Genomic DNA, 115343 nt, shown 5'->3' with positions numbered 1-115343 from the left:
ATCGCATTACGTAGGCTACCGCCTTTGAATTCGACGATGCGTAGGTCTAGCTCTTTCGCGTGACCCGCTAGGAAGCGAGCAAGCAGTTTGTTTGCGTTTGCACGGCCTGTGTGGATATCACAACCAGAGTGACCGCCTTTAAGGCCTTTCAACGTTAGCTTGCGTGTTACGAAATCAGCAGGAATTGCATTACGTGCAACTTCAAATGTCATTGCGCCGTCGATACCGCCAGCACAACCCATGTACACTTCGCCTTCTTGCTCTGAATCGGTGTTAAGAAGGATATCGCCTTCTAACCAACCCGCTTCAAGACCGAAAGCACCAGTCATGCCTGCTTCTTCGTCTACTGTTAGTAGAACTTCGATAGGGCCGTGCTGGATTTCGTTTGAAGCAAGAACCGCTAGGCAAGAAGCCATGCCCATGCCGTTATCAGCGCCAAGCGTTGTCCCTTTTGCTGTAACCCACTCACCATCGATGTATGGTTGGATTGGATCTTTAGCGAAGTCATGAACGGTGTCTTCGTTCTTTTGTGGAACCATATCGATGTGAGCTTGTAGCACCACACCTTTTTTGTTTTCCATACCCGGCGTTGCTGGCTTCTTGATGAATACGTTGCCCGTTGGGTCACGACGTACATCTAGGCCTTGCTCTGTTGCCCAAGCAATAATGTATTGAGCAAGCTCTTCTTCATGCTTTGAAGGGTGTGGGATTGAGCAAATCTTATCGAAGAACTGCCAAATAGGGGCAGGGGATAATTTACTGATCTCAGAATGGAATTCAGACACGGATGACTCCTTTTTTATTTGATAACCATATATTTAGGGTTTTTATAGGTGAAAACTTAGAACAAAAATCTAAAATATGGGTCTGTTTTGATGGCAACAGCATACCACTAGAGTGTTTTGACGAGTAGCGGTTCTAAACCTCAAATAGCTCAAATTTTGAAAGCGATCTTGTCCATCTGATCATGATTAAGCGCTTTGATGCTTATAAATGACACAGGCAAACGTTTGTTTAATTCTTTTCTGTAATTTAATTACGAAAATAAGTTTGAAAAATAACCATAAATAGCCAAAAGTGTGACGTATAGCAAAAAATGCTTGTAATCTTTTTTCTTTAGGGTATATTAATAACCAGCTTCTGAGACGAAGAGTAAATGCTCAAAGGATGAGTCCGTTTTATCGCCTCCAAGGAACCGAGAAATCAAATTTGTTTTTTATTGATTTATTAAGGTGATAGTTATGAAAGGTTTACCATCTGCAATGTTCTGGCTTAACAGCTCTGTTTACACTAGCAACTTTGCATACCCTACAAGCTTTGGTTACTAATACCGTAAGCATGTAACTCGAACAGTTTTGTTCACCCCTATATATTGGAATTCTTTTACAGCCCTTTTGGTTGACAGATTCTACCGCCACTCAGTTTTGAGTGGCGTTTTTTTTGCCTGCTACTTTTCCAAACCGCTTTATCTCATCTCTTTTCCTGTTGCTCTGCGTGGTTGTTTTTTAAGCGCCAAAATATCAATTTGCGCCTTATTACTGATCCTGTTGAAAAATACACAACTCTTGTGGGTTTGAATTCAGAATTTAATGGCTAGATTCTCTATCAAAATAACCGATGGTCGAAAAAGTAACCAAGATTTTTCATTGTGCTTAATGGGCTTAATTAACTGTTTATTATGATTATTCCTTGGTAATTACTGCGTTTTTAATCGCTTTGTTTCATACGGCATTCTGATAAATATCGATTAGAGCCTTAATTCTATCTGGAATTTGTTATTTGATAACTTTATAATCCACAGCCAATCGATTACGCAACCGTTTACTTTTTACCCTTATAGGATTCGATAATGTTCGAAAAGCTATTCAAACTCAGTGAAAATGGCACCAATGTGCGCACTGAAATCATCGCAGGTCTAACAACCTTCCTAACAATGGCTTACATCATTTTTGTAAACCCAATGATTCTAGCTGATGCTGGTATGGACCATGGCGCTGTATTTGTAGCAACCTGTTTAGCGGCTGCTATTGGCTGTTTCATCATGGGCTTTGTTGCTAACTACCCAATCGCTCAAGCACCAGGTATGGGGTTGAACGCTTTCTTTACCTACGCAGTTGTTATGGGTATGGGTTATACGTGGCAAGTTGCTCTGGCAGCGGTTTTCGTATCAGGTGTAATCTTCATTTTCTTAAGTATCTTTAAGATCCGTGAATGGATTATCAACTCGATTCCTATGTCTCTACGTGTTGGTATCTCTGCGGGTATCGGTCTTTTCCTAGCGTTTATTGCACTGAGCAATGCTGGCATCGTTGTTTCTAACCCAGCAACTAAAGTATCTCTGGGCGATATTACTGCTATTGCTCCTATCCTAGGTTCATTAGGCTTCTTCCTAACGATTGCTCTTGTTCACCGTGGCGTGAAAGGCGCAGTAATGATTGCGATTCTAGCTATCACAGCTCTTGGCATTGTTATTGGTGACGTTCAATACGGCGGCATCATGTCTACACCACCAAGCCTTGCTCCTACATTCATGCAGCTTGATTTCTCTGCTGTATTTGAAATCGGTATGATTTCAGTGGTATTCGCATTCTTGTTCGTCGATTTGTTCGATACAGCGGGTACTCTGGTTGGTGTTGCAACGAAAGCAAACCTAATCAAAGAAGACGGCAAACTACCTCGCTTGAACAAAGCACTGCTTGCTGACTCTACAGCAACATCTATTGGTGCACTGCTAGGTACATCAAATACTACTTCTTATGTTGAGAGTGTTGCGGGTGTCGCTGAAGGCGGCCGTACAGGTCTAACAGCGGTTGTTGTTGGTATCTTATTCCTACTGGCTCTTTTCTTCTCGCCACTTGCAGGTATGATTCCGGCTTACGCAACATCAGGTGCACTTTTCTATGTAGCAATTCTGATGATGTCTGGCCTAGTTGGCATTGATTGGCGTGATCTTACGGAAGCAGCACCAGTCGTGGTAACATGTCTGCTTATGCCGCTGACGTACTCTATCGCTGAGGGTATCTCACTAGGTTTCATCGCTTACGCTGCAATTAAGCTGCTAAGTGGTAAAGGTCGCGACGTTTCACCTGCTGTGTGGGTAATGTCGGCTATCTTTATTCTTAAATACATTTTCGCTTAATCGTCTAGATTTCTGCTTAATCGCTGAAGAGGCTATGTTTGAGATAGCCTCTAATAACATGACAAAATTATTAGGTTTTATACTATGAGCAACAAATTCGTTATCACTTGGGACAACATGCAGACTTACTGCCGTCAACTTGCTGAAAAGCAAATGCCAGCAGAGCAGTGGAAAGGCATCTGGGCAGTAAGCCGTGGTGGTTTGGTTCCTGGTGCAATCTTGGCTCGTGAACTAGGTATTCGTCACGTAGATACGATTTGTATTTCTAGCTACGACCACGATCACCAACGTGATATGACAGTAGTTAAAGCACCTGAAGGTGACGGCGAAGGCTTCCTAATCGTTGAAGACTTGGTTGATAGTGGTGACACTGCACGTAAGCTTCGCGAAATGTACCCTAAAGCGAAACTGATCGCTGTATGTGCAAAACCATCTGGCGCTGATTTGCTAGACGAGTACATTGTTGATATCGCTCAAGACACATGGATTGAGCAACCTTGGGATACTAGCCTAAGCTACGTTGAGCCAGTAAATCGCAAGTCAAAATAAGCGTAAACTTAGTTTTTTGAGAAATGACCCTTTATAGGGTCATTTTTTTTATATGATTAGTGACAACCATTTCTTATTAAGTATCCCAATGTCTGAACCAGAAGAAACGAGCTCGAACCTTTCGGAAACTTTGTTTGTAAAGCACAAGCAGGCGAAAGAGACCTCAATGTTGACACAATACATGCCAAGCTCTGAAGCGTTATTGGATGAGAAGCGTGAACAGCAAAACTCATCATGGTACCGAAACCTAAGACGTCTTCAGTGGGTATGGCAAGGCGTTAATCCAATAGAGCAAGAAGCGGTATTGGCTCGCATCGCGTCATCAGATAACTCTCGTACAACCGATGAGTGGCTTGATACGGTTATGGGTTACCGAAGTGGTAATTGGGCATACGAATGGACCAAGCTGGGTATGCAACATCAGAATCGTTCTAATGAAAAGAACGGTGAAGAGATGGCTGAAGAGCTGTTTTCAGCATCGTTGTGTTTCAGTATTGCGGGTTACCCACATCTCAAGAACGACAATTTGGCAGCTCAGGCTCAAGTGTTGGCCAACGCAGCCTATTCTGAAGCGATTAAGCACACCAAGTTGATCGTCAAGCAGATTGATATTCCGTACCAAAACAAGAAGATCAAAGCGAACTTGCATCTAACTAAAACAGACAAACCACAACCAGTTGTGATTGTCAGCGCGGGTCTCGATAGCTTACAAACTGATATGTGGCGCTTGTTTAGGGATTATTTAGCACCTAAGAACATTGCTATGTTAACGGTAGACATGCCATCGATAGGGCACAGTGCGCATTGGCCTTTGACAGAAGACTCGTCTTGTCTTCACCAAGCTGTGCTGAATGAGCTACCTAACATTCCATGGGTGGATCACCACAAAGTGGGTTTATTTGGCTTCCGCTTTGGCGGCAATGCGATGGTCAGATTATCTTTCCTTGAGCAACATAAGATAAAAGCATGTATCTCTTTAGGCGCGCCAATTCACGATATCTTTGTTCATGCCGACAAACTTAAGCAGATGCCTAAGATGCATTTGGATGTGTTGGCTTCGCGTCTTGGTAAAGGGGCGGTCGATATCAATAGTCTTTCTGGGCAATTGATGGCGTGGTCACTGAAGGTGCAAGGTTTGCTGTCAAACAGTAAAACCAGTGTTCCTATCTTGGCATTGGCCTTAGAGGGTGATCCTGTATCACCACCGATGGATAATCAACTGGTTGCTATTTACAGTGATTACGGAAAAGCGAAGAAAATCAAAGCTAAGTCAATTACACAAGGTTATGAGCAATCCCTCGAATTGGCGATAAAGTGGCTTGAGGATGAATTATTTAGATGACATTTCTCCTAAATTAGTTAAGCATGAAAAGTGTACAAACTAAGTACCTGATACTCAGTAATAATTTATAAAATCCAATTGCGTAGTTTCTACGTATAACAGTCTGAGTAACGTCATTCTTAACATTGAAAATGGAGATTCAATATGTCAGAAGTGACACAACAACCTACGCATTACCGCTTGTTGAATGTTTTAAAGGCGATTGGGCCATACTTGAGGGAACCGCAATCAGAAGAAGGTCATTATATCTTTGATTGCTTGTCTGTATGTGTGAACGATAAAAAATCACCAGAAGAACGCGAGTTTTGGGGCTGGTGGCTGGAGTTGGACAAGTCGGAAGAGGGATATTCGGCGAAGTACAATATCGGTAAATACAACATCGATGGTAACTGGGATTCTTTGCCGTTACCTAAAAAGGCGGTCGCTGAGGTCTCTCGAACTCAAGAAGCCTTCCACAAAAAACTGGTTGATGAACTTCAAAGTAAGTTTGAAATCAGTATCCAATTAGACGAAGAGTCTGTCGAATTCGTCTAATTTTAAAGGTTACTCTTCTATATAAAGCAAAAAGGTGCGATTTCGCACCTTTTCTGCTTGTGAATTCCCCTTTTGATTGCTAAAACATCACCTCTTATTTGTTTTATCCATAAAAGACTTCATGACAACAAATCATCAAAGCGGGACAACAACACAACGTAAAACTGTCGTTGTTAAACTGGGTACCAGTGTCTTAACTGGTGGAACATTGGCATTAGATCGTGCTCACATGGTTGAGCTGGTTCGTCAATGTGCAGAATTAAAAAAACAAGGCCACTCTGTGGTTATGGTTTCGTCTGGTGCAATTGCAGCAGGACGTGAGCACCTTGGTTACCCCGCACTTCCCAACTCAATGGCGAGCAAACAGTTGCTTGCGGCAGTTGGGCAAAGCCAGTTGATTCAAGTTTGGGAGTCTTTGTTTGCTATCTATGGCCTTAAGATTGGTCAGATGCTACTGACTCGTGCTGATCTCGATGATCGCGAGCGTTTTCTGAATGCACGTGACACGATCAACGCACTTGTTGAACACGATATTATTCCGGTAGTAAACGAAAATGATGCAGTAGCAACCAACGAAATTAAAGTGGGCGACAATGATAACTTGTCGGCATTAGTGGGTATTTTGTGCGGTGCTGATAAGCTTTTGCTACTAACAGACCAAAAAGGCCTGTTTACGGCTGACCCTCGTAAAGACCCAAATGCTGAGCTCATCAAAGAAGTGAAAACCATTGATGACACACTGCGTAAGATTGCAGGCGGCAGCGGTACAACGTTAGGTACTGGCGGCATGGCGACAAAACTGCAGGCTGCGGATATTGCTCGTCGCGCTGGCATCGAAGTGATTATTGCTGCGGGCAGTGCTGAAAATGTGGTGTTTGACTCACTGAGTGACAACCCACAAGGCACACGTTTCTTGCCGTTAGCCGAAGCGCTTGAAAACCGTAAACGCTGGATTTTAGCGGGTCCGGCTTCAGCTGGTGACATTGTGGTCGACGACGGTGCAGTAAACGCAGTCAACACCAAAGGCAGTAGCTTGTTGGCTAAAGGGGTTGTTCGAGTTAAAGGCGAGTTCTCTCGTGGTGAAGTTACCCAAGTCACAGACAGCAAAGGCAAAGTAGTAGCGCGTGGTATCGCTAGCTACTCAAGCCAAGACCTAGCAAAAATAGCAGGCAAGCACAGTAAAGATATTGGCGACATCCTTGGTTACGATTACGGGTCAGAAGTCATTCACCGTGACGACCTAGTCGTGATTCAAGAGTAGCTCGTGATGATAAGGCGATGAGCCGCGAGTTTAGACATCGCGAATCGCCTTTTTACATCCAAAGACAGACAGAATTTAGGGAGAGTTAAACGTGGATTTAACTAACATGGGTATCGCAGCAAAAGACGCTGCTTTCCACCTAGCGACCGCATCTACGGCGCAAAAGAATAAAGCATTGGCGATCATCGCTGATGAACTAGAAGCAAACGCAGCAACGATTTTAGAAGCGAATGCGAAAGATATCGAACTAGGTCGCGAAGCCGGTTTAACTGATGCACTGCTTGACCGTCTACTTCTTAACGAAGAGCGCTTAACAGGCATTGCTAACGATGTTCGTAACGTAATTAGCCTGAATGACCCAGTAGGCAGCGAAATTGACAGCAAGGTACTGGAAAACGGCATGTCATTGTCTCGCCGTCGCGTACCGCTTGGTGTGGTTGGCGTTATCTATGAAGCGCGTCCGAACGTAACGATTGATATTGCGGCATTGTGTCTGAAGACTGGTAACGCAAGTATCCTACGTGGCGGTAAAGAGACGTTTTTCTCGAACATGGAACTGGTTAAAGTAATCCAGTCTGCATTAGAGAAAGCGGAACTTCCTGCGGCTTCTGTTCAGTACATCGAAAAACCGGATCGTGAACTCGTATCTCAACTGCTTAAGCTAGATGACTATGTTGACATGATCATTCCTCGTGGTGGTGCTGGCTTGCACAAGATGTGTAAAGAGAACAGCACCATTCCAGTGATCATCGGTGGTTTCGGTATCAGCCATATCTTTGTTGATGAAAGCGCTGATCTTGAGAAGTCTGTCGATGTGGTTGAAAACTCGAAAGTTCAACGTCCATCTGCATGTAACTCATTGGATACACTGCTAGTGCATGAAGCTGTTGCTGAAGCTTTCCTTACTAAGCTGAAACAGCGTTTAGCGGGCAAGGTAACCTTGGTTGCTGATGCGAGTGCAAAATCACTGCTAACTGGCTTTGAAGACCAACGTGATGCGGTTGAAGGTGACTTTGACACTGAATGGTTAAGCTACACGCTAGGCGTAAAAGTGGTTGCTGACGTTGCAGAAGCGATTGACCACATGCGCGTGCACAACGCGAGTCACTCAGATGCGATCATGACTAACAGCCTAGAAAGCTCTGAGCGCTTTATTAACTCGGTAGGTTCTGCGGCGGTATATGTAAATGCATCAACTCGCTTCACTGATGGTGCGCAGTTTGGTTTAGGCGCTGAAGTGGCGGTATCTACCCAGAAATTGCATGCTCGCGGCCCCATGGGCTTAGAAGAGCTAACAAGTTACAAGTGGGTAGGTAAAGCGAACTATTTAGTTCGCGGTTAACGCTGGTCGTTAATTTTACTCCTCAGCTCATTTTTGAAATGGCGATCGAGTAGCAATAATCAATGAATCACCACACAAAAGGGCCTTAATTGGCCCTTTTTCTTTCCTAACGTTTGGCAATTCCGTTACACTGATAATCAATTATTTGGAGGTGATATGCATTGTCCTTTTTGTTCAGAGAACGACACTAAAGTAATCGATTCAAGACTGGTAGCCGATGGCCATCAGGTTCGTCGTCGCCGTCAATGCCTTGCATGTAGCGAGCGTTTTACTACGTTCGAATCGGCAGAACTTGTGATGCCTAAAGTAATTAAGTCGAATGGAAACCGCGAACCATTTAACGAAGATAAAATGGTCGGTGGTGTTCAGCGCGCTCTAGAAAAACGCCCAGTGAGTGCTGATGCAATTGAACTTGCGATCAGTACGATTAAGTCACAACTCCGTGCAACTGGTGAGCGTGAAGTACCAAGCGAGATGATTGGTAACCTTGTGATGGGCCAATTGAAAGAATTGGACAAAGTGGCGTACATCCGTTTTGCCTCTGTTTACCGTAGCTTTGAAGACATCCGAGAGTTTGGCGAAGAAATCGCTAAATTAGAGGACTAACCCCTCAATCATGTCTAACTTTACTCCCCTAGATTTTCAAATGATGTCGCGTGCTATTCAATTAGCGAAACGCGGCATTTACACTACTGCACCAAACCCGAATGTGGGCTGTGTCATCGTACAAACCGATGGTCAGATCGTCGGTGAAGGTTTTCATGCTAAAGCGGGCGAACCTCATGCCGAAGTGCATGCCATGAGAATGGCAGGCGATAAGGCCAAAGGCGCGACAGCTTATGTCACACTTGAACCTTGTTCGCATTATGGTCGAACGCCGCCTTGTGCCGAAGGTTTGATTAAGGCTCAAGTTGCAAAAGTAATTTGCGCTATGCAGGACCCAAACCCAAAAGTCGCAGGTCGTGGTATCAAAATGCTACGCGACGCGGGTATTGAGGTTGAAATTGGTTTGTTAGAGCAAGATGCTCTTGATTTGAACCCTGCATTTATCAAGCGTATGCAAACCGGCATGCCATTTGTTCAGTTGAAGATGGCGGCTAGCCTTGATGGTCAAACGGCATTGGAAAATGGCCAAAGCCAGTGGATCACATCGCCAGAAGCGCGTCGTGATGTTCAGAATTACCGAGCAAAAGCGGGCGCAGTGTTATCCACAAGCCAAACGGTGATTGAAGATAACGCCTCGTTGAATGTTCGCTGGGCAGAGTTGCCAAGCAGTATTAAAGCTCATTACGCTGAAGATGAACTTCGTCAGCCAATTCGCGTGATTCTTGATCGTCAAAATCAACTGCGTCCTGAGCTCAAGTTATATCAGTCGCCAACACCAGTGTTAAGAGTGGCTGAAGCGTCTGCGGATATTGAAGTAGGAACCACAGATGCAGGTCAGCTCGATTTGCACGATCTGATGCGTCAATTACCTGCCAATCATATCGACCATATTTGGGTCGAAGCGGGCGCAACATTGGCAAAAAGCTTGATTGAAGAACAGCTGGTGGATGAGCTAATCCTCTATTTAGCACCTAAACTTATGGGCAGTGACGGACGAGGTTTGATGGGCGCATTAGGGCTCACTTCAATGTCTGACGTTATTGACCTAGAAATTAAAGATGTTCGACAGGTTGGTGTGGATATTCGCATTGTGGCGAAACCAATTGTGGCTAAACCAATAGCAGCGAAACCACTCTCGAAATAGTTACTCCAACTGCATACGTGTCGTTGACAACAAAAAGAGTTTTAAAATGTTTACAGGAATTGTAGAAGCCGTAGGTACATTGAGTGCAATCACTCCCCGCGGAGAAGACATCACCGTAACGGTCAACGTTGGCAAGCTTGATATGGCTGACGTTCAGTTAGGCGACAGTATCGCAACCAATGGTGTGTGTTTGACAGTCGTTGAATTCAACGACCACAGCTACAGTGCAGACCTTTCGCTTGAGACCCTGAAAAAAACGGGTTTTGTCGATTACCAAGCGGGCGATAAAGTTAACCTTGAGAAAGCAATGTTACCAACCACGCGTTTCGGTGGACACATTGTGTCTGGTCACGTTGATGGCGTGGGTGAGATTGTTGAACGCAACCAAGTTGGCCGTGCAATTGAGTTTTGGGTAGAAATGCCAGCAGAGATCTCAAAATACGTCGCTCAAAAAGGCTCAATAACGGTCGATGGCATCAGTCTGACTGTGAACGATTTACGCAAGAACGCATTCAAGCTGACGATCGTTCCTCACACCTCTTCAGAAACCACCATCGACCAATTCAATGTAGGTCGTAAAGTGAATTTAGAAGTCGATGTATTAGCGCGTTACATGGAGCGTTTACTGCAAGGTCAGCAACAAGAATCTGAGCCTGAATCTCGATTAACGATGGAATTCTTACAGCAGAATGGTTTTGCCTAACCGTTGATACAAAGTAATTAAGCGAGACTTTGTAAAGCGAAGCAATATCATCAGGTTTAAATAGTGTCGGTTCTAGGAAGCAGAACCATTTCAAAGGATATAGAACAATGCCAATTAGTACTCCTCAAGAAATTATTGAAGACATTCGCCTAGGAAAAATGGTTATCCTGATGGATGATGAAGATCGCGAGAATGAAGGCGATCTGATCATGGCAGCAGAACATGTTACGCCAGAAGCAATTAACTTCATGGCAATGTACGGCCGCGGTTTGATTTGTCTAACGCTGACTAAAGAGCGTTCAAACCGTATGGGCTTAGCACCTATGGTTCAAGACAACAATGCACAGTACACCACTAACTTTACGGTTTCGATTGAAGCGGCAGAGGGTGTAACAACCGGTATTTCAGCATCCGATCGTGCAGTGACGGTTCAAGCTGCAGTAGCGAAAGACGCAAAAGCGGCTGACTTAGTTCAGCCTGGTCATATCTTCCCACTGACAGCTCAAGAAGGCGGCGTATTAACGCGCGCTGGCCACACTGAAGCGGGTTGCGATTTAGCTCGATTAGCAGGCTGTGAACCAGCATCGGTTATCGTAGAAATCTTAAACGATGACGGCACTATGGCGCGTCGCCCTGATCTTGAAGTCTTCGCAGAAAAGCACGACATCAAGCTTGGCACTATTGCTGACTTGATTGAGTACCGCAACAACACTGAAACGACAATTGAGCGCGTTGCACAATGCCATTTACCAACAGAGTTTGGTGATTTCGAGCTTGTGACTTACCGCGATACAATTGATAACCAGATCCACTACGCCATGCAAAAAGGTAGCTTAACTGAAGGTGCTCCTTTAGTACGTGTTCACCTGCATGATACGTTTACCGATCTGCTTCATTCAGATCGTGGTACCGAGCGCAGCTGGTCGCTAGATAAAGCGATGAAGCGCATTGGAGACGAAGGCGGTGTGTTGGTTATTCTTGGTAACGAAGAGTCGTCTGATTCTTTGATTCACAAAGTGAAGACATTTGAAGCGCAAGATAAGAACGAACAACCAACCATGGCTAAGAAGCAAGGTACCTCACGTCGTGTTGGTGTCGGTTCTCAGATTCTTCAAGACCTAGGCGTGCACGATATGCGTCTGCTTTCTTCGAGCACTAAGCGTTACCACGCATTAGGTGGTTTTGGTCTTAACGTTGTTGAGTATGTTTGCGAATAAAATATGTGTCAACGAGCAGACGTTTCTCCGTTTGTAGTGACATAATTTACCGATAATCTCAGTGGCTCTTTTGGTGATAAATCTTGCCAAAAGAGCAAAGTAGCCAAGTTCGACTCAATACGTGTTCAATACACAAACTTGGCTACTCGCTGTTCCTATATGCTTGGGATTGGCGCTGCATTATCATCTTTACATTGCCGGTGTCTGTTCTTCTAAATTACCATTAGATATTGCTCACAGTTTTGTGCTAGAATCCGGCGATTCTCACTTGATGAAAATAGTTAAAGGAAGGCTTATGAAAGTGATCGAGGGTGGCTTCCCAGCGCCAAATGCAAAAATTGCTATCGTTATTGCTCGTTTCAACAGTTTTATTAACGAAAGTTTACTTTCTGGTGCAATCGATACTTTAAAGCGTCATGGACAAGTAAGCGAAGACAACATCACTGTTGTTCGTTGCCCTGGTGCAGTTGAACTTCCACTTGTAGCGCAGCGCGTTGCAAAAACAGGCAAGTTCGATGCGATTGTATCTCTTGGTACAGTAATTCGTGGCGGTACACCTCACTTTGACTATGTTTGTAGTGAATGTAATAAAGGTTTGGCACAAGTGTCTCTGGAATACTCTCTTCCGGTAGCGTTTGGTGTTCTTACTGTTGATACGATCGATCAAGCTATTGAACGCGCAGGAACCAAGGCTGGTAATAAGGGTGCAGAAGCAGCACTTAGCGCACTTGAGATGATCAACGTTCTTTCTGAAATCGATTCCTAATGGGGGCCAGTGTGAAACCAGCCGCACGTCGTAACGCACGTCAATTTGCTCTACAAGCAATTTATTCTTGGCAAATTACTAAAGAAAATATTGCTACCGTTGAAGAACAGTTCTTATCTGGTGGTAAGTATGATGAAGAAGAGCATCATGCTGCAGAACCTGCACTTGCTATGCCAGAAACAGACGTTGCATACTTCCGCGACCTGCTAACTGGTGTTGCTCTTAGCCACATGGAACTTGATAGCAAGCTTCGTCCATTCGTATCTCGCCCTATGCAAGATCTGGATCTGATGGAACTAGCGCTTCTACGTTTAGCTATGTACGAGATGACTCGTCGCGAAGATGTACCATACAAAGTGGTTATCAACGAAGCTATCGAGCTTGCGAAAGTATTCGCAGCAGAAGACAGCCATAAGTTTGTTAACGGTGTGCTTGATAAAGCTGCACCGCACGTTCGTAAGAAATAAGACGTTCGTATATTGAATCTAAAGGTCAGCTATCATGCTGGCCTTTTTTGTAACTAAATTTCTGTAATATCAATAATTACGGTGATTTGTATGAAGACTAAAGATAGGGCATGTGATGTCTGGCGAATTTAACCTGATTGAAAAATATTTTGTAAATCGACAACCACAACGTAAAGATGTACATCTGGCTGCGGGTGATGATTGTGCTTTGGTCAAAGCGCCAAGCAATGTTGAGATAGCGATCAGCACGGACACCTTAGTTGCGGGTACTCACTTCTTAGCGGAAGCGAACCCAGCTTGGGTTGCACATAAAGCCTTGGCGTCTAACATTAGCGACCTTGCTGCTATGGGGGCGACGCCTGCTTGGGTTTCATTTGCGTTAACCATGCCTGAAGTGGATGAGGCATGGCTTGCTCCTTTCTGTGACTCCTTTTTTAAACTCGCAGACTACTTTGGTATCCAGTTAATTGGTGGTGATACAACTAAAGGGCCACTAAGTCTGACATTGACTGTACAGGGCTTTGTTCCTGAAGGACGAGCACTGCGTAGAGATGGCGCTAAAGTGGGGGACTGGATTTACGTAACGGGTAGCCTAGGTGACAGTAAAGCTGGCCTCGAAGTGTTACTTAACCCCGAACAGAACAAAGCTAAACCTTATGCACTTGAGCTTGAAGAGAGACACTACATCAGCTCTCCACGAGTGCTCGCGGGCCAGGCGCTCGTTAATCTTGCTTCGTCTGCTATTGATATCTCTGACGGCGTGATTGCTGACCTAAAGCATATCCTGAAGCGTTCAGAGGTTGGTGCAAGCATTGATGTGAGTTGCCTTCCTATCTCTCCAGAGCTACGCCAGTTTGCTTCTGATGTCGCTTCGGCTCAACAGTATGCGCTCACCAGTGGTGAAGAGTACGAACTGTGCTTTACTGTGCCGGAAGAGAATAAAGGGTCATTGGAAAGTGCTTTGTCACACACTGGCACAAAAGTCACCTGCATTGGCCAGATAAGACCTGTAGAATATTTTGAATTACACAATAATGGTGAACCACTGAGTTGGAACTTAACTGGTTACGATCACTTTAAGGTTAATTGATGACAAACCCACTTTCTCTTATTTCTCTTAAAAACCCTTGGCATTTCTTAGCAACAGGTTTTGGTAGTGGCTTATCGCCTATTATTCCCGGCACCATGGGTACGCTCGCGTCTATTCCATTGTACTTATTGTTGGTTCAGCTACCGTTCCCTGCTTACGTTGCAGTGGTGGTTGTAAGCTGCATTATTGGTATTAAGATCTGCCAAGTAACGTCTGATGATATGGGCGTGCATGATCACGGTTCTATCGTTTGGGATGAGTTTGCGGGCTTTTGGATCACCATGAGCTTGGTGCCGATGCTGAATATCCCTGCTGATGACTGGAAATGGCTTCTGACTGGTTTTGTGCTTTTCCGCTTCTTTGACATGGTAAAACCATGGCCGATTGGTTGGTTAGATGCGCGAGTTCATGGTGGTTTGGGTATCATGATTGACGATATTGTGGCGGGTATTATGGCGGCGATTTCGTTGTATGCCGTAGCGCATTTCGCGGGTTGGTTAGTGTGAGTTAGCTCAAGGCTTAGTTGGTGGTACACCAAACTAATTAACGGATACTAAAAAGGTTGACCCTAGGGCCAACCTTTTTTGTTTTGTCGTTTATGCCGCTTGCTTGTGAAAGTTATTTAGCAAGGTAGTCAGAAATAGACTTCTCAATACCTTTCGCGTCTAAGCCTAGCTCTTCATGTAGCTCGCCTTGAGTGCCTTGAGCAATGAACTTGTCAGGTAGGCCAAGGTTCAATACTGGCATCAGTAGTTTCTCTTGCATCAAGAATTCAATCACACCCGCACCCGCACCACCTGCGATTGCGTTTTCCTCGATAGTAACCAGTACATCGTGGTCAGCAACAAGTTGTTTGATCAGAGCTTCGTCTAGCGGTTTCACAAAACGCATGTCTGCAACGGTCGCATCGATAGCGTCAGCGGTTTGAAGCGCACTTTCTAAGAAGGTTCCGAAGCTTAGGATAGCGACTTTCGAGCCATCTTTTGCTTTCGCACTTTCACGAACGATACGACCCTTACCAATCTCAAGCGCAGTAAACTCACTTTGGATCTCAGTGCCCATGCCATTACCACGAGGGTAACGAACGGCACTTGGACCTGTGTGTTGGTGGCCTGTGTATAGCATTTGGCGACATTCGTTTTCGTCACTTGGTGCCATGATCACCATGTTTGGAATACAACGCATAAAGCTTAAGTCGAACGCACCTTGGTGTGTTTGACCATCGGCACCGACAAGACCTGCACGGTCAATCGCGAACATGACCGGTAGATCCATGATAGCTACATCGTGGATCAACTGATCGTAGCCACGTTGTAGGAAAGTCGAGTAGATAGCCACAATCGGTTTATCACCCGCAATCGCCATACCGGTTGCTAGCGTCACAGCGTGCTGCTCAGCAATAGCAACGTCGAAGTATTGTTCTGGATATTCTTTAGAGAAACGTACCATGCCAGAGCCTTCACGCATTGCAGGCGTGATCGCCATCAGCTTAGGATCTTGCGCGGCCATATCACACAGGAAGTCGCCAAAAATCTTAGAGAAAGTTGGTTTAGAGCTGGTGCTCTTAGGCAGACTTGAGTGTGCTGGATCGAATTTCGGTACGCCGTGGTAACCGATTGGATCTTTCTCTGCTGGCTCGTAACCTTTGCCTTTCTTAGTCATGATATGCAGGAACTGAGGGCCTTTAAGGTCTCTCATGTTCTTCAGCGTTTTAATCAGCTCATTCACATCGTGCCCATCAATTGGACCAATGTAATTAAAGCCTAACTCTTCAAACATGGTGCCAGGAACAACCATGCCTTTTAGGTGTTCTTCTGTACGACGAACCAGCTCTTTAATCGGCGGAACGCCAGATAGCACTTTCTTGCCGCCCTCACGAATAGACGTGTAAAGACTGCCAGAAAGAACTTGAGCTAGGTGGTTGTTCAGAGCACCTACGTTTTCAGAGATCGACATCTCGTTATCGTTAAGGATAACCAGCATGTCATTGTGAATATCGCCCGCGTGGTTCATAGCTTCGAATGCCATACCCGCAGTAATCGCGCCATCGCCAATCACACTCACGACTTTACGGTTCTTGCCTTCTTTCTTTGCACTGATAGCCATACCAAGTGCAGCACTGATCGAAGTTGAAGAGTGACCAACCGAAAGGGTGTCGTATTCGCTCTCTTGACGCCATGGGAATGGGTGTAGCCCATCTTTTTGACGGATAGTCGACAAGCGGTCGCGACGACCAGTAAGAATTTTATGCGGGTATGCTTGGTGGCCAACATCCCAAACCAACTGGTCAAAAGGTGTGTTGTACACGTAGTGCAGAGCAACGGTTAGCTCTACTGTACCTAAGCCTGACGCTAAGTGACCACTTGATTGGCTCACCGAGTTAAGAAGGTAGGTACGTAGTTCATCACAAAGCTGTGTAAGCGTCTCTTTCGGGAGGAGACGCAAATCCTCTGGCTTATCAGCTAAAGCAAGAGTTGGGTACTTTGATATATCAAGAGTCATAGGTAATGCGCGCTTATTGTCTTAGTTCTTGCGCTCGATGACGTATCGGGCGAACTCTTCGAGTAACTGGGTATTGTATGGGATTGCAGCCAAAGCTTGAAGCGCTTCCTGTAGCAGAGTTTGCGCTTTTTCTTGAGCGCCCTCTAAACCTAGCAAAGAAGGGTAGGTGCTTTTGTTTAATTCTTGGTCAGAACCCTGTGGTTTACCCAAAGTTTCAGTATCGCTGGTGATATCTAAAATATCATCTTGAACCTGGAATGCTAATCCAATGGCATCGGCGTACTTATCTAATTGAGGCATCACTTCAAACGCTTTTTCGCCAGCAGCGAGTGCACCTAAACGAATCGCACATTTCATTAGAGCGCCCGTTTTATTGCGGTGAACTTCTTCTAACTCTTCTAGCGTGACAGAGCGGTTTTCAGCTTCAATATCAAGTGCTTGTCCAATACACATACCTTGTGCACCAGAGGCTTCAGCTAGGCGTTGAATCATTCGAACGCGATTGCTTTCCCCGTCAGCACTTAATGTGCCTTCCGCAAGTATAGTAAACGCGAGAGTTTGTAGTGCATCGCCCGTTAAAATTGCCGTTGCTTCATCGTATTTGATGTGGCAAGTCTGATGGCCACGACGCAGTTCATCGTCATCCATAGCTGGAAGGTCGTCGTGAATCAAAGAATAGGCATGAATACATTCGATTGCAGAGGCTGGAGTATCGAGTTCTTCAGCGGAGCAGCCGAGCATTTCCCCTGTAATGTAGACAAGAAATGGACGTGCGCGTTTACCGCCTAAAAGTAACCCATAACGCATCGCGTTGATCAGGTTCTGATTTTGGTGTGGCAGGCGATCAAGCCAAAGGTTCAGTTGCTCGTTATTACGTGCTTGATAAGACAATAAAGTCTCGATCATAGGGGATCTCATACAATTCGTTATTCTGGTTGTGGGTTAAAGTCACTAAGTTCTGCGTTTTCATCATTTTGCAGTAGGATGCTAACACGCTGTTCAGCATCGTTTAGTTTGCTTTGACCGGCACGAGCGAGGGAGATACCTCGTTCGAACTTCTTCAGCGCATCATCTAAAGCTAGATCACCATTTTCTAGTTGATCAACCAAGCCATCAAGCTCTTCGATTGCTGCTTCAAAGCTCATATTTTCAGGTTTCTTAGTAGCCATAATAAATCTGCGTTTGGAAAGATGAACGAACGTTACCCTAGGCCGCTAAGATGGTCAAATGTAACCAAGAAATTTTGCTAGAAAGTTCGTTTTTAAGGGGCTTGAACTTACTTTGCTTGAATAACCTTAGCTTTATCGAGTTTATGCGCTACCTATTAAGAGCAAAGTAAGCCAATAGTTGGGATTCAAAAACGAAAAGTGTGATACTTAGGCCAAGAATTTACTAAAAGATCTTATAGTCTTGCCGATACAAAGATTATCGTCGACATAGAGCTACAAAAAAGCATGAGGAGTGCTCAGTGGATTTAGCAACCCTAATAGGTTTGATTGGTGGATTTGCCTTTGTAATCATGGCAATGATCCTAGGTGGAAGCCTCGGGATGTTCTATGACACGACATCCATTTTGATCGTAGTTGGTGGCTCAACCTTTGTTGTTCTGATGAAGTTCACCATGGGGCAGTTCTTTGGTGCGACTAAAATTGCAGGCAAAGCCTTCATGTTTAAAGCCGATGAACCTGAAGATCTTATCGCTAAAGTGGTAGAGATGGCGGATGCAGCGCGTAAAGGTGGCTTCTTAGCACTCGAAGAGATGGAAATCAGTAACAGCTTCATGCAAAAGGGCATCGACCTGTTGGTCGATGGCCATGATGGAGATGTAGTACGTGCAGCATTGCAAAAAGACATCGCATTAACGACTGAGCGTCACGAGCAGGGCGCGAAAGTGTTCTCTGCATTTGGTGATGTTGCTCCTGCGATGGGTATGATTGGTACCTTGGTTGGTTTGGTTGCCATGCTTTCGAACATGGATGATCCAAAAGCGATCGGTCCTGCGATGGCGGTAGCACTTTTGACCACTCTGTACGGTGCGATTCTTTCGAACATGGTGTTCTTCCCAATTGCTGACAAGCTTGCGCTACGTCGTGACCAAGAGACACTTAACCGTCGTCTAGTTATGGATGGTGTATTGGCTATTCAAGATGGTCAGAACCCACGAGTTATTGATGGTTACCTCAAGAGCTACCTCAACGAAGGTAAGCGTACGATTGATGGTGAACCCGCGTAAGAGGAGTTTAAGATGGATGAAGAGAATCCATGTAAATGTCCTCCTCCGGGGTTACCTCAATGGATGGGGACATTTGCTGACTTGATGTCACTGCTGATGTGTTTCTTCGTACTGCTGCTCTCATTTTCTGAGATGGACGTACTGAAGTTCAAACAGATCGCTGGCTCGATGAAATTCGCGTTTGGTGTACAAAACCGCTTGGAAGTGAAAGACATTCCTAAAGGCACCAGCATTATTGCACAAGAGTTCCGCCCTGGTCGCCCAGAGCCAACACCTATAGATGTGATCATGCAGCAAACTATTGATATTACGCAGCAAACGCTTGAATTTCATGAAGGTGAATCTGAGCGAGCTGGCGGCACCATGCGTGACCAAGGCAAGATGACCGGAGGCAAGTCGCCAGAGGTTTCGACTCACGATAATCAAAACTCTGAGTCAGACCAACAGCAACAACAAGCTGAAGCTCAATCGCAAGAGATGGAAACCTTGATGGAAAGCATCAAGAAAGCGTTGGAGCGAGAAATCGACCAAGGCGCGATTGAGGTGGAAAATCTTGGCCAGCAGATTGTTATTCGAATTCGTGAGAAAGGCGCATTCCCATCGGGTTCTGCTTTCTTACAACCTAAATTTCGCCCATTGGTGAGACAGGTCGCTGAATTAGTAAAAGATGTACCGGGCATTGTCCGAATCTCAGGGCACACCGATAACCAACGTCTTGATTCAGAGCTTTATCGCTCAAATTGGGACTTGTCATCACAGCGAGCAGTGTCTGTCGCTCAAGAGATGGAAAAAGTACGCGGTTTCTCTCATCAACGCTTGAGAGTGCGTGGCATGGCCGATACTGAGCCTGTGGAGCCGAATGATACTGAATGGCAACGTAGCCTTAACCGCCGCGTTGAAATCAGCATCATGCAGGGTGAACCGCTTTACAGTGATGAAGTGCCTGTTATTAATGAGTAGCCGATATGTGCACGCGGTAGTGAGCAGATAGCATCGAAAGCCCAACCTTATAATGAGGTTGGGCTTTTTGTTTGCTGTTCTTCAATCATCTCTCTGCTGTATTTATGTCGTTTCGAAACCTGCTACTTTTAATAACAGGCAGTTTAATGATGGTGTTGCAGCAAGCACTCTTTTCCTTGCTTCACTTTCTCATGTATAATTCGCGCCCTTAGATTTAGATATGATCTATTCTTGCTTCAAGTGCTGGGTAAATTCTCTAATTTACTTGGCGATGAGCGTTTTCAAAATTTTGAACATTAATGTTGTGAAAGTACTATGAAATTTATTGTTAAGCCCCATCCGGAAATTTTTGTAAAAAGTGAATCGGTGCGTAAGCGCTTCACAAGGATTCTAGAGTGCAACATTCGTAACGTTATTCAACGTCGCTGTGAAAGTGTTGCGGTATTCAACCGTCGCGATCATATCGAAGTGACGTCTGAGAGTGACCAGTACTACACAGAAGTGTTAGAGGCTCTGACTCACACTCCAGGTATTCACCACTCTCTTGAAGTACAACAGTCTGAATTCAAAGACTTGCACGATATTTACGAGCAAGTACTAGAACGCAGCCGTGCTGACATTGAAGGCAAGACTTTCTCTGTTCGTGCTAAGCGTCGTGGTAAGCATGACTTTACATCTATTGAACTTGAACGCTACGTAGGCGGCGGTCTAAACCAAGCCGTTGAGTCAGCGAAAGTTCGACTTAAGAACCCAGACGTAACCGTTAAGGTTGAAGTGGCTAACGATAAGCTAAACCAAGTACTGGCTCGTCATAAAGGCCTAGGTGGTTTCCCTCTTGGTACTCAAGAAGACCTACTGAGCTTGATCTCTGGTGGTTTCGACTCTGGTGTTTCAAGCTACCTGCACATCAAGCGTGGCTCTAAGGTTCACTACTGTTTCTTCAATCTTGGTGGCCCTGCGCACGAGATTGGCGTTAAGCAAGTAGCTCACTACCTATGGAACAAATACGGTTCATCTGCAAAAGTGAAGTTCATCTCTGTAGACTTCGAACCTGTTGTTGCAGAGATCCTTGAGAACGTAGAAGACGGTCAAATGGGCGTTGTTCTTAAGCGTATGTTCATGCGTGCTGGTGGTATGGTTGCAGAGCGTTTTGGTATTGAAGCGCTAGTAACAGGTGAAGCACTTGGTCAGGTTTCTAGCCAAACGCTAACTAACCTTCGTCACATCGATAACGTGACTGATACTTTGATTCTTCGTCCGCTTATCAACTGGGACAAAGAAGACATCATTGACCTTTCTCGTATCATCGGTACTGAAGACTTCGCTAAAGTAATGCCTGAGTACTGTGGTGTTATCTCTAAGAAGCCAACAGTGAAAGCGAAGAAAGGCAAACTGGAAGCAGAAGAAGCTAAGTTTAACTTTGAAGTGCTGGATCAAGTGATCGAGAACGCTCGTGTTATGGATATCCGTGACATCGAGAAAGAGAGCCAAGAGCAAGCGCCTGAAGTTGAACAAGTTCAAGCTGTTGCTGAGCACGCTATCGTTCTTGATATCCGTAGCCCAGAAGAAGAAGACGAAAGCCCATTAGAGATCGATGGTGTTGAAATTAAACACATTCCGTTCTTCAAGCTTTCGACTCAGTTCGGTGACCTAGACCAAGATAAAGAGTACTTGCTGTACTGTGACCGTGGTGTAATGAGCCGTCTACAGGCGCTCTACCTACAAGAGCAAGGCTTCCATAACGTTAAGGTTTACCGCCCATAGTGGAGTGTGACCAACCGTTAATCATTTGCAAAGCCGCTTACTGAAAAGTAAGCGGCTTTTTTATTTTCTATTGTGAATGATTTACAGTAGTCAGACAGAGTCGTGATTTTGGGCGTGCTATCGTCATGCTCAGATTCAAAATTTTTGATTGATAGAGAGAGTGAGCTCTAAACAGGTTTATAAGTACCGAAGAAGTGTGAGTATCTTGAAGTATTCTGTTACTTTTTAGTGCAACTCAATGGTGCTATTTGTATGTGTTCAGTTGATTATTTGAGTGGGTATCTGATTCTGTGATTAGCGATGAAAAATAATAAAGATTAATTAGCACAGCTATTGATAAACTTGTTGTTACATTTCTTTGCACATAAAAAAACACCGCCCATAAGGCGGTGTAAACAAATTTGACAGACAGGTCAAAATAAATACAGGAAGTACATGCCTCGTTTCAGTATAGAACTGCAACAAAACATTTGGTAGAACTCTACCCAACTCGAAAAGAACGAGTTTGCAAACACAACATCGCAGGAGCTAAGCCAATTGATTCTAGAGAGAATCAAGCCGTTCAGGCTAGCTGCTGCGGGATGAAATATAGAATTTCTCTGGCCGCTAGGCAATGGACAAATTATAATGTTTCAGATAAAAAAAACTAATGCTTATTTAGAGAGTAACTATGTCTCGTCGATTACCCCCATTAAACTCGCTAAGAGTGTTTGAAGCTGCTGCTCGACACTTGAGTTTTACGCGTGCCGCAGAAGAGTTGTTTGTTACTCAAGCGGCGGTCAGTCATCAGATCAAAGCGCTTGAAGAATTCTTATCTTTGAAGCTGTTTCGCCGAAGAAACCGCTCTTTGCTGCTGACTGAAGAAGGCCAAAGCTACTTCTTGGATATCAAAGATATTTTCACATCACTGGCAGAAGCGACGGACAAAGTGCTTGAGCGAAGTGAAAAGGGCGCATTGACCATCAGTTTACCGCCGAGTTTTGCCATTCAATGGTTGGTACCAAGGCTTGCCGACTTTAATCAGCAAGAACCTGACATTGATGTAAGAATCAAAGCCGTTGATATGGATGAAGGTTCGCTGACTGATGATGTAGATGTGGCTATTTACTATGGCCGAGGTAATTGGTCAGGGCTTAGAGCCGATAAGCTTTACCAAGAATACTTGATCCCTCTTTGCTCACCTTCCGTGCTGCTAGGAGCTAAACCATTAGAATCTCTAAGCGATTTGGCATGTCATACGTTACTGCATGATACTTCTCGAAAGGATTGGAAACAGTTTGCTAAGCAAAATGGCATTGACGGGGTTAATGTTAATCACGGTCCTATCTTCAGTCACTCAACCATGGTGCTGCAGGCGGCTGCTCACGGCCAGGGGATTGCTCTTGGTAACAATGTGTTGGCGCAACCTGAAATCGAAGCAGGTCGTTTGATTGCGCCTTTTGATGAAGTGTTGGTGAGTAAAAACGCTTTCTATGTGGTTTGTCATGAGAAACAAGCTGACATGGGTCGTATCGCCACTTTCCGCGACTGGATGCTAGCGAAAGCGCAAAGTGAACAAGAGGACTTACTCGATGAATAACGTCATCATTGATGGTGAAGACAACCCAATCACCTTTATCTTCGCTCACGGCGCGGGTGCAGGCATGGACCACGAGTTCATGCAGTCAGTGGCAAAAGGGTTGGCCTTTAAAGGGATACGAGTGATTCGTTTCAACTTCCCTTACATGATCAAGCGTGCTGAAGATGGCAAGCGTCGCCCACCAGACAGAGCTCCCAAGCTCCTTGAAGCCTACCAAGAGATCATCGAACAAACAGATGCCGACAAGCTTGTGATTGGTGGTAAGTCGATGGGAGGACGCATGGCGAGTCATCTGTCTGAACTGGATAAAGTGGCAGCGATGGCGTGTTTGGGTTTTCCTTTCCATCCCCCGGGCAAACCAGAGAAGTACAAAGGCGAACATCTTGCTGAGCTCGCTAAGCCGTGTCTTATTTTACAAGGCGAGCGCGATACCTTTGGTAAGCGTGAAGAGTTTGCTGACTTCAATTTATCGGATTCAATTCGTGTTGAATTTATTCCTGATGGCGACCATAGTTTTAAGCCTCGTAAGAGTTCTGGTTACACCGAACAGCAGAATATTGCGTTAACCGTTGAGAAGTTGTCAGCGTTTATCAAAGAGGTGCTCAATGAAAAGTAAGTATTTACTCACTTTTTCAGGCATTTCTGGTGCGATCGCTGTGATGCTTGGGGCCTTCGCCGCGCACGGTTTGAAGGCTATCTTGCCAGAGTATCTTTTGGGTGTGTTCGAGACGGGTGTTCAGTACCAATTTATCCATACTCTAGCGATATTGGCGTGTGGTGCTTTGCTACAGATGAAACTTGGCGCTAAATCACAAAAATATTTTTTCATTGCGGCAATTTGCTTTATCATCGGCATCCTTTGTTTTAGTGGCAGCCTTTATGGGCTAGCACTGACAGGAATAAAATGGTTTGGCCCTATAACACCGTTTGGTGGTCTACTATTTATCATTGGTTGGGGAGTTTTCTCCTTCGCTGCTTTGAATATAAAAGAGGTAACTCAGTGAAACACGTACTACTTTATTGTCGCTCTGGTTTTGAAAAAGAATGTGCTGGCGAAATTCAAGACAAGGCAACACAACTGGAAGTGTTTGGTTTTCCTCGCCTAAAGAATAATACCGGCTTTGTATTGTTTGAATGTTACCAAGCAGGTGAAGCGGATAAGTTAATCAAAGAGATCGATTTCCAATCACTGATCTTTGCTCGTCAAATGCTAGCAGTGGCGGTTGAAATCAAAGACCTGCCAACCGATGACCGTATTTCTCCAATTCTTGAGGCGCTTTCTGAGAAAGAAGGCTTCCCTCGTTGTGGTGATATCCGTATCGAAACACCAGATACTAACGAAGCAAAAGAGCTTTTGAAGTTCTGCCGTAAGTTTACTGTGCCGATGCGTCAAGCGATGCGTGGTAAAGGCCTGATGACAGCGAAAGATAACGCTAAGAAGCCTGTGCTTCATTTATGCTTCATCGCTCCAGGTCACTGCTTTGTGGGTTACTCTTACCCAACCAATAACTCACAGTTCTTTATGGGTATCCCTCGTCTGAAATTCCCATCAGATGCGCCAAGCCGTTCTACATTGAAGCTAGAAGAGGCATTCCACGTATTCATACCTCGAGATGAGTGGGACGAGCGTCTGGCTCCAGGTATGTGGGGTGTTGATTTAGGTGCATGTCCAGGTGGTTGGACTTACCAGCTGGTTAAGCGCTCGATGTTCGTTCACTGTGTTGATAACGGCATGATGGCAGACAGCCTAATGGAAACGGGTCAAATTAAGCACCACATGGTGGATGGCTTTAAGTTTGAACCAGACCGTAAGAACGTAACTTGGATTATCTGTGACATGGTTGAGAAGCCAGCGCGCGTTGCACACCTTATGGGGGAGTGGATCATCAAAGGCTGGGCGAAAGAAGCACTATTCAACCTTAAACTGCCTATGAAAGGCCGTTACGATGAAGTACTGCAAGATATCGAGAACCTAAAAGTGTTCCTTATTGAGAACAAAGTGAAGTTTAAGATGCAGGCTAAGCACCTTTACCACGATCGCGAAGAGATCACGGTTCACATTCAGGCGCTTTCAAACATCTCACCGCACTAATATTTACGTTAGGGTGTCAGTGAAAAAATGCTCCTTTAAGGAGCATTTTTGTATCAATACCATCGAGTCACAGCGACTTAAGTGTTCGCTTCGTAGCGAATATCTTGCAGATTGAACCCTAAATCGATATCGGTTTTGAGGGCCGATACTTGCTTACATACACGAGCGGATTCGATGTGTTCGTCGAACTTCTTACGGTATTTTTTCGGTAGATCTTCTGCTTGGTAGGCCGCTTCGATATCTGGGTAGGTGGTTAATATCTCTTTGGCTGCTTTTGGTCCGACTCCTGGGATCCCCGGAACTTGACTAGAGCTGACACCTGTTAAGCCCCAGTAATCCGCCAGTTGTTCAGGTTTAACGCCAAACTCAGCTTCGATAAAGGGTTTATCTAACCAGCGGTGCTGGAAGTAATCTCGGATCTGTAGAGTAGGTGATAGCAGTTGGCAATACCCTTTATCTGTCGAGATGATGGTGACGGTTTCTCCGTGGTCAGCCACTTTCTTTGCCAGTGTTGCGACTAGGTCATCCGCTTCATCGCCATCAGACAGCAGTGAATCAATGCCTAATTCCCACCAAGCTTGTTGGATAGCATCAAGGCCTTTCATTAATGGCTCTGGCATCGGTTTGCGGTTCTGCTTATAAGCAGGGAGCACATCTGCGCGCCAGCCACGGTCTTGTAAATGGTGATCAAATACCGCGATGATGTGGGTGGGTTTTGATTCATTCAGAATCTTATTGAGAGTGCGAGTTGTCGTGGTGACGGTTCTTGCTATATCGGTTGGGTCCGGCTGAACAGAGTGCACGCGTCGGATGAGGTTTAAGGCATCGATAATAACAAGATGGATAGACATAAGTTTCCACTAAATAGGCAATAAAAAAGGGGCTGCTAGCCCCTTATAGTAACGTATCACTTGGTGAGTTGAAACGTTAGCGACGTATACGTCAGGACTTGTTTAGTTTTACGCTTGTCACCTGTTATCAGTCGCTTGCTATTATTAGCTACTAGACACAATCTTATAGCAAGGCACGTAGTCCGTACCACCCGGTAGCTTCATTCGATGTTGCTCCACAAAGTCATTCAGCAGTTGGTCCATTTTGGTCATTAGGTCTTTGTCGCCATCAATCAGGAATGGACCGTGCTTCTCGATCTCCAGAATACCCTCAGCTTTGACGTTACCTGCGACAATACCTGAGAACGCTTTACGTAAATTAGCGGCTAGGCTCTCTGTTTTTTGGTCCATATGAAGATCAAGCGCCGCCATAGATTCGTGTGTCGGATCGAATGGCAGTTGGAACTCAGGCTCAATATGCAGTGACCAGTTGTAGCTGTAGGCATCGCCGGTCTCTTTACGGTGAGAGCGCACATCTGGCATCGCTTGTTTCATGATTTTCGCAGCGCGAGCAGGATCATCAATCACGATCTCATAATGTTTCTGCGCGTCAGGCCCTAAGGTTTCACCGATGAACTTATCGATAGAGCGGAAGTAGGCTTCACTCTCTTTCGAGCCGGTTAAGACAATCGGCATTGGTTGTTCGGCGTTATTCGGGTGCATCATGATCCCTAAGATGTACAGTAGCTCTTCGGCCGTGCCGGGGCCGCCTGGGAAAATGATGATGCCATGCGCCATACGAACGAATGCCTCAAGACGCTTCTCGATATCTGGCATGATCACCAGCTCATTCACGATTGGGTTTGGTGGCTCAGCGGCAATGATTGAAGGTTCTGTCAGCCCTAAGTAACGATGATCAGTATAACGTTGCTTAGCGTGACCAATAGCCGCGCCTTTCATTGGCCCTTCCATCGCACCCGGTCCACAACCGGTACAGATGTTCAGCTCACGTAGGCCAAGTTCATTACCCACTTCGCGAGTGTATTGGTATTCAGTGGCATTAATAGAGTGACCACCCCAACATACAATCAGGTTAGGCTCTATACCCGGTGTAAGTGCGCCTGCATTTCTCAGAATACCAAATACGAGGTTGGTAATGTGAGTGGCATTAGTCAGGTTGAGCCTTTGGTTATCTGCGAGGTGCATGTTGACGTAAACAATGTCACGCAGCACTGAAAATAGGTGCTCTTGGATACCTTTGATGATCTCACCGTCGACAAAGGCATGCTCTGGTGGGTTGCTCAGCTCGAGTTTGATACCACGCTCACGTCGCACTACCTCAACATCAAACGATTGATACTTGTCGAGTAACTCTTTGGAGTTGTCGGTGTGGCTACCTGAGTTGAGTACCGCTAACGTACAGTTACGATACAGTTGGTACAGATCACTAGACGCGGTTTTCTTAAGACGCTCAACCTCAAGTTGAGAGAGTAAATCCATGCTACCGGCAGGGCTGATATGAGTGATCATAGTGCCTCCTTGTTGAAAAGAGCAGGGGACGTTGAAGTGACCCTCTGGCTCGAGAGTGAGAAGCAAACGTTGAAAGTGTTTGGTTAAAGGTGGGAGAGAGTTAACCAGACGAAACGGATACGACAGCGTTGCTTGCCAAGAATGCTTGTTAAGCGAATGTTAATCATTAGCTTAGCAAACATTGAGGGAAATGGTATGTGATAAGTATTTGAAAAAATGAAATAAATTAAATCTAAGGTTGGCTTAGTGCCAAACAAGTTGGTTAGTACCGCGTTGCTTTGCTTTGTTTAGCGTCTTATTGAGTCTCTCTAATACTTCTTCTGGTGTATCTGACTCTTTAAACTGAGTGCTTGCCGCACACAAGGTAATCGTGATTTGTTGGTCACGGAACTTAAAGGGCAAACGACTTACTTGAGTTTGGATGTTTTGAATGACCTGGTGGCAATATTCATCAGTTTGCTCAGGCAGCAATAAGACAAATTCTTCACCTGAAAAACGAGCCACAGTATCAGTGGTACCTGCTTCTTTGGTGATGGTTCTTGCGATGATTTTGAGTGCTTTGTCGCCCGCGGTATAACCAAAGCTATCGTTAATCGCTTTGAAGTTGTCGATGTCGAGCAGCACTACTCTTAATGAGTGTTGCGCACGGATCCAGCGTCGATACTCAAGCTCTAAGCGATCAGTAAAGGCGGTGCGATTGTAAACCTTTGTCAGCGGGTCAAGCAGCATGCGTTGAGCCTGATCTTCCAAACGCTTACGGTAATCTTGGGTGACTTCATACAGTGAATCTAACTGAGTCTTTCCGTAATTCATTCTCTCTATTAGAGCTTGTTCTTTTTGCTCTGCGTGGTTCAATCTTTCCGAAAGAGAGGCTATTTCACTGAGCAGCGGGTTAATCGAGCGCTTTAAACTATCAATATCTTTTGCTTTCTCTACAGAGTTTTGGCTCTTAGTGACAAGTTCATTTAACTCAGAGTTAAGCCCTTGGCGGTGCTCAAAGTAGCTTTGGCTCTGGTCGGTATTTTGGTCTGCCGTTTTGATGCTGGAAGCTAGAGATGAATTAAGCTGATCAACAAATTGTTCAGACTTCTTACGTTCTAGGTTGGTGCCTTCAATGACCAGTTTGAGGATCTGAAGTGTCAACTCAAGTAGGTTTTGTGTGGAAACACCAAGCAGCAGCTTCGCTCGAATATCGGTAAGGAGATCACCCGATTCACCCTCGAAATCAAGTTCAGTGATCAGATGTTGTAATTCATTTGATAGGTCGGAAAGGAGCTCTTGTTCCGGAGAATACGTAGCGTCGGCAAAATGAGTGCGTGAGTTATTCGCCATAATCTTAATGGCACGCTCATAAATACCGAGAAGTTTCATGGCATGATCGACTTTTTGACTGCCATTGCATTCGGAGAAGCTAAGTAAGTTTCGTAGGTCGCGTTTAAGCTGCGCTGGAAGGCCTGTTATGCGCTGCAGCGTTTCCCCACTGTGCTTAATGCTATCGTCCAGATATCCGTTCTGTTTATCCATAGCCAACGTTTTCTGCTTAAGCATCCTTTCTAATACTGCCAGCTTTGGGATCATCGAGCTAATGTCTTTTTGCTTTTCTAGCTCTTCCCTAAGGGCAATGAGATTTTCATCTAAATGACTGTTACTGCCAACACATGCATCACTTAAAGATGTGACGATACGCTTTAGAACTTTCTGTTCTCTAATAAACTTGAACGAAGTGTCTCTTTGCGTCAAACGGACCTGCTCCAACTGAGATTTCAGCTGGTGGAGTTGCGCCTGAATGTCTTTTTCAAGAATGCCCATAGATGTATTAATTAGCGCCGCGTAGACCGATCTCGATCATTTTGATGAAATTCCGTTACATCGATAATAACAAAACTAAAAATAAGGTCACGACTTGCCGCTCTTAACCGCTCGCAAATCAGTCATCTTTTAGCATTTTTTTGATGTTGTCCTCATTCTGGTACGACGATTGTATTTTTATTAACCCTTGATTAATCGCATGTTTACACGCTTCTCTTATGTTACCAGTTGCAAGGCTCGCTGCTGGTGCATTATCGATAGCTTTTAGGTATACCCATTGGCTACTCCGCTCTTTGAGGCTGATCTCACGAGCTAGATTGGTCGACATCAATAATACGTCGAGCAACTCTTGATCGTTAATTGCGGTGTAAGCGCGTGGTAAAAACGGGTAGTCAGCGATGCCCATACGGACCGTTCGGTTGATGTTACGCTCTGTTTCGAAGTCATTCACCCAAGATTGAATTTTTCTGAACATGGCCTCAGGCGATAAATCACGGTCGGCGTTGGGCTCGATATAAAGCAGGTTCGCATCCGAGAAGTGGTAAACACGAGCTGGACCTTCAAGCTTAGATTTGAGGAATTCACCGAAAGCATCTTCCAGTTCTAAACCGGCTTTGTAACCGTTCTGCGTGTACATGTTGCGCAAGAACGGCAAATCGATCATCACAAAGCGCAAACGATCGTTCAGTGGTTCATGAATCAATTCACCCATCTGCCATTGCTCAAAGGTTTGGCTGGTTTGCTCCAAAGAGTTTGAGAGCTTCGCATTGAGCATTCTTAGGTTAGGAAGCTTCGAACGCGAGTGCGTAAAGAGATCTGTGCGTAGTGAGTCCACTTCTTTGGCCAAGGTTTGAATGAGGTAGCCTCGGCGTAGCACAAAGAAGAACAAGACAATGCTGAACAAGAATAGGGCGAACGATATTTTTTGGAACTTACGATGCTCCAGTTTGTATTTCTCTAGCTCTTGCGCTTGTCCTGCATAGTGCAAGGTCTGCTCGGCAAACTCTTTCTGTTGGCGGAATGCATCTTCGCCAACACGGTTAAGTTTTTGCTGCTCTAAAGAGACAAGGCTGTTGTACTGCTTGAGGTTTGCTAGCGCCTGCTGTGGACGGCCAGCCTGCTCATAACCTAAAGAAAGTAAGTAGTACGAGCGTTGTGAAAGGCGCATGTTTTCTATCTGGCGTGAGATCTCAAGTGCGCGTGTTGCATGCTTAATCACGTCTTCGCTTTCTTGCAGGTGATAAGCCAACCCAGCCGATAACAGTGCGGCACGACCTTCCAGCTTTGGTATGTCGGTGTATTCCAGCAGCTCAAGGGCACGTGTTAGGTACTGTTCTGCTAAAGGGTAATTATAAAGGCGTAGGTAAGTCGCTGATAGGCTTAGGCGAATATCAATGACTTCGTGGATATCTCGGTCAGTACTTTCGTGATCAAGAACGTTGAAGAAGTGCACCAGGGCAAGGTTATATTTCCCTTGATAGAAGTACACGTCACCCATTTTCTTAAGCACTTGCGCTAAGACAGGCGAGTTTTCAAAGTTATCATAGAAATCAGCAGCTTGAGAAAGGTGCTCTAGCGCTTTATCTAAAACTTGGCGCTCAAAGAAAAGCTGAGCAAGTAGGCGGTTTACCTTGGCCAAGCGTGAACTCAGGTTGCCTTCGACTGATTTCCAATAGCCATACAACAACTCAGACAGCGCGTGGTTGTACTCTTTGTGGGTCAGATAAAACTCACCGACTGAGATGTGGTAGTCGATGGTGACTTTTTCAGAGTAGCGCTGGTCGAGGTAGGTTTTGGCTTCTTGATAGAACTTCTCAGCTTCGTCGACCTTGTTGTCGTAAGAGGCGATGTCGGCTTTTAACATGATCAAGCGATAGGTGATGCCTTCCGTCAAGCGTAAGGTTTTATTCACCGATTCTAGGTTTGCTTCAATACCTGCTAGCTCTGATTTTGCTTTGGCTGATTTTCTATCATTAAGCCAAACCAAGCGAACTTTTAGGATCTGGAGATCCAGCTTTAGGTAATCAAGCTTATAGGTTTTCGCTAGCTCAGAGGCCTTTTCGATGTGCTTGATAGCAATGCGAATATTGCCAAGGTTGTACTCTGCTTTAGCTAAGATCTTATACGCATCGATACTGCTGTTTGGTGTTCGAATAGAAGAGTCTGTCTCTTCGCGAGAAATAGCAGAAGGGCTTTTCTCGCGTTGATCGGAAAGGACACGAAGCGTGAGGTAGCTGTTGGCCATTTGTTTTGCTTGGCTCGGCTCGATCTCAACCAAGTTATTGGCTTCATTGAGCAGCGCCGACGAGTAGACCGACGCATTAACCGATGTGCTTAAGCTTAAAATAAATAGGCTAACGACGTATAACCAACGCATTTCAATGTCCCTTTAAAGATGAGGTAGGTTCCAATAAGTGTGTGGTTTGTATGCCTATTATTGGCGAGCCATACGCTTGTTGTGGCTTGGTCTATCTTGCTCTGTTGAACGGTACGGGTTGATATCCAGACCACCACGACGCGTGTAACGAGCAAATACGGTTAGCTTCGATGGGCCACAGTATTTCATGATGTCAGTGAAGATACGTTCGACACATTGTTCGTGGAATTCGTTGTGTTCACGGAAAGAAACTAAATAGCGTAGCAGAGCTTCACGGTCAATTTGCTTACCTGAATATGCGATCTCAACGCTGCCCCAATCCGGTTGATTAGTGATCAAACAGTTCGACTTCAATAGGTGGCTGTGCAGTGTTTCTTCGACTTCTTGTTCGCCAGCAGCGCCCTCAAGCAGTGATGCTTCAAAGTCATAGCTAGTGATGTGGATGTCTTGGTTGTCGATACATTCGCCTTCCATCGTTACGATAGGTTGGTTGGTGTAGTCGGTTACTGAGTTTACATTCACAATGACGGTTTCGCCTGCACATGCTGACAAATCTTGGGTCAGGCGCTCAGTGACTTGTTCCCAGTTTTCAAATTGAGTCTGGTTGTAGCTGTTCAGGTACAGTTTGAAAGATTTTGATTCAATTAAATTTGGGCTGGTTGCCGGGATGAAAACTTCGCCAACAGCCACTTGTGGTAGGCCATTGGTGTTTAGCCACGAAAGCTCGTACATAGTCCAAATATCATGACCAACAAAAGGCAGCTCGCCGTTTAGCGCAAGATCATCGCGATTAAGGCTACGAGGCACTGGTTGCAATAAACTTGCATCGTATTGGTTAGAGTACTCAGTTTTTTGGCCTAGGGTTAAACCCGCTAGCTCTTTTGCGTCAGAATATTTGCTCATACTTTCGTTTCAAATTCGATTAGAATGGGGTCGATTTTACTGAATCCCCATTACCCTGTCATTAAGTCATCGCCTATTCGACACGGAAAGGGCTCGGATTCTATTTATTATTTTGTGTTTAGGAGATTTTCATGACTCAACGTGCTCAAGACGCACTACTTTCTTTCAGTCAGCGATACGTTGACGCGTGGCAACAGCAACACCAAAGCTTACCTCGCAATGAGGAGTTGGTGGACGTGGTATCGCCATGTGTAGAAGAAAAGAGCGGCGATGCCGTGTTATGGAAGCACTATCCACGTGAGCAATTCGCGGATTTCACCAACGTTGAAACTGGCATTGAATTGACGCTGCACGAAGACATCAAAACCTTCTACGGTGCGCAATACAGCGCAGACATGAACGCGACCTTCGACGGTAACGAACTGACTCTATTACAGATTTGGAGTGATGAAGACTTCGAATGCCTACAAGAAAACATCTTAGGCCACCTCGTAACTCAACGTCGCTTAAAGCTAAAGCCTACGGTTTTTATCGCAGCGACTGACGCTGAGCTAGATGTCATCTCTATCTGTAACCTAACGGGCAACGTGATTTTAGAGCGCTTGGGCACCAAAAATCGAGATGTACTAGCCGAGACATTGGCAGAGTTTTTAGAAAAGCTACAACCAGCGGTATAAATAGATGTACGTACTAGAACTTCAATTTGAGTGTTTTGACAACACAACGGTAAGCGCTGTCGACAAGGCTGTTAATGGCTTAATGGATGCACTTCGTTATAACGGGCAAGTGTTGGGTCGTGAATTTCCTATCGTGATGGGTGACGGCGAATTTTATGTTCGCGTTGTCTGCCCAGAGCAAGACAGCTTGCACCCGCGTAACCACTCAGATTTCGTAAAAGTGTGTTTTGATCGCTTGTCTAACGCGAGCCTGCTTGCGCCTAAAATGCGTTTACTGGGGCGAGATCTTAACTCTGAAGAAGTGGCCGAAGACGAAGCGCCAAGCTGGCAGGTGTTGTACACGACGTTCGTTCATACCTGTTCGCCGCTACGCAGTGGTGACAGCTTGTTGCCGATCCCTCTGTATCGCAACCCGCCAACCTTCAATGGTGACCATAAAGCCGTATTGAAATGGCAGACTGAATGGCAAGCTTGTGATGAAGTCCAAATGGGTGGTGGTTGTCGTGCTGAACACGCAACTCTGACAGAGATTAGTGATACTAAAAGTGTGTTGTTCAAACGCGGTTGGGGCTTGAGAGGACGCATTGAATATCTCACGAAGATCCCGACTTATTACTACTTGTACCGCGTGGGTGGCATTAGCTTAAAAGCTGAAAAAGAGCGCAAATGCCCGCAATGTGGTGGCGAATGGCTGCTAGATGCGCCTATCCACGATATTTTCTATTTCAAGTGTGATGACTGCCGTCTGGTATCAAACATCTCTTGGGATCATCTTAAGTAATCCATAAAGCTTAATTTTCGATTCAAGGTATCGAAGTGTTGATCAATACTTCGATACTTATTCCTCTGTTTTCTCTCTGCTAGCTTCTCGTCTGTTTCTCTTTCTTTGACCTCCATATTGAGCATTAATCAGTATTGGGCTTTTCCAATATTGTCGAATCTATTTCGCCCTTAAGTACGCTCATTCTGTGCTGTATGTCTCTCTCTGTAGCCCTCAAGTATTCACCGAAATAATTCCACGTCCATCAACTTTTGATCATTTCAATAGTTAACTGGATCACAGTAATCAATCAGTTCCCTTTCAATTTATATTCCTCTCAATATAAATGGGATCGATCCCATGGGAATGTTCCCATTTATAAAAATAACGTAATTCTAGATCTTAAAGGAATGGACGATGAAACTGTTACCTATTGCTGCTGCACTCTCTACTGCTTTACTTGCACCTAATTTATACGCTGATGAAACCACGCCATTGGAGTTTAATGGCTACATGCGCGGCGGCGTTGGTCTGAGTAATGAAGGCGGTTCAAATAGTAAATGGGAGGTGAGTAAAGTTGGACGACTCGGCAACGAAAATGACCTGTATGGCGAGTTTGGTTTTAAAAAAGAAGTGTATGCTGAGGACGACGTTTCATTTTTAGTTGATTCCATGTTGTCGTACTGGCAAGGCCAAGATGAGAACGCGGCGGATAAAAGCGTGGATGTCGTTCAACTCAATGTTCAAGCAGTAGGGCTTTTTGAAGATAAAGATATTGGTATTTGGGCGGGTGAGCGCTACTACCAACGCCATGATGTTCACATTGTTGATAACTACTACTGGGATGTAAGCGGTATTGGTGCGGGTGTTGAACACATCAATATGGGCCCAGGTAAATTATCGGTGGCTTTGATTCAAGACACAGTGACAGGTGATGTGTTTGATGGCAAAGAAACCACAGCCATGATTGCGGATATACGTTATGCGGGTATTCCATTGTGGAACAATGCGGATCTTGAGGTCGGTATTGATATGAACTTTGCCAATGAAAAGCAGGGTCAAACGGTGGACGCAGATGATAGCGTGATGCTAACAGCCAGCCTAAATCAAAACCTAGCGGGTGGTTTCAACAAAACCATTCTTCAAGTAGCTAACTCTGGTTATGCCGAGCAGATGACCACCTTTGGTACAGGTAAAGGTATTGTTCGTGATGCAAACAACAACGATGCGGATGGCTTCCGATTGATTAACTGGGGTGTGCTTGCGATTGGTGAGAACATTGAATTTGGCCACACGGTTCGTTATGCGGCGTCATCGGGTGTGGGTGCGAATAACAGTGATGATGAGTCGTTCAGTGCAGTAATCCGTCCGCTTTATAAGTGGGACAAGCGTATGCGTACCATTCTTGAAATTGGCGGCTTTGTGGAGACCATTGATAACCAAGACGGCGCGGGCGGTAAGTTTACCGTTGCTCAGGCTTGGGTTCCGCAAGTGGGTTTTTGGTCTCGTCCTGAATTTCGTATCTTCGCCACTTACCTAAATGATGCAGAAAACGACAATGCCTTCGGTGAAGGAAAAAACAGTGAAATGAGCGTTGGTATGCAAGTGGAAGCTTGGTGGTAAGTCGAGCCTTTCTAACTAATTGCGGTACATAAAAAACTGCCGTAAATAAAAAGGGGCTGACGTTATGTCAGCCCCTTCGGGTATCTATACGATGCTGCAGTTTAGGTGATTACCAACCTTTAACTACGCCACCTTGGAAGATATCAGAAGCTGCGTTGTACACTTCTTCAGTTTGGTAAGCTTTAACGAAGTTCTGTACGTTTTCAGCGTTTAGGTTGTCTTCACGAGAAACGATTAGGTTTACGTAAGGAGAATCTTTGTCTTCAACGAATACGCCATCTTTTTGTGGAGTCAGGTTGATAGAGCTCGCGTAAGTTGTGTTGATGATAGAAAGCGCTACATCATCAAGAGAACGTGGCAGTTGTGCTGCGTCTAGTTCAACAATTGTTAGGTTCTTAGGGTTCTTAACGATGTCACGAACAGTTGCTAGAAGACCAGCACCTTCACGAAGCTCAAGAAGACCTTGTTGCTCAAGAAGCAGTAGAGAACGACCTAGGTTTGTAGGGTCGTTTGGTACTGCAATACGAGCACCGTCTTGGATTTCGTCTACAGATTTCACTTCTTTAGAGTAACCAGCAATTGGGTAAACAAACGTGTTACCAGCGATAGTCAGTTTGTAACCACGGTCAGCCACTTGCTGATCTAGGTACGGTGCGTGTTGGAATGCGTTGATGTCGATAGAGCCATCATCCAGTGCTGCGTTTGGTGTTACGTAATCTGTAAAAGTAACCAGTTCAACGTCTAGGCCGTACTGCTCTTTTGCTACTTTAGCTGCAACTTCAGCAACTTGCGCTTCAGCACCTGCCATTACGCCAACTTTTACTTTAGAAGTATCCACTTCTTTATCACCACAACCTGCTAGTACTAGCGCTGATGCTGCTGCTGCGATAGTAAGTAAACCTTTAAGGCTAAATTTCATAATAATCTCCTTTTAATAAATCTATTTAATTTGGTTCAGACGACTCTTGTCTTAGATAGTTTGCGTTTAAACGCTGAGTCTTTATCTGTGGTCAACGCGGCGAACTAATGAATCACCGATTGATTGAATAATTTGTACAAGCACAATCAACATCACTACCGTTACAGCCATGATGGTCACATCGTAACGGTGGAATCCGTAACGAATCGCGACATCACCTAGACCACCACCGCCTACAGTACCTGCCATTGCCGAGTAGCTCACCAGCGTCACTAGCGTAATCGTTACTGAGTTGATAATAGTCGGTAGTGCTTCAGGAAGCAGAACCTTATTGATGATTTGTGTTGGTGTTGCGCCCATCGATTGAGCTGCTTCTACTAGACCTGTTGGTACTTCAAGTAGTGCACTTTCGATAAGTCGAGCTACGAATGGGATAGCGCCAATTGTCAGTGGAACAATCGCTGCTGTTGTACCGATGAAGGTACCAATCAGCATCTTAGTCAGTGGGATAATCGCAACCATCAACACTAAGAAAGGCACTGAACGACCGACGTTCACAATCGCACCTAGAATCTTGTTTACTTTGGTGTTCTCTAACAGGCCACCTTTTTTAGTCGTGTGTAGAATCACGCCTAGTGGAATACCGACAGCGAAGCCTACAATGCCTGCGACAGCAACCATGTAAAGTGTTTCGCCTGTTGCGCCTAATAGAAGGTTACCGTTAAGGCTGATCCAGTCAGCAATCTCGTTGAAACTAAAGGACATAACCAAGCACCTCTACTTTTACATTGTTATCGCGTAGGAATTGGATAGCAGCATTATCATCTGCTTCATTACCGAACAGTTCAGCAACCATCATGCCGAACTTCACACCGCCGGCGTAATCAAGGTCAGAGCTTAGGATGCTGACATCGATATTGAATTTGCGTGCAATCTGCGTCATCAACGGAGCATCAACCGTAGCACCAGTAAACTCAAGGCGTACCAGCGGGTAGCTGCTGTTTACACGAGTCTGTTGCAAGCGTGCTTGGTAATCTTCGGGAATCGTCAGATCCAGCGTTGAACGAATGAATTGATGCGCAAGCTCAGTTTTAGGGTGAGCAAAGATGTCACCAACTGTGCCTTTCTCTACCAATTCACCACCGCCGATGATCGCCACTTCGTGACAAATGCTCTTAACCACATCCATCTCGTGCGTAATAAGCAGGATCGTGATGTTCAGCTTGCGGTTGATTTCACGCAGTAGCTCAAGAATCGATTGGGTAGTCGCAGGATCCAATGCGCTGGTCGCTTCATCACACAGCAGTACTTTCGGATCAGAGGCCAGGGCACGAGCAATCGCAACACGCTGTTTTTGACCGCCACTTAGGTTGGCAGGGTAAGTGTCACGCTTATCAGCCAAGCCAACGAGTTCAAGTAACTCACTCACTTTCGCTTCAATAATCGCTTTATCTTTACCAGCAAGTTCTAAAGGCAGTGCTACATTGTTAAATACAGTACGAGAAGACAGCAGGTTGAAGTGTTGGAATATCATGCCGATGTTACGGCGCGCTTCGCTAAGTTCAGATTTGCTGAGTTTTGTCAGGTCGATACCGTCAACAATCACTTCACCTGAAGTCGGGGCTTCCAACATATTTACACAGCGAATTAGGGTACTTTTGCCTGCACCTGAAGAGCCGATGACTCCAAAGATTTGACCTTGAGGAATGTGGAGGTTGATATCAATTAAGGCATTGATTTCTTTAGTGCCTTGATAAAAAACCTTGTTGACTTGATTCACTTTAATCATAGAGAAACCCGTGCAGGTAGAACAGAATAATATGTCGATAGCTCGCTCGATTTACAGACGATGCTATGGTGTTCTATGATCTAAGTCAATAGATATTTTTACGTCTAGACGGCTAAACGTCGATTGTATTGATAAGCTAGAAACAAATCGTTAACGAACGCAAAACTAAATAGATAGTGATGAAGCAAATAAAGCGTGTAATAATTAATGATTAATAGAGAGTTGATAGAGAACAAAATTTTGTCTAAACCTGCTGTTTTTTTAGATCGTGATGGTGTGATTAACATTGATCACGGCTACGTACATGATGAGCATGACTTTGAATACATCGATGGTGTGTTTGAAGCGGCGAAAGCGTTTAAAGATATGGGTTATTTATTGGTGCTAGTGACCAACCAATCTGGTATTGCTCGCGGCATGTTTAGTGAAGACCGTTTTCTTTCTTTAACGCAGTGGATGGATTGGAACTTTGTCGATAACGGCGTTGAGCTTGATGGCATCTATTACTGCCCGCACCACGCTGAACACGGTATTGGTGACTACAAGCAAGATTGTGAATGTCGTAAACCAAAGCCAGGTATGTTCATTTCTGCTCGTGACTTTCTGAAGATTGATATGGCTAACTCGGTCATGATCGGCGATAAAGCGGAAGACATGATGGCTGCAGAAGCGGCAGGTGTTGGCACAAAAGTACTGGTAAGAACCGGTAAGCCAATCACTGAAAAGGGTGAAGCGCTAGCTAGTGTGGTACTTGATAGCATTAAAGATGTACCTGCTTTCTTAAAAGGTTAAGACACTAAGTCTCTTTCACTTAGATATAAGTGTTGTTCACTATATAAAGATGAGGAACGTAGCATGAAAGCATTGTTGATAGCATCTCTATGTACGGTAGCGTTATTCGGGTGTTCTAAATCCGCAGCGCCTGATGGTGCAGTATCGGACGATCAATTCGTGACTTATCAATGTGAGTCTGACGCTTCATTTAAGGTCGCTTACCTTGGTAATGAAAAAGCGGTATTACGTTTGCCAGAGAATGAATATCGCCTCACTCAAATAGCGGCAGGTTCAGGAACGAAGTACATCTTAGATGATGGAACCTCTGAACTGATCAATAGCGTCACTTTACGTACCAAAGGTGACAACGCACGTCTAGAACTTGGTCGTGTCGTCTATAAAAATTGTCGAAAGTAAGTCATAGTTAACTCCTAAGATTTACAAACAGTTAAGTGAGGGGATCTACCCTCACTTTTTTTCTCTTCCCTTTAACGTTAGACTTTTTATGAGCAAAAAACTCACTATTCTCGATATTGCTAAGCTGTCCGGTGTTGGTAAGTCAACCGTATCTCGCGTTCTGACCAATGATCCAAAAGTGAAACCTGAAACCCGTGAAAGGGTGGAAAGAGTAATTCAAGAATCTGGGTACACGCCTTCAAAGTCTGCGCAATCAATGCGTGGTGGCAGTCAAAAAGTCATCGGCGTGATCATCTCTCGTTTAGATTCTCCCTCTGAAAACAAAGCCGTTAGCACCATGCTAGCTGAGTTGTATCGAGCGGATTACGACGTGGTGATCATGGAAAGCCAACTCGATAGAGATAAAGCCAACGAGCATCTTCAGGTTCTTAAGCGTCGTAACGTTGATGGCATTATTGTGTTTGGCTTTACGGACTGTGACATTCCAGCGATCGAAGCGTGGGAACACAAAGCCGTTGTTATCGCTCTGGATACCGAGAACGTAACGTCGATTAACTACGATAACCAACAGGTGATCAATAGTGCGTTAGCGCATCTATCGGATCAGGGTATCTTCGATGTCGGTTTTATTGGTGTTGATCCTAGCGATAAATCAACCGGTGAGTTGCGTCTTAAGGCTTACCTCGATTGGTGTGAAAGCACTGGAGTGATTGCGAACTATCGCACTGGCCAACTTCATCATGAAAGCGCTTATCAGCTGGTGGATGAGGTACTGACTCCTACAACTCAAGCACTTGTTTGTGCTAGTGACACATTGGCTCTTGGCGTGATCAAGCGTCTACAAGAATTACAACGTGAAGATGTGGTTGTAACAGGCGTTGGTGGCAATGATCTTCTCTCTTTCTTGTTCCCTCGCGTATTTAGTATTGATCCAGGCTATCAATCTGCAGGTAAGTTGGCGGCTAATCTATTGATCTCTCAGCTTTTAGGCAATTCAGAGATCTCTCATCACACTCAATCTCCGATTCTATAATCCACTCAATTAAGCGAAATTGAACCGCTTAGATTAAAATTAGAGTGTGATCTCTTTCAATTAATGGGACTGTTCCCATTTTAATTTATCATTCATGCGGGCATTATAATAACTGTGATTGGGAATGTTCCCATAGATCTGAATCTTGAGTGGTTATCACTGTATGGTTTAGATGAGTAATTGAATGAAACCAGGGTGGGGTAGTATGAGTAAGATAGCGAAGCAAGACGTTGCGCGTCTTATCGAGTTAGTCGGTGGCAAAGAAAATATTGCGAGTGTCAGCCATTGTCTGACTCGACTGCGTTTTGTATTGAACGATACAGAACAAGCGAATAAAGCAGAACTAGAAAAGCTGAAGCTGGTAAAAGGCTGCTTTACTAACGCAGGCCAATTCCAAGTCGTGATTGGCACTGAAGTTGATGAAGTGTACGCACTTCTGATTGAGCAAACGGGTAAAGAGGCGTCATCAAAAGATGAGTCTAAGCTAGCTGCTCGTCAGAACATGAACTTCCTTGAGCGTGGTATCTCCCATTTAGCCGAAATTTTCGTACCACTGCTGCCTGCCATCATTACTGGTGGTCTGATTCTTGGTTTCCGTAATGTGATTGGCGACATTCGCATGTTCGACGGCAAAACCCTCGTTGAAATCAGCCAATTCTGGGCAACTGTTCACTCTTTCTTATGGCTGATTGGCGAAGCGATTTTCTTCTTCCTACCGGTTGGTGTGTGTTGGGCGACGGTTAAGAAGCTTGGCGGAACCCCTATTTTGGGTATCACGCTCGGTGTGACCTTGGTTTCCCCGCAATTGATGAACGCTTACATGATAGGTAAATCGGTACCTGAGGTGTGGGACTTTGGCTTGTTCGTGATTGAGAAAGTCGGTTATCAAGCACAGGTGATCCCTGCGATGCTAGCGGGTGTGGCTCTGGCGTTCATTGAGACTAACCTTAAGCGTATTGTACCTTCTTATCTGTACCTTGTTGTCGTGCCATTTGTATCGATTATTTTGTCTGTGATTTTAGCTCACGCTTTCATTGGTCCATTTGGCCGTATGTTAGGTGATGGCGTAGCATTCGCGGCTAAAGCAGCAATGACGGGTGACTTTGCGATTCTTGGTTCAGTGGTATTTGGCTTCCTATACGCACCTTTGGTTATTACGGGTATTCACCACACAACCAACGCAGTCGACCTACAATTGATGCAAGACTTAGGCGGCACGCCAATCTGGCCTTTGATTGCGCTATCAAATATCGCACAAGCTTCAGCGGTTGTTGGCATCATCATCTTAAGTAAACGCGAAGGTGAACGAGACATCTCGGTTCCAGCAGCAATCTCTGCTTACTTAGGTGTAACAGAGCCAGCGATGTACGGCATCAACCTTAAATACAAATTCCCAATGCTGAGCGCAATGATCGGCAGTGCTGCAGCGGCTGCAATCTGTGGTAGTGCAGGTGTGATGGCGAATGGTATCGGTGTTGGTGGCTTGCCGGGCATCTTATCGATTCAACCGCAATATTGGTCTGTTTACTTAATTGCGATGCTGGTGGCGATTGTACTACCCGTCACGTTAACACTGTTCTTCTATAAACGAGCACAGATGAAAGGCGAGCTAGAAACCGCCAACGCGTAATGCATTAAATAAGCGATGGCTTCAAAGTGAGCCATCGCTTTTTCTCTTAGTTATAGCTATTTCTTTTAGTTATAACGGCTATTCGACCATGATTCACATGGTGATTTTTATTTTATATTTTCTGGTAAGTGAGTGTTAGAGATGGCGATGACTGAGCATGATGAAAGTTGGTGGAAAACCGCAACCATCTATCAAATCTACCCAAAGAGCTTTTGTGATAGTGGCAGTAAAGGTACTGGCGATATCAAAGGGATCATTTCAAAACTGGATTATCTTAAACACTTGAGTGTGGATGCAATTTGGTTAACCCCAGTTTACGCTTCCCCAATGATCGATAACGGCTACGATATTTCAGATTACTACGCGATTAACCCGCAATTCGGCACCATGGAAGACTTCGACTTATTGCTGGCTGAAGCGCACCAACGTGGTATTCGTATCGTGATGGACATCGTGGTAAACCACACTTCAACAGAACATGCGTGGTTTCAGTCGGCATTGGGTGACAAAAACAGCCCATACCGCGACTACTACATCTGGAAAGACCCAGTAGATGGCCAAGCACCAACTAACTGGCAGTCTAAGTTCGGTGGTAATGCTTGGGAACTAGATGAGGCGACTGGGCAATACTTCCTACACTTATTCGCCAAAGAACAGGCTGACCTCAACTGGGAGAACCCAGTTGTACGCGAAGAAGTGAAGGACGTTATCAGCTTTTGGGCAGAGAAGGGCGTTGATGGTTTCCGCTTGGATGTGATCAACCTTATTTCGAAACAACAAGATTTTCCTAACGATGATATCGGTGATGGTCGTCGTTTTTACACTGATGGCCCACGTATACACGAATACCTGAAAGAGATCAGCGAAGCAGTATTCCAGAAATACGGCAGCGTGACTGTAGGTGAGATGTCTTCAACTACGTTGGAGCATTGTCAGCAATACTCAAATGTTGATAACAGCGAGCTATCAATGGTGTTTAACTTCCATCACCTTAAGGTCGATTACACCAATGGTGAGAAGTGGACTAATGCGCCGTTTGATTTCTTACAGCTCAAGTCGATCTTCAATCATTGGCAAACAGGCTTGAACGGCAAAGGGTGGGGCGCATTGTTCTGGTGTAACCACGACCAACCGCGAGTGGTGAGCCGCTTAGGTGATGATCAGCAGTATCGTGTTGAGTCGGCGAAGATGCTGGCTGCGTCTGTACACATGATGCAAGGCACGCCTTATATTTATCAAGGTGAAGAGATTGGCATGACTAACCCTGGTTACACCGAGATCAGCCAGTATCGTGATGTAGAGAGCACCAACATGTACGACATCATGGTTAACCGTGATGGTGTGGCTCATCAAGATATGATGGCGATTTTAGCGCAGAAATCTCGTGATAACTCTCGTACGCCTATGCAATGGAACAATGAAACTTACGCAGGCTTTTCACAATCACAGCCATGGTTGGATGTTGCTAATAACTACACTGAGATTAACGCCGAACAAGCATTGGAAGATAAAGACTCTGTATTTTACTTCTACAAGAGCTTGATTGAGTTGCGTAAAGAAGTGCCAGTGATTACTCATGGCAACTATCAAGATCTATTGCCTGAGCACCCGTCGGTATTTGCGTATTCTCGCGAAAGTGATAACCAGACTTTGGTTTGTATTAACAACTACTACGGTGAAGAAGCGGAATGCGTTTTACCTGAGCGTTTTGAGATGATGAAGGCTAAGAGCCTGTTGTCCAACTATCATGTGAGCGAGAGCTCAGTTAAGTCTCATCATCAAGTACTACGACCTTATGAGACGCGCATTCTTTTGATTGAAGATTAACCTTGTTTCTATTTTAACAAACCTAATTCTTACGTCCCCCTAAAGATTTAGGCTTTTACAAAGGCTTTGGAGCGCTCCCCAAAGCCTTTTTTATTGTTTGTGGTTAGTTAGCAGTTACGCTCAGGTTCAGTGAATCTAAGTCAAGGCTAACTAATCGAAGTCAGTACCGCTGCTGATTCTTCGATCGTAGATTGCTCTACAGACATCAATTCAATCTGTTCAATTAAGCCGATGCTAGGGTTGAACCAGCGCTCTGATGATGTGCCAAACTCTGCTGAATCCATACCATTACATCCAATGTAGTAAGTGTTTTTTTCCGTAAGATTCGCAGCTTCGATGGATTTACCCGAAACAGTGAAACTCTTACGTACACCTGTTTCATTAATTTCTTGCTGCCAAGTAACTTGGCATGAAGCATCAGTGGGCAGGGATTGCACCCACTGGTGATCCTCAAAGTCACTCAACATATTCGAGACAGCTTCCCCATCTAACGTTACTTGCAATGAAACGGTTGCCTCACTGATATCAATGATTGGGTTACTCTCTTTTACGTCAGCACCTTTTAAACGGAAAAGAGGGCTGCTGTGCATAACGGTTGTGATGTATTGGCTACCAATAAAGTAGGCATTGGTGACTTCGTGTAGACCGCGGTCAGGGCCTGCAAAATAAATGCTGCCGTCTTCTTCTGTACCTTCAACACTCGTCATGATGTCTTCAGAAACATAAAATTCGGTGATGCCGTAGTTGATTAGGTCATTGATAACTTGAACTACTGCTTCATTGCCTGTCTCCTCTTCTAACCCTGCAATGATGAGTTCACCGCTTAAAGGAGTGAAGTTCATTGTCATCACGCCTTCAGTCTGACCATCTTTGGTAAATGAGTAGCTCAATGTTGTTTCTGGTTTAGGGGCAAATACAGAGCTCGCAATTGGGTAATCCACCTGATTGCTTGGACCTTTATTACCATCTGTTGAACCAGAAGAAGAGCCACCTCCGCCGCCACAGCCATAAAGAGCAAAGAGAGAAGTCGCAAGCAGCGTCATGGATTTTTTCATGTTGAGCATTCCTAATATAGTTGACCTAGAGCGGCCTGATGTTTTTAGGAATGCTATTGGTGAGAGAGTTAAGAGGGCAAAAAATGAAGATACATAAGATCTTAATTTATATTTAAGTTTTTGTTTTTAAGTATTTTATATTTATTTATTCGGAAAGTTGATGACCGACATTCGTGCAGTAGTTAAGCATCAGGTTTTCCCATTGCTTAATGATAAGTGGCTCTTTGATGCTCAATTTTAGATTTTTCCAAGGCTGGAGACAGGTCGATTTTGACTCCGGTTTGGATAAGCGAGCAAACAACTCTTCTGAAGGAACCACTCGTAATAACGCGACCAAGGATTCCATGTAGTTGAGGCGAAACTTATCCATGTCTCCTTGCTTGTAAGCAATATGGGAAATCATCATATAGACCAGTGCGTTCTCGATGGTCGAATTGCCCGCCGTGTTGGTTAGGAATTCCTTGGCGGTTTGCAGGTCTCTTAACTTGAAGTGAATAATTCCAAGCCAGAGTTTGAGCTCGTCGGGAATCAACTTAAAGCGTGTTTGCACAAGGCTAGTGAAACTGATCAGTCGCTGGTGGTCAGTTTCAAACAGTGCCAGTTGTCGAGCAAGCAAGGTCGAGGTCATCACGTTGAATTGGACGCTATCAAGTTTTATTGTTTGCCCGTCAAGTAAGCGGCTCAGTTCTTTACCACTGACAGACCACTCTGGTGATAGCGGAGCAGGCAAAGCGAAGTAGTTCGCTAGCTCTCTATTTATCTCCATCAAGTCTTCACTGAGGTTATCTACCGCTATTGAATAGACACCGCGGAAAGCAAGTTTCCCTGAACTTGGGTAAATAAGGCTGACTTTAGCCGCAAGACGTGTATCAACTTCCTGATCTTTCAATTGAATATTGAGCAGGTAGTCACTGGTGCGCATGTTTTTGGCACCCGGAAAGAAGGGCGTGCTGTCTATTGGGTCTACGAAGTAACTTGGTGCATCTTGATTCGCTAAGTCGGTATAAGCGTATTCAATTTGTTGTTGAAGCAGCAGCGCTTTTACGGCTTTGCGATGCGTTCTTGCATTGTCTCCAATGGCATCGATACGGTTCAGTAATAGCTCGACCTTAGGAATCAGCCTTTGTGTGCGTTCAAGCTCAGAGGCTTGGTTTGAAGAGTGCCAAAACATATAACCTAAAGTCGCAGTGCTTATCAGCAGCACAACAGAGAGTGACAGTAACAAAAGATTAAACGGTGATGTCTTTTTACTCGCTTTAGGTTGCTCGGTGAACTCAAGAGGTTCGGGCTGTGCATTAGCCAAACTCACAGAGCTAGGGTTAAGGAAGTACCCTTTGCGTGGGTAAGTAACCAAGATCTTAGTCGCATCACTTTCTGGTAAGTACTTCTGCAGCACTGAGCGCAGTGTACTGATCCTGTTAGTAAGCACATTCTTCGAGATGAAGCTACTTTGCCAAACCGACTCGATGATCTGCTCAGCTGCGAGCGGCTCACCCACGCTAGTCAGAAACAGTTCGAGTAATTCAATAGAACGAGGTTCTAGATCGATGACCTGCTCGTTGCAACTTAAGACACGTGTCGCGGGGTTGAATTCTAAACCTTCAATAGAGATCGAGGTTTGAGTGTCTTTAGCACTAGAGAGGTAATCTTGCATAAGAAAAGAGAAGGTAGCTTATAAAAGCTAAATACTAGCTGTTTTCGTTATGAAAAACAGCTAGTAATTCATTGATTGGATAGCTGGCGCTAAGACGCGTAGTTCACTGAATAACGCGTAGGCTTGTGATTCATCGCTAATACGATGTTCAATACCGCAGTGCCCAATACAGAAACCGCAATCACCCAAGGCGATACGAAGAAGAATGATGCAAACAGAATACACGCATCAATAGCCATTTGGGTTTTGCCTACTGAGATACCGTAGCGATCCTGAATGAATAAGCACAAGACGTTGAATCCACCCAAGCTTGAGCGATGACGGAATAAGATCAGCATACCTAAGCCCATTAACAGCCCGCCTGCAACAGCGCAGTAAATCTCATTATGAACTTCTAACGAAATCACCAAGTATAAATGATCGGCAAACACAGACACTAAAGCTCCAGAAATCGCACTGCTAATAGCAAAGCTGCGGCCGAATCGTTTCCATGCTAATAAGTAGAATGGACAATTGGCAACAAAGTACAAAATACCAAAGGTTACAGGCAAGAATTGACTCAAAAGCAGAGCCAAGCCAGTAGTACCACCGGTAAGCAGGTTCGCTGACTGTAAAAAGAAGACGCCTAACGCCACTAAAAACGTGCCAGTGAGAATTGCTACCCAATCTTCTTTACGTGAGTGTTTTTCCATCGTTTTTATAATTACCTAACCAATAAAGGCGTGCATAGTAGAGAAAAACCTTAGCTTTCGGTAGCTTGAGGTGCAAAATTAAGGTAAACCTATGTAATCTGCGTTTTACAGGGTGTAAATCGTAAAATTGACAGTAAGCGGCATCTTTGGTTGGATAAGCTAAATAACCATGATGAATCTTATATGTGATTATGAAAAAACTGCATGATAAAATTGCAATTAGCTCTTTATGACCTAGATCAAATTATGTAGAATGCGTCACATCAAAACGGTGACGGAAACGTTTGCTTTCGGTCGTTGTGTGGTTTTTTTGAAACTTTCAGTACAATCTGAGTCAGGAGATACAGATGCTTAAGCGTGACATGAACATTGCTGATTACGATGCGGATCTATTCGCAGCTATCCAAGAAGAAACTCTTCGTCAGGAAGAGCACATCGAACTTATCGCTTCAGAAAACTACACAAGCCCACGTGTAATGGAAGCTCAAGGTTCTCAACTTACAAACAAATACGCTGAAGGCTACCCAGGTAAGCGTTACTACGGTGGTTGTGAGTACGTAGACAAAGTTGAAACTCTAGCAATTGAACGTGCATGTGAACTATTTGGTGCAGAGTACGCAAACGTACAGCCTCACTCAGGTTCTCAAGCAAACAACGCTGTATACATGGCACTACTAAATGCAGGCGATACGGTTCTAGGTATGAGCCTTGCGCACGGTGGCCACCTAACTCACGGTTCTCCAGTAAACTTCTCTGGTAAGCTTTACAACATCATTCCTTACGGTATCGATGAAGCAGGCCAAATCGATTACGAAGAGATGGAAGCGCTAGCTATCGAGCACAAGCCTAAGATGATCATCGGTGGTTTCTCAGCTTACTCTCAAGTTTGTGATTGGAAGCGCATGCGTGAAATCGCTGACAAAGTAGGTGCTTACTTCTTCGTAGATATGGCTCACGTTGCTGGTCTAATCGCTGCAGGCGTTTACCCGAACCCAGTTCCACACGCTCACGTTGTAACAACAACAACGCACAAAACGCTTGCTGGTCCTCGTGGTGGTCTTATCCTTTCTAACGAAGGCGAAGATCTTTACAAGAAACTAAACTCAGCAGTATTCCCAGGCGGCCAAGGTGGTCCTCTAATGCACGTTATCGCTGGTAAAGCAGTAGCGTTCAAAGAAGCTCTAGAGCCAGAGTTCAAAGAATACCAAGCTCGCGTAGTTGCTAACGCAAAAGCAATGGTTGCTGAATTCCTAGCACGTGGTTACAACATCGTTTCAGGTTCTACAGAGAACCACCTGTTCCTAGTTGACCTAATCGACAAGGACATCACAGGTAAAGAGGCTGATGCAGCACTAGGTGCAGCGAACATCACTGTGAACAAGAACTCAGTACCAAATGATCCACGTAGCCCGTTCGTTACTTCAGGTATCCGTATCGGTTCTCCTTCTATCACTCGTCGCGGTTTCTCAGAAGCAGACGCGAAAGAGCTAGCAGGTTGGATCTGTGACATCCTAGATAACATGGGCGATGAGTCTGTTATCGAAGCGACTAAAGCAAAAGTACTAAATATCTGTAAGCGTCTACCGGTTTACGCTTAATTTTTCTTCGTAGTAATTTGAACTTCGTTGTCGAGCATGCTCACTTACATTCGTAAGCTCCGCGTGCTCTCCTAGAATTTCAAACGACTACTTTGAAAAGTGATGATTTTAGAGGCTCCTATTGGGAGCCTTTTTTGCACTTGGAAGTTTTAAAGTTGTTGTCGAGCATGCTCACTTACATCGGTAAGCTCCGCGTGCTCTCCTAGAATTTCAAACAACTACTTTGAAAAATATTGATACTAGAGGCTCCTTAATAGGGGCTTTTTTTTGTTTTTGAAGATTGGTTATTGCAGGTACTAAAAAGGGCTAATGCTTTCACATTAACCCTTTGTTGTTTGTTAGTGTCGATTCTACTTTTTGATGCTAAGTAGGGTGCCTGACTTACACTTGAATGAGTAATAATGGCGGCTCTCGTTGAATTTTCCTAAGCCTTCGCCGTCACAGTAGTCGATATTGATGTCACGCATCACTTCTAGTGTATCTTCGCTTTTCAGAGCGAATTTAGAGCCATCAGAGCAGACAATACGCACTCTTTCATCATGGCTTACTGAGTAAATATCGACTTCGGTGTTACACAGCTCAAAAGAGGCTTCACGAAAGTTGTCTTGCTGTGTATTTGAAGCGCAACCTGCAGTCAGTGTTGCTGCGAAAACTGCCAAAAGTCCGAGTCTTTTCATTGTTAATCCTTCGCTATCATCAGATTGATTGATGAGTTTTATATGCTATTTCAGGTAGCCTATACAACAATACGCTTTGGTTCAAGGAGCGCTCGTTGACTCTAAGATATAAAAGTATAGATGTAGACAGATAATTTATAATTGGCTAACTGCATGTTTATCCAATACGTATCACCAATAAAAAAGACCAACACTGAGGTTGGCCTTTCAAAATCAAGCTTGTTTTAAATGACTATCGAAACTGTTTGGCTTCTGGAAGGAATTCAAAACCAGCAGACGCAAGTTTAGCGATCAATGCTGCTTTGTCGATCTCGTAGAAGTTGACCACTCGATCTATATCACCGCCGAAGTCGTCACGTAGCTTCATGTTGACGATGCTCATCAACATTACAGGATCCATTTTTTCAAAATTAGCGAGGTTCATATTAGTCCTCGAAATCTGAGATCAGCAGGTTTGCAGCGGCAAAGGCTGCACGCTCACGCGCTTCTTTAGGAAGAGATTCGTCTGCAGCAAGGTCATTCAATGTTTTTACCGCGCAGGTGATCGCTTTCGGGATATAGCCTTGGTCGCCACTGCCAATTTGAGAATACAGTTCACGCACCAAATCACAACAATCGTATACTTTCATTTTTATACCTAACCAAATGATAACTGATCTCAATATACACATAGAGATAAGCAAAAACAAAGTAGATCTGATTAAGTTCAGAGTTAGTTTGTTCTTGCTCAATATCTCATTCTGTTGATGCTCAACGTATCACTTGCTAGCTTGCCAATTAGCCGGATATTGACCGCTTAACCAGATATTTGCTGTTCAAGTTGATAAGTCACTTCATCAGCAAGGTTGAGTTGTTTGGCTAACTCTTTGAGGTACGCCTTTTCCATGAAGTTCTGTTCGTCGGCTACGATCAAAGAGGCTAAGTAGATTTCGCTGGCTTGTTGCGGTGATGTCGCGAGTTGAGCGATTTCACTTGCATCGAGTGGTTTGTGCAACTCTTCAGACACCAATTTAGTCAGTTGATAATCGGCACCCATGTTCTCGACGGCTTGTTCAATCTTAGCCATCTCTTCTTCATCGACATGGCCATCGGCTTTGGATGCGGCAATCATTGATCTGAGAATCAGTACGCTATGGTTTGAGTCGTTCTCATCAAATTGAGCTTGCTCGGCATTCGGTGTTTGGCCTTGTTTAGATTGGTAGTCGTTGTAGACCTTGTAAGCGAGAGCGCCCAGAGCTGCTGCGCCACCAATACCTGCGGCTTTCTTACCCATTTTCTTGGTTTTCTTAGAACCCATTAATGCACCTAATAGCCCGCCACCAACAGCGCCTGCACCGAAGGCTCCGAGTGTACTTTTACTGCTACTCTTGCCATTGTTGCCTTGAGAAAGGCCACTTAAACTTGAAGAACCTTGTGAAAGTTTCTGAGTGCCTTGTTTAACGAGATCTGACTTAAGTGCTTGGTTCAGTAAGCTTTTGATATCCATCGATACCTCCAATGGTGAGCATGTCCAAAAAGTTGATGACACCAATATACGGATTTGAAGATGAACAGGGGATTAACTTACGTTATTTACTCTACTGATAAATAGAAGGGAGTTTGAAGGGAAAAAATAGGTATAAAAAAGGCCACCTGATGGTAGCCTTTCAATGTTTATCTAGTGAGCAATCTGATTACTAAGCTAGTTGAGCTTTAAGGTGCTCGATAACCGTGTCCATTGCGATAGCTTCTTTATCACCAGTACGACGGTTTTTGTATTCGAAGTTACCTTCGTCCATGCTGCGATCACCGATAACGATAGTGTGAGGAATACCCACTAGCTCGATATCTTTAAACATAACACCTGGGCGCTCTTTACGGTCATCGAATAGAACTTCGATACCCATAGCTGTTAATTCAGCGTATAGCTTCTCAGCTGCTTCTTTAACGCGCTCAGATTTGTGCATGTTCATTGGTACGATAGCAACTTGGAACGGCGCTAGAGCGTCTGGCCAAGTGATACCGTATTTATCGTGGTTTTGCTCGATAGCAGATGCAACAACACGTGAAACACCGATACCGTAACAACCCATTTCTAGGATTACGCTCTTGCCGTCAGGACCAAGCACGTTACAGTTCATTGCTTTAGAGTAAGTATTACCCAGCTGGAAGATGTGACCAACTTCGATACCACGCTTAAGTTGGATAGTACCTTGACCACATGGGCTTAGGTCGCCTTCAACTACGTTACGTAGATCTTCAATTTGAGCAAGCTCAACATCACGACCCCAGTTAATACCGAAGTAGTGCTTACCGTCTACGTTTGCGCCAGCGCCAAAGTCGCTCATTACAGCAACAGAGCGGTCAACGATGAATGGTAGCTCTAGGCCAACAGGGCCAAGTGAACCTGGACCTGCACCAACAAGTGCGCGGATTTCTTCTTCAGAAGCCATCTCTAGCGGAGCAGCAACTTGTGGAAGGTTCTCTGCTTTCACTTCGTTAAGCTCGTGGTCACCACGGATGATCAGAGCAATAATATCTGCTTCTACTTCATCAGAAGCTTTAACGAATAGAGTCTTAACTGTCTTCTCGATTGCTAGACCGTGTTGCTCTACCAATTCTGCGATAGTTTTCGCGTTTGGTGTATCAACCAGTTCCATCTCTTGAGTTGGTGCTGCAGCATCTTCAGTAGGAGCAAGTGCTTCTGCTTTTTCGATGTTTGCTGCGTAATCTGACTCAGTTGAGAATGCGATTAGGTCTTCGCCGCTTTCAGCAAGAACGTGGAACTCTTGAGAGCCGCTGCCGCCGATTGCGCCAGAGTCTGCCAATACTGGACGGTACTCAAGGCCCATGCGGTCGAATGCTTTACAGTAAGCATCGTGCATCGCTTGGTAAGACTTTTCTAAGCCTTCTTTATCGATATCAAAGCTGTACGCATCCATCATAGAGAATTCACGTGCACGCATTACGCCAAAACGAGGGCGGCGCTCATCGCGGAATTTAGTCTGGATTTGGTACAGGTTTAAAGGTAGCTGTTTGTAAGAGCTGATCTCGTTACGTACTAGGCTCGTCACTACTTCTTCAGCTGTTGGGCTAAGAACAAACGGACGAGAGTGACGGTCTGTGAAACGAAGTAGCTCAGGACCCATCTTTTCAGAACGGCCAGTCTCTTCCCAAAGCTCAAACGGTTGAACTACGGGCATCAAGATTTCAACGGCACCTGCATTATCGATCTCTTGGCGAACGATATTTTCGACTTTACGCAGTACACGTAGACCAGTAGGTAGCCAAGTATATAAACCTGAAGCTAGCTTACGGATCATACCTGCACGTAGCATCAGCTGGTGGCTGATAACTTCTGCGTCGTTTGGAGTCTCTTTCAGAGTAGAAAGAAGGTAGTTACTGGTACGCATTCTATGGTATCCGTTTCATCATTGATAAAAGAAAACTTGCTGTCGTTCGTGACCACAGCAAATCTGATATAGCCGCATATAATATCAGCCTATTTGGGATCTCAAAAGCGTTCAATGTCAGTTACATTGATGAAAAGTGTTTCAACTACGAATTTCACGTTAAGATCGAACAAATTTACCGCATATTCCTTGTTGTCAGGTTTACCTTTCTTATAGGCAGGACGAGGATCTTGGCCTAATACTTCTTTGATCACCTGAACGATATGGCGCGCTTGTGGATGACTGGCTAGCTTACTTTGCGCTTGCTGCGAAAAGTTAACGTCGAGCACTTCTGGTTCATCGGCAGCAAACCCTCCCAATGCGTCCGGAATCGAATCTGAGTAGGGGATATAAGGCTTGATGTCGATGATCGGTGTGCCATCTACTAAGTCGACGCTGCCGAGATCCAACCAAGTTTGTCCTTTCTCTTGAGACACACCTTTTAGTTCAACCGCAGACATGCCAATTCCATTCGGTCTGAATGTGGCACGAGACGCGAATACACCAATACGTTCATTCCCGCCAAGGCGAGGTGGCCTCACGGTTGGTTTCCAGCCTGCTTCAAGGTTCTTGTCGAACAGAAATAGTAACCAAACATGGCTAAATTGCTCAATACCACGAACAGACTCAAGGCAGTTTGCTGCATCAACTAACCTGACTCTTGAGGTGGATGTGGGTACCAACCTAGGCTGCCTTGGCACAGCGAACTTCTCTTTATAAGGAGAGTCAATAAAGCCAACAGGTTCAATGGTGTACATAGTTGGGTGTTCTCTGATTACGATTAAGACGGAAAAATATCATAAAATTGCTTGTTTTTCCTTTGATAATAATTATCATTTGAAATGTTATAACATTTCAAATTAGTTATTGAGGGAAATACAATGAAACCGAATATCCATCCAGATTACCGTCCCGTGGTCTTTCATGACACCAGTGTCGATGAGTACTTCTTAATCGGCTCAACGCTAAAAACAGACCGTACTATCGAATGGGAAGACGGTAATATTTATCCTTACTTCACGATTGAGGTGTCGTCAAAGTCGCACCCTTTCTATACCGGTAAACAGAGAGTGCTACATAAAGAGGGACGTGTTGCGAACTTCACTCGTCGTTTTGGTCAACTAGGTAAGGGAGCGAAATAAATGAAAGTCGTGAAATCACTGAAAAGTGCAAAGAGCCGTCACCCGGATTGTCAGATAGTAAAACGCAGAGGCCGACACTATGTTATCTGTAAAACTAATCCGAGATTCAAAGCGGTTCAGAAATAAGCCGTCAATTTGATGTGACACGTGTGTAAAAAACGAGGGGAAAGTCAAACTTCATTCATTTGCCTGTTTTTCTTTTCTCTCGAGGAGAACCTGACAGGATATTGCATACTCACTTAGAGTATGGCGTGTTTTATTTTCAAATGAATCAATGGGTTATATTATAAGTTATATTTGTAGTGAATGTGTATTTGTGAATTATAAATCTAGATTTTGTGTTTAATGTAGACTTATTTGCTAATTAATTGTTCAAATAGAGTTAAAAATAGTCGTTTGTTACACATTTTGTAACATTTTGAATTTCTAATTGATAATTTTGTCGCGTACCCTTCGCTGGCAATTTGAACATTTTTTTCACAATTGCATAGGAATCACTACAAGGAGGGAACTGATGAGTTCATCAGCTTCAATAAAAAACAACTCGCCAAAGAAACCTATTTTTACCCGTTTTCTCGATGGTGTTGAATATTTGGGGAACCTATTACCCCACCCAATCACTCTTTTCGCAATCTTCTGTGTCGCTATTCTAGTTACTTCAGGTATCGCTGGATATTTTGAAGTGTCTGTTATGGACCCTCGCCCAGAAGGTGCTCCAGGTCGTGCTGCTGACGGCATGATCTACGTTGTAAGCTTACTTAACGCTGAAGGCTTACAGCTCATTGTTACTAATCTAGTTAAAAACTTTGTTGGCTTTGCGCCATTAGGTACCGTGCTTGTTGCAATGCTAGGTGTAGCGATTGCTGAACACTCAGGTCTATTATCTGCGGCGATGCGTGGCATGGTAATGGGCGCATCTAAGCGTATGGTTACGGTAACCGTAGTTTTTGCCGGTATTATCTCTAACACGGCTTCAGAGCTTGGTTACGTAGTACTTATCCCTCTTGCAGCAATGCTTTTCCACTCTTTGGGTCGCCACCCATTAGCGGGTCTAGCGGCAGCATTTGCTGGTGTATCTGGTGGTTACTCTGCAAACCTTCTAATCGGTACGGTTGATCCACTGCTTTCTGGTATTACAGAAACAGCAGCACAAATGATCGACCCGACTTACAGCGTCGGTCCTGAATCAAACTGGTACTTCATGTTTGTTTCGACTTTCTTCATTGCGATTACAGGTGCATTTGTAACTGAGAAGATTGTTGAGCCAAAACTGGGTAAATACAACGATGAAGAAGCGTCTGAAGACCTATCAAATGATTCGATGGGTAAACTAACAGACGTTGAGAAGAAAGGCCTTAAGCTTGCGGGTATCGCAGTGCTAGCGGTATCTGCACTTCTTGCTTGGACGATTGTTCCAGCTGACGGCGTTCTACGTTCAGCCGCAGGTACGGTTTCAGGTTCTCCATTCCTGAAAAGTATCGTAGCGTTCATCTTCGTATTCTTCGCAGTTCCTGGTTTCGTTTACGGTAAAGTTACCGGCACAATGAAAACCGACCGTGATGTAATCGATGCAATGTCTAAATCTATGTCTTCAATGGGTATGTACATAGTACTTGTGTTCTTTGCTGCTCAGTTTGTTGCTTTCTTCAAGTGGACTAACTTCGGTCAAGTATTCGCAGTTGCAGGTGCTACGTTCCTACAGGATATCGGCCTAACGGGTCCAATGTTGTTTTTCGCATTCATCCTAATGTGTGGCTTCATTAACCTGATGATCGGTTCGGCTTCTGCTCAGTGGGCCGTTACAGCACCTATCTTCGTTCCAATGCTAATGCTAGTAGGCTACGCACCAGAAACGATTCAAGCGGCTTACCGTATCGGTGACTCAACAACGAACATCATTACTCCAATGATGAGCTACTTCGGTCTTATCCTTGCTGTAGCGACGCGTTACATGAAGAACTTAGGTATCGGTACTTTGATTGCAACTATGCTTCCATACTCAATCGTATTCTTGGTTGGTTGGAGCTTAATGTTCTACGTTTGGGTATTCGTATTTGGCCTACCAGTAGGTCCGGGCGCTGCAACTTACTACACGCCTTAGTGGTCGAGTAGGGGAGCCCCCTTTTAATCGACAATAAAAAACCTGCATTGATTGCAGGTTTTTTTGTTCTTGTCATGAAGAGATAGAACTAAGTTAATCTAGAATTAGATTGTTAGCGTTTTGCTAGCAGGCGATCGAGGTGGTTGGCGAACTCACGGCGATCGGTCTGTGATAAGGCACTTGGGCCACCCGTTTGGATGCCACTTGAGCGCATGGTATCCATAAAGTCACGAATATTCAGACGTGCTTTGATGGTCTCTTTGGTGTAAAGCTCACCACGAGAGCTGAGAGCTTGGCCACCTTTGGTGATCACTTCGTCAGCCAGAGGGATATCGGATGTAATCACAAGATCGCCAGGTTCAGTGCGCTTTACGATTTCATCATCAGCAATATCAAATCCGCTTGGTACTTGAATCGAGTGAATGTTATTGCGTTTAGGAACGGGAACCAGATGGTTTGCCACAAAGGTACATTCAACCCCTGTGCGCTCAGCTGCGCGTACGATTGTTTCTCGGATAACCTTTGGACAAGCGTCCGCATCAACCCATATCTTCATAGTGTTCTATTTCTCTATTCGCTTATTTATCTGTCAACTTATTGCTCGGTTAACTTATTACTCAGTTAATTTGGCTTCAAGCGTGGCAACGCGAGCAGTAAGTTCAAGGATTTGCTTTTCCAGTTGGCCAACACGGTCTAGTGCTGGCTCTTTTTGTGTCGCGACTTCAACTTTAGGAACGCGATTCGCACTTTTCCAGCTCTTGATGGTTGTGATTAAAGCAGGCATTGGAACCGATGTACTCATACGAGCTTTCACTAATGCAACGGTCGGCTCTTTACCTTGTGCTTGCAGTCCTTCAAGCACTGATTTCAACTCTTCAGAAACATCTTTTGTCAGCATGTTGACCTCCATTTTTAGTCTTCAATCATTTTACTCGCTCCGCTGGATGATAGCGAATCATAAAACATCCCATAGCGTGTGAGAGATCTCTTACAAAGGCTGTGAGATAACACGAATAGTTGTCTAGAGAGATTGATATGCATATGATTAACTTGTTGAATTTTAATTGTTTTATATAATTAACAACTCGGCTGAATTCAAAGTGTGATGCAAATCTATTGTCCGAAATCCTAAATCGCGTAAATTAAACCTTGTCGGAAGGATTCTGACACGGAACAGGAAAGCACCAAGGATTTGGTTATCTTCAGGATGAAGATTTGGTTACTTAGGATTGAGTGATCAAGCATGGAGCGTAAGGACATTGTAGGGATACAGTCAGTTAACAGGAAGTTAGCTGCAACGGAATGACAATGGACACCTTTAGGATTAAAGGGTTGGATTAGCATCAGGACGATGTAAAGGACACCGCTCACGGAACAAGTGATGTGCGCTAACTAGGATTGTTAGCTTTCAGGATGATTGGACACCGCTAGGACGGCGAAGTAAAGGAAAGAGCTGAAGGATTACAGCCACTATTATGGATGATGCATGGAGCATTAATTAGTAGCCGGACTGCTGCGAGTAAGACCCTAGCCCTGACACTTCGGTGTCGGGGCTTTTCTTTTCCTGAGGCTTTTCTCTATCTAGGAGACTCTTTTAAATCTAGAGCGTCTTTATCTAAGAGCTTCTTTATTTAAGAGCGCAACATCTGCTTTTCTGCTAATGGTCAACACAAGGAGTGTTTTATGACGATAGCAACCTCAAGAACGCTGTTGGTACCTTATACTGAACAGCTAGAACTCGACTTTATCAAGTTAAATTGCTGCCCCATTAATCGTGCCGAAATGAATGGACCTCACTCTGTCGCCTCTGCGAAGCACCTTTTTCAAGAAATACTGCAAGATAACGTCGGCTTCTGCCGCGCGATCATCCACAACCAAACCCGTGAATATCTTGGACATGTCTTTGTTTCATCGGAAAAGGGTAAGCATGAACTTGGCTTTATTTTGGATAAAGAATACTGGAATCAAGGTATTGCTAGTGAGGTACTAAAACCTTTCTTTAGTTTGGTGCGCTTTGAAGAACGTTTAACGAATGTTGTTGCGACTGTGAATGTCGGACACAACCCATCCATTAAGCTATTAGAAAAATTAGGCTTTGCATTTAAAGAGACCAAACAAGATCAGTTTGGCCCTTATCATGAATATCGTTATACCGAGTATTGCGACGTTACATTCTATGAGGCTGTAGCTCAAACCGCATAGAGCGGAAACCGACCATGATCAGTTTACCTTGGTATAGGTCATCACCTAACGCTGAAAATTCAAATTGGTACACAGTATGCCAGCGCCAAATCGTGGTTAACTCATGGCGCATCTTAAGCTTATGACCACTAAAAGCGACACTCAACAATTGTAAGTCCAGCTCTTTACACTTTCTCGCAATGGCAGCCTTCGCAAGCTCTGATTGCCTGCGCTGCTGCCAAAATAAAAAGCAAAAGAAGCACAGAAACAAAATAGCCAATAAGTTATCTATCATTTAATCCATACTTCCTTTTTTATCTCTTCATTCCAATTGTGATAGTTGCGCATTTTGATGAACTACAGAGTGAGTCTCTTTGTGAACTTATTTAGCTTTAGCCGCTTGCTGCAGTTCGACCAGTGCGTTTGCAAGTTCTGGTGATGGATTTGAGTTCAGTAGCGGTAAAAATACCATTCTCAGAGTTGGGATCATCACTAAATCTGCAAATAACTGATTGAACAAGTTTTGGTTACCTGTTTGTGCGAGGCGCAGCAAGAATTGCTCAGCAATCGCAGGATCTTGCAGTGCGTGCCAGCTTCGACCAGCCAAACCAATTAACACTTCTTGGTGACTTAAGCGTGGGCTCGCCAGAACTTGGTTAATTACGGCATTCGTTGTGCTTGGTTCTGCACCAGAAAGGGCACGAACCAACGCAGACAGCAAGAACAGATCCGGTTCTTGGCTATTGATCTCATTTTCGGCCATCTCTTGTAAGCGTTGAGCCAGCTTGTCATTGATTTGCGTGTGCTCAAGCGCCCCTAGTGTTGCGTATAGAGGTTCTGATGGTAGTTTGTTCAATGCTTTACGAATCGCGACACCGTTTTGTTGGCTGCCTAGGCGAGCACACATATCGGTGATACCTTGAAGACCAACAGTTTTCCAGTTATCCCAGCCTAGATCACCAGTGAAGTAGTGTTGAGCGTGTTCGTAGTATTGGCTAGTCGCCAGATCTAAACCTGATCTTACTTGGCTATGGAACACGGCCATCTTGTCCTCTGAAGGCTTAAACGTGTATGGGTTGTTAGACAGCTTTTGTTGTTGCTCTTCGCTGATCTCGCCGTTTAGACGTGTGCCCATTGCTTCTATGACAAACTTAAGGAAGTTACCTACATCGCCTTGATGCAACAGGCCCCTTTCGTCCAGCTTGAACTTTAGAAACCAAATCCAAGGCTGCTTGTGTTCGTTCCAGTAACTAATGGCTAAGTGAGCTTGTTTCTGAAGTGGAAATGGGTACGGCTGTTTCCCTTGCTCAACATCAGAGAATAAGGTGTTGTCGATCTTCTGAATGCGACGACCTAGGTCGTAGATATCGTATTGGCAACCGCTATTCTTGAGTAACTGAGTGAGCGTGTGAATCGTTTCCATAGTAATAAAGCTCCTAACTTTCTTTCCTAAATAGATGGTACTCTATGTCCCAATTTCAAGGTCACTAGATAAATAACTTGGTGAAAAATGACAGCTGCCACAAAGTTACCTCCTTTACTTCAACAATTAGAACAACAAATGCGCCAATGTTCGCTGTGGAGTGATGTTCCACCTTCGGACGAAGCTCTGGCCAGTGTTGAACCTTTTGCTATTGATTGTCTACAACCGGAAGAGTGGTTGCAGTGGATCTTTATCGTTAAGATCAACGCAATGATGGATGCGAAAATGCCCCTACCGAAGGGCTTTGCTATCCATCCTTATTTTTGTGAAGTTTGGAAAAATGAGGCAGACAAGGCTGAGCTGCTAGTGACGATTCAGAGCATTGATGAGGTATGCGCGTAATGTTAGAGATCATTTATCAAGATGAGTATTTTGTCGCGGTGAATAAGCCCGCTGGCATGCTGGTGCATCGCTCATGGTTGGATAAACACGAAACGCAATTTGTGATGCAAACACTGCGTGATCAAATTGGTCAGCACGTATTTCCTCTGCATCGCTTAGATCGCCCAACGTCTGGCGTATTGGTGTTTGCGCTATCGAGTGAGGTCGCCTCTGAGGTGATGCCAATGTTCGCTAACCATGAGATGCAAAAGACTTACCATGCAATTGTTCGTGGTTGGATAGAAGAGGGCGATACGCTTGATTACGCACTTAAGGTTGAGCTGGATAAGATCGCAGATAAGTTCGCGAAAGAAGACAAAGAAGCGCAAGAGGCTGTGACGGTTTATGAACCGCTAGCAAAAGTCGAAGTACCCTATTCAACGGGACGTTTCCCAACGAGCCGCTACTGCTTGGTTGAGATGATGCCAAAAACAGGCCGTAAACATCAGCTGCGTCGTCATATGGCTCACCTAAGACACCCAATCGTTGGCGATACTTCGCATGGTGACGGTAAACACAATCGACTGTTTCGTGATGATTTAGATTCGCACCGTTTGTTGCTGCATGCCTCTGAATTGCGCTTCATTCATCCTTTCACTAAAGAAGAGTTGGTCATGAAGGCGAACCTGGATGAAACTTGGCTAAGGTTGTTTGAAACCTTTGAGTGGGATACCAACTTAATCGATGCTCAAACTTGCTTGTCGAAGTAAGTCACGCGTATTTAAGCAATCGCGAGTCTAAGTGAAAAGAAAAATATAATAAAAACAAAGGGCTGATAGTGATATCAGCCCTTTTTGTATCTGTACAACCTTAACGGCATCACTATTGTTGACTAGTTCGTCGTTAATCGTGGGATCATTTTAGCTTTTCTAGATCGGCTTCGATCTCAGCGATCTTACTTGATACCACTTTCTCTAGATGGCGTAAGTCGGTAAGGATCTTCTGCTTCACATCCACCTCAGCTGTTGGCGTCGGTTTGGTTATCTTGTTGAGTTCATCAATTACAAGAGTGAGGTTGCGGTTAATCTCGGTCACTTCTTTGTATTGATTATTGCCACCGCTAACAAGCACACTTTTCACTTGTCGTGGGTATTTAAACTTAACGCTTTTTGCGAACAGTTCACCTTTCTGCTTACGAAAGTAAATTTTCAGGATATCTTTATGAGCTTCTTGGCGAAGGGAATAACGTTCAATCTGTTTAGGTTCGTGGATACCTAAGCCAGTGAGGTTTGGATACATAAGCGACCTCTAGGTTATGAATGTAATACTTTTATGTAATTGACTTGATCAATGTAGCAGCCTAACGACGAGCTAGATAGTTGATATCTGTGAATTGATTGTAAGTTGTGGGCAAGATCGCTCTCTATCTTTACCCACACTTATTTGGCTATTAAAGCTGCCCTCAGACTTAATTCGACTTCTAAGGAGCGAGTTCCGAAACATGCTCGGTTAGCCTTTCTCTTAGCGCTTGTTCTTGCTCTTCAGAAAGCCTTCCTCCTGCTTCACTGGTCAGAATAAACAAATCCTCAGCTCGCTCACCTATGGTGGTGATTTTCGCACCGTGCAAGTTGATACCTAGCTCCGCAAAGGTAGCACCGACTTGAGCCAACAACCCTGGCGTGTCTAGAGCTCTCAACTCCATTAAGGTGCGTTTTTTGCTCTTGGTTGGTAGGAATTCAACCAGAGTCTTCACCTTGAAGTGCTGTAAGTTACGAGGTGTGCGACGTGTCTTGATCTTAGTTGGACGACCATCAGCCAGTACATGAGTCAGATGCTTGGCAACGGCTTTGTGTCTGGCTTCATCGATCGCTTCACCATGTTGGTCTAGTACGATAAAGGTATCTAAAACATGGCCATCTTTGCTGACCATGACCTGCGCGTCATGAACGTTAAAGTTGCGTCTGTCGAGCTCTGCAACCACGGTCGCAAACAGTGCCGCTTGGTCTCTACAGTAAACGAATACTTCTGTACCACCACGTGTCGCTTTTTTGCTGATCAGTACGAGTGGTTGGCTTGGGTCTTCTAGGCGAAGTAGGTGCTCACAGTGCCAAGCGATTTGTTTGTGTGTGTGGCGTAAGAAGTAGTCGGCTTTGAAGCGTTGCCATAACACTTCAATTTCACGAGCGGTGAATCCCTCTTTACGCAGCAAAGCTGACGCCATTTGTTGGTTATGACGAATACGATCTCTGACATCGACAGGGTTTTCTAATCCGCGGCGTAGTGCTCGCTGAGTAGAGTGGAATAGCTCCGCTAACAGCGTTCGCTTCCAGCTGTTCCATAGCTCTGGGTTAGTTGCACAGATATCGGCAACGGTTAAACAAACCAGTAGCTCTAGTGATTCTTCATCACGGACCTTCTTTGCGAATTCAGTGATTACATCTGGGTCGTAGATGTCACGGCGTTGAGCGGTTACAGACATCAACAGGTGATTCTGTACCAACCACGCGACTTGCTTGGCTTCAGGTTTTGATAACCCGTGTTCAATACAGAAAGAGTATGCTTCAACAGCACCAATCTCTGAGTGGTCTCCACCGCGGCCTTTGCCGATGTCGTGGAAGATAGCCGCCAGAATCAGCAGCTCTTTCTTCTGTACGCGTGGGTAAACTTCACAACAGATAGGGTGCTTGTCGTGGTTCTCAATTTGGCCAAAACGGTTAATGTGCTTGAGCAGGCGAATACTGTGCTCATCCACAGTGTATACGTGGAATAGGTCAAACTGCATCTGGCCAACGATCTGGCTCCACTGTGGTAAGTACGCTGAGAGCACGCCTAGCTTATGCATTAAGCTAAAGGCTTTGTGTAGTGCATTTGGGTGGCGAACTAGATCCATGAACTTGTCACGAGCTTCAGGAATAGTATGCAGGAAGCGGTTTAATCGGCGACGTGCCGTTCGCAGTTGTCGCAATGTTGGTGGGCTTACCCCTTCGATAGTCGAGTCATTAGCGATATGGATAAACATATCGAGAATCGTTTCTGGTCTAGCTTGGAATAGAGCTGGCTTGCGCGCTTCGATCAGTGAGCCACGGCGCTGGAAGTCGTTGTCGAGAATCTCAGCGTCTTGAGTCTGGCCACCATTGATGATTGCTTGATCGAACAATTTAAGCAGCATTTTGTTGAGCTCGGCAACGCGACGAAGTGTTCGGTAGAACTCTTTCATCATCATCTCAACGCCACGGTTACCTTCGCCAGTATAACCCAAATGTTCAGCGACTTGAGCTTGGTGGGCAAAGGTGAGGCGGTTGTCGTAACGGCGCAGCTCTATGTGCAGTGCAAAACGAACACGCCATAAGAAATCTTGGCACTCAACTAACTCACGATACTCAGCATCGGTTAGAAAACCGTACTTGCTCATCTCTAACAAAGAGGTCGCACCGAAGTGGCGACGCGCTACCCAGCTCAGGGTATGGATGTCTCTGAGTCCACCTGGAGTCGATTTAATGTCCGGCTCTAGATTGTAAGTGGTGTCGTGGTAGCGAGCATGACGTTCTCTTTGTTCTTGAATCTTAGCCTTGTAGAAGGTTTCACTTGGCCAAAATGAATCGGAATGAATTTTCAGCTTTAGTTCTTGAAAAGTGTCTTCACTACCACACAGCAATCGAGACTCTTGCAGGTTGGTTGCAACGGTTAAATCATCAATACCGATATCAAGACATTCGGCAATGGTACGTACCGCGTGACCAACTTCGAGTCTCAAATCCCAGAGTAGGGTGATGAACTGGCTGACTTTTTCGCCAAGTGCTGGTGGCAATGTTTTTTGCGAGACGATAAGGATATCAATGTCGGACAAGGGGTGGAGTTCACCACGACCATAACCACCCACTGCGACAAGTGAGATATGAGGCAGTTTATTGAATCCGAAATGCTCCCATAAACGATTGAGAAGTAAATCCATGTATTCGGAGCGTAGCAACACTAAGTCGGTAACTGGATGATGATTCAGGAATTCATTTTTTTGATACTGCGTGAAGATCTCGAGCTGATTTTTTAATTCGCAGATTTCAATTTGTTCGTCATTGAACGTAAGAGGGCATTGATAAGGCATATGGTCTGCTATCCGTGCAAGCAAATGAGAATAGTAAACAATTTAACAGAAGCTGGTGGAAAGTCGAAATTGAGTGGATAAAAAAATATCCTCGACAAGGCGAGGATATTTTTAAAAGGCTGATGTGTTCAGTTTGATGAACTAAGCGTTTTTCATGATACGTGGAATCGTATCGTCGCTGCGTAGTGTTAGTACTTCACAACCTGTATCTGTCACTACCAGTGTGTGTTCCCACTGCGCCGAGTTTTTGCTGTCTGCTGTGTATACTGTCCAGCTATCTTGGTCATCAAGACGGCAGCCAAACTTACCCGCGTTGATCATTGGCTCGATAGTGAAACACATGCCTGCTTTCAGCACTGTACGGTCGCTGTTCTTGTAGTGAACCACTTGTGGATCTTCGTGGAACTCAGAACCAATACCGTGACCACAGTAATCTTTGACAATAGAGAACTTAGCGCGTGGGTTATTCTTGTTGTTTGTTTTGATGTACTTCTCGATAGCAGTGCCGATTTGGCCAAGTTGAACACCAGGTTTCACTTGGCGCATGCCTTCGTAAAGTGCTTCTTGAGCAACCATGCATAGACGCTTGTTTGCTGGTGAAACTTCACCCACAAGAAACATCTTAGATGTGTCACCGTGGTAGCCTTGTGGACGAACGCTTAAGTCTGCGTTTTCGTCATCAGGGATGATTACTGTGATATCAACGTTAAGAATGTCACCATCTTTTAGTACCGCAGGTTTGAATTGACCTGTGCTGCCAGTCTCATCTTGTGATGCTGGAATACCGTGGCACACAATGTGGTTGATAGAGGTACAGATTGACTTAGGGAAACCGTGATAATCAAGTGGTGCTGAGTATGCGCCTCTTTCCGTAGCGTACTCATGACAGATTTGGTTTAGCTCTTCTGTCGTTGTACCTACTTGGATATGAGGTTCAATCATCTCTAGAATCTCCGACGCCAGCTTGCCGGCGACGCGCATTTTTTCAATTTCTTCAGCAGTTTTAATTTTTACAGCCATTGCATATCTCTTAATTTGGTAGCACCTAAGTGTGCATATTGGGGCTATTCTATCAGTGCAGCATTTTAGCGCAACATTCCCATATCCATACAATGCTGGTGGATACTACTCAACCTGAGTGGTTTACGTCCGGTCTATTGAGATAGAAGTGAATGAATAGCGACACTATTTATAGGTAAATTTCGCCGATAGGGATCAGTATAGCAGTCGCCATTTTTAGATTTTTTTCTAGCCATAGATAGACAAAATATGGTATAAAGCGCGCCGGACATCAGGACTGTTTTCTCCAATAGGCGAAACAAGCTTTGTGTCCACTAACTTATTTCTTTAAATCACACACATTCCGACACATGTTCCGGGGTGCCTCAACAACACAGATAACGGCTGAAAAGTGGTTAGTTGTTAGGGGTCGGATTCATGGGGGATGTGGAGGCCTAACCCCATAGAGGATTTTAAAATGGCAACTGTATCAATGCGCGATATGCTTAAAGCTGGTGTTCACTTCGGTCACCAAACTCGTTACTGGAACCCAAAAATGAAGCCATTCATCTTTGGTGCTCGTAACAAAGTACATATCATCAACCTAGAAAAAACTGTACCAATGTTCAACGACGCTCTAGCTGAAATCGCTAAAGTTGGCGAGAAGAAAGGTAAAGTTCTTTTTGTTGGTACTAAGCGCGCTGCATCTGAAGCTGTTAAAGAAGCTGCTATCAACAGCAACCAGTTCTACGTTAACAACCGCTGGTTAGGCGGTATGCTAACGAACTACAAAACTGTTCGTCAGTCTATCAAGCGTCTGAAAGAACTTGAAGCGCAAGCTCAAGACGGTACTTTCGACAAGCTTACTAAGAAAGAAGCTCTAATGCGTACTCGCGAAATGGAGAAGCTAGAGAAATCTCTTGGTGGTATCAAGAACATGGGCGGCCTTCCAGACGCTCTATTCGTAATCGATGCTGATCACGAACACATCGCAGTTAAAGAAGCAAACAACCTAGGTATCCCAGTTTACGCTGTAGTTGATACTAACTCTAACCCAGACGGCGTTGACTTCGTTATCCCAGGTAACGATGATGCAATCCGTGCAGTACAGCTTTACCTAAACGCTGCTGCAGACGCGGTTAAAGAAGGTCGCAACAAAGATGTTGCTGCTGTAGCTGCTGAAAAAGACGGTTTTGTAGAAGCTGAATAATAGCGGCTCTGAGCCATATTTAGTTCATATTAAGCGGTCATAATCGGTGGCTTAACGGACTGAATACAGTCAATATCAGGGGCCAATTAATTAGGCCCCTGTTTTTTATCTTTTTTAGAATTTACTGAGGAATAGAGAATGGCAACTGTAACTGCAGCTCTAGTTAAAGAACTTCGTGAACGCACAGCTGCGGGCATGATGGAATGTAAAAAAGCGCTTGTTGCTGCTGAAGGCGACATCGAGCTAGCAATTGAAAACATGCGTAAATCTGGCGCAGCAAAAGCAGCTAAGAAAGCTGGTAACGTTGCTGCTGAAGGCGCAATCATCATCAAAGAAGCAAACGGCGCAGCTGCTCTTCTTGAAGTTAACTGCCAAACTGATTTCGTAGCTAAAGATGCAGGTTTCCTTGCATTCGCTAACGAAGTTGCTGAAGTTGCTCTAGCAGAACGTCTAGAAATCGCTGATCTTCAAGCTAAATTTGAAGAAGCGCGTATCGCACTAGTAACTAAAATCGGTGAAAACATCAACATCCGTCGCGTACAATTCGTTGAAGGTGTTGCACTAGCTTCTTACCGTCACGGCGAGAAAATCGGTGTTGTTGTTGCTGGTGAAGGCGAAGCTGAAACTCTTAAGCACGTTGCAATGCACGTTGCTGCATCACGTCCTGAGTTCCTAAACCCAGAAGACGTACCTGCAGACGTAGTTGAGAAAGAAAAAGCAGTTCAAGTTGAAATCGCTATGAACGAAGGCAAACCAGCTGAAATCGCAGAGAAAATGGTTGTTGGCCGTATGAAGAAATTCACGGGCGAAATCTCTCTAACTGGTCAAGCTTTCATCATGGAGCCTAAGCAAACTGTTGGCGCTATCCTTAAAGAGAAAGGCGCTTCAGTATCTAACTTCGTACGTCTAGAAGTTGGTGAAGGCATCGAGAAAGCAGCTGAAATGAGCTTTGCTGACGAAGTTGCAGCGGTACAAAAAGGTTAATCCTTAGCGTATTGTTTGAAAAGAGACCGTGGCAAATGCTGCGGTCTTTTTATGAATAGTGAATTATTTTTTAGCTGTTATGAATGCAAACTGAGCTAATCAGTTTTTATCCATGACTGTTAATCATCAACTCTTTGGAAGGTAAACTCCATGACTACGAACCCTAAACCAGCGTATCAACGTATTCTGTTAAAACTTAGCGGTGAAGCATTACAAGGCGAAGAAGGTTTTGGTATTGACCCGACGATCCTTGATCGTATGGCTCAAGAAGTAAAAGAATTGGTTGAACTAGGTGTTCAAGTGGGCGTTGTAATCGGTGGCGGTAACCTGTTCCGTGGCGCTGGCCTTGCAGAAGCAGGTATGAACCGCGTTGTTGGTGACCACATGGGTATGCTTGCAACGGTAATGAACGGCCTTGCGATGCGTGATGCTCTACACCGCGCTTACGTAAACGCACGTGTAATGTCAGCAATCCCTCTTAAAGGTGTGTGTGACGACTACAACTGGGCAGATGCAATCAGCCAACTGCGTCAAGGTCGCGTTGTGATCTTCTCTGCTGGTACTGGTAACCCATTCTTCACTACAGATTCTGCTGCATGTCTACGTGGTATCGAAATCGAAGCTGACGTAGTTCTAAAAGCGACAAAAGTAGATGGTGTATTTACTTCTGACCCTGTAGCAAACCCAGACGCAGAGTTGTATGATACGTTGTCTTACAACACGGTTCTTGATAAAGAACTTAAAGTAATGGACTTGGCTGCATTTACGCTAGCACGTGATCACAAAATGCCAATCCGTGTATTTAACATGAATAAACCAGGCGCACTACGTCGCGTGGTTATGGGTGAAACTGAAGGTACATTAATCAGCGACGCTGACTAATTTTTCGGGCTTACTGAGGTGTTATACCTTGGTAAGCTTATCCTTATCACTCCAAATAAAAAGCTTTCTTGAAGAAAGAACATAATCAAGGTGAAATTGTGATTAACGAAATCAAAAAAGACGCTCAAGAGCGCATGGTAAAAAGTGTTGATGCACTAAAAAACAGCCTGCAAAAGATTCGTACAGGTCGTGCGCACCCAAGCCTACTTTCTGGTCTTACTGTTGAGTACTACGGTGCTCCAACGCCTTTGACTCAAGTAGCTAACGTTATCGCTGAAGATGCACGTACACTAGCTATTACAGTGTTTGATAAAACACTGACTCCTCTAGTTGAAAAAGCAATTCTGACATCTGACCTAGGCCTAAACCCTATGTCTGCTGGCACAGTTATCCGTGTTCCACTTCCCCCGCTAACGGAAGAGCGTCGTAAAGACCTAGTTAAAATCGTTCGTGGCGAAGCTGAAGGTGGCCGTGTTGCTATCCGTAATATCCGTCGTGACGCGAATGGCGATCTAAAAGCACTTCTTAAAGATAAAGAAATCTCTGAAGATGAAGATCGTAAAGCACAAGACGAAATTCAAAAGCTAACTGACGCTGCGGTTAAGAACGTAGACGAAGTTCTAGCTGTTAAAGAAAAAGAGTTGATGGAAGTTTAATTTCCCCTATTCTTTTCTTTCCGGAAAAACGCTGTACTCACGGTGCAGCGTTTTTTTATGCTACTCTGTTCGACTATTAGAATTTGATTCACTCTTTTATGCATAATTCTCAAGCGTTCACAGACTCTCTTCCTAAACACATTGCTATCATTATGGATGGTAATGGTCGCTGGGCAAAAGCTCAGGGCAAGCCTCGCGTCTTTGGCCATAAAAACGGTGTTCAAGCCGTTCGTAAAACCATCTCTTCTGCAGCCAGACTTGGCATCAAAGCCGTTACTCTTTTTGCATTTAGTAGCGAAAACTGGCGTCGCCCTGAAGAAGAAGTCGGTATCTTGATGGAACTGTTTATTTCAGTGCTGTCGAGTGAAGTAAAAAAGCTTCATAAAAATAATCTACAACTGCGTGTTATTGGTGATAAAAGTCGTTTCAATGATCGACTACAAAAGAAGATAGAAGAAGCGGAAGCTTTGACTAGCACTAATACCGGTATGGTTATTAATATTGCGGCTAACTATGGCGGTAAGTGGGATATTCAGCAAGCAATGACCTCTATTGCTCAACAGGTAAAGTCTGGTGATATTAATGTAGATGACATTGATGAAGCTATGATTACACAGCACCTGACGATGGCAGATATTCCTGAAGTCGATCTACTTATCCGTACCAGTGGTGAATGCCGCATTAGTAATTTTATGCTTTGGCAGTTGGCTTACGCCGAAATGTATTTCACTGAACAATTCTGGCCAGACTTTAATGAGGACAGCTTAGTAGAAGCTGTGACTTGGTTTGTAAACCGTGAACGTCGTTTTGGATGCACTGGTGAGCAAATTAAAGCTCTGATGGACAGTTAATAAGGATTTTTTGGTTTGAAACAACGAATTATTACGGCGTTGATTTTAGCTCCCCTAGTTATTCTAGGCATTTTCGAGTTATCACTTCCTACATTTATTCTTTCATTAGCGGTAATCTCGCTATTAGGTTTTTGGGAGTGGACTCAGTTTGTTGAAAGCAAATCGCGTTATTTAGCGTTGATTCCAACGGTTGTAGTCAGTGCCGCAAGTTTTGCTTTTATCCCTTTTGATGCATTTAGCCTTAATAACTTGTCTATTGCTCACTACTCCATTCTAACGATTGGCTCAATTTGGTGGGTAATCGCGAGTGGTATGGCCGTGACTTATCCTAAGTCTATGCCTGCATGGAAAGACTCTTCTCTTCTTCGTCACGCTTTTGGTGTGCTGACTCTGCTGCCATTCTTCTGGAGTGTGGTTATCCTGCGTGCTAACGGTATCGATGTTGATCCCTACCACGGTGCAAAATTGGTTATGTTTGTTTGTTTGCTCGTTTGGGCAGCGGATAGCGGTGCTTATTTTTCAGGGAAGAGTTTTGGTAAGCGCAAAATGGCCCCAGAGGTAAGCCCGAATAAAACGATTGAAGGTCTTATTGGCGGCATCATTACTGCAGTGATCGTGGCTTGGATTTTTGCTGACTTGTTTGATATCCAATTCACAAGTCCTCTTCACATGATTGTTATTACTCTTGTGACCGTCGTTATCTCTGTTCTTGGTGACCTTGTTGAAAGCATGTTTAAACGTGTTTCTGGGGTGAAAGACAGCAGTAATCTGATTCCTGGTCATGGTGGTATACTTGATAGAATAGATAGCTTAACGGCTGCATTCCCTGTCTTTGCTCTGCTTTATTTAGCATTCTAATAAAAGAGGGCAGTGATTCTGCCCTTTATTACATTTCTACGGTCATATGTGATGCGAAATCTAACTATCCTTGGCGCTACCGGCTCAATTGGTGCAAGTACCCTAAAAGTCGTTGAGCAAAACCCAGACCTTTATTCGGTCGTGGCATTGGCTGCCGGTTCGAATGTTGAAAAGATGCTGGCGCTAGTTGAAAAGTGGCAACCAAGCTATGTTGCTATGGCTTGCCCTGAAGCTGCATCTCAGCTGACTGAAATATTATCTGCGGATTACCCAAGCATTCAAGTGCTTTCAGACACTGAAGGCATGTGTCAGGTTGCTTCCCTAGATGAAGTTGACACTGTTATGGCTGCGATTGTTGGCGCAGCAGGCTTGCTTCCTACGATGGCTGCGGTTAAAGCGGGCAAGCGTATCTTGCTTGCTAACAAAGAAGCTTTGGTGATGTCTGGGCAGCTGTTTATAGACGCCGTAGAAAAGTACGGTGCAGAACTACTTCCTGTCGACAGTGAGCATAATGCTATTTTCCAATGCCTTCCGCAGAACGTACAAACCAAACTAGGCCGCTGTGACCTTGAAGAAAACGGCATTAACCATATTCTTCTGACTGGTTCTGGTGGTCCTTTCCGTTATACCGATGTGGCTGAGCTCGAATCCGTGACTCCTGAACGCGCAATTGCACACCCTAACTGGTCTATGGGTCCTAAGATCTCTGTCGATTCTGCGACTATGATGAATAAAGGGCTAGAGTACATTGAAGCGAAATGGCTATTTAATGCTTCTCAGGAGCAGTTAAAAGTCATCATTCATCCGCAGTCTGTGATTCACTCTATGGTCCAGTACAAGGATGGCTCTGTGCTGGCTCAAATGGGCGAGCCGGACATGGCAACGCCAATTGCTTTGACGATGTCTTACCCTAATCGCACCGAGGCGGGTGTTAAGCCTTTAGACTTTACGAAAGTGGGCGAGCTTACCTTCTTAGAACCAGATTTTAGTCGTTACCCGTGTTTGAGATTGGCGATTGAAGCGTGCTACTTAGGTCAGCATGCGACAACAGCCATTAATGCAGCAAATGAAATTGCAGTCGATGCTTTTTTGAATAATCGAGTGAAGTTTACCGATATTGCTGTCATTAACGAACATGTTATGAGCAAAGTATGTGAACAACATAACTCTGAGGGCTTAGATAGCTTGGAAAGCCTTCTCGAGCTAGATAATATGTCTCGTCAATTAGCCAATCAATTTATTAAAGAGCAGCTAGCATGAGTGGAATTCTGTGGAACTTCGCATCCTTTATTGTAGCGCTTGGCATTCTGGTCGCTGTTCATGAGTTTGGACATTTCTGGGTTGCTCGTCGCTGTGGTGTGAAAGTTGAGAAATTCTCGATTGGTTTTGGTAAATCAATCTGGAGCAAAGTTGGCCGTGATGGTACGGAATACAGCTTGTCAGTCATTCCATTGGGCGGCTACGTTAAGATGCTTGATGGTCGTGTTGACGACCTTTCTGAAGACGAACAACAATACGCTTTTGATAAGAAGCCATTGTGGAAAAGAACGGCGATTGTGGGTGCAGGTCCTGCGTTTAACTTTATCTTTGCCGTCTTTGCATATTGGCTAGTATTTTTGATTGGCGTGCCGGCGGTTAAACCTGTAATCGGTGAAGTCACTCCGCAATCTATTGCTGCACAAGCCGGAATTGAAACTGGGATGGAACTTAAATCTATTTCAGGAATCAAAACCGCAGATTGGGAATCAGTCAATATGGGTTTGATATCACACATTGGTGATCAATCCATGACAGTGACGGTTGCTTCTCAAGACGACATCGGCTTTGAGCAACAAATGACATTGGATATTTCAGACTGGTCGTTCAACCCAGAAACTGAATCTGCAATGACAACGCTGGGTTTTAGACCGTACTCTCCAGAGGTATCGACTGTACTGGCTCAAATCATTGATGATGGCGCTGCATACGATGCAGGTCTTGAAGCCGGTGATAAAATTGTTGAGATTAACGGGCAACCTATTGAACAGTGGCAGTCGGTTGTTGAGTTAATTCGTGCAAATCCAATGACACCCTTGGACTTGGTCGTATTGCGAAATGGTGCTGAGCAGTCATTGGTTATGACACCAAAAAGTCGAGAGCTTTCTGATGGTTCGACAATCGGCTATGCAGGTATTGCTCCGGAAGTCGCAGAATGGCCAGAAGATTATCGCTTTGAGTTACAATTTGGTGTAATTGAGTCTGTAGGAAAAGCATTTGATAAAACAGGTCAAATCATTGGTTTGACACTGACAATGCTTAAGAAGCTTATCGTTGGTGATGTTGGCTTAAACAACTTGAGTGGCCCTATTTCAATCGCGAAAGGTGCAGGTACAACCGCCGATTATGGTTTGGTTTACTTCTTAGGCTTTTTGGCTCTGATTAGTGTTAACTTAGGGATTATTAATTTGGTTCCGCTGCCTATGCTTGATGGCGGACATTTGCTGTTTTTCGCTATTGAGGCCGTTACTCGTAAACCGGTACCTGAGAAAGTTCAGGAAATGGGATACAGATTGGGAGGGGCAATCCTCTTCTCATTGATGGCTCTGGCAATATTTAACGATTTTACTCGTCTGTGAATGGTTTCTCACAGGCATTGGTAGTAGCAAGGAATAATTAGAATAAGTATGGCGATTAAGCAAATTCTGTTCGCAAGTCTATTGGCCACTAGTGTGGCTGCGAACGGAGCACAAAACTTTGTAGTTCAAGATATCAAGATCGAAGGTTTACAGCGTGTTGCACTTGGTGCGGCTCTACTGAAAATGCCAGTACGTATTGGCGATGAAGTGGATGAAAGCGATGTATCTGAGATCATTCGTGCATTGTATGCTTCGGGTAACTTTGAGGATGTTAAAGTCCTTCGCGATGAAGGTGTTTTAGTTGTTCAAGTCAAAGAACGACCGACCATCGCGAGCATTTCATTCTCGGGTAACAAAGCGATCAAAGAAGAGCAACTTCAGCAGAACCTAGATGCGTCTGGTGTTCGTGAAGGAGAGGCTCTTGACCGTACGACGCTGAGTAACATTGAGAAAGGCCTTGAAGATTTTTACTACAGTGTTGGTAAGTACAACGCGACAGTAAAAGCGGTTGTGACGCCTTTGCCACGTAACCGTTCTGACCTTAAGTTTGTGTTTACTGAAGGCGTATCCGCTAAGATTCAGCAAATCAACTTTATCGGTAACGAAGTTTTCTCTGACGCTGAACTCCTCAGTCGTTTCAACTTGAACGTTGATGTTGCATGGTGGAATTTCCTTGCGGATGAAAAATACCAGAAGCAAGTATTAGCTGGTGATATCGAAGCGCTGAAATCTTACTACCTTGACCGTGGTTACCTTAAGTTTAAGGTAGATTCTACTCAAGTTGCGATCTCTCCAGATAAGAAAGGCGTGTATATCACGCTTGGTATTGATGAAGGCGAAGCTTATACCGTTAAAGATGTCGCATTTCGTGGTGAGCTCATCGGCCGTGAGGCTGACTTTGAGGCGTTAGTGCCATTTGAAGACGGTGATACTTATAACGGTTCATCGGTAACGTCTTTAGAAGAGAACGTAAAACGAATTCTTGGCGAATCTGGCTATGCGTACCCACAAGTTCGTACTATTCCAGAGTTCAATGATGAGACCAAAGAAGTGTCGTTGGTTATCAATGTAGAAGCGGGCAGCCGTATCTATGTTCGTGACATTCGATTTACGGGTAACAATTCAACGAAAGATGAAGTTCTTCGTCGTGAAATGCGTCAAATGGAAGGCAGCTGGCTTAACTCTAAGTCAATTGATACTGGTAAGAGCCGTCTTAACCGTTTAGGTTTCTTTGAAACGGTTGACGTACAAACAGTTCGTGTTCCTGGTAGTGAAGACCAAGTTGATTTGGTTTACAACGTTAAGGAAGCGAACTCCGGCAGCATCAACTTTGGTGTCGGCTACGGTACGGAATCAGGTGTTAGTTTCCAAGTTGGCCTACAACAAGACAACTTTGCGGGTTCTGGTAACCGTGTTGGCGTAAGTGCCATGATGAACGATTACCAAAAGAACGTGAGCTTAGACTACCGTGACCCATACTGGAACCTTGATGGTGTGAGTCTAGGCGGTAAGATCTTCTACAACGAATTCGAAGCCTCTGAAGCGGGTATTGTCGACTATACCAACCAAAGTTACGGTACGAGCCTTACATGGGGTTTCCCTATGGATGAGCTGAACCGTATCGAGTTTGGTGTTGGCTATACACACAACAAAATCGGTAACGTTCCGACTTATATCCAAGTTGAACAGTTTGCGAGAAGTATTGACCAATATGGTGACGAGCACATCTTAACCGATGATTTCGATATCAATATCTCTTGGACGCGTAATAACTTGAACCGTGGTTTCTTCCCAACAGAAGGTAACCACCAACGTGCTTTCGCTAAAATGACGGTGCCAGGCTCTGATGCTCAGTACTTCAAAATGCAGTACGATGTAAAACATTACATCCCGCTGACCAAAAAGCATGAGTTCACACTATTGATGCGTGGCCGATTAGGCTATGGTAATGGTTATGGTCAAACGGATGGTAACGATAACTTGTTCCCATTCTACGAGAACTACTACGCAGGTGGTTTTACAACCCTACGTGGTTTTGGTTCTAACTCGGCTGGCCCGAAAGCCGTTTACGGAAGCAGCACAGGTAACAACCCAACCTACGATACTGCTACTGATGATTCAGTGGGTGGTAACGCGGTTGCTTTGGCAAGTCTAGAGTTAATTGTACCTACGCCGTTTGCTTCTGATGAAGCACGCAGCCAGATTCGTACCAGTGTCTTCTTCGATATGGCTAGTGTATGGGATACCGAATTTGTAGACCGTGGCGCGCCTAATAGTGGCGGCCAGTACTACTACGATTACTCTGATCCAACGAATTACCGTTCATCTTATGGTGCAGCCCTTCAATGGATGTCACCGATGGGCCCACTAGTTTTCTCTCTAGCGAAACCAGTTAAAATTTACGAAGGTGATGATGAGGAATTCTTCACATTTACCATTGGTAGAACTTTCTAATATTTAAAGGACAATATTTTGAAAAATATGATTAAAGCAGCAGGTTTAGGCCTTGTAGTTCTTAGCTCTTCTTTCTTTGCAACAGCTGCTGAAGCTGCGCAAAAAGTGGGTTATGTAAACACTGCACAAGTATTCCAGGCTCTACCTCAGCGTGAAGTTGTTCTTCAAAAAATGCAGGAAGAGTTCAAAGACAAAGCAGCTGAGCTGCAGAGCATTCAAGCTGAAGCAAAAACGAAGATTGAAAAGCTTAAGCGTGATGGCGAGCTACTAGGTCCTGACGAAGTTGAAAAGCTACGTATCGAAGTAGGTCAACTAGACAGCAAGTACAAAATCAAAGCTCAAGCACTAGAAAAAGCAAGCCAACGTCGTGAAGCACAAGAGAAGCAGAAGCTATTCAAAGTGATTCAAGATGCTGTAACGAAAGTTGCAGAGAAAGAAGGCTACGATATGATCGTTGATATTCAAGCTCTGCAATACGGCAAGCCAGAATACAACATCTCTGAGAAAGTAATTAAAGCACTGAAATAAGTTTTATGAAGAATCTAACTTTAGCCGAATTGGCAACGATTACCGGGGGAGAGCTACACGGAGATGGTACTAGTACCGTTTCAGCAGTCGCTCCTATGGATAAAGCGCAAGAAGGTAACATTACGTTCCTTTCTAACGTAAAGTACAGCAAGCACCTAGGTGACTGTAAAGCATCCGCTATTATGGTTAAAGAGAGTGAGCGTGAACTTTGTAAGACGAACGTGATTGTGGTTAATGACCCTTACGTTGCTTTTGCTAAAGTTGCTCAAGCGCTTGATACTACTCCAGCACCCGCTGCGGCTATTGCTGATTCAGCTTCGATTGCAAGTGATGCGACCATTGGACAAAATGTGTCTATTGGTGCAAATGCTGTGATTGAGTCTGGTGTGGTACTTGGTGATGATGTGATCATCGGTGCTGGTTGCTTTATTGGTAAAAACGCGAAAGTTGGCTCTGGCACTAAGCTATGGGCTAACGTAAGTGTTTACCATGAAGTTGTGATTGGCGAAGCATGTTTGATTCAATCAAGCACGGTTATCGGCTCTGATGGCTTTGGTTATGCGAACGAGAAAGGCGAGTGGATTAAAATCCCACAAGTCGGTTCAGTTCGTATCGGTAACCGCGTAGAAATCGGCGCGTGTACTACCATCGACCGTGGTGCATTAGACGACACAATTATTGAAGATAACGTTATCTTAGATAATCAACTTCAAATTGCTCACAATGTTCACATCGGATATGGTTCAGCCCTTGCGGGTGGTACTATTGTAGCTGGCAGCACGACGATAGGTAAGTACTGTATTATTGGTGGTGGCTGTGTGATTAATGGTCACATTGAAATCATTGACGGCGTTACAATCACCGGTATGGGGATGGTAATGCGCAGCATCACTGAGAAAGGCATGTACTCTTCGGGTATTCCTTTACAGCCAAACAAAGATTGGCGTAAAACAGCAACGCGTGTTCATCGTATTGATGAAATGAACAAGCGTTTGAAAACCGTTGAAAAACTTATCGAGAAGAGCGCGGAATCATAATTCCAGCATTTCTAATAAAAGGCTCGCGTATAGCGAGTCTTTTTCGTTTATAATCCTTCTAATTAAATAAAGAATATACATAGGAATACGACTTTGACTACTGAACAGACAACGATGAACATTACTGAAATTCAGGAACTATTACCTCATCGCTACCCATTCTTAATGGTTGATCGTGTGACTAGCTTTGAAAAAGAAAAAACACTGACCGCAATTAAGAATGTCTCTGTTAACGAACCTCAGTTCACAGGCCACTTCCCTCAGCTTCCTGTATTCCCAGGCGTGTTGATCTTAGAAGCAATGGCACAAGCAACAGGCCTTCTAGCATTTAAATCTTTTGGTGCGCCTTCTGGCAACGAACTTTACTACTTTGCAAGTGTTGATAAAGCAAAATTCCGTAAGCCAGTCGTACCTGGTGACCAACTGGTTATCGAAGTTGAATTCTTAAAAGAGCGTCGTGGCATTGCATCGTTTAACGGTGTAGCGAAAGTTGACGGCGACGTTGTATGTTCAGCTGAACTTAAATGTGCTCGTAGAGAGTTTTAATATGATTCATGAAACAGCGAAAATTCACCCGGCAGCAGTAATCGAAGGTGATGTAACTATCGGTGCTAACGTGACAGTTGGGCCTTTCACTTACATTGCTGGTAACGTGACAATTGGTGACGACACTGAAGTGATGTCGCATGTTGTGATCAAAGGTCATACAACCATTGGTAAAGAAAACCGTATCTTCCCTCATGCTGTTATTGGTGAAGAAAACCAAGACAAGAAATACGGTGGTGAAGAGACAACAGTTGTGATCGGTGATCGCAACGTGATCCGTGAAGCGGTTCAAATCCACCGTGGTACGGTTCAAGACAAAGCAACCACTGTAATTGGTGATGACAACCTACTTTGTGTTAATGCTCACGTAGCGCACGATGTTATTGTTGGTAACCATACTCACATTGGTAACAACGCTATTCTTGGCGGACACGTGACGGTTGGCGACTACGCTGGTGTTATGGCACTGTCTGCGATTCACCCATTCTGCTCAATTGGTGCTTACGCATACATTGGCGGCTGTTCTGCTGTTGTTCAAGATGTACTTCCGTACGTACTTGCACAGGGTAACCATGCTGCTCCATTCGGTCTGAACCTAGTGGGCTTGAAGCGTAACGGTTTTGAAAAACCAGAAATTCGTGCACTACAGAAAGCGTACAAAGAGTTATACCGTTCAGGTAAAACACTTGAAGAAGCGAAAGCGGCTTTAGTTGAAATGGCGAAAGAGTTTACTTCGGTGGCTCCTATGCTAGAAATGCTAGAGAATTCTGAGCGCGGTATTATTCGTTAATACTGGATGTGGTTGTGTACCAATCCGCGCAAGTATGACAATAATTACTTAATCAGATTGGTATAACAAAAAGATCGCTAATCATTAGGCGATCTTTTTTGTTTTAGGCAAGAAGGGAATTGGAAAACTATGGCACAGCAAGAAGCAGCAACCAACAGCACGGACTTTGTTTCGAATGAACCTCTGCGGGTAGGTATCGTTGTCGGAGAACTCTCTGGTGATACGCTTGGTGAAGGTTTTATCAAAGCAATCAAATCACAGTACCCGAATGCTGAATTCGTCGGTATTGGCGGACCCAAAATGAAGGCGCTTGGTTGTGAGTCTCTTTTCGAGATGGAAGAGCTAGCTGTCATGGGCTTAGTTGAAGTACTTGGCCGTTTACCTCGTCTGCTAAAAGTAAAAGCAGAGTTGGTTAAGTATTTCACTCAAAACCCACCAGATGTGTTTGTTGGTATCGATGCACCTGATTTCAACCTAAGACTTGAACTTGATCTTAAGAACGCAGGCATTAAAACGGTCCATTACGTGAGCCCTTCAGTGTGGGCTTGGCGTCCCAAGCGTATCTTTAAAATCGACAAAGCAACCGACTTGGTTTTGGCCTTCCTGCCATTCGAGAAAGCGTTTTACGATAAATACAACGTTGCCTGTGAATTTGTTGGCCACACGCTGGCAGACGCAATTCCTTTAGAACCAAGTAAACAAGATGCACGTGAGCTGTTAGGCTTAGACCAAGACAAACAGTGGTTAGCCGTATTGCCGGGCAGTCGAGGTGGTGAGATGGGGTTGATCGCTCAACCATTTATCGAAACGTGCCAGCGCATTAAGCAAAAATACCCTGACATCAATTTTGTTGTTGCGCTCGTGAATGAACAGCGTAAAAAACAGTTTACCGAAATCTGGCAAACAACAGCGCCTGAGCTTGAATTCACGTTAGTCGAAGATACGGCAACCAACGTGATTACCGCTGCTGACTCTGTGCTTCTGGCTTCCGGCACAGTGGCTCTTGAGTGTATGTTACTGAAGCGTCCAATGGTCGTTGGCTACAAAGTAAATAAGCTGACAGGCTACATTGTGAAGAAGCTAGCAATCACTGATTTCGTATCACTGCCGAATATTTTGGCTGGTGAAGAGATCGTGAAAGAGCATATTCTTGAGGAATGCCACCCAGACTTCTTGTTCCCATCTGTCGACAAAATGCTATCAGCCGACAACAGTGCATTGATCGAACGTTTTACCGAGATGCATCACTGGATTCGTAAAGATGCTGATAAGCAAGCCGCCAACGCAGTACTGAAATTGATTGGTCGAGAGTTTGTTGAATCATAAAGTGCAGCCTCAGAAAGCACTGACTTATAAGTTACAAAGAGAATTGTCATGGCAGTAAAAGAGAAAAAAGAGCTTCCTCCATTTGAATATCCGCAAGGCTACCAGTTGTTTGCTGGTGTGGATGAAGTAGGTCGTGGGCCATTGGTAGGCGATGTGGTGACTGCTGCGGTTATCCTAGATCCAAATAATCCAATCGAAGGCTTAAACGATTCAAAAAAACTGTCTGAGAAAAAGCGTCTTGCTCTGCTTCCTGAAATCAAGGAGAAAGCCTTGGCGTGGTCTGTTGGTCGCTGTTCGCCACAAGAAATTGATGAGCTGAATATTCTACAGGCAACTATGGTCGCTATGCAGCGCGCTATCGCTGGGTTGAGCGTTCAGCCTGACATGGCACTGATCGATGGTAACCGTGTTCCTGAACTGCCAATGGACGGTCTGGCTATTGTTAAAGGTGACTTGCGAGTGGCTGAAATCAGTGCGGCGTCTATTATTGCAAAAGTCGTCCGTGACCAAGAGATGGAAGAGCTTGATAAACTTCATCCAGAGTTTGGTTTTGCTAAACATAAGGGTTACCCGACCAAAGCGCATTTCGAAGCGATTGAGCAACATGGTGTAACCGAACATTACCGCAAGAGCTTTAAGCCAGTAAAACGTATCCTTGGCATAGATTAGAGCGTATTGATTAAGCTCTATCTAGACTAGAGCTTTACGTTAGCTAGACCTGGGCATCGAATAAAGTTGCTTACTTGCGTCAGAAAAAAATAGAATACACACAGTTGTAACCCCTAGGCTCAAACCTAGAACTCAGGAAAAATAATGTCAGATCCAAAATTTGTTCACCTACGCGTACACAGTGATTTTTCTATGGTGGATGGCCTCTCTAAGGTGCCGCCATTAGTAAAAAAAGTCGCTGAAATGGGTATGCCTGCTCTAGCATTGACCGATTTCACCAACCTGTGTGGGTTGGTGAAGTTTTACGGTACTGCTCATGGGTGTGGGGTTAAACCAATTATTGGTGCTGACTTCTTGATGCAGTCTCCGGAATTCGGTGACGAGCTAACCAAGCTCACCGTCATTGCAACCGACAATAAAGGTTATAACAACCTAACGCTGCTTATCTCAAAAGCTTACCTTCGTGGTCATGTACAGCATCAGCCTGTTATCGATAAAGAGTGGTTGATTGAGAATGCCGAAGGCCTGATTATTCTATCGGGTGCCAAAGAAGGTGAGATTGGTAAGGCGCTACTGAAAGGTAACCGTGATTTGGTTGCAAGCAGCGTCGAGTTTTACAAGACGTACTTCGCCGACCGTTTTTACTTAGAACTGATTCGTACCGGACGACCGGATGAAGAGTCATACTTACACTTTGCGTTAGAGCTTGCTGAACAGGAAGACCTGCCTGTTGTCGCAACCAACGAAGTGGTTTTCCTAACTGAAGACCTGTTTGATGCTCATGAAATCCGCGTGGCGATCCATGACGGTTTCACTATGGTCGATCCTCGTCGTCCTAAGAACTACAGCGCGCAGCAATATCTTCGTAGTGAAGAAGAGATGTGTGAGCTGTTCTCTGATATTCCGGAAGCGTTAGAGAACAGTGTTGAGATTGCCAAGCGTTGTAACGTGACCGTTCGTTTAGGGGAATACTTCCTGCCTAACTTCCCTACGGAAGGTTTGGCGATTGAAGACTTCTTGATCAAGAAATCTGAAGAAGGTCTTGAACGACGTTTGGCGTTCCTGTTCCCTGACGAAAAAGTTCGCGCTGAGCGCAGACCTGAATACGATGAGCGACTCAAGATCGAGCTCGAAGTTGTCAATAACATGGGTTTCCCTGGCTACTTCTTGATCGTAATGGAGTTCATTCAGTGGTCAAAAGACAACGATGTGCCAGTAGGTCCTGGGCGTGGTTCTGGTGCTGGCTCTCTAGTAGCTTACGCCTTGGATATCACCGATCTCGATCCACTTGAATACGATCTCCTTTTCGAACGTTTCTTGAACCCAGAACGTGTCTCCATGCCCGATTTCGATATCGACTTCTGTATGGATAAGCGTGACCAAGTTATCGACCACGTTGCTGAGATGTACGGGCGTGATGCGGTATCTCAGATCATCACTTTTGGTACCATGGCGGCGAAAGCGGTAATTCGCGACGTAGGCCGTGTACTGGGTCACCCATTTGGCTTCGTCGATCGAATTTCAAAGCTTGTACCGCCAGATCCTGGTATGACGTTGGAGAAAGCATTCCTTGCTGAACCGGCACTGCCGGAGCTTTACGATGGCGATGAAGAAGTTCGCGAACTGATCGATAAATGTCGCATTCTTGAAGGTTGTACGCGAAACGCCGGTAAACACGCGGGTGGTGTTGTAATCTCACCAACCACGATCACTGACTTTGCACCAATCTATGCCGATGCTGAAGGTAACTTCCCAGTAACGCAATTCGATAAGAATGACGTTGAAACGGCTGGCTTGGTTAAGTTCGACTTCTTGGGCCTGCGTACCCTGACCATCATCGATTGGGCGTTGGGCCTCGTAAACCCTCGCCTGAAGAAAGAGGGTAAAGAGCCAGTTCGTATTGAGTCGATTCCTCTTGATGACCAAGCTTCGTTCAATCTATTACAAAATTCTGAAACGACTGCGGTATTCCAGCTGGAATCGCGTGGTATGAAAGACCTGATCAAACGTCTACAGCCCGACTGTTTTGAAGATATCATCGCATTGGTAGCCCTGTTCCGTCCGGGTCCTCTGCAATCAGGCATGGTAGATAACTTTATCGACCGTAAACATGGCCGTGAAGCGGTTTCTTACCCTGATGAAACGTGGCAACACGAATCACTGAAAGAGACACTAGAACCTACCTACGGCATCATCCTGTATCAAGAACAGGTAATGCAGATCGCACAGATTCTGGCAGGCTATACGCTTGGCGGCGCGGATATGTTGCGTCGTGCGATGGGTAAGAAAAAGCCAGAAGAGATGGCGAAACAGCGTGGTACCTTTAAAGAGGGTGCTGAAGCCAACGGTGTTGATGGCGAACTTGCCATGAAGATCTTTGACTTGGTAGAGAAATTTGCGGGCTACGGCTTCAACAAATCTCACTCGGCTGCATACGCACTGGTTTCTTACCAAACGCTGTGGTTGAAAACGCACTACCCAGCGGAATTTATGGCTGCGGTAATGACGGCTGATATGGATAACACCGAGAAGGTTATTGGCCTTGTTGATGAGTGTTTCCGTATGAAACTCAAGCTGCTCCCACCGGATATCAACTCGGGCTTGTACCGCTTTAACGTGGATGAAGATGGCGCGATTGTTTATGGTATCGGCGCGATCAAAGGGGTAGGTGAAGGCCCTATTGAAGCGATCATCGAAGCACGAAATAAGGGCGGTTACTTTAAAGACTTATTCGACTTCTGTGCGCGTCTTGATCTGAAGAAGGTCAACAAACGTGTTATCGAAAAGTTGATTCTATCCGGTGCCTTAGATAGATTAGGTCCTCACCGTGCAGCGATGATGGCTTCATTGCCGGATGCGGTTAAAGCGGCAAGCCAACATCACCACGCTGAGTCCTTTGGACAATCAGATATGTTTGGCGTGTTGACCGATGCTCCGGAAGAGGTTGAACACAAGTATACCCAAGTGCCTAAGTGGCCTGAGAAGGTTTGGCTTGAGGGCGAACGCGAAACGCTTGGTTTGTATCTAACTGGTCACCCGGTTAACGCTTACATCAAAGAGTTAGCGAAATACACCAGCTGTCGCTTGAAAGATGCCACGCCAACGCGTCGTGACCAATCATTAACGATTGCCGGTTTGGTGATTGCTGCGAGAGTGATGACCACTAAGCGCGGTACACGAATCGGTTTGATGACACTTGATGACCGATCTGGGCGAATGGAAGTGATGTTGTTCTCTGATGCGCTCGATCGCTACGCAGAGTTGCTCGAAAAAGACAAAATTGTGGTCGTTTCCGGACAGGTCAGCTTTGATGATTTCAATGGCGGGCTTAAAATGTCCGCGCGCGAGGTCATGGACTTAGGAAGCGCCCGTGAGAAATATGCTCGTGGGGTGTCGATATCTATCGACCAATCCCAAATTAACGGTCAATTTTTTGAACGCTTTAGTCAAATCTTAGAACCTTATAGAGCCGGAACGGTCCCAGTCAATGTATACTACCAGCGTGCCGACGCTAGAGCGCGGTTAACATTGGGCACAGAATGGCGTGTGACGCCAAGTGATACATTACTAGACGAATTAAAACAGCTGCTTGGAAATAGCCAAGTAGAACTCGAATTTAACTAAAATTTAGCTTCGCGAATACGGAGCTGAATCAACAAGGATTCATAGATGAGCCTGAACTTTCTAGAATTTGAAAAGCCTATCGCTGAACTTGAAGCAAAAATCGAAGCGCTACGTGACGTTTCGCGTCATGGTGGTGACACAGCGGTAGATCTAGACAAAGAAATCGAACAACTAGAGAAAAAAAGCTTAGAGCTTAAACAGAAAATCTTTAGTGACTTAGGTGCATGGCAGGTTGCTCAACTTGCTCGTCACCCTCAACGTCCTTACACAAAAGATTACCTGGAGCATGCATTCACAGAGTTTGAAGAGATGGCGGGCGATCGCGCTTACGCTGACGACAAAGCTATTGTGGGTGGTATGGCTCGTCTAAATGGCCGTCCTGTTATGGTTATTGGTCACCAGAAAGGTCGCGAGACTAAAGAGAAAGTGATCCGTAACTTTGGTATGCCAAAGCCAGAAGGTTACCGTAAGGCGCTACGTCTAATGGAAACCGCTGAGCGTTTCAACATGCCTATTATTACTTTCATCGACACAGCGGGCGCATACCCAGGTGTTGGTGCTGAAGAGCGTGGTCAATCTGAAGCTATCGCGAAAAACCTAAAGGTTATGGCTGGTCTTTCTGTTCCAGTTATCTGTAACGTTGTGGGTGAAGGCGGTTCTGGTGGTGCACTAGCGATTGGTGTTGGTGACTACGTGAACATGCTTCAGTACTCTACGTATTCAGTAATCTCTCCAGAAGGTTGTGCTTCAATCCTATGGCGTGATTCAGATAAAGCCCCACAAGCAGCTGAAGCGATGGGCCTGATTGCTCCTCGTCTTAAAGAGCTTGAGCTTATCGACGAAATCATTCCTGAGCCTCTAGGTGGCGCGCACCGCGACCCTGCACAAACCGCTCAGAACATGAAAGACATGCTAGTTAAACAGCTAGAAGAGCTAGAGCAGTTTGATAACGAAACGCTTCTTGAGCGTCGTTACCAGCGTCTAATGAGCTACGGCTACTGCTGATAAGTTACCTTAGTAATAAGGTCTGCTTAACGTAACAAGTTGATGAAAGGGTTGGACTCAGTGCCAACCCTTTTTTATTATTAAAACATTATCCTTTCACACACGACCTCTTGGTTTAGTAGCCTCATGACACACTTAATTGATACTTTCACATCTGTACTTGATCAAAGCGCGCTTAAGCCTCGTAGTAGGTTGGTCGTCGCTTTCAGTGGTGGTGTCGATTCACGAGTGTTGTTGGAGTTATCCGCTCAATATGCCCAAGCGCACGACATTGAGTGCCATGCGGTTCATGTGCACCATGGCTTAAGTACAAATGCAGACCTCTGGGTAGAACAATGCCAAACATGGTGTGATGGTTTGTCTATTCCATTAGCTATTGAGCGAGTGTCGTTGGATGTTAACAGTGGAGAAAGCATAGAAAAACTCGCTAGAGATGCTAGGTATCACGCCTTCAAACAACATATTCGATATGGGGATGTGCTTGTTACAGGTCAACACCTCGATGATCAAGTAGAGACTTTCTTGTTAGCGTTGAAGCGTGGCAGTGGGCCTAAAGGCCTCTCTTCAATGGCGAAAGTGATGCCGTTTGTTGATGCTCATATTGTTCGCCCTATGCTATCGGTAACTCGAACCGAGATTGAAGCAGCTGCTTACGGCATGGGCTTAACTTGGGTAGAAGATGAGAGTAATCAGGATGTGCGTTTTGACCGAAACTTTATTCGTCATCAAGTGACTCCGGTGCTGACTGAGCGTTGGCCGAGCTTTCGTGAGTCGGTCAGTCGTAGTGCTCAGCTTTGTGCGGAGCAAGAGTTATTGCTCGATGAGTTACTTGAGTCACACTTTCAGCAAGCTTTGGGAGATAGTCAGAGCTTAAGCATTGAGGCGTTATCTCAACACTCAGACTTGTTACGAGCACGACTGTTAAGAATGTGGTTGAGTCATTGTAATCAAGCAATGCCGAGTCAAAAGCAGCTCAAGCTTATCTGGAATGAAGTGGCGTGCGCTCAGGTTGATGCCAACCCTAAATTGGTGTTGAATGAGGTTGAGGTTAGGCGTTTTAATCATCAGCTCTACATAGTGAAAGAGACTAAGGACTTGTCGAGTTGGCATGCCGATGTTGTGCTTGGTGATAGCTTGCAACTGCCCGATGGTTTAGGGAAATTACAATTCATGCCATCACAGAGTGATGCTGTATCGAATGGTCGTAATTCGCAAAGCTTCAGCTTGAAGGGGTTAAACGGAGCGCTACGAGTGATCTTCAACCCTGAAGGATTATCAGCGCATCCTGTTGGACGCGGTCATAGCAGAAAGCTCAAAAAACTCTTTCAAGAGTACCAAGTACCCAGTTGGTTACGACGCAGAACGCCAATATTAATGGATGGCGATCGAGTGATCGCTGTTTTAGGCTTATTCGTAGATAAAAACTACGAAGGTCAAGATTGTGAAGCGCTTTGGAGCAAGTAGAAAAAGTTTGTGTCACAATTCACCGTCACTTTAATAAAAATAATTAATGGAATATGCAATGAAGAAAATTACACTAGGATTAGTTCTTGGATTTGGACTATTGAGTGGTAACGCTCTGGCGGGTGATGTTGCTGCGGGTCAAGCTAAAGCAGCAATCTGTGCAGCATGTCATGGTGCTGACGGTATCGCAGTGATCCCAGGTTACCCAAACCTTAAAGGTCAAAACGAGCAATACATCGCTTCATCAATTAACGCATATAAGAACGGCCAGCGTACAGGCGGTTTGGCCGCTGTAATGCAGGCTCAAGCTTCAATGCTGAATGATGCAGATATTGCTAATCTAGCCGCTTACTACGCAAGCCTAAAGTAAAACCTTCTTAAAGCGCTGATTAAACAAGATGATAAATTTCGAGCCAGAGCTTTAAAGCTCTGGCTTTTTTCATTGAATGTTTACTATAGCTAACCGATAATGAGCCATTCGCACAGTTTAAGGGATGAACATGAAAAAGATTGAAGCCATTATCAAGCCATTCAAACTTGATGATGTACGTGAAGCACTTGCAGAAGTGGGTATTACGGGTATGACAGTATCTGAAGTGAAAGGCTTTGGACGTCAGAAAGGTCATACTGAGCTATACCGCGGCGCAGAGTACATGGTCGACTTTTTACCTAAAGTGAAATTGGAAATTGTTGTGACCGACGAAGTGGCTGACCAATGTGTTGATACCATTATCGAAACGGCGCAAACAGGCAAAATTGGCGACGGTAAGATCTTCATTACTGACGTTGAACGTGTGGTACGTATTCGTACTGGTGAAGAAGACGAAGACGCCGTATAAAAAAACTATTACCCTAAAAGGAGCGTTTATCGCTCCTTTTTCATCTCTGGTAGGGTGTTGTATGTTTAAGAAAACCATCATTGTTATCACGCTATTGATAACGCTTGCTGTCGTTAGTTTTCATTTAATCTTCGTGATCCCGAATAAACCCAACCTGATCACCTCTTCTCAAAATACCAGCAATGATATCTACAGTTGCTATCAAAATTCTGAGCCGAGAGCAATTGATGTGTCTGATGGCTTAGACATTACGGTGTGGAATATCTACAAGCAAAACCGAAGTAATTGGCAGAGTGAATTAAATAAGCTGTCGGCTGGTAGCGATTTAGTCTTGTTGCAAGAAGCGAGTATGACAGAAGAACTTCGCCAATGGGTAACGAGTGGCCAGTGGGGAAGCACTCGTGTTAATGCGTTTGAAGCCTTTGAGCAAAGTGCTGGTGTACTTAACCTAGCGACGCATTTGCCTATCGAAGCTTGTGCTTATACTCATGAAGAACCTTGGCTTCAATTACCAAAATCCGCGCTTTGGTCGCGTTACCAACTTAGTAACGGCGAACAACTGGCCGTGATTAACATCCATGCTGTGAACTTTACGTTTGGTACGGAAGATTACAAAGCTCAGCTCAAGAGCTTAACTGACAATCTGCAAAAGTATCGTGGGCCTGTTATTTTTGCTGGGGATTTTAATAGTTGGAGTGAAGCCCGCTTTGCTGTCTTGAAAGGTGCATTGGAACAGGTAGGTTTGACGGAAGTAGCCTTTGACCCAGACAACAGAACTCAGTTCATTACAGGACTGGTGCTCGATCATGTGTTCTATCGAGGGCTAGAGGTAGAAAAAGCAAAAGCGCCCATTACGGACGCTTCTGATCATAACCCTATGCGAGTGACTTTTAAGGTTAAATAGGCTAGAGAGTTTTCGCTAGCCTTATATCTTTAACTTAAAAGATTAAAATGTAGAGCGCCCAGATTAGGTAGTAGCCGACCCATGGTAAGCCAGAGATGACCAGTGCCTGACCACGCTCAAACTCAGTCCACGTCAATACTGCGGCATAACCCAACACAATGTACCAAGGCAACAACAGTGGTAATGAGCTAGCAAACTGCGACCAATCATTGGTTAGCGGTAACTTGATTAAGCCGTTTAAGCTATTCAAATCAGCGGCGTAGTTCATCACATGTCCATGCTTGAGTATCAGGCTTGCGTAGCTCGCAATGTCGCCTAAAACTGCAGGGAAGATGATAACGGATGCCGCTGCAAACCATCGCCAAAAGCTATGTTGATGTTGGCTTGGCTTTGTTGCTAGGTTAAACCAGAATGCCAACAAAACGATGGTTAGCGTTCGGCTAAATACGTCGTTGATGATTTCACTTGCGAGTAGGGTGTTGCTGTCAAGTAACGCCAATTGGTCAGGGTTAGTTTGAGCCAATTGCTGTGATAGCTCTGCACTTAACCATGCAAAATCGACATTCGAAAAATAAGCACCCCAAAACAAAAATGGGCTGAGCATTAATACGACGTAGGGTTGCCATCCCCAAGCACTTCGCTGATAAAGCGCTAAGAAACACGCTGTTGGTGAACGGAATATATCCAACAGCATGACGAGTGGGTTACTTGACGGGTTCATACACTTACCTTAGTTACATCAACATACAGCTTGAGTTTTTGTCCTGGCTGTAGGTATTTCTTGTTCTGCAAAGCGTTCCATTTTACAACATCTGTACTTTTTACTTTGAACTTTGATGCAATACCGCTGACTGTGTCACCAGATCTTACGTTATAGAAGATCGTGCGGATGATGGCGCCGTCTGAACCATTCTTCCAAATGACCAGTTCTTGACCAACTCTCAACGTGTCGCGTGGTCCCATACCGTTCCACTTAGCCAGTGATTGGTGAGATACCTTATTTGCGCGTGCAATCGTCCATAGGCTGTCACCACTTTTTACTGTATGGCTGAGCTTATATTGACCACGACTCTTCGACTGTGTGCTTGCTAGGCGGTTTGAAGCGCTTAGTGCGTATGTCTTGTCGTCTTTAGTTGATGTTGGGATTAGCAGGTGCTGTCCAATACGAATATTGTTGTTGCTCAAACCGTTTGCAGAGCGAATCACTTTACTGGTGGTGTTGTATTTGCTTGCTAGCACGCTAATGCTGTCACCAGATTGAACTTTGTAACGCACCAACTTCATGCCTTTGCCTTTATTGGCAGCGACTTCTTTGTTGAATTTTTCAACTGAGTCTAGAGGAAGTAATAGCTGTTGGTGTTTCTCTGGTGCCGTTGCCCACTGGTTGTAAGCAGGGTTGTAGCCTTGCAGCTCTTTAACTGGAATGCCTGCGTAGTTCGCAGCAATCGCTAGATCAAGCTGTTCTTCAGGGTTAACCAGAGTCAGCACTGGCTTGTTCGGGATCGCAGGGATATCGATGCCATACTTCTCTTGATTGGCAATGACATCAGCTAGAGCAAGCAGTTTAGGTACATAGCTGCTGGTCTCTTTTGGTAAATCGAGAGAGAAGAAGTCGATTGGTTTACCCAACTTCTTGTTCTTACGGATTGCGCTGTTCACTCGACCACCGCCACTGTTATAGGCAGCAATCGCATGGTTCCAGTCGCCATCGAAACGTCGGTTAAGGTCTGATAAGAAATCCAATGCGGCGTCGGTAGAGGCGGCAACATCACGGCGGCCGTCATACCAAAAGTTCTGTTCAAGCCCGTAGTCTTTACCTGTGCCTGAAATGAATTGCCATAGACCTGCAGCACTGCCATGAGAATAGGCAAACGCATCGAAAGAACTTTCTACAACGGGCAATAGGGCCAGCTCTAGTGGTAAGCCTTTTTCTTCAATCTTAGTGGTGATCAGATACAGGAAAGGTTCAGCACGCTTTGATACGGTTTTTAGATGACTCGGGTGCTTGAGGTACCAAGTTCGGTAGTAGTCGACCTTCTTTTGGTCTGGTACTTCCATTTCAAGTTGCATCGCAATGCGTTTCCAAACATCTTGTTGTGTTTGTGGAGTTACGACAGGTGCTTCAACTTTTTGATCTTCTTTGGCTGTGGCTTCTGATGAAACGTTCGCTTGAGAAACTTCTTTAGTAGGAGATGTGTTGGTTTGCTCGGAAGCTTGGTCTGGATTCTCTGACTGAGTTAATTGGCAACCAGAAAGTAGTAATACCAAAGCCCAGCTGTACTTAACTCGCATGTTACAGCCTTTTTAATTAACGGCCGATGATAATACTTGCCACCCCCTATGAGTGACAAGTCTGTATTTGTTAAAATTCGTTCTTCCACGCACGTAAAGCGGTGAATACCGATAAAGGGTCGGTCTGCTCGGTGCGATTAGACACTGATTTCACTACACTTGGCTCGGTATAGCGCAAGAAGGGGTTCACAAACTTCTCTTGTCTCAAATTTGTGGGGATGGTCGACTTATTTTGCGCGCGAAGTCGGTTCACTTGGTCGCGATATTGCTGCAAATGTTGGTTGTCAGGTTCAACCGCTAATGCGAAAGCGATGTTTGCGGCTGTGTATTCATGCGCACAATAAACTTCGGTTTCTTGAGGTAGCGCCGTGATCTTATTCAGTGCATCGAACATCTGTTGTGGTGTGCCTTCCATGATTCGGCCGCAACCCGCAGAGAACAGCACATCACCACAAAACAGTTTCGCATCACCTACATAACCAATATGACCCGCGGTGTGGCCACTGAGCCCTAGGACGAGGAATACTTCGTCAAACAGTTCTAATTGGTCACCATCATCGACTGGGTGAGTTAAGGTGGGGATTGGTTCATTCCTTGGACCCACGACATCAACGCCGGGAAATTGTCTAACTAGTTCTGGAACGCCACCAATGTGATCGTGGTGGTGGTGCGTAATCAAGATTGCATCTAAAGTTAGCTCATGGTGTGCTAAGTACTCTAATACTGGAGCCGCATCACCGGGGTCGACGACAGCACAACGGCGATCGCTATTTTCAATCAGCCAGATGTAATTGTCGTTAAATGCAGGTATGCTTTTGATATGTAACATTATTGGTTCTCCAGTTTTAGTGCGACAGAATAAGTGAGACAGATTATTGATGAAGCCAGCACGTAGCAGAAAGAAGTTTGAACGTCCTTATACTTGGGCGCAATTGCACAATGGGGACTGGTTGAGAGAATCTATTCAAACTCGACTCGATGAGTGGTGCCCAAAGCTATTTGGTTACCATATGCTCAAGCTCGGTGGCCTCAGTAGTGAGATTTCTAGCTGCACATGCAACATTCAACATCAAGTAAACCTAGATATCCAGAACCCATTACATAATGTGATAGCGGATGGCTATAATTTGCCCTTTTTGGAGAAAAGCTTTGATGTTGTGGTGTTGAGTCATCAGTTAGATTATAGCAATGACCCACATCGCTTATTGAGAGAAGTTGATCGAGTCATGATGGACGATGGCTATATCATTATCACTGGCTTTAACCCGATTAGTGTCACTGGGCTTGCCAGTTTGATGCCTTGGCGAAAGAACAGTTTGCCTTGGAGTGGGCGCATGTACACGCCTAACCGAATAAAAGACTGGTTAGGGGTACTTAATTATGAAGTGATTCATTGTGACACCTACGCGCTGTTTCCGATGAGTAAGTATCAAGCGATGTGGACGTGGTTGGAGAACAGCTTAGGTGGATGTGCATCCTTCGCCGGAAGCCAATACTTTATTGTTGCACGTAAACGTACTTACCCGCTAAAACCTATCAAGCCACATTGGCACCTTAAGCGACGTTTCTCACCTGTTGGAGCAAGTTTTAGAACAAATACGCGTCGTACAATGGATTCAGCCAAAGCATCATATCCGCTAAAAACAGAAAAAGCCGACTAGTTGTCGGCTTTTTATCTACTAGTTCGGTTAAGAAACTATCAATTAATTTAAGGCGTTATCAATCAGTTTCAGGAACAATAAATCATTTTCTGAAATGTACGTCTAATTCAAAAAGACGATTAACTTGGCTGATAGCCCGTATCTTCTTTAGTCGGATTTTCCGCTGCGTTTCTTGCTAAATCATCACACATTTCGTTTTCTCTGTGTCCTGCGTGTCCTTTTACCCAGCGCCAATCAACGCTATGACGAGCGGTTTCTTTATCAAGCCTTTGCCACAGATCGGCATTTTTAACCGGTTTCTTGTCGGCTGTTTTCCAGTCACGCTTTTTCCAGTTGTGAATCCACTGTGTGATGCCTTGACGCACGTATTGGCTATCTGTGGTCAGAATCACAGAACAAGGCTCTTTGAGGGCTTGGAGAGCAACGACAGCGGCGAGCATTTCCATACGGTTATTGGTTGTTAGCGTGAAACCTTCTGCTAGCGTCTTCTCGACTTTTTTGTAGCGAAGTACGATGCCATAGCCGCCAGGACCAGGGTTGCCTAAACAAGAACCATCAGTGAAAATTTCAACTTGTTTCGTCATGATTTGATACTATTACCTCAAGCACATTATCGGCATAGTCTGACACAGTTATCCTTATGAATACCAGTAGCACTCCAGAACAAAGCACGAACGAAAAAAACAGTTCGAACGAAAATAAGCGCATTGTTGTACTCGATACCGAAACCACCGGTATGAATACAGAAGGTGGCCCTCATTACATGGGTCACCGCATCGTTGAAATTGGTGCAGTAGAGATCATCAACCGTAGGTTGACCGGGCGTCATTTTCACGTCTACATAAAACCTGATCGTGCGATTCAAGAAGAGGCGATTGGCGTTCACGGTATTACCGATGAGTTCTTGATTGATAAGCCTGAATATCAAGACATACATAAAGAGTTTCTCGACTTTATAAAAGGTGCAGAGCTGGTGGCTCATAACGCGCCCTTCGATACCGGCTTTATGGACTATGAGTTTGAGAAGCTTAATCCAGCGATAGGTAAAACGGATGACTACTGTAAAGTTACCGATACCTTGGCGATGGCGAAGAAGATATTCCCAGGTAAAAGAAACAACCTAGATATCTTATGTGACCGTTATGGTATTGATAACTCGCACCGTACTCTCCACGGCGCATTGCTCGATGCGGAGATCCTAGCCGACGTCTACTTATTGATGACGGGTGGCCAAACTTCGCTGCAATTTAACGCTGGTCAACAGGAAGGCGAAGCCGAAAGCATACGAAGAGTAGAAAGTGGTCGAAAATCCCTAAAGGTTTTACGAGCTACGGCCGATGAAGTAGAAGCGCATCAAAGTCGTTTAGATCTCGTCGAGAAAAGCGGAAGCTGCCTCTGGCGTCAGTAGGGAGAGAGTATGTTAAGGGTATTGGCTACCGGTTGTTTATTGCTGTTAAGCTTTAGCTTGCATGCGGCAACAGAATCCGTAATGAGTTTATTGGACAACCGTTTTCGAGTTGATTCCAGTATTGAACAAGTCACCTTTGTGATTTATCGAGCCGATAACTCTAAACCTGTCGTTTTGGTTCGTCCTGATGGCAAGAAATACTACTCTTGGCGCAATGCTGATAATGTCCGTTGGTACGAAGAGTCGTCCATGGACATTATATCTATCGACAATCCGATGCCTGGCCCTTGGCAAGCGATAGGTAAAGTTTCCCCTAAGAACAACATCAAGCTCCTGTCTCATCTTGTTTTGGATGCTAATGAGTTTCCCGACAAGTTGTATCAGACTGAGCGCATTAAATTTACCGCCCGTCTCACCTCTGATGGCAAGCCGCTTGTGCTACGTGATTTTCTCGATCGCGTGAAGCTTAAGGTTACCTTTACTAAGTTTGTTGAAAACGAAGAGTCTTTAGTGAGAGAAGCTCGCCCGGTTCCGGTTGTGATGGGCGAGTTTGCTGATGATGGTGTTGATCTTGATGAAAAAGCGGGAGACGGCGTATTCACAGTATCCTTACCAATTGATATCGAGCCCGGTAAATACCGAGCGCGAATTACCTCTGGTAATGGTGTGTTCCTGCGAGCGCAAGAGCAAGAAGTCTTGGTTTACCCAACACCGCTCACTACCACCTTTATTCAGTCTCGAAAAGAGGGTTTACCTCATACTATTGTGGTGTCTGGTGAACAGGGGATGATCGCACCGAGCTCTTTGGCGGTTCATGTTGAGCACAAGGCTCCTGATGAATATGTTATGTACAAGCAGGGGCAAGCTGAAGTCGACGCAATGAAAGTCGCTTTAGAGCTGCCTTATAATGGCGATTTAGGGATTTATAATTGGTCAGGGATGGTTTATGCCACTGATGCTTCAAGTCAGCGCCCGCTTATCTTTCCAATTACTGAGCAGTCGTACAGCGTTGTTGAAGATATCGACTTAGCAGAGTCACGACGCCTTCAAGAAGAAGCACTTGCTGAACAGAAGCGTATCGCAACAGAGTTGATGATCCTTCAAAAACGTGAAGATGACAGACAGCGCAGTATGATCATTATTGCGGTGGGTAATGTGGTCGCTATTCTATTGGGCTTATTGATTTGGTTTGTGGTTCGTAAGGTCAAGGCGAAGAAAAAAGCGTTACCTGAGATGCAGCTTAAAGCGCCTAAGTAACTCGCTTAGATGATTAGGTTGTCTGGAGAGAAGCCGCCAGAGATAAAGCATTAGAATTTTTGACAACGATGTCATGAACAAAAAAACGGGACTCATAGGAGTCCCGTTTTTGTTTCTATTTTTGACCTTAAGCGACGTTATCAATCGATTGGTCTGGGTACTGAGACTTTGCTGCAAGCTCCTCTGGTGAGAAGTCATCAACGTTAATCGTGTACAGTCTGTGTTCCTCAGCGCTAATCAGAAGATTTGCTTCGTCTTGCGTTAAGATACCTTTTTCAAGTCCCAACTGAGCAACAAGATCAAGTCGTAAGAAGGCACGTTTTTGATGCGTCTCTTTGCAGACTTTGTCGAACAGAGGTTCAGCTTGAAGAATCACTTCTAGCGCTTTTTCAATCTTACCTACTGGGTTGTATTCCGTTGCTTCTAGGTATTGGCCACGACCGATACGAGAGCGTGTTTCACTTGGTGTTTGTAGAATGTGCGCGACTTTGCTATCCAGCTTGTCGTTTGGTGCACGACGGATACGGCCAAATGGCATTAGCACAACACGAAGCAGACGACCAATCACAGGGTTAGGGAAGTTCGCTAAGAACTCATCAATCGCCACTTCAGTTTGGCGTAAGCTATCTTGCATACCCCAATGTACTAACGGTAGATCTTCAGCGTGGCTGCCTTCGCTTTCAAAGCGTTTCAGCGTTGCTGAGCCGAGGTAAAGTTGACTCAGGATGTCCCCCAATCTTGCTGATAAACGTTCTCTACGCTTCAGTGAGCCACCTAGAACTGCCATTGAGATATCAGACAGTAGCGCTAGGTTTGCACTGTAGCGGTTTAGCTGTTGGTAGTAACGTTGTGTCTGTTTATCGGTTTTATTTGAAGGTGTTGGCGCATCTGAACCACGGCCATCGGTTAAACCAAACCACAAGCTGCGGACTAGGTTACTCATAGTAAAGCTAACGTGTCCTGCTAACGCCGAATCAAACTTATCTAGAGCATCACTGCTTTCAGAATAAGCCGCTTCCATTTCGTTAAGTACGTAAGGGTGACAGCGAATCGCACCTTGACCATAGATGATCATTGAACGAGTCAGGATGTTTGCGCCTTCAACCGTAATCGCGATAGGCGAACCTTGGTAGCCACGAGCTAGGAAGTTCGATGGACCTAAGCAAATACCTTTACCGCCAACAATATCCATAGCATCGATGATGCTGCGCTGACCACGGTGTGTACAGTGGTACTTAACGATTGCTGAGATAACCGAAGGTTTTTCGCCAAGATCGATACCTGCAACGGTTAGATTACTTGCCGCATCCATCACATAAGCGTTACCCGCTAGGCGTGCAAGTGGCTCTTCAACCCCTTCCATGCGGCCAATCGGTTGTTTGAATTGACGACGAATACGAGCATAAGCGCCCGTTGCTAATGCAGCAGACTTAATACCACCCGTTGAGTTTGAAGGCAGTGTGATACCACGACCAACCGACAGACACTCAACCAGCATACGCCAGCCTTGACCTGCCATTTTCTGGCCACCAATGATGAAGTCGATAGGCACAAAGATATCGTCGCCTTGCGTCGGACCGTTCTGGAACGGCACATTCAGCGGGAAGTGGCGATTGCCAATTTCTACGCCTTTTAAATCCGTTGGGATAAGCGCACAAGTGATGCCTAGATCTTTTTGGTCACCAAGCAGACCATCAGGGTCACGCAGTTTAAAGGCCAAGCCTAATACCGTCGCGACAGGTGCTAGGGTGATGTAACGCTTGTTCCAAGTTAGGCGCATGCCCAATACTTCTTCACCTTGCCATTCGCCTTTACATACCACACCGTAATCTGGGATTGAACCTGCATCAGAGCCAGCTTCTGGGCTCGTCAGGGCAAAACAAGGGATCTCTTTACCTTCCGCTAGGCGCGGCAGGTAATGATTTCTTTGTTCTTCTGTACCGTAGTGTTGTAATAACTCACCAGGGCCTAATGAGTTAGGTACGCCAACCGTTGATGACAATACGCTAGAAACGCCGGTTAGCTTCTGAAGAACCAAAGACTGAGCGTAAGCCGAGAATTCTAAACCGCCGTATTTTTTCTTGATGATCATGGCGAAGAATTTATGGTCTTTCAGGTATTGCCATACTTCTGGTGGCAAATCAGCAAGTTCATGTGTCACTTGGTAATCATTGACCATCTCACACACAGTATTTACTGGGCCATCTAAAAATGCTTGTTCCGCTTCCGAGAGTTTCGGGTCAGCAATATTCTGAAGTTTCTTCCATTCAGGCTTGCCTTTGAACAGCTCTGCTTCCCACCATACTGTGCCAGCTTCCAATGCTTCTTTTTCTGTCTGGGACATCGCTGGTAGAACTTTCTTAAATAAAGAGAGTGCTTTTTGGCTGATTAGGGTCTGACGAATGGTCGGTACAGCAAAGATCGCAACGGCTAACAAGTAACAAAGCCAACCAGTGACGGCCACGCCGCCGAACAGTGTTAATGCTACCATTGCGCCAGTTAATACAACTAATGCACGTACCAGACTAACTCTATGGTAAAGACAGACGCCTAAGATGGCTGTCATGCCGAGTAGGGAGAGCAATATGTTCATGATCGATTTCCTTTTCAGAGATCACTTATTGTTATTAAGTTTTAGGTAAGAGGTCTAACCAGTCAAGTGTAAACAAAATATTAAATATTTGTAAAACTCCAAAGTGAATAAAAAGTGATCTCAATAGAGTTAAAGTTCTAATTGTGAGAGGTTGGTGGCGAATATTTGGACGGATCGGCAGCGAGACTCTAATTAAGGTGGCAATCTTTGGGCTTAAGTGTCGACACTATTTCATGTTTGTGGGTAAACTCAGGTAAAAGAGGGGAAAACCCTCAGCTCTCATTTCACGTACTTTAAGTTGCGTAAAAAAATATAAGAGATAAGCCTTATGTACCATGACCTAATCAAAAGTGAATTGAACGAAGCTGCTGACGTTCTGAATAAGTTCCTGAGTGATGACCATAACATCGCTCAAATTGAAGCGGCGGCAAAACTGATTGCTGACTCATTCAAGCAAGAGGGCAAAGTGCTTTCTTGTGGTAACGGTGGTTCACACTGTGATGCAATGCACTTCGCAGAAGAGCTTACTGGCCGATACCGTGAAAACCGTCCAGGTTACGCTGGTATTGCGATTTCAGATCCAAGCCACCTGTCTTGCGTGAGTAATGATTTTGGCTACGACCACGTATTTTCTCGTTATGTAGAAGCGGTAGGTCGTAAAGGTGATGTGTTGTTCGGTCTGTCGACTTCAGGTAACTCTGCCAACATTTTGAAAGCGATTGAAGCTGCTCAAGCTAAAGGCATGAAGACGATTGCATTGACGGGTAAAGATGGCGGTAAAATGGCGGGTTGCGCTGATATCGAAATCCGAGTGCCACATTTTGGTTACGCAGACCGTATCCAAGAGATTCACATTAAGATCATTCATATTGTGATTCAGCTTGTCGAAAAAGAGATGGAAGAATAATTTTACAGACATCTGGAGCCCAGATTTCTGGCTCCATTGGTTTTAATAGGGAGTAGATTAAACCATGTGTGAATTGCTCGGTATGAGCGCGAATGTGCCAACTGATATTTGTTTTAGCTTTACTGGTCTTATGCAGCGTGGAGGTAACACCGGCCCGCATCGTGATGGCTGGGGTATTACCTTTTATGAGGGTAAGGGTTTTCGCACCTTTAAAGATCCGAATCCGAGCTGTGAATCTAAGATCGCTGACTTGGTTCAAAACTACCCAATTAAAAGCCAAGCTGTTGTCAGTCATATCCGTCAAGCCAATCGTGGTGGCGTCAATCTAGAAAATACACATCCTTTTACCCGAGAGCTGTGGGGGCGATACTGGACCTTTGCTCACAATGGTCAATTGTCAGATTATGATGATCTGGTGAGTGGTCGTTTCAGACCTGTCGGTGAAACGGACAGTGAACTCTCTTTTTGTTGGCTACTGAAACAACTTGAAGAGCGTTTTCCTGAACCGCCTCAAGACATGGAAGGTATGTTTCGTTTCGTGGCTGAGTGTTGTGACAAGCTACGCGAGAAAGGTGTTTTCAACATGTTATTGAGCGATGGTGAGTATGTGATGACATACTGTACTAACCATTTGTACTGGATAACCAGACGCGCGCCTTTTGGTAATGCGAGTCTGATTGATGAAGATGTTGAGATTAACTTTCAAGAAGAGACCACGCCTAATGATGTGGTTACGGTAGTGGCGACTCAGCCTCTTACTGACAATGAAGAGTGGTTTAGAATGAAGCCGGGCGAATACGCACTGTTTCATTTTGGTGAGCTGATTGGTAACAACCATCAAGCATTGGAAGATGTCGCTTATGCGCCGAAGAAGGTGGTAAGCCAAGCACCGACTGAGCCATTGAGTTAAGTAATTCGAATAGTTTTATTTTGAAACGCATAGAAGAAAGGCCGCTTACTGTACTAATGAATCAGTAAGCGGCCTTTTTGTTTTTATTTGGTTTAGTTTTAACGAATTACTCTTCTGCGTAACCGTGCTTGCCCAATGCCTTGCTGTCTAAGATAGCTTGTCCGTTTGCCATTGATAAACGATCTTCCGCGAACCACTTGCAGACCAGAGGATAAATGCAGTGTTCTTGGGTGAGTACTCGGCTCGCTAGCATGTCGGCATCATCCCCTTCAAATACTGGCACCTTAGCTTGTAAGATTACAGGACCACCATCGAGCTCTTCGGTAACAAAGTGGACGCTGGTGCCATGCTCTTTGTCCTGAGCATCAATAGCACGCTGGTGGGTGTGCAGCCCCGGATACTTAGGTAACAGAGAAGGGTGGATATTGATCATTTTACCCGCGTAATGACGAACAAACTCTGAACTCAGAATGCGCATATAGCCAGCGAGTACAATCAGGTCGGGTTGGTAAGCATCGATCTGAACCATCAATTCATGATCAAATTCTTCACGCGAATTAAATTCTTTTGGATTCACCGAATGAGCGTCAACACCTGCTGACTTTGCTCTCTCTAGACCAAAAGCCTCTGCTTTGTTTGAGAAAACGGCCTTAACAGAGGCATCAATCGTGTGGCTCTCACAGGCATCCAAAATTGCCTGCAAGTTACTTCCGCTTCCTGAGACTAAAACGACGATGTTTTTCTTAGAGTGACTGTTATTCATAGAATGGCTGTTCTTCATAGAGTGGGTCATGCGATTGGTTAACTGGACTGTTTACAATGTACCTACATAAACTAAGGTTTTCTGCGGGCTAAATAGCAAAATGAGGACCATTAGGTCCTCATTGATTAACTAACTAAGTAAGTGAGCGTATCACTTATTTGATTTCTACTTGCTCTTCGCCAGCTTCAGCGTTTGCGATCTCACCGATAACCCAAGCGTTTTCGCCTTCTGCTTTCAGTAGTTCAACAGCAGCGTCTGCTTGATCTTTAGGTAGAGCAACAACTAGGCCAACACCACAGTTGAAAGTGCGGTACATTTCGAATGTCTCCACGTTACCTTTCTCTTGTAGCCAGCTGAAGATAGCAGGCCATTCCCAGCTCTTGCCATCAATGACTGCTTTAGTGCCTTCAGGAAGTACGCGTGGGATATTTTCCCAGAAACCACCACCTGTGATGTGCGAGATAGCATGAATGTCATGCTCAGCAATCATCTTAAGTGCCGATTTGATGTAAATCTTAGTAGGTTCTAGTAGGTGCTCACCGATAGTGCGACCTTCTAGTTCTTCACTCTTATCAGCACCAGAAACTTCTAGAACTTTACGAATTAAAGAGTAACCGTTTGAGTGTGGACCACTTGAACCAACAGCGATAAGTGCGTCGCCTGCTGCTACTTTAGCGCCGTCAATGATGTCAGCTTTTTCTACAACACCAACACAGAAACCAGCTACGTCGTAGTCGTCGCCTTCGTACATGCCTGGCATTTCAGCCGTTTCACCACCGATTAGTGCACAACCAGCTTGAACACAACCTTCAGCGATACCAGAAACAACGTCTGCTGCTGTATCTACATCTAGCTTACCTGTTGCGTAGTAGTCTAGGAAAAATAGCGGCTCACCACCTTGAACGATTAGGTCGTTCACACACATTGCCACTAGGTCGATACCAATGGTGTCGTGTTTTTTCAGATCCAAAGCAAGGCGAAGTTTAGTACCAACACCATCAGTACCTGAAACAAGTACCGGCTCTTTGTATTTCGTTGGAAGTTCACATAGGGCGCCAAAGCCACCAATACCGCCCATTACTTCAGGGCGACGAGTGCGTTTAACAGCACCTTTAATACGGTCTACTAGTGCATTACCTGCGTCGATATCAACACCAGCGTCTTTGTAGCTTAGAGAAGAAGTATTACCACTCACGGGATAGTCCTCGAACTTAAGTTGGATGTGAAAACGGCGCTATTCTAACAGGGCTTGATTACCAAGAGCAAACGTTTGCGCGGTTTTTTTTATTAGAATAAAGATTCTGAAATAACCTTAGAGTTCGTGTATAATCTACAGGTTTGTTTAAATATTGCCGGAGTTGGAAATGAAAGTTGTTGAAGTGAAACACCCGCTAGTAAAACATAAAATTGGCCTGATGCGTGAAGGTGAGATTAGCACTAAGCGTTTTCGTGAGCTAGCGACAGAAGTGGGTAGCCTTCTAACATACGAAGCGACATCAGACTTTGAAACTGAGCGTGTGACGATTAACGGTTGGAACGGTCCAGTAGAAGTTGACCAAATTAAAGGTAAAAAAGTAACGGTAGTGCCAATCCTACGTGCTGGTCTAGGCATGATGGACGGCGTTCTTGAGCACATCCCAAGTGCACGTATCAGCGTTGTTGGTATTTACCGTGACGAAGAAACACTTGAGCCAGTACCATACTTCAACAAGCTTGCATCTAACATCGACGAGCGTATTGCTCTAGTGGTAGACCCAATGCTTGCGACTGGTGGTTCTATGATCGCGACTATCGACCTAATGAAAGAGAAAGGTTGTAAGCACTTTAAGATTCTTGTGCTTGTTGCTGCTCCTGAAGGTATCGCTGCTCTAGAAAAAGCGCACCCAGATGTTGAGCTTTACACGGCCGCAATCGACGAGAAGCTAAACGACAAGGGTTACATTGTTCCTGGTCTTGGCGATGCTGGTGATAAGATCTTCGGTACTAAGTAATTCGGTTTCAGCTTAAGTGACTCTAAACCGTTTCTTAACTCGCTGAATTAGCCGTATTAGTAAAAAGGGAGAGCATTCAATGCTCTCCCTTTTTTGATCTTGTTGGTTTGTGATTCTTTTGAATCTAGCCTTACCGATTCATTAATCGATTTGAGCTTTGTCTACCACAGTGTTGTCACCTAACTCTTCTGGAAGCACTAGGTTAAGTAGAATCGCCACGATACCGCACAAGCTTACGCCCTGTAGGCTGAAATCACCGATACCAAAGGCCATGCCGCCAATACCAAAGACTAAAGTAATGCCGACAATCACAAGGTTGCGTGATTTGTGTAGGTCAACTTTGTTTTGAATTAGAGTATTCAAACCTACGGTTGCGATAGAGCCAAACAGTAGAATCATGATGCCGCCCATTACAGGAACCGGAATCGTTTGAAGTAGTGCACCTAGCTTACCGACCAATGCAAGAACGATAGCTGTTACAGCAGCCCAAGTCATGATCACTGGGTTGAATGCTTTGGTCAGCATTACTGCACCTGTTACTTCACTGTACGTAGTGTTTGGTGGCGCGCCCAGCATTGAAGCGGCAATGGTTGCCACGCCGTCGCCAGTAATAGTGCGGTGTAAACCTGGTTTCTTAAGGTAGTCTTTGCCTGTTACATTAGAAATAGCAAGCATGTCGCCTACGTGCTCAACAGCAGGTGCAATCGCGACAAACACCATAAAGAAGATAGCGTTGATGTTGAACTCTGGCGCAGTGAAGTTTGGTAGTGCTAACCAAGATGCTTGCGCTACTGGTGTGAAGTCTACCGCGCCGTATACCAAGCTGGTGATGTAACCCGCAACAATACCACCGAAGATTGGCAGCAGCTTAAGGAAGCCTTTTGAGAACACACTGATGACAATCGTCACTAACAGTGAAATAGAAGAGATCCACAGTGCAGCGTCTGCATCAACAAGTTGAACCGCGCCATCGCCTGTCTTACCTAGCGCCATGTTAACTGCAACAGGTGCAAGACCTAAACCAATAACCATAATTACTGGGCCAACAACGACTGGTGGGAGCAGTTTATGGATAAAGCCAACGCCACGAACTTTAATTAACGCGCCCATTAGTACATACACAACACCTGCCGCCATTAGGCCGCCCATGGTTGCGCCTACACCCCAAGTTTGAATACCAAACATGATAGGCGCGATGAATGCAAAAGAAGATGCTAAGAAGATTGGCACTGAACGGCGTGTAATAAGTTGGAATAAAAGGGTACCAATACCTGCGCCAAAGAGTGCAACGTTGGGGTCAAGTCCTGTTAGTAGCGGCACGAGTACAAGCGCACCAAATGCTACAAACAGCATTTGCGCACCTTGCAGAGCATTTTTCATGTTATGTCCTTAAAAATGGTCGTTATATGAAAAGCGAAAAATAAAATTCGCGGGATTCTATCACTTAGCAATCGATTGCCACACTAAATAGATCAAATTTATTTATCTTAGTGATGTTTTATATCCATCTAAGCCCTAGAAATTCAGTTTATAAGTGAGCGATTTATCATGGCCAGGTGATATTTTGTGGTTATTAAACACAGTGGGCGCTATCGACCTTGCCCCTCAATCCATAGTTGCTTATCATCTAGGCACAAGATTTGAATATTAGGATCAGTATGCGCTACATAGCATTGTTGTTGATGGGACTATTAGCCTCTCCGAGTTACGCCTTAACTCAAGTAGATATTTTTAGTGCTGAAGTTGCGATTAACGCTGAAGACAAACAGCCAGAACAAGTGGCAAGAAATACAGGTATGGAGCAGGTATTGATACGTGCGACCGGCCAAACTGATGTCGCTTCGAATGAGACGATTCAAAAGGCGATGCGCAAGAGTTCGCAGTACATGTCTCAAATGAGTTTTGGTGAAAGCAATGACCAATCAACATTGCGTATGCGTTTTAACGGTGCTCAAATCCGTTCGCTATTGACTCAAGCACAGTTACCGTACTGGCCTGACACGCGTTCAAACATCCTTGTTTGGCTGGTGGAAGAGGACAACTACGACAAGAATATCGTCTGGGAACACTCTAACTCGCAGTTAGCAGCGGGCTTGCAAGCAAACGCAAAAGAGCGCGGTTTGCCTCTAACGCTGCCTGTGGGTGACTTTGACGATATTACGGGTATTGCGACTTCTGATTTGTGGGGCAGCTTTGTTACGCCAATCAGTAAAGCGAGTCAGCGTTACCCTGTTGATGCTGTATTGGTGATCAAGGCTCAATCTTCAGGTCTACGTTGGACTCTATATGATCAAAAGCCAAGTCAATTGACGAGCGCACCAACATCGCCTGTAAGTGGTTCTTTATCAGGTAACAGTGCCACGACTTCTAAGAAGTTAGTCGACCAAATCAGTAACTACTACGCAGGAAAAAGTGCTGTGACGGTAGCGAGTGAGTCATCAGAATCGATTTTAACGCAGTTTATTAGCCTGAATAATGCTCAAGACTTCTTTCAGTTGGAAAACGCACTTAAGCGTCTCAACTCGGTGGCAAGCCTAGATATTCTGAAGATTCAGAACAACGAAGTAACTTTCCGAATTCACTTATTGTCGACTCAACAAGAGTTTGAGCAAGAAGTTGCAAGTATTCGCCAAGTTGCGAAGGTTGAAGAATCTTACATTGAGCCTGAAGTGAGCCCTGAATTTGAAACTCAAGACAACACCATGTCTGTAGGCGATGATTCAACAGACGCTGCTGAAGTCGTTGGTGACGAAACTGACTCAGGCGTACAAGTGATTAATGGCAACGAGGTATCTGAGGATACTGAGCTAACGAACACGCCTGACGCAACGCTAGAGGAATCTAACACAGCTGATACTGCGCCAGTACATGCTAAGCCAAGCTTGGTATACGAGTGGGTTCGCTCATAATTGTCAGCTGACATGACTGATTGAAATGAAAACATGAAAAAAGCCCTGCAAGAGCAATCCTGCAGGGCTTTTGTTTATCTAGTGTCTGTGTTCAAGAGCAACGTATCAATATTATTGCTCGAATTTCGCTTTTTCTTTCTTTTCTACTTCCGAAAGGCGCTTCAACTTGATGCCTAACTCTTTAGCCCTAAAGCGAGTAAATAAGATATTGCCCGCGAAACCAAGAGTCGTCAGAAGCAGTTCTACAGCCGCTAACAAGCGTTCACCATCATCTACATACAAAATAGTTAATGCGTGTAGGAAATAGAGCATCAGGACGAAATTCGCCCAAGCGTGCGTATAAGGCTTACCGGCTAAAATGCCTGGTAATGGCAGTAATAGCGGTATTGCCCAAGCAATTGCCAGTGTTACATTACTGAGATGAGGATGCGGCGAAAGCGTCATCTGCCACGCCACAACCCAACCTAACAGCAATAGGTTGCCTGCTAATGCGAGATAGCGGAATAGCTTAGTCTTAGGAGACATCGCCTTCTCTGACATGTACATCATTGAGAGATTCCTTTCTGATTCATAGCAATGCGCGCGAGGCGTTTACCTAGGTTCTGCGCCAACTCAATTTCTTCTTTGCTTAATGAAGCACTTTCGCCTGTGCTGCTTGCACCATAAGGCGTACCACCGGTTTGAGTGGTGTGCAGCGCAGGTTCTGAGTAGGGGATGCCCACGACTAACATGCCATGATGCAGCAGGGGCAACATCATGCTTTGTTGTGTCGTCTCTTGACCACCATGCAGTGATGAAGAAGAAGTGAATACGCAAGCTGGCTTATCGATGAGATCGCCATTGATCCACAGTGACGTCGTGCTATCCCAAAAGTGCTTCATCGGCCCGGCCATGTTACCAAACCAAACCGGACTGCCTAGCGCTAAACCATCACAAGAGCGTAACTCTTGTAATGTTGCAATAGGGTCGGTTGGTTGATGACGCGAATCAGGCTGCTCTTCTACGGTATACACGTCGTTCACTGTTCTCAGCATAGCTTCACACTCAGGGATGGACTCCACCCCTCGTGCAATCTGTCTTGCTAAAGCTTGTGTGTTGCCGTGGCGACTATAATAAAGAACAAGAATGTTAATGCTCATATCGGATTACAGAATCTCTAATACTTGCTCTGGTGGACGACCAATCTTTGCTTTGTTGTTCGCAACAACCACTGGGCGCTCGAACAGTTTTGGATTTGTTGCCATTGCTGAGAAAAGATCTTCATCAGTTACTGATGCATCATCCAAGTTTGCTTCTTTGTAGTCCGCTTCTTTGGTACGCATCATGTCGCGAACACTGTCAAAACCCAGTTGAGTGAAAAGCACTTTTAGCTGCTCGACAGTTAAAGGCGTGTCTAGGTACTTGATAACTTCAGGTTGTACACCGTTTGTTTCAAGCAATTCGAGAGTTTGACGGCTCTTTGAGCAACGTGGATTATGATAAATCACGACAGACATGGTTCTTCCTCATTATTATTTTTGATTTAATTGTTTAGCTGAAGCCACCAGAGGCGACTTCTTTTTTGTGTAACGTTGAGCTTTCTTTTTATTCTTGCAACGAGCGGCTACCAGTAAACATATTATTGTAGCGACAAGAAGCGCTCTCGTTGAATCATTAGTTGATCAATTCGAGCGTCGTAGCGTGCTTGTTTTAGGCTGCCTAGTTCTGCGATTTGGCTCGCCTGCGTGTAGTACTGAATCGCTTTGTTCCAGTTGGCTTGTAGTGCCAAAATTTCTGCACGAGCAGCCAGTTCTTCGTCGCTATTACCAAGGCTCGTATTTACTTTTGAAAGTAGGTGCCAGCCATTGGTGTCATTCGGGTTATCGTGCGTGTAACGCTGCAATACGCGAACTGCTTCTTGTAGATTTTCATTTTCAATTAGTGCATTGGCGTAGTTGATGGTCAGAACTGGGTTGTTTGGCTGACGAACCAGTGCCGACTTAAGTTCTTTAATCGCAATCTTAGGCTGTTTCTTCTCGATGTGCAGATCGGAAATAGCATCTAGATAAAACAGGTTGGTCGGGTCGCTGTTAATCAGTTTGTTCAGAATTGGCTCTGCTTTGTCTAATTTTTTAGAATCTAGGTAAACCAGCGCTTGCCCATACTCTAACGATGGAACCAAGGCTTTAGGGGCTTTCTTCAGCTGACGCTCAAACCAATCAAGAGCAGCATCGTTATTAATGCCAGCATAGCGCGCAACAATGCGGGCTCTTGCAAGATGGTAGTCCAAAGACGGAGCCAGTTTCAGTGGCGGGTAACTACGAGCACGAGCACGTGAATCTGTAATTCGGTCTTCTGGTAATGGGTGAGTCAGTAGCATTGGAGGTGGTGTGCTCGCATAGCGGTATTCATCGGCTAAGCGGCCAAAGAAGCGTGGCATTGCATTCACATCAAAGCCAGCTTTCGCAAGCGTGTTGATACCAAAGCGGTCAGCTTCTTTTTCATTACTACGTGTGTAGTTGATCTGGCTTTGCATATTACCCGCTGTCGTTGCCGTTAGGGCTGCAATGCCCGCTTCAGGAGCTGCAATCGCCAGTAATACAGAAGCCGCAAGAGCAGCAATGGTTGCTGGAGAACGGCGAGCTTGATCTTCCATGCTACGTGCTAAGTGACGTTGGGTAACGTGCGCGATTTCGTGCGCTAATACTGAAGCCAATTCACTTTCAGATTGTGCATGCAGGAATAGACCTGAATGCAAAGCAACATAGCCACCAAAGAAAGCAAAGGCGTTGATGTTGCGGTCACGGATCATAAAGAACTGGAAAGGCGTCTTTACATCATTTGCGTTAGCGACCAGACGATGACCAAGCGTATCAATATATAAGTTTAAAACTGGGTCGTTTACGATAGGCTGGCTGCTTCTGATGATACGCATGTAGGCATCACCATAGATAAGCTCTTGGTCGATAGAGAGCGTGCCGCCAGCAGCGGTACCGATATCGGGTAGCTCCAAACTATTGGTATTCGCCAACGTTGGGGTGCTTAATGTAGCTGCGATGCATAAGCAAGCAATTGAGCGAGCGCGTTTAAACATATTAGTCAGTAATACTCCGTTTCTTCTGACAGTAAGACAAGTGCAATGCAAATTGGTTCTTTATCTGATTTAACCTTTGCCAAGTGCGTGCGCTATCATGAAGGAAGATGAATGAATGATGGCGCGTTTTCAAAAACAGATTACAATACGACCCTTATAATAAGCATCGAGCTCAAGAATGACACCTAATATTCTAGATTTACGCCAAGAGCGCTGTCCAATGGCACTATTATTAGCCAAGCGTCACAGTGTAAAGTTAGAAGTCGGGCAATCATTGTCAATTTATGTCTCTGATAACAGCTCGATGAAAGATATTGTTACTTTTTTGTCTAAGCAAGCCTATGACGTCATCACTGAGGTTTGCTCTAACTATTATCATCTCCTCGTCACTAAAAAGGAATTGCAGTCAGATGCTTGAAATGGTCAATCGTTGGTATAAACGACGTTTCTCTGATCCCCATGCTGTCAGTTTGGTTGCCATCATTCTATTCGGCTTTATTACCATCTACTTTTTTGGTCACCTCATTGCGCCATTATTAGTGGCCATTGTGTTGGCTTACTTGCTTGAGTGGCCTGTTACCCAACTTCAAAGACTCGGTGTTCCAAGAACCCCTTCGGTGATGCTGGTTATCATGATGTTCTTTAGCGTGATGCTACTTGCGATCTTTGGCTTGGTACCAACCATTTGGGAACAAGTGGGTAACCTAATCAATGATATCCCAAGTATGTATGGCAGCTTACAAAACTTCATCGCGACTATTCCTGAACGCTACCCTGAACTTGCCAACTTGCAGATCGTTGAGTCCATTATGTCTAATGCCAAGAACAAAGCGTTAGGTTTTGGTGAAAGTGTTGTCAAAGGCTCACTTGCTTCTCTTGTGAGTTTAGCGACCTTGGCGGTTTACTTGATTCTCGTACCATTGCTTATCTTCTTCTTGTTAAAAGACAAAGAAGAAATGATCAGAATGGCCAGCGGTGTACTTCCTCGAAATCGTCGTTTAGCGACTAAAGTATGGGAAGAGATGAACCAGCAAATCTCTAACTACATCCGCGGTAAAGTGTTAGAAATTCTAATCGTAGGCGGCGTGAGTTACGTAACCTTCGCAATTCTGGATCTTCGTTATTCAGTATTATTGGCTGTAGCGGTTGGCTTCTCGGTACTTATTCCTTATATCGGTGCGGCAGCTGTGACAGTTCCTGTGGCGATTGTTGGTCTGTTCCAGTGGGGATTAGAGCCTCAGTTTTATTGGCTGCTTCTCGCTTACGGTATTATCCAAGCGTTAGATGGTAACGTACTGGTTCCGGTTCTTTTCTCTGAAGCGGTAAACCTGCACCCAGTCGCAATTATTGTTGCCGTGTTAGTGTTTGGTGGATTGTGGGGATTCTGGGGTGTGTTCTTTGCTATCCCGCTAGCAACGCTAGTTAAAGCGGTTTGGAATGCCTTACCGAGCCATGCTCTAGATGATGACCCTGAACATCAACAGTAACGAAATGACTTATAAATGTTAGTTTTTTTATTAGCACTATTTATTTCATCACAAGTTTTCGCTGATGGAGATATAAGCTGGGTCAACGCTCAGAACAAGTATTCATGTGCGAAGGAGTTAGAGAACTGCTTCATGGATGATTTTACTTCAGAAGAAGACTCTAAGGTTGTTGATGGAATATTTTTCTACTTGGATAATATCAATTATCTAAGTCATTATTATAGCAAAACCAAGTTCCTCGAGAGATTAGCAATTATCTCTAAAAAAAATGAGAACTATGCATTTTTGATCGAAGCAAGTATTTATTACCATGGGGAAGGTTTTGTTCAAGATTTAGATAAGTCAATAGAAATTATTGAGTCAAGTCCTTTTTATAGTGAAAATGATCCTGACCAGATGATTATTCTTGGCCAGAGTTATTATTTGAAATTTACAAGATCAAAAGAACCGCCTTTAGATTGGTACATAAAAGCCAAAGAATATCTTAAGAAATCTTATAAGTTGGATAAAAGCTATGCGACAAGAGAGCTAGCTTTTATTCTTATTAAATCTAGAGATTTAGATGATTTAGAGCTGGCTGGAGATATCTTTAGAATATTTTCTGAGACTGGTGATGAAGAGGATGTATATAACTATGAAGTGTATATTAAAGGAATGAAGTACTTAAAAGACAACCAATAATTTCTTTCTTACCTGATTTATTGCTTTTTTGATGTAGAAAGACGCTTGTTAGGCTTAGTGAATGAAATTTTTCGTTGTCAATAGCATTTTTATTTCTTCAACAGAGTTTTTCAACATCAAATTCTATATTGGTCAGGTGAGTATAATCGCGCTTGTCATATTGATGAAATATTAAAAGGCCGGATATCCCTGATATTCGGCCATTTTTAATGGTATGTATCGCTTAAGTTTATTGGGTTAAGAAGCTTTCTTTAACTTAGTGCTTTAACCGAAACAGCCATTAAGCTTCTTGGTTGAAGTAATCTAAAACCACTTCGTGGTGAGTCTTGGTTTTGAACTTGTTGAAGACGTGTTCAATCTGACCTTCTTCATCGATTAGGAAGCTAATACGATGCAGACCATCGTATATTTTACCCATGAATTTTTTCTCACCCCAAACGCCAAACTGTTCAGCAACGCTGTGGTCTTCATCTGATAATAGAGTGAAGTTCAGAGATTTCTTCTCAACGAAGTTTGGTAGGCGTTTGACTGGATCAATACTCACACCCAAAACCACGACATTGAGGTCATCAAGTTGTGCTTTGATATCACGCAGACCTTCCGCTTGCACGATACAACCTGGGGTCATTGCTTTTGGGTAAAAGTAGAAAAGTACTTTTTTACCCTTGAAGTCACCAAGAGATACGATATTGCCATCTTGATCTGGAAGAGAAAAAGCAGGTGCTGGAACACCAGCCGTTAGCGTATTCATGACATTTCCTTTTTAGAGACTGTTTTTAATAAAGTTGAGCGAGCCTTGTACGGATAGGCTCTGACACAGCGCGTCGAATTCTTCTTGTAGCTGCATCAAATTACATTCTGATTGCACAGAAGCGGTAATAGAGATATGGAATTGGTCGTTATCGAGCTGAACCTTGGACTTATTGATGGTCTGCGCGCTAAGCGAGTCGAGGCCGATATTGCGGTCTGCGAAGAACTGAGTGAATTGCTCGGTCAGGCCGAGTTTGTCGTCTGACTCAACGAAAACTTCCAGCGTGTAGGAGTTCTCAATAACATCATGAGGCGAGGTTCGCTTCATAATCGTAATCAAGTCGTGCTCTTGGCCAAGCAAGGGCAGGGTGGTTTCAACGCGGGTAATGTTATTTGCCTTTCCAGACAGTAGCATGATAAGCGTAAATTCTTCGCCAAACAGAGCGATACGGCTATCAATAATGTTACAGCCTGATTGGGTGACTAAATGAACCACTTGGTTGCATACACCTGGGCGATCAGTGCCCACAGCTGTGATTACTAGATGTTGAGTCATAAAATCACGTCTCTTTATATTCCATTGATTCATGCATGTTAGCACAGTTAGCTTGTGGAATAAGCGTGCGTAAGGGGCTTTTTATGAGCCACCTTGCTTCTAACATGTAACCAATGATAAGAATGTCAGGTGCGTTAAAAAACGAGATAGAGTGATGAGAGCACAGCTTACTTGTTACTGACATCCAGTTAGGTGCTATCCGCTAGATTGAGCGCAGGTTACCCAAATTCTAGGTAGAACGCTGTTAGAAGTCGTTTTACCTCAAACATACGACAATATTTAATGCAGATGTTGCCGGTAAGCCACTTTAATGTCTTGTGTTTATTGATTGGCTTACAGTAACATGCAAAAAGAATAAATTAAGGGAGATAGACATGTTTTCAGGAAGTATCGTTGCGCTAGTTACGCCATTTAACGCAGATGGCGAAGTGGATTTCGACAGCCTTAAAAAGTTGGTTGATCACCATGTTGCAGCAGGTAGTGATGGTCTGGTTGCGGTTGGCACAACAGGTGAGTCTTCAACACTCACAATTGAAGAGCATGTCAAAGTCGTCAACAAGATCGTTGAATTTGCTGATGGTCGTATTCCCGTTATCGCTGGTACAGGTGCAAATGCAACTCACGAATCTGTTCTATTCAGCCGTTTGTTGAATGGTTCTGGTATTGCAGGCTGTCTGAGCGTAACGCCTTACTACAACAAACCGACTCAAGAGGGTTTGTACCAACACTACAAAGCGATTGCTGAAGTCAGTGACGTTCCACAAATCCTATACAATGTTCCTGGTCGTACTGCTGTAGACTTGTTGCCAGAAACGGTTGCTCGCCTTGCTGAGATCGAAAACATCGTTGCACTTAAAGATGCGACGGGTGATCTCGACAGAATTGCAATTCACCGTGAACTTTGTGGCGAAGACTTTATCTTACTAAGTGGTGATGACTTAACAGGTCTAGAATTTGTTAAGCGTGGTGGCGATGGCGTGATCTCTGTAACGAATAATGTTGCAGCCGCTGATATGGCAACCATGTTCAAGCTAGCAAAAGAAGGTAAGTTTGAAGAAGCAGAAGCGATCAATGAGCGTTTGATGCCTCTACATAAGAATTTGTTCGTTGAATCTAACCCTATTCCCGTAAAATGGGCGGTTCATAAAATGGGTCTGATCGCTGAAGGTGGCTTACGTCTACCGCTGACTGAACTGTCAGAACCAGCTCAACCTGTTGTTGCTCAAGCAATGACTGAAGCGTGCATTTACTAAAACGTATGAAGTGATGCCGAAGCGAACTTTCGGCATTTAGGAGTATAAATGAAGTATTCTCACCAGCTAGTGATTGGGTCACTGGCTGTTTTCGTTCTTACAGCATGTTCTGGCAGCCCGACTCAACGTCGCCAAGCCAAAGATGATTTCGAATACTTAGAAACACCTGAGTTTTCACAATGGCAGTTGCCTGAAGATGCTCAGCCTCAGTTCTACCCAAATTTTGACATCCCAAGCGGTGAGTTCAGTGGTGGTACAGGTCGTGAAGTTGATATTCGCCCACCGCAACAGGTTCTTGAATTGATCCCGGGTGCTCGCGCTGAGCGTCAAAATGGTGAAGTGACACTATGGCTTCTTCGTGCTGAAGAGGCAGACAGAGTGTGGCAAACAGCAGTAGATATGCTAGCTCAACGTGGTATTGGTATTCGTGAGCAATCCGAGAATGAGATTGAGACTGATTGGGTAACTTGGGTTTCTGAAGATGAAGACGTAGAGCTTGGCAGCCGCTACTCTATCTCTCGTTTCCAAGCGAACAACCGTCATGGCTTTAAGATTAACCTTATTGATTGGCGTGAAGGTACTGAAGAGAAGCCTGTAACGGCAACCAATAAAGAGCGTTACAACGCGTTCTTAACTAACTTAGTGATGGCTAAGTACGATGAAAACCTTCGTGCTGAAGCAGCTTTGAAAGCACAAGAGTTGGTGAAGCGTATTCCGATCTCAATGGGTGCTGACCGAAGTGGTTTCCCTGTGATTATTGCTCGTACACCATACAATGTATTCTGGCAGCGTCTGCCAAACTTGTTGCCTGCTATGGGCTTTGAGCTTGAAGAGCGCAACCAGTCTCAAGGTACAGTGAAAGCTAAGTACGCCGCACCAGATGATGAGTTCTGGGAAGAAATTGGCCTACAGCCTATCGATTTAGCGCCAGGCACTTACAACTTCCTATTTGGTGACCTTGGTAACCGTACGTCGATTAACGTAACGGATGCATCAGGTAAGCCAGTAGAAGAAGAGCTGCTTAAGTCAATGGTTCCGGTACTAGCGCATATTGCTGACCAGACCAAAGATGACAAAGAATCGAAAGCTGAGTAGTAGCACTTAAGCAGTCACAGAGCTGGGTTCAATCAGCTCTGTGATTAGCTAAAGCCAATAAAAAAGAGGACACATTGTGTCCTCTTTTTTTGTGTTCGTTGTTATCAGACTATTAGTTAATCAAGTGGATACCCAAAGTAAAAAGCTATGCGTCTTTGTTGTCTTTGGACTCTTCTTTCTGAGCTTTCTCTTGATTCTGCTTATCCAAGCGATTGAGTTTATCTAAATCTCGCTCTGTTTTACCACGACCTGTCAGATCCATATTGGCAGTCTGTTTAAGAGCTGCGATGTTACCCACCACGACGCTAACCACGATGATGATGATAACCCAAGGGTTTGTAAGCCACTCCAACATAAGCGCTCCTAATGACTGATATTCGCTACGAAGCGTGCGTAGATCTCGTCTAGCTGCTCCATAATAATCTCATACCCTAATATTGGCTTAGATTGGAGTTGCTTGCCAAGTAAAGTGGGAGATAACTGTGATAAACACGACTCCGAAACGTTACGATGGCTAATATGCCAAGGTTCTATCGCCACACCACCCAGGTCTTGACTGTAAGGGAAGAAGAACCCAAATTGTTCAACATGAACCGATAGCCATTGGTAAAACGCTTGCTGGTGGCCGGTAAGGTATTCCCATGGTTCTAATTGCAGCTGTGTGCTTTCAGGTAAGAGGTTACGAGCAAAGACATCGAAGTCACAACCCCAATGGTGACGACTCGCACCGGGAAGCGCAGACCATCTCAAGATAGCCGACAACTTTTGATGTTCAGTCAGTGTTGAAGCATCAAGTGGTTGGCTCTCTGAATCTAATATCAGAGCTTCGCCAGAAAACTTACGGTTCCAAATCAAAGATTGTCTTTCATAGTCGCGAAAGCCACTGGCAAT

Annotated in this window: 113 protein-coding genes (2 of these 113 cut by a window edge); 69 read left to right on the top strand and 44 right to left on the bottom strand. The window is 44.7% G+C overall.

Annotation, left to right across the window (positions count from 1 at the left end; all coding sequences use genetic code 11):
• Positions 1-785, bottom strand: partial view of an aminoacyl-histidine dipeptidase gene (locus OC193_RS12305; RefSeq protein WP_048658109.1) — the 5' portion only. Its footprint begins 688 nt before the window's first position; 785 of the gene's 1473 nt are visible here — the first part of the coding sequence; the start codon lies at positions 783-785; the stop codon falls past the left edge of the window.
• 1064 nt (positions 786-1849) lie between these two features.
• Here OC193_RS12305 and OC193_RS12300 point away from each other — a divergent pair.
• From OC193_RS12300 to pgpA, 14 genes are all read left to right on the top strand, one after another.
• Positions 1850-3139 carry an NCS2 family permease gene (locus OC193_RS12300; RefSeq protein ID WP_017060789.1) on the top strand — a complete coding sequence of 430 codons (1290 nt, stop codon included), beginning with the start codon at positions 1850-1852 and terminating at the stop codon, positions 3137-3139.
• 84 nt (positions 3140-3223) lie between these two features.
• A complete protein-coding gene (gene gpt, locus OC193_RS12295) occupies positions 3224-3688 on the top strand; it encodes a xanthine phosphoribosyltransferase (RefSeq protein WP_009847475.1) in 465 nt (154 codons plus the stop codon).
• 88 nt (positions 3689-3776) lie between these two features.
• Entirely contained in the window at positions 3777-5030 is a 1254-nt protein-coding gene (gene frsA, locus OC193_RS12290) for an esterase FrsA (protein ID WP_017060788.1), read from the top strand.
• Positions 5031-5174: 144 nt separating this feature from the next.
• Positions 5175-5564: a sigma factor-binding protein Crl gene (crl, locus tag OC193_RS12285; RefSeq protein ID WP_017060787.1), complete on the top strand. Its 390-nt coding sequence runs from the start codon at positions 5175-5177 to the stop codon at positions 5562-5564.
• Positions 5565-5640: 76 nt separating this feature from the next.
• Positions 5641-6825 carry a glutamate 5-kinase gene (gene proB / locus OC193_RS12280; RefSeq protein WP_170960819.1) on the top strand — a complete coding sequence of 395 codons (1185 nt, stop codon included), beginning with the start codon at positions 5641-5643 and terminating at the stop codon, positions 6823-6825.
• Positions 6826-6916: 91 nt separating this feature from the next.
• A complete protein-coding gene (locus OC193_RS12275) occupies positions 6917-8167 on the top strand; it encodes a glutamate-5-semialdehyde dehydrogenase (protein WP_048664553.1) in 1251 nt (416 codons plus the stop codon).
• 156 nt (positions 8168-8323) lie between these two features.
• Positions 8324-8773: a transcriptional regulator NrdR gene (gene nrdR, locus OC193_RS12270; protein WP_004734394.1), complete on the top strand. Its 450-nt coding sequence runs from the start codon at positions 8324-8326 to the stop codon at positions 8771-8773.
• A 40-nt stretch (positions 8774-8813) separates the two neighbouring features.
• A complete protein-coding gene (ribD, locus tag OC193_RS12265; RefSeq protein ID WP_048664554.1) occupies positions 8814-9917 on the top strand; it encodes a bifunctional diaminohydroxyphosphoribosylaminopyrimidine deaminase/5-amino-6-(5-phosphoribosylamino)uracil reductase RibD in 1104 nt (367 codons plus the stop codon).
• A 46-nt stretch (positions 9918-9963) separates the two neighbouring features.
• Positions 9964-10620: a riboflavin synthase gene (locus OC193_RS12260; protein WP_048658105.1), complete on the top strand. Its 657-nt coding sequence runs from the start codon at positions 9964-9966 to the stop codon at positions 10618-10620.
• A gap of 107 nt (positions 10621-10727) precedes the next feature.
• Positions 10728-11837, top strand: a complete 1110-nt coding sequence (ribBA, locus tag OC193_RS12255) for a bifunctional 3,4-dihydroxy-2-butanone-4-phosphate synthase/GTP cyclohydrolase II (RefSeq protein ID WP_017096788.1) — start codon at positions 10728-10730, stop codon at positions 11835-11837.
• 295 nt (positions 11838-12132) lie between these two features.
• Positions 12133-12603 carry a 6,7-dimethyl-8-ribityllumazine synthase gene (gene ribH / locus OC193_RS12250; protein WP_004741508.1) on the top strand — a complete coding sequence of 157 codons (471 nt, stop codon included), beginning with the start codon at positions 12133-12135 and terminating at the stop codon, positions 12601-12603.
• Entirely contained in the window at positions 12603-13070 is a 468-nt protein-coding gene (gene nusB, locus OC193_RS12245) for a transcription antitermination factor NusB (RefSeq protein ID WP_004734399.1), read from the top strand. Before ribH ends, nusB begins: the two co-directional genes overlap by 1 nt.
• 115 nt (positions 13071-13185) lie before the next feature.
• Positions 13186-14160 carry a thiamine-phosphate kinase gene (gene thiL, locus OC193_RS12240; protein WP_048658104.1) on the top strand — a complete coding sequence of 325 codons (975 nt, stop codon included), beginning with the start codon at positions 13186-13188 and terminating at the stop codon, positions 14158-14160.
• Positions 14160-14666: a phosphatidylglycerophosphatase A gene (pgpA, locus tag OC193_RS12235; protein ID WP_048605519.1), complete on the top strand. Its 507-nt coding sequence runs from the start codon at positions 14160-14162 to the stop codon at positions 14664-14666. Before thiL ends, pgpA begins: the two co-directional genes overlap by 1 nt.
• 112 nt (positions 14667-14778) lie before the next feature.
• Here pgpA and dxs read toward each other — a convergent pair whose 3' ends face one another.
• From dxs to xseB, 3 genes are read right to left on the bottom strand one after another with little or no spacing between them, the layout of a single operon-like run.
• Entirely contained in the window at positions 14779-16662 is a 1884-nt protein-coding gene (dxs, locus tag OC193_RS12230) for a 1-deoxy-D-xylulose-5-phosphate synthase (protein ID WP_048658103.1), read from the bottom strand.
• 21 nt (positions 16663-16683) lie between these two features.
• Positions 16684-17568 (bottom strand): (2E,6E)-farnesyl diphosphate synthase, encoded by an 885-nt coding sequence (gene ispA / locus OC193_RS12225; RefSeq protein ID WP_048664556.1) that lies wholly within the window; start codon positions 17566-17568, stop codon positions 16684-16686.
• Between the two features lie 20 nt (positions 17569-17588).
• Positions 17589-17831 (bottom strand): exodeoxyribonuclease VII small subunit, encoded by a 243-nt coding sequence (gene xseB, locus OC193_RS12220; RefSeq protein ID WP_004734405.1) that lies wholly within the window; start codon positions 17829-17831, stop codon positions 17589-17591.
• Positions 17832-18130: 299 nt separating this feature from the next.
• On the opposite strand from xseB, the gene pomA reads away from it, so the two are divergent.
• From pomA to rlmM, 7 genes are all read left to right on the top strand, one after another.
• On the top strand, positions 18131-18895 hold the full coding sequence (pomA, locus tag OC193_RS12215) for a flagellar motor protein PomA (protein WP_004734406.1): 765 nt from the start codon (positions 18131-18133) through the stop codon (positions 18893-18895).
• Between the two features lie 12 nt (positions 18896-18907).
• Positions 18908-19855 (top strand): flagellar motor protein MotB, encoded by a 948-nt coding sequence (locus OC193_RS12210; RefSeq protein WP_017060777.1) that lies wholly within the window; start codon positions 18908-18910, stop codon positions 19853-19855.
• Between the two features lie 315 nt (positions 19856-20170).
• Positions 20171-21619, top strand: coding sequence for a tRNA uracil 4-sulfurtransferase ThiI (gene thiI / locus OC193_RS12205; protein WP_048658100.1), 1449 nt, complete (start codon positions 20171-20173; stop codon positions 21617-21619).
• A 670-nt stretch (positions 21620-22289) separates the two neighbouring features.
• A complete protein-coding gene (locus tag OC193_RS12200) occupies positions 22290-23198 on the top strand; it encodes a transcriptional regulator GcvA (protein ID WP_017063339.1) in 909 nt (302 codons plus the stop codon).
• The gene (locus OC193_RS12195; RefSeq protein WP_048664558.1) at positions 23191-23814 is read left to right on the top strand and encodes an alpha/beta fold hydrolase; all 624 of its coding nucleotides are present in this window, start codon (positions 23191-23193) and stop codon (positions 23812-23814) included. Before OC193_RS12200 ends, OC193_RS12195 begins: the two co-directional genes overlap by 8 nt.
• The gene (locus OC193_RS12190) at positions 23804-24202 is read left to right on the top strand and encodes a DUF423 domain-containing protein (RefSeq protein WP_048664560.1); all 399 of its coding nucleotides are present in this window, start codon (positions 23804-23806) and stop codon (positions 24200-24202) included. The genes OC193_RS12195 and OC193_RS12190 overlap by 11 nt, the downstream gene beginning before the upstream one ends.
• Positions 24199-25290 carry a 23S rRNA (cytidine(2498)-2'-O)-methyltransferase RlmM gene (rlmM, locus tag OC193_RS12185; protein ID WP_017070491.1) on the top strand — a complete coding sequence of 364 codons (1092 nt, stop codon included), beginning with the start codon at positions 24199-24201 and terminating at the stop codon, positions 25288-25290. The genes OC193_RS12190 and rlmM overlap by 4 nt, the downstream gene beginning before the upstream one ends.
• A gap of 77 nt (positions 25291-25367) precedes the next feature.
• On the opposite strand, the gene xni is transcribed toward rlmM, so the two are convergent.
• The 5 genes from xni to queF form a co-directional block, all read right to left on the bottom strand.
• Positions 25368-26141, bottom strand: a complete 774-nt coding sequence (gene xni / locus OC193_RS12180) for a flap endonuclease Xni (protein ID WP_048658096.1) — start codon at positions 26139-26141, stop codon at positions 25368-25370.
• Between the two features lie 144 nt (positions 26142-26285).
• The gene (gene ppnN, locus OC193_RS12175; protein WP_048658095.1) at positions 26286-27650 is read right to left on the bottom strand and encodes a nucleotide 5'-monophosphate nucleosidase PpnN; all 1365 of its coding nucleotides are present in this window, start codon (positions 27648-27650) and stop codon (positions 26286-26288) included.
• A 243-nt stretch (positions 27651-27893) separates the two neighbouring features.
• Positions 27894-29459: a sensor domain-containing diguanylate cyclase gene (locus OC193_RS12170; protein ID WP_048664561.1), complete on the bottom strand. Its 1566-nt coding sequence runs from the start codon at positions 29457-29459 to the stop codon at positions 27894-27896.
• A 118-nt stretch (positions 29460-29577) separates the two neighbouring features.
• Positions 29578-31836 (bottom strand): tetratricopeptide repeat protein, encoded by a 2259-nt coding sequence (locus OC193_RS12165; protein ID WP_048658093.1) that lies wholly within the window; start codon positions 31834-31836, stop codon positions 29578-29580.
• Positions 31837-31893: 57 nt separating this feature from the next.
• Positions 31894-32739 carry an NADPH-dependent 7-cyano-7-deazaguanine reductase QueF gene (gene queF, locus OC193_RS12160; RefSeq protein ID WP_048658092.1) on the bottom strand — a complete coding sequence of 282 codons (846 nt, stop codon included), beginning with the start codon at positions 32737-32739 and terminating at the stop codon, positions 31894-31896.
• 131 nt (positions 32740-32870) lie between these two features.
• On the opposite strand from queF, the gene syd reads away from it, so the two are divergent.
• From syd to OC193_RS12145, 3 genes are all read left to right on the top strand, one after another.
• Entirely contained in the window at positions 32871-33416 is a 546-nt protein-coding gene (gene syd, locus OC193_RS12155) for a SecY-interacting protein (RefSeq protein WP_017630799.1), read from the top strand.
• 4 nt (positions 33417-33420) lie between these two features.
• The gene (locus OC193_RS12150; protein WP_017630798.1) at positions 33421-34197 is read left to right on the top strand and encodes a Zn-ribbon-containing protein; all 777 of its coding nucleotides are present in this window, start codon (positions 33421-33423) and stop codon (positions 34195-34197) included.
• Between the two features lie 396 nt (positions 34198-34593).
• Positions 34594-35799, top strand: a complete 1206-nt coding sequence (locus OC193_RS12145; protein ID WP_048664562.1) for a carbohydrate porin — start codon at positions 34594-34596, stop codon at positions 35797-35799.
• Between the two features lie 109 nt (positions 35800-35908).
• On the opposite strand, the gene OC193_RS12140 is transcribed toward OC193_RS12145, so the two are convergent.
• The 3 genes from OC193_RS12140 to metN all read right to left on the bottom strand — a co-directional run bounded on the left by OC193_RS12140 (position 35909) and on the right by metN (position 38507).
• The gene (locus OC193_RS12140) at positions 35909-36718 is read right to left on the bottom strand and encodes a MetQ/NlpA family lipoprotein (RefSeq protein WP_017630795.1); all 810 of its coding nucleotides are present in this window, start codon (positions 36716-36718) and stop codon (positions 35909-35911) included.
• Positions 36719-36799: 81 nt separating this feature from the next.
• Positions 36800-37483: a methionine ABC transporter permease gene (locus OC193_RS12135; protein WP_017060764.1), complete on the bottom strand. Its 684-nt coding sequence runs from the start codon at positions 37481-37483 to the stop codon at positions 36800-36802.
• A complete protein-coding gene (gene metN, locus OC193_RS12130; protein ID WP_048661199.1) occupies positions 37473-38507 on the bottom strand; it encodes a methionine ABC transporter ATP-binding protein MetN in 1035 nt (344 codons plus the stop codon). The genes OC193_RS12135 and metN overlap by 11 nt, the downstream gene beginning before the upstream one ends.
• Before the next feature lie 207 nt (positions 38508-38714).
• Between metN and gmhB the strand changes: the two genes are divergently transcribed.
• The 5 genes from gmhB (at position 38715) to treC (ending at position 44188) form a co-directional block, all read left to right on the top strand.
• Entirely contained in the window at positions 38715-39299 is a 585-nt protein-coding gene (gene gmhB, locus OC193_RS12125; protein WP_048664563.1) for a D-glycero-beta-D-manno-heptose 1,7-bisphosphate 7-phosphatase, read from the top strand.
• Positions 39300-39362: 63 nt separating this feature from the next.
• On the top strand, positions 39363-39698 hold the full coding sequence (locus OC193_RS12120) for an MliC family protein (RefSeq protein ID WP_048664565.1): 336 nt from the start codon (positions 39363-39365) through the stop codon (positions 39696-39698).
• 88 nt (positions 39699-39786) lie between these two features.
• Entirely contained in the window at positions 39787-40731 is a 945-nt protein-coding gene (gene treR, locus OC193_RS12115; RefSeq protein WP_048664567.1) for a trehalose operon repressor TreR, read from the top strand.
• Positions 40732-40936: 205 nt separating this feature from the next.
• Positions 40937-42361, top strand: coding sequence for a PTS trehalose transporter subunit IIBC (treB, locus tag OC193_RS12110; protein ID WP_048661201.1), 1425 nt, complete (start codon positions 40937-40939; stop codon positions 42359-42361).
• Between the two features lie 141 nt (positions 42362-42502).
• The gene (gene treC, locus OC193_RS12105; RefSeq protein WP_048664569.1) at positions 42503-44188 is read left to right on the top strand and encodes an alpha,alpha-phosphotrehalase; all 1686 of its coding nucleotides are present in this window, start codon (positions 42503-42505) and stop codon (positions 44186-44188) included.
• 146 nt (positions 44189-44334) lie between these two features.
• On the opposite strand, the gene OC193_RS12100 is transcribed toward treC, so the two are convergent.
• The 3 genes from OC193_RS12100 to OC193_RS12090 all read right to left on the bottom strand — a co-directional run bounded on the left by OC193_RS12100 (position 44335) and on the right by OC193_RS12090 (position 47589).
• On the bottom strand, positions 44335-45243 hold the full coding sequence (locus OC193_RS12100; RefSeq protein WP_048664571.1) for a hypothetical protein: 909 nt from the start codon (positions 45241-45243) through the stop codon (positions 44335-44337).
• 145 nt (positions 45244-45388) lie between these two features.
• Positions 45389-46897 (bottom strand): winged helix-turn-helix domain-containing protein, encoded by a 1509-nt coding sequence (locus tag OC193_RS12095; protein WP_048661204.1) that lies wholly within the window; start codon positions 46895-46897, stop codon positions 45389-45391.
• 89 nt (positions 46898-46986) lie between these two features.
• Positions 46987-47589 (bottom strand): YitT family protein, encoded by a 603-nt coding sequence (locus OC193_RS12090; RefSeq protein WP_048661205.1) that lies wholly within the window; start codon positions 47587-47589, stop codon positions 46987-46989.
• A 347-nt stretch (positions 47590-47936) separates the two neighbouring features.
• On the opposite strand from OC193_RS12090, the gene glyA reads away from it, so the two are divergent.
• Positions 47937-49187, top strand: coding sequence for a serine hydroxymethyltransferase (glyA, locus tag OC193_RS12085; protein WP_017063349.1), 1251 nt, complete (start codon positions 47937-47939; stop codon positions 49185-49187).
• Positions 49188-49537: 350 nt separating this feature from the next.
• Here the strand turns inward: glyA and OC193_RS12080 are convergent, their stop codons facing one another.
• The 6 genes from OC193_RS12080 to tsaA all read right to left on the bottom strand — a co-directional run bounded on the left by OC193_RS12080 (position 49538) and on the right by tsaA (position 54053).
• Positions 49538-49864, bottom strand: a complete 327-nt coding sequence (locus OC193_RS12080; protein WP_017066388.1) for a hypothetical protein — start codon at positions 49862-49864, stop codon at positions 49538-49540.
• Positions 49865-50096: 232 nt separating this feature from the next.
• Entirely contained in the window at positions 50097-50288 is a 192-nt protein-coding gene (locus OC193_RS12075; RefSeq protein ID WP_029235125.1) for a DUF4250 domain-containing protein, read from the bottom strand.
• A 1-nt stretch (position 50289) separates the two neighbouring features.
• Positions 50290-50493: a YaeP family protein gene (locus OC193_RS12070; protein ID WP_008222923.1), complete on the bottom strand. Its 204-nt coding sequence runs from the start codon at positions 50491-50493 to the stop codon at positions 50290-50292.
• 167 nt (positions 50494-50660) lie between these two features.
• A complete protein-coding gene (locus OC193_RS12065; protein WP_048664573.1) occupies positions 50661-51350 on the bottom strand; it encodes a tellurite resistance TerB family protein in 690 nt (229 codons plus the stop codon).
• Between the two features lie 190 nt (positions 51351-51540).
• Positions 51541-53256: a proline--tRNA ligase gene (locus tag OC193_RS12060; protein WP_048661208.1), complete on the bottom strand. Its 1716-nt coding sequence runs from the start codon at positions 53254-53256 to the stop codon at positions 51541-51543.
• A gap of 101 nt (positions 53257-53357) precedes the next feature.
• Positions 53358-54053 (bottom strand): tRNA (N6-threonylcarbamoyladenosine(37)-N6)-methyltransferase TrmO, encoded by a 696-nt coding sequence (tsaA, locus tag OC193_RS12055; protein WP_048661209.1) that lies wholly within the window; start codon positions 54051-54053, stop codon positions 53358-53360.
• Positions 54054-54176: 123 nt separating this feature from the next.
• Between tsaA and OC193_RS12050 the strand changes: the two genes are divergently transcribed.
• The 3 genes from OC193_RS12050 to OC193_RS12040 all read left to right on the top strand — a co-directional run bounded on the left by OC193_RS12050 (position 54177) and on the right by OC193_RS12040 (position 56538).
• The gene (locus tag OC193_RS12050; RefSeq protein ID WP_048661210.1) at positions 54177-54437 is read left to right on the top strand and encodes a type B 50S ribosomal protein L31; all 261 of its coding nucleotides are present in this window, start codon (positions 54177-54179) and stop codon (positions 54435-54437) included.
• The gene (gene ykgO / locus OC193_RS12045) at positions 54438-54563 is read left to right on the top strand and encodes a type B 50S ribosomal protein L36 (RefSeq protein WP_004734365.1); all 126 of its coding nucleotides are present in this window, start codon (positions 54438-54440) and stop codon (positions 54561-54563) included. It begins immediately after the preceding gene.
• A gap of 388 nt (positions 54564-54951) precedes the next feature.
• Complete coding sequence (locus tag OC193_RS12040) at positions 54952-56538, top strand: AbgT family transporter (RefSeq protein ID WP_048661211.1); 1587 nt, start codon at positions 54952-54954, stop codon at positions 56536-56538.
• A gap of 112 nt (positions 56539-56650) precedes the next feature.
• On the opposite strand, the gene OC193_RS12035 is transcribed toward OC193_RS12040, so the two are convergent.
• On the bottom strand, positions 56651-57094 hold the full coding sequence (locus tag OC193_RS12035; protein ID WP_009847429.1) for a YaiI/YqxD family protein: 444 nt from the start codon (positions 57092-57094) through the stop codon (positions 56651-56653).
• Between the two features lie 57 nt (positions 57095-57151).
• Positions 57152-57436, bottom strand: coding sequence for a hypothetical protein (locus OC193_RS12030; RefSeq protein WP_048661212.1), 285 nt, complete (start codon positions 57434-57436; stop codon positions 57152-57154).
• A 785-nt stretch (positions 57437-58221) separates the two neighbouring features.
• Here OC193_RS12030 and OC193_RS12025 point away from each other — a divergent pair.
• A complete protein-coding gene (locus tag OC193_RS12025) occupies positions 58222-58740 on the top strand; it encodes a GNAT family N-acetyltransferase (protein WP_048664574.1) in 519 nt (172 codons plus the stop codon).
• Here the strand turns inward: OC193_RS12025 and OC193_RS12020 are convergent.
• Complete coding sequence (locus tag OC193_RS12020; protein WP_048664575.1) at positions 58706-59014, bottom strand: DUF3301 domain-containing protein; 309 nt, start codon at positions 59012-59014, stop codon at positions 58706-58708. The two genes, OC193_RS12025 and OC193_RS12020, sit on opposite strands and share 35 nt — an antisense overlap.
• A gap of 87 nt (positions 59015-59101) precedes the next feature.
• A complete protein-coding gene (locus OC193_RS12015) occupies positions 59102-60142 on the bottom strand; it encodes a DUF3549 family protein (RefSeq protein WP_048664577.1) in 1041 nt (346 codons plus the stop codon).
• A gap of 87 nt (positions 60143-60229) precedes the next feature.
• Here OC193_RS12015 and OC193_RS12010 point away from each other — a divergent pair, with 87 nt between their 5' ends.
• Together OC193_RS12010 and truC are read left to right on the top strand one after the other, a co-directional pair.
• Positions 60230-60544 carry a YqcC family protein gene (locus tag OC193_RS12010; protein WP_048664578.1) on the top strand — a complete coding sequence of 105 codons (315 nt, stop codon included), beginning with the start codon at positions 60230-60232 and terminating at the stop codon, positions 60542-60544.
• Positions 60544-61293 (top strand): tRNA pseudouridine(65) synthase TruC, encoded by a 750-nt coding sequence (truC, locus tag OC193_RS12005; RefSeq protein ID WP_048661215.1) that lies wholly within the window; start codon positions 60544-60546, stop codon positions 61291-61293. The genes OC193_RS12010 and truC overlap by 1 nt, the downstream gene beginning before the upstream one ends.
• A gap of 145 nt (positions 61294-61438) precedes the next feature.
• Here truC and OC193_RS12000 read toward each other — a convergent pair whose 3' ends face one another.
• From OC193_RS12000 to map, 3 genes are all read right to left on the bottom strand, one after another.
• On the bottom strand, positions 61439-61822 hold the full coding sequence (locus tag OC193_RS12000) for a DUF3461 family protein (RefSeq protein WP_004734354.1): 384 nt from the start codon (positions 61820-61822) through the stop codon (positions 61439-61441).
• A gap of 181 nt (positions 61823-62003) precedes the next feature.
• Positions 62004-64625, bottom strand: a complete 2622-nt coding sequence (gene glnD, locus OC193_RS11995) for a bifunctional uridylyltransferase/uridylyl-removing protein GlnD (RefSeq protein ID WP_048661216.1) — start codon at positions 64623-64625, stop codon at positions 62004-62006.
• Between the two features lie 141 nt (positions 64626-64766).
• Positions 64767-65645 carry a type I methionyl aminopeptidase gene (gene map / locus OC193_RS11990; RefSeq protein ID WP_048661217.1) on the bottom strand — a complete coding sequence of 293 codons (879 nt, stop codon included), beginning with the start codon at positions 65643-65645 and terminating at the stop codon, positions 64767-64769.
• A gap of 457 nt (positions 65646-66102) precedes the next feature.
• Between map and rpsB the strand changes: the two genes are divergently transcribed.
• The 21 genes from rpsB (at position 66103) to OC193_RS11885 (ending at position 88866) form a co-directional block, all read left to right on the top strand.
• On the top strand, positions 66103-66834 hold the full coding sequence (rpsB, locus tag OC193_RS11985) for a 30S ribosomal protein S2 (protein WP_009847420.1): 732 nt from the start codon (positions 66103-66105) through the stop codon (positions 66832-66834).
• Positions 66835-66972: 138 nt separating this feature from the next.
• Positions 66973-67818, top strand: a complete 846-nt coding sequence (gene tsf / locus OC193_RS11980) for a translation elongation factor Ts (RefSeq protein WP_048606678.1) — start codon at positions 66973-66975, stop codon at positions 67816-67818.
• 150 nt (positions 67819-67968) lie between these two features.
• A complete protein-coding gene (gene pyrH, locus OC193_RS11975) occupies positions 67969-68700 on the top strand; it encodes a UMP kinase (protein ID WP_017630771.1) in 732 nt (243 codons plus the stop codon).
• Positions 68701-68798: 98 nt separating this feature from the next.
• Complete coding sequence (gene frr / locus OC193_RS11970) at positions 68799-69356, top strand: ribosome recycling factor (RefSeq protein ID WP_017060741.1); 558 nt, start codon at positions 68799-68801, stop codon at positions 69354-69356.
• Positions 69357-69454: 98 nt separating this feature from the next.
• Positions 69455-70207, top strand: a complete 753-nt coding sequence (locus OC193_RS11965; protein ID WP_017063364.1) for an isoprenyl transferase — start codon at positions 69455-69457, stop codon at positions 70205-70207.
• Positions 70208-70222: 15 nt separating this feature from the next.
• The gene (locus tag OC193_RS11960) at positions 70223-71065 is read left to right on the top strand and encodes a phosphatidate cytidylyltransferase (protein WP_048664580.1); all 843 of its coding nucleotides are present in this window, start codon (positions 70223-70225) and stop codon (positions 71063-71065) included.
• Positions 71066-71116: 51 nt separating this feature from the next.
• Entirely contained in the window at positions 71117-72325 is a 1209-nt protein-coding gene (gene ispC, locus OC193_RS11955; RefSeq protein WP_048664581.1) for a 1-deoxy-D-xylulose-5-phosphate reductoisomerase, read from the top strand.
• Positions 72322-73680, top strand: coding sequence for a sigma E protease regulator RseP (gene rseP, locus OC193_RS11950; RefSeq protein WP_048664583.1), 1359 nt, complete (start codon positions 72322-72324; stop codon positions 73678-73680). The genes ispC and rseP overlap by 4 nt, the downstream gene beginning before the upstream one ends.
• A gap of 48 nt (positions 73681-73728) precedes the next feature.
• A complete protein-coding gene (gene bamA / locus OC193_RS11945) occupies positions 73729-76134 on the top strand; it encodes an outer membrane protein assembly factor BamA (RefSeq protein WP_048661222.1) in 2406 nt (801 codons plus the stop codon).
• 27 nt (positions 76135-76161) lie between these two features.
• Positions 76162-76662, top strand: coding sequence for an OmpH family outer membrane protein (locus OC193_RS11940; RefSeq protein ID WP_017056311.1), 501 nt, complete (start codon positions 76162-76164; stop codon positions 76660-76662).
• Positions 76663-76667: 5 nt separating this feature from the next.
• On the top strand, positions 76668-77699 hold the full coding sequence (gene lpxD / locus OC193_RS11935) for a UDP-3-O-(3-hydroxymyristoyl)glucosamine N-acyltransferase (protein WP_048664584.1): 1032 nt from the start codon (positions 76668-76670) through the stop codon (positions 77697-77699).
• Between the two features lie 93 nt (positions 77700-77792).
• Positions 77793-78245 carry a 3-hydroxyacyl-ACP dehydratase FabZ gene (gene fabZ / locus OC193_RS11930; RefSeq protein WP_048661224.1) on the top strand — a complete coding sequence of 151 codons (453 nt, stop codon included), beginning with the start codon at positions 77793-77795 and terminating at the stop codon, positions 78243-78245.
• Between the two features lies 1 nt (position 78246).
• Positions 78247-79035, top strand: a complete 789-nt coding sequence (gene lpxA / locus OC193_RS11925) for an acyl-ACP--UDP-N-acetylglucosamine O-acyltransferase (protein WP_048606664.1) — start codon at positions 78247-78249, stop codon at positions 79033-79035.
• 129 nt (positions 79036-79164) lie between these two features.
• On the top strand, positions 79165-80361 hold the full coding sequence (gene lpxB / locus OC193_RS11920; protein ID WP_048664585.1) for a lipid-A-disaccharide synthase: 1197 nt from the start codon (positions 79165-79167) through the stop codon (positions 80359-80361).
• Positions 80362-80409: 48 nt separating this feature from the next.
• The gene (rnhB, locus tag OC193_RS11915) at positions 80410-81030 is read left to right on the top strand and encodes a ribonuclease HII (protein WP_048664587.1); all 621 of its coding nucleotides are present in this window, start codon (positions 80410-80412) and stop codon (positions 81028-81030) included.
• Positions 81031-81174: 144 nt separating this feature from the next.
• The gene (dnaE, locus tag OC193_RS11910; RefSeq protein ID WP_048664589.1) at positions 81175-84654 is read left to right on the top strand and encodes a DNA polymerase III subunit alpha; all 3480 of its coding nucleotides are present in this window, start codon (positions 81175-81177) and stop codon (positions 84652-84654) included.
• A gap of 45 nt (positions 84655-84699) precedes the next feature.
• Positions 84700-85659, top strand: coding sequence for an acetyl-CoA carboxylase carboxyl transferase subunit alpha (gene accA, locus OC193_RS11905; protein ID WP_017060731.1), 960 nt, complete (start codon positions 84700-84702; stop codon positions 85657-85659).
• A 126-nt stretch (positions 85660-85785) separates the two neighbouring features.
• Complete coding sequence (gene tilS, locus OC193_RS11900; RefSeq protein WP_048661227.1) at positions 85786-87123, top strand: tRNA lysidine(34) synthetase TilS; 1338 nt, start codon at positions 85786-85788, stop codon at positions 87121-87123.
• 58 nt (positions 87124-87181) lie between these two features.
• A complete protein-coding gene (locus OC193_RS11895; RefSeq protein WP_048661228.1) occupies positions 87182-87493 on the top strand; it encodes a c-type cytochrome in 312 nt (103 codons plus the stop codon).
• A 130-nt stretch (positions 87494-87623) separates the two neighbouring features.
• The gene (glnB, locus tag OC193_RS11890; protein WP_004738609.1) at positions 87624-87962 is read left to right on the top strand and encodes a nitrogen regulatory protein P-II; all 339 of its coding nucleotides are present in this window, start codon (positions 87624-87626) and stop codon (positions 87960-87962) included.
• Between the two features lie 61 nt (positions 87963-88023).
• Positions 88024-88866 carry an endonuclease/exonuclease/phosphatase family protein gene (locus OC193_RS11885; protein ID WP_048664590.1) on the top strand — a complete coding sequence of 281 codons (843 nt, stop codon included), beginning with the start codon at positions 88024-88026 and terminating at the stop codon, positions 88864-88866.
• Positions 88867-88900: 34 nt separating this feature from the next.
• Here OC193_RS11885 and OC193_RS11880 read toward each other — a convergent pair whose 3' ends face one another.
• The 3 genes from OC193_RS11880 to gloB form a co-directional block, all read right to left on the bottom strand.
• The gene (locus OC193_RS11880) at positions 88901-89587 is read right to left on the bottom strand and encodes a YIP1 family protein (RefSeq protein WP_048661230.1); all 687 of its coding nucleotides are present in this window, start codon (positions 89585-89587) and stop codon (positions 88901-88903) included.
• The gene (locus tag OC193_RS11875; RefSeq protein WP_048664591.1) at positions 89584-91158 is read right to left on the bottom strand and encodes a LysM peptidoglycan-binding domain-containing protein; all 1575 of its coding nucleotides are present in this window, start codon (positions 91156-91158) and stop codon (positions 89584-89586) included. Before OC193_RS11875 ends, OC193_RS11880 begins: the two co-directional genes overlap by 4 nt.
• 70 nt (positions 91159-91228) lie before the next feature.
• Positions 91229-91987 (bottom strand): hydroxyacylglutathione hydrolase, encoded by a 759-nt coding sequence (gene gloB / locus OC193_RS11870; protein ID WP_048664593.1) that lies wholly within the window; start codon positions 91985-91987, stop codon positions 91229-91231.
• A gap of 49 nt (positions 91988-92036) precedes the next feature.
• Between gloB and OC193_RS11865 the strand changes: the two genes are divergently transcribed.
• A complete protein-coding gene (locus OC193_RS11865) occupies positions 92037-92819 on the top strand; it encodes a class I SAM-dependent methyltransferase (RefSeq protein WP_048661233.1) in 783 nt (260 codons plus the stop codon).
• Positions 92820-92938: 119 nt separating this feature from the next.
• On the opposite strand, the gene rnhA is transcribed toward OC193_RS11865, so the two are convergent.
• Positions 92939-93403 carry a ribonuclease HI gene (rnhA, locus tag OC193_RS11860; RefSeq protein WP_048661234.1) on the bottom strand — a complete coding sequence of 155 codons (465 nt, stop codon included), beginning with the start codon at positions 93401-93403 and terminating at the stop codon, positions 92939-92941.
• Between the two features lie 56 nt (positions 93404-93459).
• Here rnhA and dnaQ point away from each other — a divergent pair, with 56 nt between their 5' ends.
• Both dnaQ and OC193_RS11850 read left to right on the top strand, forming a co-directional pair.
• Positions 93460-94227: a DNA polymerase III subunit epsilon gene (gene dnaQ, locus OC193_RS11855; protein ID WP_017060722.1), complete on the top strand. Its 768-nt coding sequence runs from the start codon at positions 93460-93462 to the stop codon at positions 94225-94227.
• A 9-nt stretch (positions 94228-94236) separates the two neighbouring features.
• Positions 94237-95484, top strand: coding sequence for a TIGR03503 family protein (locus OC193_RS11850; protein ID WP_017066581.1), 1248 nt, complete (start codon positions 94237-94239; stop codon positions 95482-95484).
• Positions 95485-95611: 127 nt separating this feature from the next.
• On the opposite strand, the gene fadE is transcribed toward OC193_RS11850, so the two are convergent.
• Positions 95612-98077: an acyl-CoA dehydrogenase FadE gene (gene fadE, locus OC193_RS11845; RefSeq protein ID WP_048664595.1), complete on the bottom strand. Its 2466-nt coding sequence runs from the start codon at positions 98075-98077 to the stop codon at positions 95612-95614.
• 328 nt (positions 98078-98405) lie between these two features.
• On the opposite strand from fadE, the gene lpcA reads away from it, so the two are divergent.
• Positions 98406-98984: a D-sedoheptulose 7-phosphate isomerase gene (lpcA, locus tag OC193_RS11840; protein ID WP_048664596.1), complete on the top strand. Its 579-nt coding sequence runs from the start codon at positions 98406-98408 to the stop codon at positions 98982-98984.
• Positions 98985-99048: 64 nt separating this feature from the next.
• On the top strand, positions 99049-99894 hold the full coding sequence (locus tag OC193_RS11835) for a class II glutamine amidotransferase (protein WP_048664598.1): 846 nt from the start codon (positions 99049-99051) through the stop codon (positions 99892-99894).
• 106 nt (positions 99895-100000) lie between these two features.
• Here the strand turns inward: OC193_RS11835 and purN are convergent, their stop codons facing one another.
• Positions 100001-100687 (bottom strand): phosphoribosylglycinamide formyltransferase, encoded by a 687-nt coding sequence (gene purN / locus OC193_RS11830; protein WP_102432042.1) that lies wholly within the window; start codon positions 100685-100687, stop codon positions 100001-100003.
• 124 nt (positions 100688-100811) lie between these two features.
• The gene (gene purM, locus OC193_RS11825) at positions 100812-101852 is read right to left on the bottom strand and encodes a phosphoribosylformylglycinamidine cyclo-ligase (RefSeq protein ID WP_048664599.1); all 1041 of its coding nucleotides are present in this window, start codon (positions 101850-101852) and stop codon (positions 100812-100814) included.
• Between the two features lie 169 nt (positions 101853-102021).
• Here purM and upp point away from each other — a divergent pair, with 169 nt between their 5' ends.
• The gene (gene upp / locus OC193_RS11820; protein WP_017060716.1) at positions 102022-102648 is read left to right on the top strand and encodes a uracil phosphoribosyltransferase; all 627 of its coding nucleotides are present in this window, start codon (positions 102022-102024) and stop codon (positions 102646-102648) included.
• A gap of 141 nt (positions 102649-102789) precedes the next feature.
• Here upp and OC193_RS11815 read toward each other — a convergent pair whose 3' ends face one another.
• Positions 102790-104028, bottom strand: a complete 1239-nt coding sequence (locus OC193_RS11815) for a uracil-xanthine permease family protein (RefSeq protein WP_048661237.1) — start codon at positions 104026-104028, stop codon at positions 102790-102792.
• A gap of 278 nt (positions 104029-104306) precedes the next feature.
• Between OC193_RS11815 and OC193_RS11810 the strand changes: the two genes are divergently transcribed.
• Positions 104307-105557: a DUF2066 domain-containing protein gene (locus tag OC193_RS11810; protein WP_048661238.1), complete on the top strand. Its 1251-nt coding sequence runs from the start codon at positions 104307-104309 to the stop codon at positions 105555-105557.
• A gap of 111 nt (positions 105558-105668) precedes the next feature.
• On the opposite strand, the gene OC193_RS11805 is transcribed toward OC193_RS11810, so the two are convergent.
• The 4 genes from OC193_RS11805 to bepA all read right to left on the bottom strand — a co-directional run bounded on the left by OC193_RS11805 (position 105669) and on the right by bepA (position 108630).
• Positions 105669-106106 carry a DUF2069 domain-containing protein gene (locus OC193_RS11805; protein ID WP_048661239.1) on the bottom strand — a complete coding sequence of 146 codons (438 nt, stop codon included), beginning with the start codon at positions 106104-106106 and terminating at the stop codon, positions 105669-105671.
• A complete protein-coding gene (wrbA, locus tag OC193_RS11800) occupies positions 106103-106696 on the bottom strand; it encodes an NAD(P)H:quinone oxidoreductase (protein ID WP_048661240.1) in 594 nt (197 codons plus the stop codon). The genes OC193_RS11805 and wrbA overlap by 4 nt, the downstream gene beginning before the upstream one ends.
• 6 nt (positions 106697-106702) lie before the next feature.
• Positions 106703-107053: an arsenate reductase (glutaredoxin) gene (arsC, locus tag OC193_RS11795; protein ID WP_048661241.1), complete on the bottom strand. Its 351-nt coding sequence runs from the start codon at positions 107051-107053 to the stop codon at positions 106703-106705.
• A 122-nt stretch (positions 107054-107175) separates the two neighbouring features.
• On the bottom strand, positions 107176-108630 hold the full coding sequence (gene bepA / locus OC193_RS11790; protein WP_048661242.1) for a beta-barrel assembly-enhancing protease: 1455 nt from the start codon (positions 108628-108630) through the stop codon (positions 107176-107178).
• Between the two features lie 178 nt (positions 108631-108808).
• Between bepA and OC193_RS11785 the strand changes: the two genes are divergently transcribed.
• From OC193_RS11785 to OC193_RS11775, 3 genes are all read left to right on the top strand, one after another.
• Positions 108809-109048 (top strand): sulfurtransferase TusA family protein, encoded by a 240-nt coding sequence (locus OC193_RS11785; RefSeq protein WP_004734311.1) that lies wholly within the window; start codon positions 108809-108811, stop codon positions 109046-109048.
• Positions 109041-110117, top strand: coding sequence for an AI-2E family transporter (locus tag OC193_RS11780; RefSeq protein ID WP_048664601.1), 1077 nt, complete (start codon positions 109041-109043; stop codon positions 110115-110117). Before OC193_RS11785 ends, OC193_RS11780 begins: the two co-directional genes overlap by 8 nt.
• A 132-nt stretch (positions 110118-110249) precedes the next feature.
• The gene (locus OC193_RS11775) at positions 110250-110798 is read left to right on the top strand and encodes a hypothetical protein (protein ID WP_132957260.1); all 549 of its coding nucleotides are present in this window, start codon (positions 110250-110252) and stop codon (positions 110796-110798) included.
• Positions 110799-111078: 280 nt separating this feature from the next.
• Here the strand turns inward: OC193_RS11775 and bcp are convergent, their stop codons facing one another.
• Both bcp and OC193_RS11765 read right to left on the bottom strand, forming a co-directional pair.
• Positions 111079-111549 carry a thioredoxin-dependent thiol peroxidase gene (gene bcp, locus OC193_RS11770; RefSeq protein ID WP_048661244.1) on the bottom strand — a complete coding sequence of 157 codons (471 nt, stop codon included), beginning with the start codon at positions 111547-111549 and terminating at the stop codon, positions 111079-111081.
• A gap of 12 nt (positions 111550-111561) precedes the next feature.
• Entirely contained in the window at positions 111562-112104 is a 543-nt protein-coding gene (locus OC193_RS11765; RefSeq protein ID WP_048664604.1) for a glycine cleavage system protein R, read from the bottom strand.
• 374 nt (positions 112105-112478) lie between these two features.
• Between OC193_RS11765 and dapA the strand changes: the two genes are divergently transcribed.
• Both dapA and bamC read left to right on the top strand, forming a co-directional pair.
• A complete protein-coding gene (gene dapA, locus OC193_RS11760) occupies positions 112479-113357 on the top strand; it encodes a 4-hydroxy-tetrahydrodipicolinate synthase (protein WP_017632493.1) in 879 nt (292 codons plus the stop codon).
• A 48-nt stretch (positions 113358-113405) separates the two neighbouring features.
• Positions 113406-114452, top strand: coding sequence for an outer membrane protein assembly factor BamC (gene bamC / locus OC193_RS11755; RefSeq protein ID WP_048664605.1), 1047 nt, complete (start codon positions 113406-113408; stop codon positions 114450-114452).
• A gap of 145 nt (positions 114453-114597) precedes the next feature.
• Here the strand turns inward: bamC and OC193_RS11750 are convergent, their stop codons facing one another.
• Positions 114598-114807, bottom strand: coding sequence for a DUF2897 family protein (locus tag OC193_RS11750; protein WP_048664607.1), 210 nt, complete (start codon positions 114805-114807; stop codon positions 114598-114600).
• An 8-nt stretch (positions 114808-114815) separates the two neighbouring features.
• On the bottom strand, positions 114816-115343 hold the 3' portion of the coding sequence (locus OC193_RS11745; RefSeq protein WP_048664608.1) for a M15 family metallopeptidase. The gene runs 147 nt beyond the window's last position; only the last 528 of its 675 coding nucleotides appear in the window; its start codon lies off the right edge, out of view — the gene reads right to left on this strand; it ends in the stop codon at positions 114816-114818.

Source organism: Vibrio crassostreae (genome assembly GCF_024347415.1).
Lineage (GTDB): Bacteria > Pseudomonadota > Gammaproteobacteria > Enterobacterales > Vibrionaceae > Vibrio > Vibrio crassostreae.
Note: the sequence above shows the minus strand (reverse complement) of the source record. Positions and strands in the feature narration are given on the sequence as shown.

What these genes read in the sequence shown, in the direction of transcription:
- OC193_RS12300 (WP_017060789.1), top strand. Translation starts at nt 1,850, where the DNA reads ATGTTCGAAAAGCTATTCAAACTCAGTGAAAATGGCACCAATGTGCGC.
- gpt (WP_009847475.1), top strand. Translation starts at nt 3,224, where the DNA reads ATGAGCAACAAATTCGTTATCACTTGGGACAACATGCAGACTTACTGC.
- frsA (WP_017060788.1), top strand. Translation starts at nt 3,777, where the DNA reads ATGTCTGAACCAGAAGAAACGAGCTCGAACCTTTCGGAAACTTTGTTT.
- crl (WP_017060787.1), top strand. Translation starts at nt 5,175, where the DNA reads ATGTCAGAAGTGACACAACAACCTACGCATTACCGCTTGTTGAATGTT.
- nrdR (WP_004734394.1), top strand. Translation starts at nt 8,324, where the DNA reads ATGCATTGTCCTTTTTGTTCAGAGAACGACACTAAAGTAATCGATTCA.
- ribD (WP_048664554.1), top strand. Translation starts at nt 8,814, where the DNA reads ATGATGTCGCGTGCTATTCAATTAGCGAAACGCGGCATTTACACTACT.
- OC193_RS12260 (WP_048658105.1), top strand. Translation starts at nt 9,964, where the DNA reads ATGTTTACAGGAATTGTAGAAGCCGTAGGTACATTGAGTGCAATCACT.
- ribBA (WP_017096788.1), top strand. Translation starts at nt 10,728, where the DNA reads ATGCCAATTAGTACTCCTCAAGAAATTATTGAAGACATTCGCCTAGGA.
- ribH (WP_004741508.1), top strand. Translation starts at nt 12,133, where the DNA reads ATGAAAGTGATCGAGGGTGGCTTCCCAGCGCCAAATGCAAAAATTGCT.
- nusB (WP_004734399.1), top strand. Translation starts at nt 12,603, where the DNA reads ATGGGGGCCAGTGTGAAACCAGCCGCACGTCGTAACGCACGTCAATTT.
- thiL (WP_048658104.1), top strand. Translation starts at nt 13,186, where the DNA reads ATGTCTGGCGAATTTAACCTGATTGAAAAATATTTTGTAAATCGACAA.
- pgpA (WP_048605519.1), top strand. Translation starts at nt 14,160, where the DNA reads ATGACAAACCCACTTTCTCTTATTTCTCTTAAAAACCCTTGGCATTTC.
- dxs (WP_048658103.1), bottom strand. Translation starts at nt 16,662, where the DNA reads ATGACTCTTGATATATCAAAGTACCCAACTCTTGCTTTAGCTGATAAG.
- ispA (WP_048664556.1), bottom strand. Translation starts at nt 17,568, where the DNA reads ATGATCGAGACTTTATTGTCTTATCAAGCACGTAATAACGAGCAACTG.
- xseB (WP_004734405.1), bottom strand. Translation starts at nt 17,831, where the DNA reads ATGGCTACTAAGAAACCTGAAAATATGAGCTTTGAAGCAGCAATCGAA.
- OC193_RS12210 (WP_017060777.1), top strand. Translation starts at nt 18,908, where the DNA reads ATGGATGAAGAGAATCCATGTAAATGTCCTCCTCCGGGGTTACCTCAA.
- thiI (WP_048658100.1), top strand. Translation starts at nt 20,171, where the DNA reads ATGAAATTTATTGTTAAGCCCCATCCGGAAATTTTTGTAAAAAGTGAA.
- OC193_RS12200 (WP_017063339.1), top strand. Translation starts at nt 22,290, where the DNA reads ATGTCTCGTCGATTACCCCCATTAAACTCGCTAAGAGTGTTTGAAGCT.
- OC193_RS12195 (WP_048664558.1), top strand. Translation starts at nt 23,191, where the DNA reads ATGAATAACGTCATCATTGATGGTGAAGACAACCCAATCACCTTTATC.
- OC193_RS12190 (WP_048664560.1), top strand. Translation starts at nt 23,804, where the DNA reads ATGAAAAGTAAGTATTTACTCACTTTTTCAGGCATTTCTGGTGCGATC.
- xni (WP_048658096.1), bottom strand. Translation starts at nt 26,141, where the DNA reads ATGTCTATCCATCTTGTTATTATCGATGCCTTAAACCTCATCCGACGC.
- ppnN (WP_048658095.1), bottom strand. Translation starts at nt 27,650, where the DNA reads ATGATCACTCATATCAGCCCTGCCGGTAGCATGGATTTACTCTCTCAA.
- OC193_RS12170 (WP_048664561.1), bottom strand. Translation starts at nt 29,459, where the DNA reads ATGGGCATTCTTGAAAAAGACATTCAGGCGCAACTCCACCAGCTGAAA.
- OC193_RS12165 (WP_048658093.1), bottom strand. Translation starts at nt 31,836, where the DNA reads ATGCGTTGGTTATACGTCGTTAGCCTATTTATTTTAAGCTTAAGCACA.
- queF (WP_048658092.1), bottom strand. Translation starts at nt 32,739, where the DNA reads ATGAGCAAATATTCTGACGCAAAAGAGCTAGCGGGTTTAACCCTAGGC.
- syd (WP_017630799.1), top strand. Translation starts at nt 32,871, where the DNA reads ATGACTCAACGTGCTCAAGACGCACTACTTTCTTTCAGTCAGCGATAC.
- OC193_RS12150 (WP_017630798.1), top strand. Translation starts at nt 33,421, where the DNA reads ATGTACGTACTAGAACTTCAATTTGAGTGTTTTGACAACACAACGGTA.
- OC193_RS12145 (WP_048664562.1), top strand. Translation starts at nt 34,594, where the DNA reads ATGAAACTGTTACCTATTGCTGCTGCACTCTCTACTGCTTTACTTGCA.
- OC193_RS12140 (WP_017630795.1), bottom strand. Translation starts at nt 36,718, where the DNA reads ATGAAATTTAGCCTTAAAGGTTTACTTACTATCGCAGCAGCAGCATCA.
- OC193_RS12135 (WP_017060764.1), bottom strand. Translation starts at nt 37,483, where the DNA reads ATGTCCTTTAGTTTCAACGAGATTGCTGACTGGATCAGCCTTAACGGT.
- metN (WP_048661199.1), bottom strand. Translation starts at nt 38,507, where the DNA reads ATGATTAAAGTGAATCAAGTCAACAAGGTTTTTTATCAAGGCACTAAA.
- gmhB (WP_048664563.1), top strand. Translation starts at nt 38,715, where the DNA reads ATGATTAATAGAGAGTTGATAGAGAACAAAATTTTGTCTAAACCTGCT.
- OC193_RS12120 (WP_048664565.1), top strand. Translation starts at nt 39,363, where the DNA reads ATGAAAGCATTGTTGATAGCATCTCTATGTACGGTAGCGTTATTCGGG.
- treR (WP_048664567.1), top strand. Translation starts at nt 39,787, where the DNA reads ATGAGCAAAAAACTCACTATTCTCGATATTGCTAAGCTGTCCGGTGTT.
- treB (WP_048661201.1), top strand. Translation starts at nt 40,937, where the DNA reads ATGAGTAAGATAGCGAAGCAAGACGTTGCGCGTCTTATCGAGTTAGTC.
- treC (WP_048664569.1), top strand. Translation starts at nt 42,503, where the DNA reads ATGGCGATGACTGAGCATGATGAAAGTTGGTGGAAAACCGCAACCATC.
- OC193_RS12100 (WP_048664571.1), bottom strand. Translation starts at nt 45,243, where the DNA reads ATGAAAAAATCCATGACGCTGCTTGCGACTTCTCTCTTTGCTCTTTAT.
- OC193_RS12095 (WP_048661204.1), bottom strand. Translation starts at nt 46,897, where the DNA reads ATGCAAGATTACCTCTCTAGTGCTAAAGACACTCAAACCTCGATCTCT.
- OC193_RS12090 (WP_048661205.1), bottom strand. Translation starts at nt 47,589, where the DNA reads ATGGAAAAACACTCACGTAAAGAAGATTGGGTAGCAATTCTCACTGGC.
- glyA (WP_017063349.1), top strand. Translation starts at nt 47,937, where the DNA reads ATGCTTAAGCGTGACATGAACATTGCTGATTACGATGCGGATCTATTC.
- OC193_RS12080 (WP_017066388.1), bottom strand. Translation starts at nt 49,864, where the DNA reads ATGAAAAGACTCGGACTTTTGGCAGTTTTCGCAGCAACACTGACTGCA.
- OC193_RS12075 (WP_029235125.1), bottom strand. Translation starts at nt 50,288, where the DNA reads ATGAACCTCGCTAATTTTGAAAAAATGGATCCTGTAATGTTGATGAGC.
- OC193_RS12070 (WP_008222923.1), bottom strand. Translation starts at nt 50,493, where the DNA reads ATGAAAGTATACGATTGTTGTGATTTGGTGCGTGAACTGTATTCTCAA.
- OC193_RS12065 (WP_048664573.1), bottom strand. Translation starts at nt 51,350, where the DNA reads ATGGATATCAAAAGCTTACTGAACCAAGCACTTAAGTCAGATCTCGTT.
- OC193_RS12060 (WP_048661208.1), bottom strand. Translation starts at nt 53,256, where the DNA reads ATGCGTACCAGTAACTACCTTCTTTCTACTCTGAAAGAGACTCCAAAC.
- tsaA (WP_048661209.1), bottom strand. Translation starts at nt 54,053, where the DNA reads ATGTACACCATTGAACCTGTTGGCTTTATTGACTCTCCTTATAAAGAG.
- OC193_RS12050 (WP_048661210.1), top strand. Translation starts at nt 54,177, where the DNA reads ATGAAACCGAATATCCATCCAGATTACCGTCCCGTGGTCTTTCATGAC.
- ykgO (WP_004734365.1), top strand. Translation starts at nt 54,438, where the DNA reads ATGAAAGTCGTGAAATCACTGAAAAGTGCAAAGAGCCGTCACCCGGAT.
- OC193_RS12040 (WP_048661211.1), top strand. Translation starts at nt 54,952, where the DNA reads ATGAGTTCATCAGCTTCAATAAAAAACAACTCGCCAAAGAAACCTATT.
- OC193_RS12035 (WP_009847429.1), bottom strand. Translation starts at nt 57,094, where the DNA reads ATGAAGATATGGGTTGATGCGGACGCTTGTCCAAAGGTTATCCGAGAA.
- OC193_RS12030 (WP_048661212.1), bottom strand. Translation starts at nt 57,436, where the DNA reads ATGCTGACAAAAGATGTTTCTGAAGAGTTGAAATCAGTGCTTGAAGGA.
- OC193_RS12025 (WP_048664574.1), top strand. Translation starts at nt 58,222, where the DNA reads ATGACGATAGCAACCTCAAGAACGCTGTTGGTACCTTATACTGAACAG.
- OC193_RS12020 (WP_048664575.1), bottom strand. Translation starts at nt 59,014, where the DNA reads ATGATAGATAACTTATTGGCTATTTTGTTTCTGTGCTTCTTTTGCTTT.
- OC193_RS12015 (WP_048664577.1), bottom strand. Translation starts at nt 60,142, where the DNA reads ATGGAAACGATTCACACGCTCACTCAGTTACTCAAGAATAGCGGTTGC.
- OC193_RS12010 (WP_048664578.1), top strand. Translation starts at nt 60,230, where the DNA reads ATGACAGCTGCCACAAAGTTACCTCCTTTACTTCAACAATTAGAACAA.
- truC (WP_048661215.1), top strand. Translation starts at nt 60,544, where the DNA reads ATGTTAGAGATCATTTATCAAGATGAGTATTTTGTCGCGGTGAATAAG.
- OC193_RS12000 (WP_004734354.1), bottom strand. Translation starts at nt 61,822, where the DNA reads ATGTATCCAAACCTCACTGGCTTAGGTATCCACGAACCTAAACAGATT.
- glnD (WP_048661216.1), bottom strand. Translation starts at nt 64,625, where the DNA reads ATGCCTTATCAATGCCCTCTTACGTTCAATGACGAACAAATTGAAATC.
- map (WP_048661217.1), bottom strand. Translation starts at nt 65,645, where the DNA reads ATGGCTGTAAAAATTAAAACTGCTGAAGAAATTGAAAAAATGCGCGTC.
- rpsB (WP_009847420.1), top strand. Translation starts at nt 66,103, where the DNA reads ATGGCAACTGTATCAATGCGCGATATGCTTAAAGCTGGTGTTCACTTC.
- tsf (WP_048606678.1), top strand. Translation starts at nt 66,973, where the DNA reads ATGGCAACTGTAACTGCAGCTCTAGTTAAAGAACTTCGTGAACGCACA.
- pyrH (WP_017630771.1), top strand. Translation starts at nt 67,969, where the DNA reads ATGACTACGAACCCTAAACCAGCGTATCAACGTATTCTGTTAAAACTT.
- OC193_RS11965 (WP_017063364.1), top strand. Translation starts at nt 69,455, where the DNA reads ATGCATAATTCTCAAGCGTTCACAGACTCTCTTCCTAAACACATTGCT.
- ispC (WP_048664581.1), top strand. Translation starts at nt 71,117, where the DNA reads ATGCGAAATCTAACTATCCTTGGCGCTACCGGCTCAATTGGTGCAAGT.
- rseP (WP_048664583.1), top strand. Translation starts at nt 72,322, where the DNA reads ATGAGTGGAATTCTGTGGAACTTCGCATCCTTTATTGTAGCGCTTGGC.
- bamA (WP_048661222.1), top strand. Translation starts at nt 73,729, where the DNA reads ATGGCGATTAAGCAAATTCTGTTCGCAAGTCTATTGGCCACTAGTGTG.
- OC193_RS11940 (WP_017056311.1), top strand. Translation starts at nt 76,162, where the DNA reads ATGATTAAAGCAGCAGGTTTAGGCCTTGTAGTTCTTAGCTCTTCTTTC.
- lpxD (WP_048664584.1), top strand. Translation starts at nt 76,668, where the DNA reads ATGAAGAATCTAACTTTAGCCGAATTGGCAACGATTACCGGGGGAGAG.
- lpxA (WP_048606664.1), top strand. Translation starts at nt 78,247, where the DNA reads ATGATTCATGAAACAGCGAAAATTCACCCGGCAGCAGTAATCGAAGGT.
- lpxB (WP_048664585.1), top strand. Translation starts at nt 79,165, where the DNA reads ATGGCACAGCAAGAAGCAGCAACCAACAGCACGGACTTTGTTTCGAAT.
- rnhB (WP_048664587.1), top strand. Translation starts at nt 80,410, where the DNA reads ATGGCAGTAAAAGAGAAAAAAGAGCTTCCTCCATTTGAATATCCGCAA.
- dnaE (WP_048664589.1), top strand. Translation starts at nt 81,175, where the DNA reads ATGTCAGATCCAAAATTTGTTCACCTACGCGTACACAGTGATTTTTCT.
- accA (WP_017060731.1), top strand. Translation starts at nt 84,700, where the DNA reads ATGAGCCTGAACTTTCTAGAATTTGAAAAGCCTATCGCTGAACTTGAA.
- tilS (WP_048661227.1), top strand. Translation starts at nt 85,786, where the DNA reads ATGACACACTTAATTGATACTTTCACATCTGTACTTGATCAAAGCGCG.
- OC193_RS11895 (WP_048661228.1), top strand. Translation starts at nt 87,182, where the DNA reads ATGAAGAAAATTACACTAGGATTAGTTCTTGGATTTGGACTATTGAGT.
- glnB (WP_004738609.1), top strand. Translation starts at nt 87,624, where the DNA reads ATGAAAAAGATTGAAGCCATTATCAAGCCATTCAAACTTGATGATGTA.
- OC193_RS11885 (WP_048664590.1), top strand. Translation starts at nt 88,024, where the DNA reads ATGTTTAAGAAAACCATCATTGTTATCACGCTATTGATAACGCTTGCT.
- OC193_RS11880 (WP_048661230.1), bottom strand. Translation starts at nt 89,587, where the DNA reads ATGAACCCGTCAAGTAACCCACTCGTCATGCTGTTGGATATATTCCGT.
- OC193_RS11875 (WP_048664591.1), bottom strand. Translation starts at nt 91,158, where the DNA reads ATGCGAGTTAAGTACAGCTGGGCTTTGGTATTACTACTTTCTGGTTGC.
- gloB (WP_048664593.1), bottom strand. Translation starts at nt 91,987, where the DNA reads ATGTTACATATCAAAAGCATACCTGCATTTAACGACAATTACATCTGG.
- OC193_RS11865 (WP_048661233.1), top strand. Translation starts at nt 92,037, where the DNA reads ATGAAGCCAGCACGTAGCAGAAAGAAGTTTGAACGTCCTTATACTTGG.
- rnhA (WP_048661234.1), bottom strand. Translation starts at nt 93,403, where the DNA reads ATGACGAAACAAGTTGAAATTTTCACTGATGGTTCTTGTTTAGGCAAC.
- dnaQ (WP_017060722.1), top strand. Translation starts at nt 93,460, where the DNA reads ATGAATACCAGTAGCACTCCAGAACAAAGCACGAACGAAAAAAACAGT.
- OC193_RS11850 (WP_017066581.1), top strand. Translation starts at nt 94,237, where the DNA reads ATGTTAAGGGTATTGGCTACCGGTTGTTTATTGCTGTTAAGCTTTAGC.
- fadE (WP_048664595.1), bottom strand. Translation starts at nt 98,077, where the DNA reads ATGAACATATTGCTCTCCCTACTCGGCATGACAGCCATCTTAGGCGTC.
- lpcA (WP_048664596.1), top strand. Translation starts at nt 98,406, where the DNA reads ATGTACCATGACCTAATCAAAAGTGAATTGAACGAAGCTGCTGACGTT.
- OC193_RS11835 (WP_048664598.1), top strand. Translation starts at nt 99,049, where the DNA reads ATGTGTGAATTGCTCGGTATGAGCGCGAATGTGCCAACTGATATTTGT.
- purN (WP_102432042.1), bottom strand. Translation starts at nt 100,687, where the DNA reads ATGACCCACTCTATGAAGAACAGCCATTCTATGAATAACAGTCACTCT.
- upp (WP_017060716.1), top strand. Translation starts at nt 102,022, where the DNA reads ATGAAAGTTGTTGAAGTGAAACACCCGCTAGTAAAACATAAAATTGGC.
- OC193_RS11815 (WP_048661237.1), bottom strand. Translation starts at nt 104,028, where the DNA reads ATGAAAAATGCTCTGCAAGGTGCGCAAATGCTGTTTGTAGCATTTGGT.
- OC193_RS11810 (WP_048661238.1), top strand. Translation starts at nt 104,307, where the DNA reads ATGCGCTACATAGCATTGTTGTTGATGGGACTATTAGCCTCTCCGAGT.
- OC193_RS11805 (WP_048661239.1), bottom strand. Translation starts at nt 106,106, where the DNA reads ATGATGTACATGTCAGAGAAGGCGATGTCTCCTAAGACTAAGCTATTC.
- wrbA (WP_048661240.1), bottom strand. Translation starts at nt 106,696, where the DNA reads ATGAGCATTAACATTCTTGTTCTTTATTATAGTCGCCACGGCAACACA.
- arsC (WP_048661241.1), bottom strand. Translation starts at nt 107,053, where the DNA reads ATGTCTGTCGTGATTTATCATAATCCACGTTGCTCAAAGAGCCGTCAA.
- bepA (WP_048661242.1), bottom strand. Translation starts at nt 108,630, where the DNA reads ATGTTTAAACGCGCTCGCTCAATTGCTTGCTTATGCATCGCAGCTACA.
- OC193_RS11785 (WP_004734311.1), top strand. Translation starts at nt 108,809, where the DNA reads ATGACACCTAATATTCTAGATTTACGCCAAGAGCGCTGTCCAATGGCA.
- OC193_RS11780 (WP_048664601.1), top strand. Translation starts at nt 109,041, where the DNA reads ATGCTTGAAATGGTCAATCGTTGGTATAAACGACGTTTCTCTGATCCC.
- OC193_RS11775 (WP_132957260.1), top strand. Translation starts at nt 110,250, where the DNA reads ATGGATGATTTTACTTCAGAAGAAGACTCTAAGGTTGTTGATGGAATA.
- bcp (WP_048661244.1), bottom strand. Translation starts at nt 111,549, where the DNA reads ATGAATACGCTAACGGCTGGTGTTCCAGCACCTGCTTTTTCTCTTCCA.
- OC193_RS11765 (WP_048664604.1), bottom strand. Translation starts at nt 112,104, where the DNA reads ATGACTCAACATCTAGTAATCACAGCTGTGGGCACTGATCGCCCAGGT.
- dapA (WP_017632493.1), top strand. Translation starts at nt 112,479, where the DNA reads ATGTTTTCAGGAAGTATCGTTGCGCTAGTTACGCCATTTAACGCAGAT.
- bamC (WP_048664605.1), top strand. Translation starts at nt 113,406, where the DNA reads ATGAAGTATTCTCACCAGCTAGTGATTGGGTCACTGGCTGTTTTCGTT.
- OC193_RS11750 (WP_048664607.1), bottom strand. Translation starts at nt 114,807, where the DNA reads ATGTTGGAGTGGCTTACAAACCCTTGGGTTATCATCATCATCGTGGTT.